Source organism: Pedococcus cremeus (assembly GCF_900111375.1).
GTDB lineage: Bacteria > Actinomycetota > Actinomycetes > Actinomycetales > Dermatophilaceae > Pedococcus_A > Pedococcus_A cremeus.
This window is the reverse complement of the sequence record NZ_FOHB01000003.1, coordinates 282,541-394,255: the sequence shown is the minus strand read 5'-3', so window position 1 is coordinate 394,255 and position 111,715 is coordinate 282,541. Positions and strand designations below refer to the sequence as shown.

The 111,715-nt window shown below is 72.6% G+C and carries 114 protein-coding genes, 1 pseudogene and 1 riboswitch (2 of these 116 running past the window's edge); of the genes and pseudogenes, 39 read left to right on the top strand and 76 right to left on the bottom strand.

The window, feature by feature from the left end; all coding sequences use genetic code 11:
• The 4 genes from BMW78_RS07900 to BMW78_RS07885 form a co-directional block, all read left to right on the top strand.
• On the top strand, window positions 1-59 hold the 3' portion of the coding sequence (locus BMW78_RS07900; RefSeq protein WP_091758031.1) for a metal ABC transporter ATP-binding protein. 775 nt of this gene lie to the left of the window's left edge; 59 of the gene's 834 nt are visible here — the last part of the coding sequence; the start codon falls outside the window, past its left edge; it ends in the stop codon at window positions 57-59.
• Window positions 52-1,077: a metal ABC transporter permease gene (locus tag BMW78_RS07895; protein WP_091758029.1), complete on the top strand. Its 1,026-nt coding sequence runs from the start codon at window positions 52-54 to the stop codon at window positions 1,075-1,077. Before BMW78_RS07900 ends, BMW78_RS07895 begins: the two co-directional genes overlap by 8 nt.
• Window positions 1,074-1,517 (top strand): Fur family transcriptional regulator, encoded by a 444-nt coding sequence (locus tag BMW78_RS07890; protein ID WP_091758027.1) that lies wholly within the window; start codon window positions 1,074-1,076, stop codon window positions 1,515-1,517. Before BMW78_RS07895 ends, BMW78_RS07890 begins: the two co-directional genes overlap by 4 nt.
• 161 nt (window positions 1,518-1,678) lie before the next feature.
• Window positions 1,679-1,906 (top strand): tautomerase family protein, encoded by a 228-nt coding sequence (locus BMW78_RS07885; protein ID WP_091758025.1) that lies wholly within the window; start codon window positions 1,679-1,681, stop codon window positions 1,904-1,906.
• Window positions 1,907-1,930: 24 nt separating this feature from the next.
• On the opposite strand, the gene BMW78_RS07880 is transcribed toward BMW78_RS07885, so the two are convergent.
• The 3 genes and pseudogenes from BMW78_RS07880 to recO all read right to left on the bottom strand — a co-directional run.
• Window positions 1,931-3,748 (bottom strand): ATP-binding protein, encoded by a 1,818-nt coding sequence (locus BMW78_RS07880; protein ID WP_143056182.1) that lies wholly within the window; start codon window positions 3,746-3,748, stop codon window positions 1,931-1,933.
• Between the two features lie 103 nt (window positions 3,749-3,851).
• Window positions 3,852-4,634: an isoprenyl transferase gene (locus BMW78_RS07875; protein WP_091758021.1), complete on the bottom strand. Its 783-nt coding sequence runs from the start codon at window positions 4,632-4,634 to the stop codon at window positions 3,852-3,854.
• 152 nt (window positions 4,635-4,786) lie between these two features.
• Window positions 4,787-5,509: pseudogene (gene recO, locus BMW78_RS07870) on the bottom strand (DNA repair protein RecO); the annotation flags it as partial.
• Window positions 5,510-5,699: 190 nt separating this feature from the next.
• On the opposite strand from recO, the gene BMW78_RS20770 reads away from it, so the two are divergent.
• Both BMW78_RS20770 and BMW78_RS07865 read left to right on the top strand, forming a co-directional pair.
• Window positions 5,700-5,870: a hypothetical protein gene (locus tag BMW78_RS20770; RefSeq protein WP_177180305.1), complete on the top strand. Its 171-nt coding sequence runs from the start codon at window positions 5,700-5,702 to the stop codon at window positions 5,868-5,870.
• Window positions 5,867-6,358, top strand: coding sequence for an HIT family protein (locus BMW78_RS07865; protein WP_245735727.1), 492 nt, complete (start codon window positions 5,867-5,869; stop codon window positions 6,356-6,358). Before BMW78_RS20770 ends, BMW78_RS07865 begins: the two co-directional genes overlap by 4 nt.
• Before the next feature lie 4 nt (window positions 6,359-6,362).
• Here the strand turns inward: BMW78_RS07865 and BMW78_RS07860 are convergent, their stop codons facing one another.
• A complete protein-coding gene (locus tag BMW78_RS07860; RefSeq protein WP_091758020.1) occupies window positions 6,363-6,755 on the bottom strand; it encodes a DUF2237 family protein in 393 nt (130 codons plus the stop codon).
• A 75-nt stretch (window positions 6,756-6,830) separates the two neighbouring features.
• Between BMW78_RS07860 and BMW78_RS07855 the strand changes: the two genes are divergently transcribed.
• Both BMW78_RS07855 and BMW78_RS07850 read left to right on the top strand, forming a co-directional pair.
• Window positions 6,831-7,460, top strand: a complete 630-nt coding sequence (locus BMW78_RS07855; RefSeq protein ID WP_091758018.1) for an alpha-ketoglutarate-dependent dioxygenase AlkB — start codon at window positions 6,831-6,833, stop codon at window positions 7,458-7,460.
• A 76-nt stretch (window positions 7,461-7,536) separates the two neighbouring features.
• Window positions 7,537-8,727, top strand: coding sequence for a hypothetical protein (locus BMW78_RS07850; protein WP_143056181.1), 1,191 nt, complete (start codon window positions 7,537-7,539; stop codon window positions 8,725-8,727).
• A gap of 58 nt (window positions 8,728-8,785) precedes the next feature.
• Here the strand turns inward: BMW78_RS07850 and BMW78_RS07845 are convergent, their stop codons facing one another.
• The 10 genes from BMW78_RS07845 to leuA form a co-directional block, all read right to left on the bottom strand.
• The gene (locus BMW78_RS07845) at window positions 8,786-9,985 is read right to left on the bottom strand and encodes a 4-hydroxybenzoate 3-monooxygenase (protein ID WP_091758014.1); all 1,200 of its coding nucleotides are present in this window, start codon (window positions 9,983-9,985) and stop codon (window positions 8,786-8,788) included.
• 11 nt (window positions 9,986-9,996) lie between these two features.
• The gene (locus BMW78_RS07840) at window positions 9,997-11,457 is read right to left on the bottom strand and encodes a benzaldehyde dehydrogenase (protein WP_091758013.1); all 1,461 of its coding nucleotides are present in this window, start codon (window positions 11,455-11,457) and stop codon (window positions 9,997-9,999) included.
• Window positions 11,458-11,702: 245 nt separating this feature from the next.
• Entirely contained in the window at window positions 11,703-12,500 is a 798-nt protein-coding gene (locus tag BMW78_RS07835) for an IclR family transcriptional regulator (RefSeq protein ID WP_091758012.1), read from the bottom strand.
• Entirely contained in the window at window positions 12,497-13,177 is a 681-nt protein-coding gene (locus BMW78_RS07830) for a 3-oxoacid CoA-transferase subunit B (protein WP_091758011.1), read from the bottom strand. The genes BMW78_RS07835 and BMW78_RS07830 overlap by 4 nt, the downstream gene beginning before the upstream one ends.
• Window positions 13,174-13,866, bottom strand: coding sequence for a 3-oxoacid CoA-transferase subunit A (locus BMW78_RS07825; protein WP_091758010.1), 693 nt, complete (start codon window positions 13,864-13,866; stop codon window positions 13,174-13,176). Before BMW78_RS07825 ends, BMW78_RS07830 begins: the two co-directional genes overlap by 4 nt.
• Window positions 13,863-14,267 carry a 4-carboxymuconolactone decarboxylase gene (gene pcaC / locus BMW78_RS07820; protein ID WP_091758009.1) on the bottom strand — a complete coding sequence of 135 codons (405 nt, stop codon included), beginning with the start codon at window positions 14,265-14,267 and terminating at the stop codon, window positions 13,863-13,865. Before pcaC ends, BMW78_RS07825 begins: the two co-directional genes overlap by 4 nt.
• Window positions 14,257-15,663 carry a lyase family protein gene (locus BMW78_RS07815; protein ID WP_091758008.1) on the bottom strand — a complete coding sequence of 469 codons (1,407 nt, stop codon included), beginning with the start codon at window positions 15,661-15,663 and terminating at the stop codon, window positions 14,257-14,259. Before BMW78_RS07815 ends, pcaC begins: the two co-directional genes overlap by 11 nt.
• A gap of 5 nt (window positions 15,664-15,668) precedes the next feature.
• On the bottom strand, window positions 15,669-16,247 hold the full coding sequence (gene pcaG / locus BMW78_RS07810; protein ID WP_091758300.1) for a protocatechuate 3,4-dioxygenase subunit alpha: 579 nt from the start codon (window positions 16,245-16,247) through the stop codon (window positions 15,669-15,671).
• Window positions 16,234-16,992 (bottom strand): protocatechuate 3,4-dioxygenase subunit beta, encoded by a 759-nt coding sequence (gene pcaH / locus BMW78_RS07805; protein ID WP_091758007.1) that lies wholly within the window; start codon window positions 16,990-16,992, stop codon window positions 16,234-16,236. The genes pcaG and pcaH overlap by 14 nt, the downstream gene beginning before the upstream one ends.
• A gap of 167 nt (window positions 16,993-17,159) precedes the next feature.
• On the bottom strand, window positions 17,160-18,899 hold the full coding sequence (gene leuA, locus BMW78_RS07800) for a 2-isopropylmalate synthase (protein ID WP_091758006.1): 1,740 nt from the start codon (window positions 18,897-18,899) through the stop codon (window positions 17,160-17,162).
• 249 nt (window positions 18,900-19,148) lie between these two features.
• Here leuA and BMW78_RS07795 point away from each other — a divergent pair, with 249 nt between their 5' ends.
• A complete protein-coding gene (locus tag BMW78_RS07795; RefSeq protein WP_177180304.1) occupies window positions 19,149-19,784 on the top strand; it encodes a GNAT family N-acetyltransferase in 636 nt (211 codons plus the stop codon).
• A gap of 65 nt (window positions 19,785-19,849) precedes the next feature.
• Here BMW78_RS07795 and BMW78_RS07790 read toward each other — a convergent pair whose 3' ends face one another.
• Window positions 19,850-20,869: a 1-aminocyclopropane-1-carboxylate deaminase gene (locus BMW78_RS07790; RefSeq protein WP_091758004.1), complete on the bottom strand. Its 1,020-nt coding sequence runs from the start codon at window positions 20,867-20,869 to the stop codon at window positions 19,850-19,852.
• On the bottom strand, window positions 20,866-21,537 hold the full coding sequence (locus tag BMW78_RS07785; RefSeq protein WP_091758003.1) for a GntR family transcriptional regulator: 672 nt from the start codon (window positions 21,535-21,537) through the stop codon (window positions 20,866-20,868). Before BMW78_RS07785 ends, BMW78_RS07790 begins: the two co-directional genes overlap by 4 nt.
• Before the next feature lie 83 nt (window positions 21,538-21,620).
• Between BMW78_RS07785 and BMW78_RS07780 the strand changes: the two genes are divergently transcribed.
• Entirely contained in the window at window positions 21,621-22,415 is a 795-nt protein-coding gene (locus tag BMW78_RS07780; RefSeq protein ID WP_091758002.1) for a hypothetical protein, read from the top strand.
• 19 nt (window positions 22,416-22,434) lie between these two features.
• On the opposite strand, the gene BMW78_RS07775 is transcribed toward BMW78_RS07780, so the two are convergent.
• Both BMW78_RS07775 and BMW78_RS07770 read right to left on the bottom strand, forming a co-directional pair.
• Window positions 22,435-23,760, bottom strand: a complete 1,326-nt coding sequence (locus tag BMW78_RS07775) for an MFS transporter (protein WP_091758001.1) — start codon at window positions 23,758-23,760, stop codon at window positions 22,435-22,437.
• Window positions 23,744-24,355 (bottom strand): helix-turn-helix domain-containing protein, encoded by a 612-nt coding sequence (locus BMW78_RS07770; RefSeq protein ID WP_245735726.1) that lies wholly within the window; start codon window positions 24,353-24,355, stop codon window positions 23,744-23,746. Before BMW78_RS07770 ends, BMW78_RS07775 begins: the two co-directional genes overlap by 17 nt.
• 100 nt (window positions 24,356-24,455) lie before the next feature.
• Here BMW78_RS07770 and BMW78_RS07765 point away from each other — a divergent pair, with 100 nt between their 5' ends.
• On the top strand, window positions 24,456-25,355 hold the full coding sequence (locus BMW78_RS07765; RefSeq protein WP_091757999.1) for a GNAT family N-acetyltransferase: 900 nt from the start codon (window positions 24,456-24,458) through the stop codon (window positions 25,353-25,355).
• A gap of 44 nt (window positions 25,356-25,399) precedes the next feature.
• Here the strand turns inward: BMW78_RS07765 and BMW78_RS07760 are convergent, their stop codons facing one another.
• The 7 genes from BMW78_RS07760 to BMW78_RS07730 all read right to left on the bottom strand — a co-directional run bounded on the left by BMW78_RS07760 (window position 25,400) and on the right by BMW78_RS07730 (window position 32,684).
• Complete coding sequence (locus BMW78_RS07760; RefSeq protein WP_091757998.1) at window positions 25,400-26,434, bottom strand: aspartate-semialdehyde dehydrogenase; 1,035 nt, start codon at window positions 26,432-26,434, stop codon at window positions 25,400-25,402.
• A 58-nt stretch (window positions 26,435-26,492) separates the two neighbouring features.
• Window positions 26,493-28,292: a BCCT family transporter gene (locus BMW78_RS07755; RefSeq protein ID WP_425439044.1), complete on the bottom strand. Its 1,800-nt coding sequence runs from the start codon at window positions 28,290-28,292 to the stop codon at window positions 26,493-26,495.
• Window positions 28,293-28,510: 218 nt separating this feature from the next.
• Window positions 28,511-29,440 carry a GTPase Era gene (gene era, locus BMW78_RS07750; protein WP_091757997.1) on the bottom strand — a complete coding sequence of 310 codons (930 nt, stop codon included), beginning with the start codon at window positions 29,438-29,440 and terminating at the stop codon, window positions 28,511-28,513.
• A complete protein-coding gene (locus BMW78_RS07745) occupies window positions 29,437-30,756 on the bottom strand; it encodes a hemolysin family protein (protein ID WP_091757996.1) in 1,320 nt (439 codons plus the stop codon). Before BMW78_RS07745 ends, era begins: the two co-directional genes overlap by 4 nt.
• An 18-nt stretch (window positions 30,757-30,774) precedes the next feature.
• A complete protein-coding gene (gene ybeY / locus BMW78_RS07740) occupies window positions 30,775-31,242 on the bottom strand; it encodes an rRNA maturation RNase YbeY (protein ID WP_091757995.1) in 468 nt (155 codons plus the stop codon).
• Entirely contained in the window at window positions 31,220-32,290 is a 1,071-nt protein-coding gene (locus BMW78_RS07735; RefSeq protein WP_091757994.1) for a PhoH family protein, read from the bottom strand. Before BMW78_RS07735 ends, ybeY begins: the two co-directional genes overlap by 23 nt.
• A 25-nt stretch (window positions 32,291-32,315) precedes the next feature.
• Window positions 32,316-32,684, bottom strand: coding sequence for a histidine triad nucleotide-binding protein (locus BMW78_RS07730; RefSeq protein WP_091757993.1), 369 nt, complete (start codon window positions 32,682-32,684; stop codon window positions 32,316-32,318).
• 70 nt (window positions 32,685-32,754) lie between these two features.
• Between BMW78_RS07730 and BMW78_RS07725 the strand changes: the two genes are divergently transcribed.
• Both BMW78_RS07725 and BMW78_RS07720 read left to right on the top strand, forming a co-directional pair.
• On the top strand, window positions 32,755-33,309 hold the full coding sequence (locus tag BMW78_RS07725; protein ID WP_245735725.1) for an RNA polymerase sigma factor: 555 nt from the start codon (window positions 32,755-32,757) through the stop codon (window positions 33,307-33,309).
• Window positions 33,306-34,487, top strand: coding sequence for a Gmad2 immunoglobulin-like domain-containing protein (locus BMW78_RS07720; protein WP_091757991.1), 1,182 nt, complete (start codon window positions 33,306-33,308; stop codon window positions 34,485-34,487). The genes BMW78_RS07725 and BMW78_RS07720 overlap by 4 nt, the downstream gene beginning before the upstream one ends.
• 51 nt (window positions 34,488-34,538) lie before the next feature.
• Here the strand turns inward: BMW78_RS07720 and BMW78_RS07715 are convergent, their stop codons facing one another.
• From BMW78_RS07715 to hrcA, 3 genes are all read right to left on the bottom strand, one after another.
• Complete coding sequence (locus BMW78_RS07715; RefSeq protein ID WP_091757990.1) at window positions 34,539-35,282, bottom strand: 16S rRNA (uracil(1498)-N(3))-methyltransferase; 744 nt, start codon at window positions 35,280-35,282, stop codon at window positions 34,539-34,541.
• A 34-nt stretch (window positions 35,283-35,316) separates the two neighbouring features.
• On the bottom strand, window positions 35,317-36,441 hold the full coding sequence (dnaJ, locus tag BMW78_RS07710; RefSeq protein WP_091757989.1) for a molecular chaperone DnaJ: 1,125 nt from the start codon (window positions 36,439-36,441) through the stop codon (window positions 35,317-35,319).
• A gap of 87 nt (window positions 36,442-36,528) precedes the next feature.
• Window positions 36,529-37,560, bottom strand: a complete 1,032-nt coding sequence (gene hrcA, locus BMW78_RS07705) for a heat-inducible transcriptional repressor HrcA (protein WP_091757988.1) — start codon at window positions 37,558-37,560, stop codon at window positions 36,529-36,531.
• A gap of 154 nt (window positions 37,561-37,714) precedes the next feature.
• On the opposite strand from hrcA, the gene BMW78_RS07700 reads away from it, so the two are divergent.
• Entirely contained in the window at window positions 37,715-38,593 is an 879-nt protein-coding gene (locus tag BMW78_RS07700; protein ID WP_091757987.1) for a DUF3097 domain-containing protein, read from the top strand.
• A gap of 122 nt (window positions 38,594-38,715) precedes the next feature.
• Complete coding sequence (locus tag BMW78_RS07695) at window positions 38,716-39,444, top strand: DUF4870 domain-containing protein (protein WP_091757986.1); 729 nt, start codon at window positions 38,716-38,718, stop codon at window positions 39,442-39,444.
• 58 nt (window positions 39,445-39,502) lie between these two features.
• Here BMW78_RS07695 and hemW read toward each other — a convergent pair whose 3' ends face one another.
• Window positions 39,503-40,729, bottom strand: coding sequence for a radical SAM family heme chaperone HemW (gene hemW, locus BMW78_RS07690; RefSeq protein WP_091757985.1), 1,227 nt, complete (start codon window positions 40,727-40,729; stop codon window positions 39,503-39,505).
• Window positions 40,730-40,783: 54 nt separating this feature from the next.
• Here hemW and BMW78_RS07685 point away from each other — a divergent pair, with 54 nt between their 5' ends.
• On the top strand, window positions 40,784-41,740 hold the full coding sequence (locus BMW78_RS07685; RefSeq protein ID WP_091757984.1) for an ornithine cyclodeaminase: 957 nt from the start codon (window positions 40,784-40,786) through the stop codon (window positions 41,738-41,740).
• Window positions 41,741-41,749: 9 nt separating this feature from the next.
• Window positions 41,750-42,535, top strand: a complete 786-nt coding sequence (locus BMW78_RS07680; RefSeq protein ID WP_091757983.1) for a tyrosine-protein phosphatase — start codon at window positions 41,750-41,752, stop codon at window positions 42,533-42,535.
• On the opposite strand, the gene BMW78_RS07675 is transcribed toward BMW78_RS07680, so the two are convergent.
• The 3 genes from BMW78_RS07675 to BMW78_RS07665 all read right to left on the bottom strand — a co-directional run bounded on the left by BMW78_RS07675 (window position 42,532) and on the right by BMW78_RS07665 (window position 46,259).
• Window positions 42,532-42,999, bottom strand: coding sequence for a hotdog fold domain-containing protein (locus BMW78_RS07675; RefSeq protein ID WP_091757982.1), 468 nt, complete (start codon window positions 42,997-42,999; stop codon window positions 42,532-42,534). The two genes, BMW78_RS07680 and BMW78_RS07675, sit on opposite strands and share 4 nt — an antisense overlap.
• A 52-nt stretch (window positions 43,000-43,051) precedes the next feature.
• Window positions 43,052-44,899, bottom strand: a complete 1,848-nt coding sequence (gene lepA / locus BMW78_RS07670; RefSeq protein ID WP_091757981.1) for a translation elongation factor 4 — start codon at window positions 44,897-44,899, stop codon at window positions 43,052-43,054.
• Between the two features lie 136 nt (window positions 44,900-45,035).
• Window positions 45,036-46,259, bottom strand: coding sequence for an MFS transporter (locus tag BMW78_RS07665; protein ID WP_091757980.1), 1,224 nt, complete (start codon window positions 46,257-46,259; stop codon window positions 45,036-45,038).
• Between the two features lie 75 nt (window positions 46,260-46,334).
• Between BMW78_RS07665 and BMW78_RS07660 the strand changes: the two genes are divergently transcribed.
• Window positions 46,335-47,324: a phosphotransferase family protein gene (locus BMW78_RS07660; RefSeq protein WP_091757979.1), complete on the top strand. Its 990-nt coding sequence runs from the start codon at window positions 46,335-46,337 to the stop codon at window positions 47,322-47,324.
• Window positions 47,325-47,363: 39 nt separating this feature from the next.
• Window positions 47,364-47,948, top strand: a complete 585-nt coding sequence (locus BMW78_RS07655; protein WP_091757978.1) for a type II toxin-antitoxin system PemK/MazF family toxin — start codon at window positions 47,364-47,366, stop codon at window positions 47,946-47,948.
• Window positions 47,949-48,073: 125 nt separating this feature from the next.
• Here BMW78_RS07655 and rpsT read toward each other — a convergent pair whose 3' ends face one another.
• The 4 genes from rpsT to BMW78_RS21000 all read right to left on the bottom strand — a co-directional run bounded on the left by rpsT (window position 48,074) and on the right by BMW78_RS21000 (window position 53,063).
• Window positions 48,074-48,334 carry a 30S ribosomal protein S20 gene (gene rpsT, locus BMW78_RS07650; RefSeq protein ID WP_091757977.1) on the bottom strand — a complete coding sequence of 87 codons (261 nt, stop codon included), beginning with the start codon at window positions 48,332-48,334 and terminating at the stop codon, window positions 48,074-48,076.
• A gap of 257 nt (window positions 48,335-48,591) precedes the next feature.
• Complete coding sequence (gene holA / locus BMW78_RS07645) at window positions 48,592-49,575, bottom strand: DNA polymerase III subunit delta (protein ID WP_091757976.1); 984 nt, start codon at window positions 49,573-49,575, stop codon at window positions 48,592-48,594.
• A gap of 90 nt (window positions 49,576-49,665) precedes the next feature.
• A complete protein-coding gene (locus tag BMW78_RS07640) occupies window positions 49,666-51,942 on the bottom strand; it encodes an ATP-dependent DNA helicase (protein ID WP_091757975.1) in 2,277 nt (758 codons plus the stop codon).
• Between the two features lie 56 nt (window positions 51,943-51,998).
• Complete coding sequence (locus tag BMW78_RS21000; protein WP_091757974.1) at window positions 51,999-53,063, bottom strand: GNAT family N-acetyltransferase; 1,065 nt, start codon at window positions 53,061-53,063, stop codon at window positions 51,999-52,001.
• A 219-nt stretch (window positions 53,064-53,282) separates the two neighbouring features.
• On the opposite strand from BMW78_RS21000, the gene BMW78_RS07630 reads away from it, so the two are divergent.
• Genes BMW78_RS07630 through BMW78_RS07620 form a run of 3 tightly spaced genes read left to right on the top strand, consistent with a single transcriptional unit; the run spans window position 53,283 to window position 55,176 of the window.
• Window positions 53,283-54,071, top strand: a complete 789-nt coding sequence (locus BMW78_RS07630) for a hypothetical protein (RefSeq protein WP_091757973.1) — start codon at window positions 53,283-53,285, stop codon at window positions 54,069-54,071.
• Window positions 54,068-54,538, top strand: coding sequence for a phage holin family protein (locus tag BMW78_RS07625; RefSeq protein WP_091757972.1), 471 nt, complete (start codon window positions 54,068-54,070; stop codon window positions 54,536-54,538). The genes BMW78_RS07630 and BMW78_RS07625 overlap by 4 nt, the downstream gene beginning before the upstream one ends.
• A complete protein-coding gene (locus tag BMW78_RS07620) occupies window positions 54,535-55,176 on the top strand; it encodes a DUF3618 domain-containing protein (RefSeq protein WP_245735724.1) in 642 nt (213 codons plus the stop codon). The genes BMW78_RS07625 and BMW78_RS07620 overlap by 4 nt, the downstream gene beginning before the upstream one ends.
• 83 nt (window positions 55,177-55,259) lie before the next feature.
• Here the strand turns inward: BMW78_RS07620 and hflX are convergent, their stop codons facing one another.
• Complete coding sequence (gene hflX, locus BMW78_RS07615; RefSeq protein WP_091757971.1) at window positions 55,260-56,726, bottom strand: GTPase HflX; 1,467 nt, start codon at window positions 56,724-56,726, stop codon at window positions 55,260-55,262.
• Between the two features lie 121 nt (window positions 56,727-56,847).
• On the opposite strand from hflX, the gene BMW78_RS07610 reads away from it, so the two are divergent.
• Window positions 56,848-57,510, top strand: coding sequence for a class I SAM-dependent methyltransferase (locus tag BMW78_RS07610; protein WP_091757970.1), 663 nt, complete (start codon window positions 56,848-56,850; stop codon window positions 57,508-57,510).
• Here the strand turns inward: BMW78_RS07610 and dapF are convergent.
• From dapF to def, 3 genes are read right to left on the bottom strand one after another with little or no spacing between them, the layout of a single operon-like run.
• Window positions 57,494-58,360: a diaminopimelate epimerase gene (gene dapF / locus BMW78_RS07605; RefSeq protein ID WP_091757969.1), complete on the bottom strand. Its 867-nt coding sequence runs from the start codon at window positions 58,358-58,360 to the stop codon at window positions 57,494-57,496. The genes BMW78_RS07610 and dapF overlap by 17 nt on opposite strands.
• Entirely contained in the window at window positions 58,353-59,297 is a 945-nt protein-coding gene (gene miaA, locus BMW78_RS07600; protein ID WP_091757968.1) for a tRNA (adenosine(37)-N6)-dimethylallyltransferase MiaA, read from the bottom strand. The genes dapF and miaA overlap by 8 nt, the downstream gene beginning before the upstream one ends.
• Before the next feature lie 3 nt (window positions 59,298-59,300).
• Window positions 59,301-59,897 (bottom strand): peptide deformylase, encoded by a 597-nt coding sequence (gene def / locus BMW78_RS07595; protein WP_091757967.1) that lies wholly within the window; start codon window positions 59,895-59,897, stop codon window positions 59,301-59,303.
• 126 nt (window positions 59,898-60,023) lie between these two features.
• Between def and BMW78_RS07590 the strand changes: the two genes are divergently transcribed.
• On the top strand, window positions 60,024-60,242 hold the full coding sequence (locus tag BMW78_RS07590) for an antitoxin (protein ID WP_091757966.1): 219 nt from the start codon (window positions 60,024-60,026) through the stop codon (window positions 60,240-60,242).
• A gap of 130 nt (window positions 60,243-60,372) precedes the next feature.
• Here the strand turns inward: BMW78_RS07590 and miaB are convergent, their stop codons facing one another.
• The 14 genes from miaB to BMW78_RS07520 form a co-directional block, all read right to left on the bottom strand.
• The gene (miaB, locus tag BMW78_RS07585) at window positions 60,373-61,902 is read right to left on the bottom strand and encodes a tRNA (N6-isopentenyl adenosine(37)-C2)-methylthiotransferase MiaB (protein ID WP_091757965.1); all 1,530 of its coding nucleotides are present in this window, start codon (window positions 61,900-61,902) and stop codon (window positions 60,373-60,375) included.
• A gap of 211 nt (window positions 61,903-62,113) precedes the next feature.
• Entirely contained in the window at window positions 62,114-62,875 is a 762-nt protein-coding gene (locus tag BMW78_RS07580) for a YoaK family protein (protein WP_245735723.1), read from the bottom strand.
• A gap of 18 nt (window positions 62,876-62,893) precedes the next feature.
• Complete coding sequence (locus BMW78_RS07575) at window positions 62,894-63,541, bottom strand: regulatory protein RecX (RefSeq protein ID WP_091757964.1); 648 nt, start codon at window positions 63,539-63,541, stop codon at window positions 62,894-62,896.
• A gap of 62 nt (window positions 63,542-63,603) precedes the next feature.
• Window positions 63,604-64,635 (bottom strand): recombinase RecA, encoded by a 1,032-nt coding sequence (gene recA, locus BMW78_RS07570; protein ID WP_091758293.1) that lies wholly within the window; start codon window positions 64,633-64,635, stop codon window positions 63,604-63,606.
• 308 nt (window positions 64,636-64,943) lie between these two features.
• The gene (locus tag BMW78_RS07565; RefSeq protein WP_245735722.1) at window positions 64,944-65,420 is read right to left on the bottom strand and encodes a GNAT family N-acetyltransferase; all 477 of its coding nucleotides are present in this window, start codon (window positions 65,418-65,420) and stop codon (window positions 64,944-64,946) included.
• Window positions 65,410-65,907: a DUF427 domain-containing protein gene (locus BMW78_RS07560; RefSeq protein ID WP_091757963.1), complete on the bottom strand. Its 498-nt coding sequence runs from the start codon at window positions 65,905-65,907 to the stop codon at window positions 65,410-65,412. Before BMW78_RS07560 ends, BMW78_RS07565 begins: the two co-directional genes overlap by 11 nt.
• Window positions 65,908-65,916: 9 nt before the next feature.
• Entirely contained in the window at window positions 65,917-66,666 is a 750-nt protein-coding gene (locus tag BMW78_RS07555; RefSeq protein ID WP_091757962.1) for an alpha/beta hydrolase, read from the bottom strand.
• Complete coding sequence (locus tag BMW78_RS07550) at window positions 66,663-67,493, bottom strand: ABC transporter permease (RefSeq protein ID WP_245735721.1); 831 nt, start codon at window positions 67,491-67,493, stop codon at window positions 66,663-66,665. The genes BMW78_RS07555 and BMW78_RS07550 overlap by 4 nt, the downstream gene beginning before the upstream one ends.
• Entirely contained in the window at window positions 67,490-68,329 is an 840-nt protein-coding gene (locus BMW78_RS07545) for an ABC transporter permease (RefSeq protein ID WP_091757961.1), read from the bottom strand. Before BMW78_RS07545 ends, BMW78_RS07550 begins: the two co-directional genes overlap by 4 nt.
• On the bottom strand, window positions 68,329-69,261 hold the full coding sequence (locus BMW78_RS07540) for an ABC transporter ATP-binding protein (RefSeq protein WP_091757960.1): 933 nt from the start codon (window positions 69,259-69,261) through the stop codon (window positions 68,329-68,331). The genes BMW78_RS07545 and BMW78_RS07540 overlap by 1 nt, the downstream gene beginning before the upstream one ends.
• Before the next feature lie 81 nt (window positions 69,262-69,342).
• Entirely contained in the window at window positions 69,343-70,365 is a 1,023-nt protein-coding gene (locus BMW78_RS07535; protein WP_245735720.1) for an NAD(P)H-dependent flavin oxidoreductase, read from the bottom strand.
• Window positions 70,366-70,372: 7 nt separating this feature from the next.
• Window positions 70,373-70,594: a DUF3046 domain-containing protein gene (locus tag BMW78_RS07530; RefSeq protein WP_091757959.1), complete on the bottom strand. Its 222-nt coding sequence runs from the start codon at window positions 70,592-70,594 to the stop codon at window positions 70,373-70,375.
• Window positions 70,595-70,624: 30 nt separating this feature from the next.
• On the bottom strand, window positions 70,625-72,175 hold the full coding sequence (locus BMW78_RS07525; protein WP_143056180.1) for an ArnT family glycosyltransferase: 1,551 nt from the start codon (window positions 72,173-72,175) through the stop codon (window positions 70,625-70,627).
• A gap of 2 nt (window positions 72,176-72,177) precedes the next feature.
• Window positions 72,178-74,100 (bottom strand): glycoside hydrolase family 3 N-terminal domain-containing protein, encoded by a 1,923-nt coding sequence (locus BMW78_RS07520; protein WP_091757957.1) that lies wholly within the window; start codon window positions 74,098-74,100, stop codon window positions 72,178-72,180.
• Between the two features lie 214 nt (window positions 74,101-74,314).
• Here BMW78_RS07520 and BMW78_RS07515 point away from each other — a divergent pair, with 214 nt between their 5' ends.
• Together BMW78_RS07515 and BMW78_RS07510 are read left to right on the top strand one after the other, a co-directional pair.
• Entirely contained in the window at window positions 74,315-79,078 is a 4,764-nt protein-coding gene (locus BMW78_RS07515) for an ATP-dependent helicase (RefSeq protein WP_091757956.1), read from the top strand.
• A gap of 3 nt (window positions 79,079-79,081) precedes the next feature.
• Complete coding sequence (locus BMW78_RS07510) at window positions 79,082-79,957, top strand: DNA-formamidopyrimidine glycosylase family protein (protein WP_091757954.1); 876 nt, start codon at window positions 79,082-79,084, stop codon at window positions 79,955-79,957.
• Between the two features lie 22 nt (window positions 79,958-79,979).
• On the opposite strand, the gene BMW78_RS07505 is transcribed toward BMW78_RS07510, so the two are convergent.
• The 5 genes from BMW78_RS07505 to rimO all read right to left on the bottom strand — a co-directional run bounded on the left by BMW78_RS07505 (window position 79,980) and on the right by rimO (window position 83,677).
• The gene (locus BMW78_RS07505) at window positions 79,980-80,567 is read right to left on the bottom strand and encodes a GrpB family protein (RefSeq protein ID WP_091757953.1); all 588 of its coding nucleotides are present in this window, start codon (window positions 80,565-80,567) and stop codon (window positions 79,980-79,982) included.
• A gap of 10 nt (window positions 80,568-80,577) precedes the next feature.
• Window positions 80,578-80,877 (bottom strand): helix-turn-helix domain-containing protein, encoded by a 300-nt coding sequence (locus tag BMW78_RS07500; RefSeq protein WP_174238399.1) that lies wholly within the window; start codon window positions 80,875-80,877, stop codon window positions 80,578-80,580.
• 141 nt (window positions 80,878-81,018) lie between these two features.
• Window positions 81,019-81,522, bottom strand: coding sequence for a CinA family protein (locus tag BMW78_RS07495; RefSeq protein ID WP_091757950.1), 504 nt, complete (start codon window positions 81,520-81,522; stop codon window positions 81,019-81,021).
• Between the two features lie 5 nt (window positions 81,523-81,527).
• On the bottom strand, window positions 81,528-82,175 hold the full coding sequence (locus BMW78_RS07490; protein WP_245735719.1) for a CDP-alcohol phosphatidyltransferase family protein: 648 nt from the start codon (window positions 82,173-82,175) through the stop codon (window positions 81,528-81,530).
• On the bottom strand, window positions 82,172-83,677 hold the full coding sequence (gene rimO, locus BMW78_RS07485) for a 30S ribosomal protein S12 methylthiotransferase RimO (protein ID WP_091757948.1): 1,506 nt from the start codon (window positions 83,675-83,677) through the stop codon (window positions 82,172-82,174). Before rimO ends, BMW78_RS07490 begins: the two co-directional genes overlap by 4 nt.
• Window positions 83,678-83,709: 32 nt before the next feature.
• On the opposite strand from rimO, the gene BMW78_RS07480 reads away from it, so the two are divergent.
• Window positions 83,710-84,927: a dipeptidase gene (locus BMW78_RS07480; RefSeq protein WP_091757946.1), complete on the top strand. Its 1,218-nt coding sequence runs from the start codon at window positions 83,710-83,712 to the stop codon at window positions 84,925-84,927.
• A 5-nt stretch (window positions 84,928-84,932) separates the two neighbouring features.
• Here the strand turns inward: BMW78_RS07480 and BMW78_RS07475 are convergent, their stop codons facing one another.
• From BMW78_RS07475 to BMW78_RS07455, 5 genes are all read right to left on the bottom strand, one after another.
• A complete protein-coding gene (locus tag BMW78_RS07475) occupies window positions 84,933-85,592 on the bottom strand; it encodes an ion channel (protein ID WP_091757944.1) in 660 nt (219 codons plus the stop codon).
• 38 nt (window positions 85,593-85,630) lie between these two features.
• Window positions 85,631-86,935, bottom strand: coding sequence for a multidrug effflux MFS transporter (locus BMW78_RS07470; RefSeq protein ID WP_245735718.1), 1,305 nt, complete (start codon window positions 86,933-86,935; stop codon window positions 85,631-85,633).
• 84 nt (window positions 86,936-87,019) lie between these two features.
• The gene (locus BMW78_RS07465) at window positions 87,020-87,223 is read right to left on the bottom strand and encodes a DUF6186 family protein (RefSeq protein WP_091757942.1); all 204 of its coding nucleotides are present in this window, start codon (window positions 87,221-87,223) and stop codon (window positions 87,020-87,022) included.
• Window positions 87,220-87,723, bottom strand: a complete 504-nt coding sequence (locus BMW78_RS07460; protein WP_143056179.1) for a hypothetical protein — start codon at window positions 87,721-87,723, stop codon at window positions 87,220-87,222. Before BMW78_RS07460 ends, BMW78_RS07465 begins: the two co-directional genes overlap by 4 nt.
• Window positions 87,724-87,799: 76 nt before the next feature.
• Window positions 87,800-90,493: a DNA translocase FtsK gene (locus tag BMW78_RS07455; protein ID WP_091757938.1), complete on the bottom strand. Its 2,694-nt coding sequence runs from the start codon at window positions 90,491-90,493 to the stop codon at window positions 87,800-87,802.
• A gap of 445 nt (window positions 90,494-90,938) precedes the next feature.
• Window positions 90,939-91,051: riboswitch (SAM riboswitch) on the top strand.
• A gap of 49 nt (window positions 91,052-91,100) precedes the next feature.
• On the opposite strand from BMW78_RS07455, the gene BMW78_RS07450 reads away from it, so the two are divergent.
• The 4 genes from BMW78_RS07450 to BMW78_RS07435 all read left to right on the top strand — a co-directional run bounded on the left by BMW78_RS07450 (window position 91,101) and on the right by BMW78_RS07435 (window position 94,885).
• Window positions 91,101-92,510 (top strand): aminotransferase class V-fold PLP-dependent enzyme, encoded by a 1,410-nt coding sequence (locus tag BMW78_RS07450; protein WP_245735717.1) that lies wholly within the window; start codon window positions 91,101-91,103, stop codon window positions 92,508-92,510.
• Between the two features lie 299 nt (window positions 92,511-92,809).
• Entirely contained in the window at window positions 92,810-93,766 is a 957-nt protein-coding gene (locus tag BMW78_RS07445; RefSeq protein ID WP_091757935.1) for a GlxA family transcriptional regulator, read from the top strand.
• A 97-nt stretch (window positions 93,767-93,863) separates the two neighbouring features.
• Window positions 93,864-94,487, top strand: coding sequence for a hypothetical protein (locus BMW78_RS07440; protein ID WP_091757933.1), 624 nt, complete (start codon window positions 93,864-93,866; stop codon window positions 94,485-94,487).
• On the top strand, window positions 94,484-94,885 hold the full coding sequence (locus BMW78_RS07435) for a hypothetical protein (RefSeq protein ID WP_245735716.1): 402 nt from the start codon (window positions 94,484-94,486) through the stop codon (window positions 94,883-94,885). Before BMW78_RS07440 ends, BMW78_RS07435 begins: the two co-directional genes overlap by 4 nt.
• Before the next feature lie 24 nt (window positions 94,886-94,909).
• On the opposite strand, the gene BMW78_RS07430 is transcribed toward BMW78_RS07435, so the two are convergent.
• Together BMW78_RS07430 and dapA are read right to left on the bottom strand one after the other, a co-directional pair.
• The gene (locus BMW78_RS07430; protein WP_091757931.1) at window positions 94,910-96,595 is read right to left on the bottom strand and encodes a ribonuclease J; all 1,686 of its coding nucleotides are present in this window, start codon (window positions 96,593-96,595) and stop codon (window positions 94,910-94,912) included.
• Window positions 96,592-97,482 carry a 4-hydroxy-tetrahydrodipicolinate synthase gene (gene dapA / locus BMW78_RS07425; protein ID WP_091757929.1) on the bottom strand — a complete coding sequence of 297 codons (891 nt, stop codon included), beginning with the start codon at window positions 97,480-97,482 and terminating at the stop codon, window positions 96,592-96,594. Before dapA ends, BMW78_RS07430 begins: the two co-directional genes overlap by 4 nt.
• A gap of 138 nt (window positions 97,483-97,620) precedes the next feature.
• Here dapA and BMW78_RS07420 point away from each other — a divergent pair, with 138 nt between their 5' ends.
• From BMW78_RS07420 to BMW78_RS07405, 4 genes are all read left to right on the top strand, one after another.
• A complete protein-coding gene (locus BMW78_RS07420; protein WP_091758279.1) occupies window positions 97,621-97,947 on the top strand; it encodes a TfoX/Sxy family protein in 327 nt (108 codons plus the stop codon).
• A gap of 66 nt (window positions 97,948-98,013) precedes the next feature.
• Complete coding sequence (locus BMW78_RS07415; protein WP_091757927.1) at window positions 98,014-98,823, top strand: thymidylate synthase; 810 nt, start codon at window positions 98,014-98,016, stop codon at window positions 98,821-98,823.
• 41 nt (window positions 98,824-98,864) lie between these two features.
• A complete protein-coding gene (locus tag BMW78_RS07410; protein WP_091757925.1) occupies window positions 98,865-99,332 on the top strand; it encodes a dihydrofolate reductase in 468 nt (155 codons plus the stop codon).
• Window position 99,333: 1 nt separating this feature from the next.
• Complete coding sequence (locus BMW78_RS07405; protein ID WP_091757924.1) at window positions 99,334-99,825, top strand: hypothetical protein; 492 nt, start codon at window positions 99,334-99,336, stop codon at window positions 99,823-99,825.
• 28 nt (window positions 99,826-99,853) lie between these two features.
• Here BMW78_RS07405 and paaE read toward each other — a convergent pair whose 3' ends face one another.
• Genes paaE through paaA form a run of 5 tightly spaced genes read right to left on the bottom strand, consistent with a single transcriptional unit; the run spans window position 99,854 to window position 103,667 of the window.
• Window positions 99,854-100,969 carry a 1,2-phenylacetyl-CoA epoxidase subunit PaaE gene (gene paaE, locus BMW78_RS07400; RefSeq protein ID WP_091757922.1) on the bottom strand — a complete coding sequence of 372 codons (1,116 nt, stop codon included), beginning with the start codon at window positions 100,967-100,969 and terminating at the stop codon, window positions 99,854-99,856.
• A gap of 16 nt (window positions 100,970-100,985) precedes the next feature.
• The gene (paaD, locus tag BMW78_RS07395) at window positions 100,986-101,501 is read right to left on the bottom strand and encodes a 1,2-phenylacetyl-CoA epoxidase subunit PaaD (RefSeq protein WP_091758277.1); all 516 of its coding nucleotides are present in this window, start codon (window positions 101,499-101,501) and stop codon (window positions 100,986-100,988) included.
• Window positions 101,502-101,506: 5 nt separating this feature from the next.
• Window positions 101,507-102,325, bottom strand: a complete 819-nt coding sequence (paaC, locus tag BMW78_RS07390; protein ID WP_091757920.1) for a 1,2-phenylacetyl-CoA epoxidase subunit PaaC — start codon at window positions 102,323-102,325, stop codon at window positions 101,507-101,509.
• Complete coding sequence (paaB, locus tag BMW78_RS07385; protein WP_091758275.1) at window positions 102,322-102,609, bottom strand: 1,2-phenylacetyl-CoA epoxidase subunit PaaB; 288 nt, start codon at window positions 102,607-102,609, stop codon at window positions 102,322-102,324. Before paaB ends, paaC begins: the two co-directional genes overlap by 4 nt.
• 38 nt (window positions 102,610-102,647) lie before the next feature.
• Entirely contained in the window at window positions 102,648-103,667 is a 1,020-nt protein-coding gene (gene paaA / locus BMW78_RS07380; protein ID WP_091757918.1) for a 1,2-phenylacetyl-CoA epoxidase subunit PaaA, read from the bottom strand.
• An 84-nt stretch (window positions 103,668-103,751) separates the two neighbouring features.
• On the opposite strand from paaA, the gene BMW78_RS07375 reads away from it, so the two are divergent.
• From BMW78_RS07375 to BMW78_RS07365, 3 genes are read left to right on the top strand one after another with little or no spacing between them, the layout of a single operon-like run.
• Window positions 103,752-104,477 carry a GNAT family N-acetyltransferase gene (locus BMW78_RS07375; protein WP_245735715.1) on the top strand — a complete coding sequence of 242 codons (726 nt, stop codon included), beginning with the start codon at window positions 103,752-103,754 and terminating at the stop codon, window positions 104,475-104,477.
• Entirely contained in the window at window positions 104,474-105,247 is a 774-nt protein-coding gene (locus BMW78_RS07370; RefSeq protein ID WP_091757914.1) for an AzlC family ABC transporter permease, read from the top strand. Before BMW78_RS07375 ends, BMW78_RS07370 begins: the two co-directional genes overlap by 4 nt.
• Entirely contained in the window at window positions 105,244-105,558 is a 315-nt protein-coding gene (locus BMW78_RS07365) for an AzlD domain-containing protein (protein WP_091757912.1), read from the top strand. The genes BMW78_RS07370 and BMW78_RS07365 overlap by 4 nt, the downstream gene beginning before the upstream one ends.
• Window positions 105,559-105,723: 165 nt before the next feature.
• Here BMW78_RS07365 and BMW78_RS07360 read toward each other — a convergent pair whose 3' ends face one another.
• From BMW78_RS07360 to dapB, 3 genes are all read right to left on the bottom strand, one after another.
• Entirely contained in the window at window positions 105,724-106,725 is a 1,002-nt protein-coding gene (locus tag BMW78_RS07360) for a hypothetical protein (protein ID WP_143056178.1), read from the bottom strand.
• A 167-nt stretch (window positions 106,726-106,892) separates the two neighbouring features.
• Window positions 106,893-107,258 carry a hypothetical protein gene (locus BMW78_RS07355; RefSeq protein WP_091757908.1) on the bottom strand — a complete coding sequence of 122 codons (366 nt, stop codon included), beginning with the start codon at window positions 107,256-107,258 and terminating at the stop codon, window positions 106,893-106,895.
• Window positions 107,255-108,049, bottom strand: coding sequence for a 4-hydroxy-tetrahydrodipicolinate reductase (gene dapB, locus BMW78_RS07350; protein ID WP_091757906.1), 795 nt, complete (start codon window positions 108,047-108,049; stop codon window positions 107,255-107,257). Before dapB ends, BMW78_RS07355 begins: the two co-directional genes overlap by 4 nt.
• Between dapB and BMW78_RS07345 the strand changes: the two genes are divergently transcribed.
• The gene (locus tag BMW78_RS07345) at window positions 108,048-108,509 is read left to right on the top strand and encodes a methyltransferase family protein (RefSeq protein WP_091757904.1); all 462 of its coding nucleotides are present in this window, start codon (window positions 108,048-108,050) and stop codon (window positions 108,507-108,509) included. The two genes, dapB and BMW78_RS07345, sit on opposite strands and share 2 nt — an antisense overlap.
• A gap of 120 nt (window positions 108,510-108,629) precedes the next feature.
• Here the strand turns inward: BMW78_RS07345 and BMW78_RS07340 are convergent, their stop codons facing one another.
• Together BMW78_RS07340 and BMW78_RS07335 are read right to left on the bottom strand one after the other, a co-directional pair.
• Window positions 108,630-111,134, bottom strand: a complete 2,505-nt coding sequence (locus tag BMW78_RS07340) for an ExeM/NucH family extracellular endonuclease (RefSeq protein ID WP_091757902.1) — start codon at window positions 111,132-111,134, stop codon at window positions 108,630-108,632.
• A 234-nt stretch (window positions 111,135-111,368) separates the two neighbouring features.
• On the bottom strand, window positions 111,369-111,715 hold the final stretch of the coding sequence (locus tag BMW78_RS07335; protein WP_091757900.1) for an NAD(P)/FAD-dependent oxidoreductase. The gene runs 877 nt beyond the window's last position; 347 of the gene's 1,224 nt are visible here — the last part of the coding sequence; its start codon lies beyond the right edge, outside the window; it ends in the stop codon at window positions 111,369-111,371.

Here is a 111,715-nt window from a genome sequence, read left to right as displayed (position 1 = left end):
TGGCCGCGGCACCGGCCGCCGGCCCCTTCGACCCGCAGGGAGACGACCACCATGGCTGAGCTGCTGTCGCTCGACTTCATGCGCCAGGCCCTCGTCGCCGCGCTGCTGGTCGGCATCGCCGCCCCGCTCGTGGGCGTCTTCCTCGTCCAGCGCCGGCTCTCGCTCATCGGCGACGGCATGGGCCACGTCGCGCTCGCCGGCGTCGCGGTCGGCGTGCTCACCGGCACCGCTCCGGTGTGGACCGCCCTCGTCGCCGCGGTCGGCGCCGCAGTGGCGATCGAGCTGATCCGCGCCCGTGGCCGCACCAGCGGCGACGTCGCACTCGCCGTGATGTTCTACGGCGGCATCGCCGCCGGCGTGGTGATCATCGCGAAGTCGCCGAGCGGCAGCCCGGCCAACCTCACGGCATACCTCTTCGGTGCCATCACGACCGCGAGCACGACCGACCTGTGGGTCTTCGCCGGCCTGGCGCTGGTCGTGCTGGTCGGCACCTGGCTGCTGCGGCCGTGGCTGTTCGCCGTCGCCAACGACGAGGAGTACGCGCGGGCCAGCGGGATGCCGGTCACCGGGCTCAACATCGCGCTCGCGGTGCTCACCGCCGTGACCGTGGTCGTGTCGATGCGCATCGTGGGGCTGCTGCTCATCAGCGCCCTCATGATCATCCCGAACGCCACCGCGCAGCTGTTCGGCCGCAGCTTCCGCGCCACGGTGCGCTGGGCCGTGCTGATCGGGGTCGTGGCCAGCGTCGGCGGGGTGGTCCTGTCCTTCTACGCCGAGACGCCCTCGGGCGGCACGATCGTGCTGCTCGCCATCGCCGCCTTCATCGCGGCAGCGGTCGGCACGGCGACGGCGGCGCGGATGCGGACTGCGCGGCATCGGCGGGCGGCCGGGCACGACCACGAGCACGGCACGGGCTGCGGCCACGAGGCGGTGCCCCACGACGACCACGTCGACTACCTGCACGACGGCCACCTGCACGCAGCGCACGAGGGGCACTACGACGAGCACGGCGGCGACGTCGCCGCTGCGGCCGACCACGAGGACGTGGGGACGACCGTGAAGGACGGACAGCGATGACCGAGACGAGGACGAGCCCGGACTCGGGCCGGCGCCCGACCCGCCAGCGCGCCGCGGTGGCCGCGGTGCTGGCGGACGTGGAGGAGTTCCGCTCGGCACAGGAGCTGCACGCGCTCCTGCGGGAGGCAGGCGAGAAGGTGGGCCTGGCGACCGTCTACCGGACGCTGCAGCAGATGGCCGCAGACGGCTCCATCGACATGTTGCGCACCGCCGAGGGCGAGGCCGTCTACCGGGCGTGCAGCACCGGGCACCACCACCACCTGGTGTGCCGCGAGTGCGGTCGCACCGTGGAGGTCGAGGGACCCGCCGTGGAGCGCTGGGCGACCAAGGTCAGCGAGGAGCACGGCTTCAGCGACGTGCAGCACACCCTCGAGATCTTCGGCACCTGCGCCGACTGTGCTGACGGAGGAGGGGTCACGCCTCAGGTCTCGCGACCCTGAGCTCGATCGGCTCCCCGCCTCGACCGGCTCCCCGCCGCGGGTGGCTCCCCGCCTCGACCGGCTCCTCGCCTCTGGTGGCACGTCGAGCGGTCACACGCCGGCGCACACGCCCCGCCTCCACGCTGGTCGGAACACCCACCGAACAGCAAGGAGTGAGAACGATGCCACTGATCAACGTCAAGGTGATCGAGAACGTGTTCAGCGACGCACAGAAGAAGGACATCGTCGAGCGGCTCACCGACGCCATGGTCTCGATCGAGGGTGAGGCCATGCGAGGAGTGACCTGGGTGGTCGTCGAGGAGGTCAGGAGCGGCGACTGGGGCATCGGCGGCCAGTGCCTCACGACAGAGGCCGTTCGCGAGCTCGCGGCCGGGGTTCCGGCGGGCTGATTTCCGGGCGGCCGTCGCGGCCCCTCACGCCGAGGGTGGCGCCCAGGGGTCGTCGGCGGCCGCCACCAGGTCGTGCAGCGCCAGGTTGTCGATGTCCGCAGCGCCGAGCCGAGCCGCCGCGGCCAGGTCGGGCTCGCCGCGCCGGCCGCGGCTGAGCTGGGCTCGGACCACGTGCTCTCGGAGGCCGCCGCGCGCGGAGAGGCGGTAGAGGTCGCGGGACCACTCGTCGGCCAGCGCCGGCGTGTTGTTCTCCGCGATCCGACAGCCGGCGTCGAGGAGGTTGGCGACCGGCCAGAGGTACCAGGGGCTGGGCCGCAGACCGGTCTCGATCCAGGCGAGCGCCTGGTCGGCATGCCCCTGGTCCGCGGCCAGGAGTGCCTGGCCGCGTGCGACGGTCGCCATCCAGCAGTGGTCCCCCGACTCGGTCGCCAGCACCCAGGCGTGGTCGAGCAGCTCGGTCGCGACGTCGTCGTGGCCGGACTGGAGGGCTGCCTCCGCGCGGAACGCCTCCGCCCAGGGGAGGAACGCCAGCCACCGGGTCTCGCGCAGGGCATCCAGGGACTCGTCGAGCACGGCAGCCGCCTGTGCGGGCTCACCACGCAGCACGTGGATCCGCCCGACCATGGCGCGCGACCACGCGGCCTGGCGCACCAGCCCGGAGCGCTCGGCGCAGGCGATCGACTCGTCGAGCGAGCGCAGGGCCTTCGCGTAGTCGGCCGCGTCCGAGAGGTTCATGCCCCGGACCCCCAGCTGCCGTGCGCGCTCACCGTCGTCGACGTCGAACCGCTCGGCCTCGTCGAGCCAGGCGTCGGTACGCTCGTGGTGGCCGAGCTGCACTCCGAGGAAGGCCAGCTCACGACACGCGGCTGCCGCGATCGGGTCCGCACCGGCCTGGCGCGCGAGCGAGAGGCCCTCGTGCAGCAGCGCGGCGACCTCGGCCCCACGGCCACCCGCCCCGTGGATCATGCCTCCTGCGCGGGTGACGAGCGCCTGCGCGGCGAGGGCCTGGTCCCCGACGGCCCGGGAGACCTGCACAGCCCGTCTCAGCTGGGCGTCCGCCACGTCCGCCGCACCCACCGCCAGGGACGCCGCACCGGCCTCGAGGTAGGAACGGGCGCTGGCCCTGCTGGGGTTCACCACGGGTTCGGCCGCCCCGGCGGGCGGAGTTCGCCCGGCCCGCCGGACCACGTCGGGCAGGTCGAGACCGAGCTCGTCACGAAAGAGCTCGCGAGCGATCTCCACCTGACGCTCGGCCCCCCGTGTGTCACCCGACAGCGCCAGGGCCCGCACGAGCACGGCGTGGTAGTCGCCGTTGTAGGGGTCGAGCTCCACCGCGCGGGCGGCGAGTGCAGCGGCCGCAGACACCTCGCCCGTGACGAGCGAGTGCAGGGCTGCCTCGTACAACACCGCATGGCTTCCGGCCCGGAGGCGCTGGCGCGCCACGAGCAGCCACGACTCGAACGCGGGGCTCGCATCGACGTCGACGCCCTCCAGGAACTCTCCCCCGATGCGCACGAGCTCGTGCACGTCCCAGCGGTCCGTCGACTCGAGCAGGTGCACGTCCACCCGGTCGCCCGGCACCAGCCGAAGGACGAGCGGGTCCCCGCCGAGGTCCACCCCGGGCCCGAGGGCGCCGCGCAGCGTCGAGAGGTTCCAGCGCAGCGCGCCGAGCGGGTCCTCGGTGTCGCTGAAGAACAGTGACACCAGGCGTTGGCGGCTCGGCGGGGCGTCGGCCACGAGCAGGTAGGCCAGAAGGGCCCACGCCTTCTTCCCCCGGGGCGGGGCGACCGGCAGCCCGTCGCGCTCGAGCGCGGGTCTGCCCAGCAGACGGACCGTCAGCACGCGGACCACCTCCGCTCCTCACGATAGGGCGCGCGTGGCGGGCGAGGACCGCTTTCGCCGTGCGGTCGGCGGCAGGCCGCCGAGCAGGTGCTTCAGCCGGTGGTCACCGGGTCAGCTGGTCGATGGCTCCGCCGTAGCGCCGGTCGCGCTCGGCGTAGGTCTGGATCGCCTGCCAGAGGTGCCGCCGGTCGTAGTCGGGCCACAGGGTGTCCTGGAAGACCATCTCCGCGTAGGCGCTCTGCCACAACAGGAAGTTCGACGTCCGCTGCTCCCCCGAGCTGCGCACGAACAGGTCGACGTCGGGCATGTGCGGCTCGTCGAGGTGGCGGGCGATGGTGCGCTCGTCGACCGACCCCGGCTTCAACCTGCCCGCCTTGACCTCCTCCGCGATGCGCTGCACCGCGTCGGCGATCTCGGCGCGGCCGCCGTAGTTGACGCAGAAGTAGAGGGTCAGGCCGGTGTTGTGCTTCGTCAGCTCCTGCGCCACCTCGAGCTCCTTGATGACCGAGCCCCACAGGCGAGGGCGTCGGCCGACCCAGCGCATGCGCACGCCCCACTCGTGCAGCTGGTCGCGTCGGCGGCGGATGACGTCGCGGTTGAAGCCCATCAGGAAGCGGACCTCCTCCGGCGAGCGCTTCCAGTTCTCGGTGGAGAACGCGTAGGCCGACAGGTGGCCGACGCCGGCCTCGATCGCCCCGGCGACGACGTCGAGCAGGGCCGCCTCGCCCGCCTCGTGGCCCCTCGTGCGCGGCAGCCCGCGCTGGTTGGCCCAGCGGCCGTTGCCGTCCATGACGATGGCCACGTGGTTCGGCACGAGCTCCGGCGGCAGGTTCGGGGGCACGGCGCCGCTCGGGTGCGCGAACGGGCGCGCGTAGGGACCGCTCATGCCTGCGCCTCGACGCGCAGCGGGGTGACCTGCCCCTGGGCGGGGACGCCGGGACCGACGGGTCCTGCACCACGCCCTGCACCATGTCCGGCACCACGCCCTGCACCTTGTCCCGCACCTTGTCCCGCACCGGGATCGGCGGTGGGGTCACGGCGCTCGACCAGGCGCAGCGAGCGCACCCCGCGCTCGAGGTGCCACTGCAGGAACGCCGTCGCCAGGCCGGTGCCCTCGCGGCGGTGGCGGACCTCCGAGGCGTCGGCCACCTCCCAGTCACCGGCGAGCAGGGCGGCCAGCAGTCGCAGCGTCTCCGGCGCCGGGGCCGCCGAGCCGGGCGGTCGGCACGACGGGCACACGGTGCCACCAGCAGCGAGGTTGAAGGCCCGGTGCGGACCTTCGGCGCCGCACCGCGCGCAGTCGTGGAAGCTCGGCGCCCAGCCGGCGATCGCGAGCGCGCGCAGCAGGTAGGCGTCGAGGACCAGCCCCGGGTCGTGGGTCCCCTCGGCCATGGAGCGCAGCGCGCCGGCGAGCAGGAGGTACTGCTGCAGCGAGGGTTCACGCTCCTCGGTGAGCCGGTCGGCGGTCTCGAGCATCGCGGTCGCGGCGGTGTACGTCGTGTAGTCGCGGGCCAGCACGTCGCCCCAGCTCGCCAGCGTCTCGGCCTGGGTGACGGTGTCGAGGCTGCGGCCCTCGTAGCACTGGAGGTCCACCATCATCGCCGGCTCCAGCCGGGCGCCGAAGCGGCTCTTGGTGCGGCGCACACCCTTGCCCACCACCCGCACCTTCCCCTGGGTGCGTGAGAGCAGCGTGACGATCCGGTCGGCCTCGCCCAGCTTCTGGGTGCGCAGCACGATGGCCTCGTCGCGGTAGAGCGGCATGGCCCCATTCTCACCCCACGAGGGCGAAAAGCCGGTATGCCGGGTGCCCGCGTGTGCGGGCACCTCGCCCGGCGCTGCCCCGCTCCCTGGTGATCTGGCAACGTGCCGGCCGAGCGGCGTTGACACCACTAGCCTTTGGGCATGACGGCACTGGGGGCGGCAGGGACAGGTGTGGGGGGAGGCGTCGCCGATGATCCGTGGCGAGGTCGGATGGGTGGTGCTCATGGGGACGTTGCTCGTCTGGGCACTCATCGCGTTCGTGGCCTACTTCGTGATCAGGCTGGCGGTTCGGCACGCGCTGCAGGACGTGGCGCGTGACTCCGGCCCCTCGCGCGAGCCGGGTCGTGTGGATGCCGCGTGAGCAGCGAGACGGTGACTGACGACTGGAGGAGCGACCGGGTGGGTGCGGCGCTGCGCGGCGAGAACCCGGCCGTCCTCCGCAGGCTCCCGGGTGGGTTCGCCGTCATGGGCGACGTGCAGTTCCTTCCCGGCTACTGCGTCCTCATCACCGACACCCCCGGCACCGACCGGCTCACCGACCTGTCGAGGGCCGAGCGGCTGACGTTCCTCGCGAGCATGGAGGTGCTCGGTGAGGCGGTTCAAGCCGTGTGCGAGCGTCGTGACCCGCAGTTCCGGCGGGTGAACCTCGAGATCCAGGGCAACCACGACGCCTTCCTCCATGCGCACGTCTGGCCGCGCTACGAGTGGGAGGGCCCCGACCACGTCTGGCGCCCGGTCGCGCTCCATCCCATCGAACGGTGGCGTGCACCGGAACCCGACACCGTGCTGGGGCCCCAGCACGACGACCGGCGGGCCGAGCTGCTGGCCGAGATCGACCGCCTGGCCTGACGGCTCACTGGTCGAGTGAGCTGGGGTCCGCCGGCACGTCGACGGCGTGGCGCTTCAGCGCCTCCAACGGGATGAGCTGCAGCACCGCCTCGTGGCTCGCGGCCAGCACCACCGGGGCGGCCACGCCGTCGTTGTAGGCGCGCGCCCAGTTGACCGCCGTCACGCACCACCGGTCGCCGGGCACCAGCCCGGGAAAGCGGTACTCGGGATGCGGGGTCGACAGGTCGTTGCCGATGGCGCGCTGGTGCTCGAGGAACTCGGCCGTGACGACCGCGCAGATGGTGTGGCTGCCCAGGTCCTCGGGCCCGGTGCTGCAGCAGCCGTCGCGGTAGAACCCGGTGACCGGGTCCGTGCCGCAGGGCTCCAGCTCGCCGCCGAGGACGTTGCGCTCCGTCATGCCAGCAGCATTTCACGGCACGTCACCCCGCGAAGGACTAGAACACCTGTTCGAACGTGGCGTACTCTGGCCCGCATGAGCATGGCACTCCAGGGCTCGCTGCTGGACGTCGCAGACCATCCCGAGCTCCGCACCCTCACCACCGGCCTGCAGCGCACCGTGCTGACACGCGGCGCCTGGGTCGACTACCGGCCGGGCTGGCTCGGCGGCGCCGAGGAGCTGTTCGACCAGCTGCACCGCGTCGTGCCCTGGCACGCCGAGCGGCGCGAGATGTACGAGCGGATGGTGGACGTTCCCCGCCTGCTGAAGTTCTACGGCGAGGGAGAGACCCTCCCCCACCCGGTGCTGGCGGAGGCCCGCGACCAGCTCAGCCGCCACTACGGTCCGGAGCTCGGCGAGCCCTTCGTCACCGCGGGGATGTGCCTCTACCGCGACGGTCGCGACTCGGTGGCCTGGCACGGCGACCGGATCGGCCGGGCCAAGAACCTCGACACGATGGTCGCGATCCTCTCCGTCGGGTCGGCCCGCTCGCTGATGCTGCGGCCGCGCGGCGGGGGCGAGTCCATCGGGTTCTCGCTCGGCCACGGCGACCTCGTCGTCATGGGCGGCTCCTGCCAACGCACCTGGGACCACTGCATCCCCAAGACGGCCAAGGCCGTCGGGCCGCGCATCTCCATCCAGTTCCGCCCGCGCGGAGTCCGCTGACCCCGGTCTCCGGATTCGCGCATTCGCCCACCACCTTGGCTCGCGCGGCGCGACACTGTGCCGACAGGGGGTGCGCATGCGGAACCACGTCGCAAGCCTCGCCGTGGTCGCGGTCACGGGTCTCTCCGCGGTGTGCGCCTGCTCGCTGCCGGCCTCCTTCACCGACGACACGGCCCCTGCCGGCTGGGAACGGCTCGCCATCGAGGGCGTGGTCATCACCGGGCCCGTGGCGCCCTACCGTCCCGGAGAGCTCATCGCGGCGGGGCGGATGGACGGCCGTGAGTGCGTCGTCGACCTCACCGTTGCAGGAGTCGACGCCGGGAATGGCGACGCCACGGCCAAGTGCCTCCCGACGCGCTCGGCGCCCCGGATCCCTTCTGCCACAGCGCTGTCCAGCAACGGTGACGTCATCCTGGCGGTCGAGTGGCAGGACATGGCCGATGCCACTCCCCCAGCGGTCTGGGTCGGGCACGACCGCGACCTGTCCCGACAGTCCCTCGAGCCCGGGCCCGACGCCGACGCCACCGCCTTCGTCGACGCGGCGACGTCCGGTGACGAGGGCTTCGTCGTGGGCACGACGCCGTCCGCCGTCTGCCCGCACGGCGCGGTCACGGCCTGGGCGGTGCAGGCGCACGGGCTGAGCCGCTTCGGCACCGACGGCCCGTGCGTCGACGCCGGCAGCCGTTCGCCGCTGCACGCCGCCGCGGGCGACCACTGGCTGCTGGTGGCCGGACCCACCTTCGCGCCCGGGTCAGGGCCGTCGGCAGGGCAGCCGACCCAGACGTGGTTCGCCACGGCCGACGACGAGGACTGGGCGACGACCACCTGGCACCGGGTCGCCCAGCCGACCGCGCCCGACCTGGTCAGCGACGTCGTGGTCACCGCTGACGGCATGGTGGCCGGCAGCCGCGGCGACCGCCCGGCGCTGCTCACCGTGTCGGGCGGCCATGCGATCGAGGTCGACGTGCCCGACGAGCCCCTCGACGCCGTGGCCCCCACCGTGCTCGTGGCCGACCCGGGCGCCGGCAGCCGGCCGGTCGTGCTCGCCGTCCAGGCCAGCAGCGGCGTCCGGCTGTGGACCCAGCGCCGTGACGGCTGGTATGCCGTGCCGGGGCCGCCCGGACACCTCACCTCAGCGGTCGAGCTGGAGGGTGCCACCTGGCTCGCCACCCGCGGTGACGACGGCGAGGTGACCCTGTGGGTGCGGCGCCGCACCGCCACGGACACCAGCCCACCGGCATACCGGGCCGTGGGGGTGACGCGGTGACAAGCGAAGCGGCGAACGGTGCAGCGGCGCACAGTGAGGCCACGAACAGCGTTGCGGCTCAGTCCTTCCGGCCGGGCCACCCGGTGTAGGCCTCGGCGAGGAAGGTCGACCCCGCGCGGGAGCTGACCACCGACGTCAGCTCGCCGACCTGCCGTCGGACGTCGAAGTCCGACGCGTCGGGGAGCCGGTGCAGCATCGTCGTCATCCAGTACGAGAAGTGCTGTGCGCGCCACACCCGTTGCAGGGCACGAGCGCTGTAGTCGTCGAGCGCGTCGGCGTCGCCGCCGAGGAACCGCTCGAGGCACTCGTGGAGCACGCGCACGTCGGCGAGGGCGAGGTTGAGGCCCTTGGCGCCGGTGGGCGGCACGGTGTGGGCCGCGTCGCCGGCGAGCAGCATGGCACCGTGCCGCATCGGCTCGCAGACGAAGCTGCGGAAGGGCAGCACCGTCTTGTCGGTGATGCGGCCCTCCTTGAGCCGGAAGCCGTCACCGGCGACCCGGGCCTGCAGCTCCTCCCAGATGCGGTCCTCGGACCAGTCCTCGACGCGCTCGGCCGGGTCGCACTGGAAGTACATGCGCTGCACCGACTCGGTGCGCTGGCTGATCAGCGCGAAACCGCGGTCCGAGTGCGAGTAGATGAGCTCGGGCGCGCTGGGCGGCGCCTCGCACAGGATCCCGAACCAGGCGAAGGGGTACTCACGGTAGAAGTGCCGGCGCTGCTCCTCGGGGATCTCGTGCCGGCACGTGCTGCGGGAGCCGTCGGCACCGACGAGCACGGTGCACCGGACCTCGCAGGCACGACCGTCGCTGTCGGTGAAGGTGACGCGCGGCGCGTCGGTGGTCACGTCGTGCACCGCGACGTCGGTGACTCCGAACCGCACGTCGCCGCCGTCGCGCTCGCGGGCGACGGCGAGGTCCATGAAGACGTCGGTCTGCGGGTAGAGCCACACCGACTCCCCCACCAGGTCCTGGAAGTCGATGCGGTGCCCGGTGCCCCCGAAGCGCAGCTCGATGCCCTCGTGCTCGTGCCCCTCGCGCAGCACCCGGTCGGAGACACCGGCGTCGACGAGCAGCCGCACGCTGTCACGCTCGAGGATGCCGGCCCGCACCGTCTGCTCGATCTGATGGCGCGTCCGGTTGTCGAGCACCACGGAGTCGATGCCCGAGGCGGCGAGCAGGTGGGAGAGCATGAGCCCGGCCGGACCGCCGCCGACGATGCCGACGGCGGTCCGGGTGACGGACGGCGTGGGTTCGACCATGCCGTGGCGGCCTAGAACGGGTAGGGCGTGATGGAGCCCTGCATCGTGACCCACTGGGTCTCGGTGAAGGCCTCGACGTTGGCCTCGACGCCGCCGAAGCGGGTGCCGGTGCCCGAGAACCCGACACCGCCGAACGGAGCGGTCGGCTCGTCGTCGACGGTCTGGTCGTTGATGTGCACGATGCCCGACGGGATCTGCCCGGCGATCTCCCAGGCCTTCATGACGTCCTTGGTGAGGATGCCGAGCGACAGGCCGTACTCGCTCTGCGTGGCCAGGGCGATCGCCTCCTCGACCGTGGAGAAGCGCGCCACCGGGGCGACCGGGCCGAACACCTCGTCGGCGAAGGCCGGGTGGTCGTAGCCGCTCTCGGCGAGCACGGTCGGGCGGTAGAAGAGGTCCTCGTAGGTGCCGCCAGCCGCGACCCGGGCGCCGGCCTCCTTCGACCGGGTGACGAGGTCGTGGATGCGGTCGCGCTGGTGGGCGTCGATCACCGGCCCGAGCGGCGCGTCGGACGTGGCCGGGTTGCCGACCGGGATCTTCTCGGCGGTGGCGGCGAGGCGCTCGACGTACTCGTCGTAGATCCGCTCGTGGACGAGGTGCCGGCCCGTCGTCATGCAGATCTGCCCCTGGTGCAGGAACGAGCCCCACGCACCCGCGGAGACGGCGGCCGGCAGGTCGACGTCGTCGAGCACGATGAGGGCGTTGTTGCCGCCGAGCTCGAGGTGGGCCCGCTTGAGCAGGCGCCCGGCGGACTCGCCGACCTTGCGCCCCGCGGCCGTCGACCCGGTGAAGGAGATGATCCGCACGCGCGGCTCCTCGACGAGCGCGCTGCCGACCTCGATGCCGCCGGGCAGCACGTGGAACAGGCCCTCCGGCAGGCCCGCCTCCGCCAGCACCGCTGCGAGGAACAGGCCTCCGGAGACCGCGGTGCGCGGGTCCGGCTTGAGGATCACCGCGTTACCGGTGGCCAGAGCCGGAGCCACCGACCGGCTGGCGAGGATCTGCGGGAAGTTGAAGGGCGAGATGACGCCGACGACACCGGCGGGCACCCGCCGCGCCATGCTCAGCCGCGGCTGGGCGGTGCGCAGCAGCTGGCCGTACGGCGCCTCGGCCGTCGCGGCGCCGGTGTGGTACTCCCCCGCCACCAGACTCGCCTCGAACGCGGCCTTGCCCTGGCCGGAGCCCGCCTCGCGCACGAGCCAGTGCGCGAGAACCGGCGCCTGCTCCTCGATGACGCGGCCGGCGTTGCGCATCACCCGCGCCCGCTCCGTGTAGGGCAGCGCGGCCCAGTCGCGCTGGGCCTTCGCCGCGACGTGGGTGGCGCGGGCGACGTCGTCAGCGGTGGCGACGCCGAAGGACCCGATCGTCTCGCCGGTCGCCGGCTCGACGACGTCGTGGGTGCCTCCCGCGCCGGACGTCCAGCCCGAGCTGTAGAGGCGACCGGACCAGGTCTGGGGATCGAAGAACGTCATGGGTGGCCTCCGGGTGAGTTGGTGGGTGGATGTCAGGGCCAGCGCCTTCAGCGGCTTCGGCGAGTCGTCAGTTCAGCCGAACCGCCATGTTCGCTATGCGAACACTTGTTCCAAATTTCAACCTACGGTGACCCACCAGGGGTGTCAAGGGTCGGAGAAGGCGCGGTGCAGCCGGGAACGCCGGGGCGCCGCGGCATACCCGGGCACGCCTGACCAGCACGTATGCCGCGTGGCGAGGGAGGGTGTCAGCCCGCCAGGGCGAGGTCGGCGGAGATGCGCTCCGCCGCGGCGAGCGCCGCTGGGAGGACGTGCTCGACCTTGTGCGGGTCCTCCCCCGGCAGGCCGACGCGCATGGAGACGTTCATGGCGGCGACGACGCGGCCGTCGCGCCCGCGGATGGGCACGGCGACCGACCGCAGGCCGGCCTCGAGCTCCTGGTCGACGCTGGCCCAGCCCTGCTCGCGCACGGTGGCCAGCACCGCCTCGAGCTCGTCGCGCGCGGTGATGGTGCGCGGGGTGAGCGGGCGCAGCTCGACGCGGTCGAGGTAGGCGCGCAGCTCCTCGGGGGGCAGGTTGGCCAGCAGCACGCGGCCCATCGACGTCGCGTAGGCCGGGAAGCGGGTGCCGACGTTGATGCCGACGGTCATGATCCGCCGCGTGTGCACCCGGGCGACGTAGACGACGTCGTCACCGTCGAGCACCGAGGCGGAGGTCGACTCCCCCACCTCCTGGGACAGCTGCTTGAGGTGGGGCTCGGCGACCTCCGGCAGCCGCATCCCCGACAGGTAGGCGTAGCCGAGCTGCAGCACCCGTGGAGTGAGCGCGAACTCGCGGCCGTCGGTGCGCATGTAGCCCAGCGTCACCAGCGTGAAGAGGAACCGCCGGGCGGTCGCCCGCGAGAGCCCAGCCCGGCGGGCGACCTCGGAGAGGGTCAGCTGCGGGTGGTGCTCGTCGAAGGCACGGATCACCGCGAAGCCACGGGCGAGGGACTGGACGAACTCCCCGCTGGGCGACGGGGTCGTCCCCTCGGTCTCGGCGCTCATGCCCGGCCCGTAGCGTCGACCAGCTCGACGCCCGGAAGGCCGGCCTGCAGGTCGGCGACGTTCGTGCCGAAGGTCTGCCGGACCCGGACCTGTCCGTCGCCGAGGAGGAACACGGCCCGTTCGGTGTAGACCCGGCTCACGCAGGCGAGTCCGGTGAGGGGGTAGGTGCACGACGGGACCAGCTTGGGCTCCCCCGACCGGGTGAACAGGTCCATCATCACGAACGTCTGCTTGGCGCCGAGCGCGAGGTCCATGGCCCCGCCCACGGCCGGGATGTCGTCGGGGCGGCCGGTGTGCCAGTTGGCCAGGTCGCCGCCGGCGGAGACCTGGTAGGCGCCCAGGACGCAGATGTCGAGGTGGCCTCCGCGCATCATCGCGAACGAGTCGGCGTGGTGGAAGTAGGCGGCGCCGGGGAGCTCGGTGACCGGGATCTTGCCGGCGTTGATGAGGTCGTGGTCGACCTCGTCGCCGTGGGCCTCCGGCCCCATGCCGAGCATGCCGTTCTCGGTGTGCAGCACCACGCCTGAGTCCGGCTCGAGGTGGTTCGCCACCTTGGTCGGCAGGCCGATGCCGAGGTTCACGTAGGAGCCCGACGGGATGTCCCGGGCAACGACCCGGGCGACCTCGTCGCGGGTGAGGGGCCCCGCCGCGGACAGCGTCGCTGCTTCGTCCGTCACTGACCGTCCTCCTCGGGTGCGGGCTGGGCGGAGGGCAGCTCGACGACGGTGTCGACGAAGATGCCCGGTGTCACCACGACCTCGGGGTCGATCCCACCGGTCGGCACCACCTGGGCCACCTGCACGATGGTGTGCCGCGCCGCGGTGGCCATGACAGGGCCGAAGTTGCGGGCGGTCTTGCGGTAGGTGAGGTTGCCCATGCCGTCGGCGCGGTGAGCCTTCACGAGGGCGAAGTCCGCGGTGAGCGGCAGCTCGAACACGTAGTGGCGACCGCCGATCTCGCGGGTCTCCCTGCCCTCGGCGAGCAGGGTGCCGTAGCCCGTGGGGGTGAAGAACCCGCCGAGGCCCGCCCCGCCGGCACGGATCCGCTCCGCGAGGTTGCCCTGCGGCACGAGCTCGAGCTCGATCTCGCCGGCGCGGTACTTCGCGTCGAAGTGGTGGGAGTCGCTCTGCCGCGGGAAGGAGCAGATGATCTTGCGGACCCGCCCTGCCCCGATCAGGGCGGCGAGGCCGACGTCACCGTTGCCGGCGTTGTTGTTGACGACGGTGAGGTCGCGCGCCCCGGAGCGCACGAGGGCCTCGATCAGCTCGACGGGCTGGCCCGCCGTGCCGAAGCCACCGATCATCACGGAAACGCCGTCCCCGATGCCGGCGACAGCCTCGTCGGGGTCGGCCACGAACTGGGTCACGACTCGTTCTCTCCCTCTGGTTCCTCGAGCACGCGTTGCGCGACGGAGAAGGCGTGGTTGGCGGCGGGCACGCCGCAGTAGATGGCGGACTGCAGCAGCACCTCGGCGATCTCGGCATCGCTGAGCCCGTTGCGGCGGGCAGCCCGCAGGTGCATCTCCAGCTCGCCCCAGTGGCCGTGGGCGATGAGGGCCGTCAGGGTGATCGCGCTGCGCATCCGGCGGTCGAGCCCGGGCCGGGTCCAGATCTCCCCCCACGCGTAGCGGGTGATGAGGTCCTGGAAGTCGGCGGTCAGCGGCGAGGTCCGCGACGCGGCGCGGTCGACGTGCTCGTCGGAGAGCACCTCGCGCCGAACGGCCATGCCCTCGGCGTGGGCCTCCGCCGCGGTCCGGTCAGCCGTCATGGGCCTCACCGCCTCCTTCTGCCGCCGCGCCCCGCGCTGCTGCGGCGTCCACTCGTGCGGCGCGCTCCACCGCCCGGTCGACCAGGGCGTCGGCGACGCCGACGTAGCGGCGCGGGTCGAGCATGGCGTCCAGCTCGTCGTCCGACACGGCCTCGACCGGTATGCCGTCGCGCAGCACCGCGCGCGGGTCCCCCGCCGCGCCGGCCCTGGTCAGCAGGTCCTGCACCTGAGCCGCAGCCGCGCCCCCGCCGAGGCGGTCCGGCAGCTCGGCCTGCAGCCGCTCGGCCAGCAGCAGCGGACCGGCGTGGGCGAGGTTGGCGGCCATGGCGTCAGGGTGCACCTCGAGGCCGTCGAGGAGCTCAGCAGCCAGCGCGGCCGCGCCGGCGGCGAGCTGGAGCAGGCGGCGCAGCACCGGCCACTCGGCGTGCCAGGCGCCGTCGGGCCGTTCGTCGACCGCGAGCGCGGCGCTGGTGTGCAGCGAGGCGGCCAGGTGCGGGGCCTGAAGCGCTGTGGAGCGGATGAGCACGCAGAGCACGGGGTTGCGCTTTTGCGGCATGGTCGAGGAGCCGCCGCGCCCCTCGGCCACGGGCTCGGCGAGCTCGCCGACCTCCGGCCGGGAGAGCAGCACGACGTCGGAGGCGATCTTGCCGAGGGCGTCCGTCACGGTGGTCAGCGCGTCGCCGAGCCCCGTGACCGGACCCCGCCGGGTGTGCCACGCGCTGCCCGGCCAGCGCAGGCCCAGCCGGGTGGCGAAGGCGGCGGCGAGGTCGTCGGCCCGGCCCTGCGTCACCAGGTCGGCCAGCGCGAGCGTGCCGGCGGCTCCCCCGCACTGCACCGGCAGCGCGGCGCGTGTCGTAGCCACCCCCTCACGGGCGTCGAGCACGCCCTGCAACCAACCGGCGGTCTTGGCGCCGAAGGTCGTGGGCAGCGCGTGCTGGGCGAGGGTGCGGGCCACCATCGGCGTGCCGCGGTGGCTCCCCGCGAGCCTGACCAGCGCGGCCGAGGCCGTCGCCAGGTCGTCCTGCAGCCGGTCGAGGGCCCGCGCCGCGACGAGCAGGAGCGCGGAGTCGAGCACGTCCTGGCTCGTCAGCCCCCGGTGCACCCAGGCGGCCGCGTCGGGGTCGTCATCGCGCACAGCGCTCTTGAGGGCCCGCACGAGCGGGATGACGGGGTTGCCGCCCGCCTCACCGGCCTCAGCCACCTGTGCCGCGTCGAGGTCGAGGCGGGCCACCGCCTTCTCGACCACATCGGGGAGCGTCTCGGGCGCGGGCCCGACGGCGGCCAGGGACCGCGCCCAGGCGACCTCCACGTCGAGCAGCGCGGCGAGCACGGCCTCGTCGTCGGTGAGCGAGGGCACCCGCACCGTGGCGGGGTCCAGCAGCCCGTGGTCGGCCACCGCTGTCACCGGCCGTGTCGGGGGAAGGCGAGGAAGACGGTCTCGCCCTCACCCTGCAGGCGGACGTCGAAGCGCAGCGATCCGTCGTCCTCCCGGCTCGCGACGAGGGTCCCGCGGCGCTCGGGCTCCAGCCCGGACAACAGGCGGTCACCCTCGAGCCGCTCCTCCCCGGGCAGGTAGGCCCGGGTGAACAGCCGGTTGAGCAGGCCCCGCGCGAAGACGGTGACGGCGAAGAACGGCGCGGAGCCCTCGTCGGTGGCGCCGGGCTCGACGGTCGTGAACGAGTACCGGCCACCGGGGTCGACGGCGCACCGGCCCCAGCCCGTGAAGACGGTGCCGTCGCGGCGGAGCGACCCCTCGACCGCCGGCACGTTCCCGGAGGGGTCGGCCTGCCGGATCTCGAGCATCGCGTCGGGCACGGGGACCCCGGCGCCGTCGAGGACCGTGCCATGCAGCCGCACCGCCCCGGGTGTTCCCGGGGGCACGAGCTCGTGGCCGCGTTCGTACGGAAGGGCGAAGCCGTAGAAGGGGCCGATCGTCTGGCCCGCCGTGGGCACCAGCTGCTGGGGGTCAGGCGTGCTCATCACCGGCTCCATCACTGGGCTCCATCCAGGTCGCGTGCGTCCCGGTCAGCACGATGTCCCACCGGAGGCCGAGCAGCCACTCGTGCTCGGAGACCTCGTGGTCGTAGCGGGCGACCAGGCGGTCGCGGGCGCTCTGCTGGGTCACCGCCTGCAGGATGGGGTCGAGGGGGAAGAGCGGGTCGCCCGGGAAGTACATCTGGGTGACCATCCGCTGGGTGAACTCGCTGCCGAAGAGCGAGAAGTGGATGTGCGCGGGCCGCCACGCGTTCTCGTGGTTGCGCCACGGGTAGGGGCCCGGCTTGATGGTCGTGAAGCTGTAGCTGCCGTCGTCGCCGGTCAGGCAGCGCCCGACCCCCGTGAAGTGGGGGTCCAGCGGCGCGTGGTGCTGGTCGCGCTTGTGGATGTACCGGCCGGCGGCGTTGGCCTGCCACACCTCGACGAGCTGCCCACGCACCGGGCGGCCGTCGCCGTCGAGCACGCGGCCCACGACGCGGATGCGCTCGCCGATCGGCTCCCCGCCCGGCTGCAGGGTGAGGTCGGCCTCGAGCGGGTCGACGTCGCTGTGCCCGAACACCGGGGCGACGAGCTCGACCCCCTCGGGGTCGGCGTGGTGCAGGTCCTTGGTGGGGTGGCGCAGCACCGAGCTGCGGTAGGGCGCGAAGTCCAGCCGCGGCTGAGTCTCCTCGACGTCGCTGTCGCGGTGGATCCCATCGATCTCGCCGCTGATCGCGGCCTGGGTGTCCATGACCCGAACCCTACAACCGCTGTTCGCATTCTGGCCAGACGTTCGAGATGCGAACATTGTTGTGCGGTCACCCCACTCAGGCACATGACCAAGGCGGGGTGTGCCGGGTGGCGAGCACCCGGCATACCCCGCCCGTCGTCATGGTGTGGACGCGGCCGTCCTGGCGGTCAGGCGGCGTCGCGCTCCGCGCGGTTCACCGCGGACAGGATCGCCGTGAGCGAGGCCTTGACGATGGAGCTGTGCAGGCCGACGCCCCACAGCACCCGGTCGCCGACCGCGCACTCGACGTAGGCGGCGGCGCGCGCGTCGCCACCGGCCGACAGAGCGTGCTCGGCGTAGTCGAGGACCCGCACGTCGATGCCCAGGGTGGACAGGGCGTCGATGAAGGCTGCGATGGGGCCGTTGCCCGAGCCCTCGACCGTCACCTCGGCGCCGTGGTCGAGCATGGTGGCGGTGATGCGGTCCTGGCCGTTCTCGCCGCTGACCAGGGTGTGCGACACCGGCGTGAAGCGTCCCCAGTCGTTGGTCTCGCCGTCCTTGGCCGGCAGGTACTCGTCCTTGAAGACGTCCCACAGCTCACGCGGCGTGACCTCGCCGCCCTCGGTGTCGGTCTTGGCCTGGACGACGCCGCTGAACTCGATCTGGAGGCGGCGCGGGAGGTCGAGCTGGTGCTCGCTCTTGAGGATGTAGGCGACGCCGCCCTTGCCGGACTGGCTGTTGACGCGCACGACCGCCTCGTAGGACCGCCCGACGTCGTGCGGGTCGATGGGCAGGTACGGCACGCCCCAGACCAGCTCGTCGATGGACTTGCCGGTCTGCTTGGCCTCCCGCTCCATCGCCTCGAAGCCCTTCTTGATCGCGTCCTGGTGCGACCCGGAGAACGCGGTGAAGACAAGATCGCCGCCCCACGGGTGGCGCTCCCCCACCGGCAGCTGGTTGCAGTGCTCGACGGTGCGACGGATCTCGTCGAGGTCGGAGAAGTCGATCTCGGGGTCGATGCCCTGGCTGAACAGGTTCATGCCCAGGGTCACCAGGTCGACGTTCCCGGTGCGCTCACCGTTGCCGAACAGGCAGCCCTCGATGCGGTCCGCGCCGGCCAGGTAGCCCAGCTCGGCGGCGGCGACACCGGTGCCGCGGTCGTTGTGCGGGTGCAGGCTGACGACGACGGACTCGCGCCGGTCGAGGTGGCGGATCATCCACTCGATGGAGTCGGCGTAGACGTTCGGCGTCGCCATCTCCACCGTGGCGGGCAGGTTGACGATCATCTTGTGGTCCGGCGTCGGGTCGATGACGTCGATGACCTCGTTGCAGATCCGCACCGCGAAGTCGAGCTCGGTCCCGGTGTAGGACTCCGGGCTGTACTCGTAGTAGACCTTCGTGTCGGGGATGGTCTCCTCGAGCTTGCGGCACAGCCGCGCGCCCTGCAGCGCGATGTCGATGATGCCGTCCTGGTCCATGCCGAAGACCACCCGCCGCTGCAGCACCGACGTCGAGTTGTAGAAGTGCACGATCGCCTGCTTGCTGCCGCGGATCGCGTCGAAGGTGCGCTCGACGAGGTGGTCGCGGCACTGCGTCAGCACCTGGATCGTGACGTCGTCGGGGATGTGGTGGCCCTCGATGAGCTCACGGACGAAGTCGTAGTCGGTCTGGCTCGCGCTGGGGAAGCCGACCTCGATCTCCTTGTAGCCCATGCGGACCAGCAGGTCGAACATGCGCTTCTTGCGGTCGGGGCTCATCGGGTCGATGAGGGCCTGGTTGCCGTCACGCAGGTCGACCGCGCACCAGCGCGGCGCCTTGCTGATGACCTTGGTCGGCCAGGTGCGGTCGGGCAGGTCGACCGTGATCTGGTCCTGGAACGGGACGTACTTCGCTACCGGCATCCCGGACGGCTGCTGGGGGTGGATCATTCGTCTTCGCCTCTGTGGTCGCTCTCGGTGTTGCTCAGCCTGGGCAACGCGGACTCCGCGACGAGGGGCGGCTGATCGGTCAGGCCCCGCCGCGGCGGCGAAGGAGGAGGCGCTCGAAACGCACGCAGTGAGGGTATGCCGCGATGGTGGCACCCGTCCACCGCACCCCTTCGTCGGCCCACCATCCGGACGCCTCCTGGGAGCGGGAACGGCGGCGCAGCGCGGGCTGCGCGGCATACCTTTCTCCGCATGACGCCACACTGGCCGTTGCACGGCTTGTCGTTGTGCACCCCCGAGCTCGAGCTGCGGCCCGTCACCGAGGCCGACCTCCCGGGCCTGGCCGTCCAGCTGTCCGTCGACCTGGAGGTGGACCCGACCGCCACGAGGTACGACGGCCTCTCGGACGCCGACAACCGCGCCCTCGCGCTGCACCAGGGCTACTGGCGCAGCGTCGGCACCTGGCGACCCGAGTCGTGGGCGCTGCCCTTCGCCGTCCGGCACGGCGACGACGTGGTCGGCAGCCAGACCCTGGAGGGTGAGGACTTCCCGCGGCTGCGCACCGTGGACTCCGCGTCGTGGCTGGCGCCGGAGGCCCGCGGCAGGGGCTGGGGGGTGCAGGCGAGGGCGGCCATCCTGGCCCTGGCGTTCGGGCCGCTCGGCGCCACCGCCGCCGTCACCTCCGCCTGGCACGACAACGGTGCGTCGCTCGGAGTCTCCCGGTCGCTGGGCTACCAGCCCAACGGCGTGACCACGCACTGGCGCGGCGACCGGCCCGACGAGATGGTGCACCTGCGCCTCACCCGCGAGCAGTGGCGCGACTCGCCGTGGCGCGACCGGGTCGAGGTGCGCGGGTTCGAGCCCTGCCGACCCTTCTTCGGCCTGTAGCCCCTGCTCCCGTCCCCAGCGGTGCCGTCCCGCCAGCCGCGGTGAGTCGCGGTACGCAGCAGACCTCAGTCGAAGATGCCGCTGTAGGCGTTCAGCGCCGGCTGGCCGCCGAGGTGGGCGTAGAGCACGGTTGAGTCCTTGCCGATCTCGCCGGTGGTGACGAGGTCGACGAGGCCGGCCATCGACTTCCCCTCGTAGACGGGGTCGATGATCATGCCCTCGAGCCGGCCGCTGAGCCGGATCGCCTCCACGGTCGACTCGACCGGGATGCCGTAGAGGTCGCCGGCCCAGCCCTCGAGCACCGTGATCTCGTCGTCGCGCAGGTCGCGTCCGAGGCCGATGAGGTCGGCCGTGCGGCGGGCGATCCTGCCCACCTGGTCGCGGGTCTTGTCGATGGTCGCCGAGGCGTCGATGCCGAGCACCCGGCGAGGCCTGCCGCCGGCCTCCTCGAGCGCGGCGAACCCGGCGACCATGCCGGCGTGCGTCGAGCCGGTCACCGTGCAGACGACGATGGTGTCGAAGAAGACGCCGAGCTGCTTCTCCTGCTCGGCGACCTCGTAGGCCCAGTTGGCGAAGCCGAGGCCGCCGAGTCGGTGCTCGGACGCGCCGGCCGGGATGCCGTACGGCTTGCCGCCGGCCTCCTCGACCTCCTTCATCGCCTGCTCCCACGAGGACCGGATGCCGATGTCGAAGCCGGCCGGGTCGAGTCGCACGTCGGCGCCCATGATCCGCGACAGCAGGATGTTGCCCACCTTGTCGTTGACCGGGTCGTCCCAGTCGACCCACTTCTCCTGCACCAGACGGCACCTCAGGCCGAGCTTGGCCGCGACGGCGGCGACCTGGCGGGTGTGGTTGGACTGGAAGCCGCCGATCGAGACCAGCGTGTCGGCGCCCTGCGCGAGGGCGTCGGGGACGATGTACTCGAGCTTGCGGGTCTTGTTGCCCCCGAAGGCGAGACCGCTGTTGCAGTCCTCGCGCTTGGCCCACACCTGGGCCCCACCGAGGTGCTTGGTGAGCCGCTCGAGCGGGTGGACGGGGCTGGGCCCGAAGGTCAGCGGGTAACGGTCGAAGTCGGTGATGCTCACAGCTGGTCTCCGGTTGCCTGGTCGAGGAGGGGGGTCAGGGTCTGCCACGTGCGCGTGCTGGTGGCAGCGGCCGCGTCGGCGTCACGGGCCGCACAGGCGTCGATGAGCTGGTCGTGCAGCGCCACCGACTCCCGCCCTCGTAACGACGAGAACCGGAGCCGTTCGACGCGACGCAGCACCGGGGTGTACTCCTCCAGGACCGCGCGCACCGCCTCGTTGGCGGCGGCCTTGACGGGTATGCCGTGGAGCTCGTCGTCGGCTGCCAGCGCGGCCTCCGCGTCGCCGCGCCGCAGCGCCCGGGCGAACGCCTTGTTGGCCACGCGCATGCGGCGCACGTCGTCGTCGGTGAGCTGGGAGACGGCGGCCCGGACGGCCACCTCGTGGAGGGCGGCGACCACGGCCTGGGCGTCGCGGACGGCGCGGGCGTCGAGGCTCGCCACGGTGGTGGAGCGACCGGGTGTGGCGGTGACGAGCCCCGCCTGCTGGAGCCGCAGCAGCGCCTCGCGCACGGGGGTGCGGCTGACGCCGAGCCACGTGGCGAGCTCTCCGTCGCGCAGCTGCTCCCCCGGAGTCAGCGTGCCGTCGACGATGGCCTCACGCAGGCGGCGGTAGACGTCGTCACGGAGCAGCCCGCGTGCGAGCGGGACCTGTCCGGCAGGAAGGGGCATGCGATATATTGCATATCAACGTGCGGAGATGGTCAAGTCTGGCCGCCGCCCGCCTGGAGCAGGGCGCCGGTAGGTTGCCGGGCATGATGATCCGTCCGGAGACCCTTGCGGCCATCAAGGCCGGCGAGGTCGACCTGGCCTTCCGCCGCTGGGACCGTCCGCGGGTGCTCGTGGGGACACGGCTGCGGACCCGCGTGGGCCTCCTCGAGGTCACCAGCGTGGACCAGGTCGCCGCCTCACGCATCACCGCGACCGAGGCCCGCAGAGCGGGATCGCCGTCGCTGACGGACCTGCGGGGCATGCTCGAGGCCAAGGCGGACCGGCCCGTGTGGCGCGTCGGTCTGCGCTATGTCGGTGCCGACCCACGGGAGGCGCTCCGGGCGGCCGTGCCGGACGGCGACGAGGTCGCGGCGATCCGGCGGCGCCTGGACCGGCTCGACGCAGCCTCGCCCAGGGGGCCGTGGACCAGAGCCACCTTGGCCGTGATCGACCGCTCCCCCACGGTCCGCGCCCCCGAGCTGGCTGCCGAGCTCGGCCGCGACACCCCGTCGTTCAAGCGTGACGTGCGCAAGCTCAAGGAGCTCGGCCTCACCGAGTCGCTCGACATCGGCTACCGGTTGTCCCCCCGCGGGGCAGCAGTGGTCGATGCCGAGGCGGGCGCGCCCAGGACCGACCGGCAGTCGGCCCCCGAGGGCACACCGCTGCCGAGGATCGGTGCTCCGGCGACCCGCGCCCTCCGCGCCGAGGGCATCTGGACCCTCGAGCAGGTGCGGGACCTGCGTGTGGACCAGCTCACGGTGCTGCACGGGGTGGGGCCGGTCGCGGTCCGACTGCTGCGAGACGCGTTGGCGGACCAGGGGTGGTCCTTCGCAGGTTGAGGGATGGAGCTGCGGCGACCTAGGAGCCGTGGGCGGGTAGAAGATCGCCGCGCACCGAGTCGGCGACACCGTCGAGCTCCTCGATGGTGCGGGTGCGCCCGATCGGCGACCCGACCAGCCAGAGGACCGCGAGGGTCCCACCGGCGGCCCCCACCCAGAGGGTCGGGGCGATGCCGATCCAGTCCCCCAGGAACCCACCCAGCACCGCACCGAGCGGCCGTACCCCGTAGTTGACGCTCGAGAACGCGCCGGCCACCCGGCTGCGCACCTGGTCAGGGATGACGGCCGTCTGCAGGGCGTTGAGCGGGACGTCGAGCCACATCACGCCCAGCCCGCTGACGAACTCGACCAGCCCGAGCACGCCCGCCCGCACCCAGAGGGGACCGTCGCCGAGCGGGAGCAGGGCCACCGGGGCGGAGAAGAGCACGCCGCCGAGCATGATCGTGCGGCCCACCCCGACCACCCTCGTCACCCGCCGCGCGAGCACGGCGCCCAGCAGGCCGCCGCTCGCACCGATGCCGAGCGCCAGACCGATGACGCCGGCCGACAGGCCGAGGTGACGGCTGGCGTAGAGCACGAGCACGGCGGCCACGACGAAGCTGAAGAAGTTCACCGTCGTGGCGAAGCCGAGCGACACCCGCAGGTACGGGTGGCGCAGGACGAGCGCCATGCCCTCACGCGCCCGCCGCAGCAGTGGTGGGGCGCCGTCGCGGTCCACCGGGGGGTCCTGCACCCGCACCCCACCGATGAGCACGGCCGAGACCGCGAAGGTCACGGCGTCGACGAGCATGGCCACCGGTGCGGTGAGCAGCTGGATGAGGCCGCCCGCGGCAGCCGGCCCGGCGACGAAGGAGAACGACCGGGTGGTGCTGAGCAGGCTGTTCGCCTCGACGTACTGGTCACGTCGCACCAGCGCGACGAAGAAGCTCGGGTATGCCGTCTGGTACAGCACCTGCCCGAGGCCGGCGAGCAGCGCGACCGCGAACAGCTGGCCGATGGTCACGACGCCCAGCCAGTGCGCCAGCGGGAGCGAGAGCAGCACGCCGCACCGCAGCAGGTCCGCCGCCACCAGCAGCCGTCGCTTGCGTTCGTGATGGTCGACCCAGGTGCCGACGATGAGCGAGAGCAGGTTCGGGGCCCACACGGCGGCGGTCAGCAGCCCGACGGTCGGCGCGCTCGCGTGCAGAGTGGTGACGGCGATGAGCGGCAGGGCGAGGTCGGTGATGCGGTCGCCGAACTGCGAGATCCCCTGCCCGACCCAGTACCGGCCGAACCGCCGGTCGCGCCACAGCGGCCCGGCTCCGGCTCCGGCTCCCCCGCCGGCGTCCTCAGGACCGGTCGTCACGGTCCGCCTCCGGCCGCGGAGCGTCCGGCAGGACGTAGCGCATCATGCGCACCCGGCGGGTGCCGGGCGGGCGCTGCGCCGAGCCCTTGCGCAGGACGTACGGCGCGAGCAGGCGCTCGATCGCCGCCTCGACCTCGGCGAGCTCGTCGGCGGTCACCTCGACCGTCGTGTTGGACAAGCCGGCCAAGCGGCGCCACTCGACCTCGAGCAGCGGCTCGACGTCGCGCGCCCAGCGCTCCGGCAGGTCGGCCGCCTGCTCCATCATCGTCCGGCCCAGCAGGCTCGCGGCGTCGAGGCTGGCCTCCTCCGTCGCGGTGAAGCGGAAGCCGGTGCCCACCGCCTCCCACCAGCGCTGCCGACCGTCGGACTCGACGTCCGCGTCGCGCACCAGCCCGTGCTCGGCGAGGTGCCTCAGGTGCCAGCTCGTCACCGACGGCGTCGCCCCGACGAGGGGGGCCAGGGCGGTGGCGGTGCTCGGGCCATCGCTCTGCAGCCGACTGAGGATCGCGAGCCGCACGGGGTGCGCCAGCGCGCGCATGCCACGGGGGTCGAGCTCGACGTCGCCGTACGGGTTGGCCATCGGACGCGCCTCCACGATCTGAGAGAACCCTTTCGAGAGGACTCTCTCACACTCCACCCACGACGTCACGCAAATTCTGGTGCGGGCGCTCCCCCACACCCGGCACGATGCGCCCATGGCTCTTCCCGACGGCTTCACGGCCCGCCCCCACCAGCCGTCCGACGCCCGTGCGGTCTTCGAGGTCGTCCACGCGGCCGAGACGCATGACATCGGCGAGGCGGCCATCGAGCTCGAGGACATCCAGGGCGACTGGGCCCGGGCCAGCTTCGACCTCGCGACCCAGAGCATCGGCGTGTGGGACGGCGACCGCCTCGCCGCTTTCGGCGAGGTGTTCAAGGGCCGTCGGGCCGAGGGGACGGTCCACCCGGACTACCGTGGCCGCGGGATCGGCACCTTCGTCGCCAACTGGCTCGAGGAGTGCGCCCGTGCGGGCGGCTCCCGGCTCGTGGGGCAGACGGTCCCGGGCGGCAGCAGTGCCGAGGCGTTCGTCCGCGGCCGGGGGTACCGCGAGGGCTGGACCTCCTGGGTGCTCCAGGTGCCGGCCGACAGCGCCATCGAGCCCCAGCCGCTCCCCGCTGGGTACGCCCTGCGTGACTTCGTGGCCGGCGACCGGGACGGCCGCACCGCGTTCCAGCTCATCGAGGACGCCTTCAACGAGTGGCCCGATCGGGACCCATCGACCTATGAGGACTGGGCGCCCCGCGGGCCGCTCCGGCCCGGCTTCGAGCCGTGGCAGATCCGCTTCGTCACGGACCCGGAGGGCACCGAGGTCGGGGTCTGCTACACCATCGTGGCCGGGGCCACCGGCTTCGTCGACGCGATCGCGGTCCGGCGCGACCAGCGTGGTCTCGGCCTCGCCCGCGCCCTGCTCACCGACGCCTTCGAGCGTGCCCGGGGGCACGGCGCGACGGTCAGCGAGCTGTCGACGGACTCACGCACCGGCGCCCTCGGCCTCTACGAGCACGTGGGCATGCACGTCACGCAGACTTGGCGGCACTGGATGACCGACCTGTAGAGCGCCGGGGCTCCGTCAGCGCCGGCTCGGCCGGCTGGCTCCGCTCAGCGGCGCTTGAGCAGCTCCTCGGCGATCTGCACCGCGTTCAGGGCCGCGCCCTTGCGCAGGTTGTCGCCCACGACGAACAGGTTGAGACCCCTGCCCTCCGGCGCAGCCTGGTCCGCGCGCACGCGGCCGACGAACACCTCGTCGCGACCGGCGGCGTCGAGCGGGTTCGGCACGTCGGTGACGACGACGCCGGGCGCGCGACCGAGCAGCTCGAGCGCCTCGGCAGGGCTGAGGTCCTCGGCGAACTCGGCGTGCATGGCGAGGCTGTGGCCGGTGAAGACGGGCACCCGGACGCACGTGCCGGAGACCCGGAGCTCGGGGATGTGCAGGATCTTGCGCGACTCGTTGCGGAGCTTCTGCTCCTCGTCGGTCTCGAGCGAGCCGTCGTCCACGATCGACCCGGCGAGGGGCACGACGTTGAAGGCGACGGGCACGGCATACAGGTTGGGGTCGGGGACCTTCACCGCGCGCCCGTCGAGGGCGAGACCGGTCGGGTCCCCGGCGGCGTACCCGCCACGGAGCTGGGTGTCGAGCTCCTGCACTCCCTTGCCGCCGGAGCCGGAGACGGCCTGGTAGCTCGACACGTGGAGCCGGACAAGCCCGGCGCGGTCGTGCAGCGGCTTGAGCACCGGCATGGCGGCCATGGTGGTGCAGTTGGGGTTCGCGACGATGCCCTTGGGGATGGTGTCGAGGTCGTCGGCGTTGACCTCGCTCACGACGAGGGGCACCTCGGGGTCCTTGCGCCACGCCGAGGAGTTGTCGACGACGACGGCACCGGCAGCCGCCACCTCGGGGGCGAGCACCTTCGAGGCCGCACCGCCGTTGGAGAAGAGGGCGATGTCGATGCCGGTGAAGTCCGCCGTGGCGGAGTCCTCGACGACGACCTCGCCACCGGCCCACGGCAGCGTGGTGCCGGCGGACCGGGCGGACGCGAAGAAACGGATCTCGTCGACCGGGAAGCCGCGCTCCGCCAAGAGGGCGCGCATGACCGAGCCGACCTGTCCTGTGGCCCCGAATACTCCAACTCGCATGGGGTCAAGGATAGGTCGGCTCGGTCGCAGCGCTGACGAGCGCCCACCATGTGGCGCGTCAGGCGGTGGCGTTCTCCCGGCGGGCGGCGGCGTCCGCCTCGGCGGCGGTCGCGGGAGCGACCTCCTCGGCCGGGGCCTCCTCGACGACGAGCGCGAAGTCGTCGCCGTGCTCGGTCACGCCGGTCACGACCGCCTGCTCGATGGCCGCGACGGCGATCTCGCGCCGCACGATGAGCGGGTCGGCGTTCAGGTCCTTCACCAGCGAGATGGCCAGGCCGACCATCACGATGAGGAAGGGCAGCGCCGCCACGATGGTGATGTTCTGCAGGCCGGAGAGCGCGTCCTCGCCACCGACGAGCAGCATGACCGCGGCCACGGCACCGGTCGCGGCGCCCCAGAAGATCACCGTCTTGCGGCTCGGCGCGAGGGTGCCGCGCTCGGAGAGCGTGCCCATGACGATCGAGGCGGCGTCAGCGCCCGAGACGAAGAAGATCGCGACGAGCACCATCACCAGGATCGACGTGACGGTGGCCCACGGCATGTTCGAGAGCATCGCGAACAGCGAGCCCTCGGAGGTGGCCTGGCCGGCCAGGTCGGTGCCCTTGCGCTGCATGTCGATGCCGGCGCCACCGAAGATCGCGAACCACACCAGGCTCACCACGCTCGGCACGAGCAGCACGCCGGTGACGAACTGGCGGATGGTGCGGCCACGTGAGATGCGGGCGATGAACATGCCGACGAACGGCGTCCACGAGACCCACCAGGCCCAGTAGAAGATGGTCCAGCCGGCCAGCCACTCCTTCATCGCGCTGCCGCCGGCGGCGTCGGTGCGGGCCGACATCATCGCGAGGTCCTGGAAGTAGCTGCCCACGGCGGTCGGCACCAGGTTGAGGATCAGCACGGTCGGGCCGACGACGAACACGAACACGGCCAGCGCGACGGCCAGCACCATGTTGATGTTCGACAGGTACTGGATGCCCTTGGAGACACCCGAGACGGCCGAGAGGATGAAGCAGACCGTCAGGATGGTGATGATGCCGACGAGGACGCCGTTGCCGGCCTTGCCCAGACCGGTGACGATCTCCAGGCCGGAGCCGATCTGCAGCGCGCCGAGGCCGAGGCTGGCGGCGGAGCCGAACAGGGTCGCGAAGATCGCGAGGATGTCGATGACCTTGCCGGCCGGGCCCGCGGCGCGCTTCTCACCGAACAGCGGCGCGAACGCCGCGCTGATGAGCAGCGAACGGCCCTTGCGGTAGACGCCGTACGCGACCGCGAGGCCGACCACGGCGTAGATCGCCCACGGGTGCAGGGTCCAGTGGAACAGGGTGGTCGCCATGGCGTGCTGCAGCGCCTCGGGGTTGCCTGCCGCACCGGTGCCGGGCGGCGGCTTCACGAAGTGCGACAGCGGCTCGGACACGCCGTAGAACATCAGGCCGATGCCCATGCCGGCGGAGAACATCATCGCGATCCACGAGGCCGTCTTGAACTCCGGCTCCTCGTCGTTGCGACCGAGCGGGATGCGGCCGAACTTGCCGGCGGCGAGCCAGATCACGAACAGCACGAAGCCGCTCGCCACGAGCGAGAACATCCAGCCCATGTTGTGCACGACCCAGCCGAGGCTGGAGCTGGAGGCCGCGCTGAGGGTCGAGGTGCTCAGGAAGCCCCACAGCACGAAGCCGATGGCGATCGCGGCGGTGATGCCGAACACGATCTTGTCGAGCTTCTGCGGCTCGTCGGCCGGGTGCTCCTCGAGCTCGAGGTCGAGCGCCGGGTGCGGAACCTCCTCGGCGGCCACGTCGTTCTCGTCAGTGAGGTCGGTGGGACCCGTGGGTCCTGTCTTCGTCAGGTGTGTCGTCACGCAGTAATCGGCGCCCCGTCTCCACGGGGCGCCTCTCCTTCGTCTTCTCGTCGGTTACGTGTCAGGTCAGGTCAAGTCGACGAGAAACTGTGCCAGCGAGAACCCTTGACAGCAAATCGAATTCGTGTTGAGGATCGCTCAGCAGTCGCGAAAGAGGTTGCTGCGCAACGGCTTCGAGTATGCCGTGAGCCTCACCACACGGCGGTCCCGCAGGCGCGTCAGAAGCCGAGGCGCTGGAGCTGCTTGGGGTCGCGCTGCCAGTCCTTGGCGACCTTGACGTGCAGGTCGAGGAAGACCTTCTGGCCGAGCAGCGCCTCGATCGCGTGGCGGGCGTTGCTCCCGACCTCACGCAGCCGCGAGCCGCCCTTTCCGATGATGATCGCCTTCTGCGACGAGCGTTCGACGAAGACGTTGACCCTCACGTCGAGCAGCGGGTTGGCCTCCGACCGCCCCTCGCGGGGCACCATCTCCTCGACCACCACCGCCAGCGAGTGCGGCAGCTCGTCGCGCACACCCTCGAGCGCCGCCTCGCGCACCAGCTCGGCGACCATGACGGCCTCGGGCTCGTCGGTGAGCACGCCCTCCGGGTAGAGAGGCCCCGGCGACGGAGGCAGGTGCGAGGACAGCACACGGGCGACGTCCTCGACCTGCTCACCGCTCACGGCCGAGCACGGGACGATCTCGTCCCACTCCCCCAGCTGGTCGATGGCGATGAGGTGCTCGGCCAGGCGGCCCTTGTCGACCCGGTCGGTCTTCGTCGCGATCGCGACCACCGGCCGCCGCTTGGCCCGCTGGATCTCCTTGAGCTCGTTGGCGATGAACGCGTCACCCGGCCCGATCCGCTGGTCGGCCGGAAGGCAGAAACCGATGACGTCGACCTCGAGCAGGGTCTCGCGCACGACGTCGTTGAGCCGCTCGCCCAGCAGCGTCCGCGGCTTGTGCAGCCCGGGGGTGTCGACGAGCACCAGCTGCGAGGTCGGGCTCGAGACGATCCCGCGGATGGTGTGACGGGTTGTCTGCGGCTTCGACGAGGTGATCGCGACCTTCTGCCCCACGAGGGCGTTGGTCAGCGTCGACTTGCCGGCGTTGGGGCGCCCCACGAGGCAGGCGAAGCCGGCGGCATACCCCTTGTCCGTGCGTTCGCTCATGACACTCCTTCGCGGTCCGAGGGCTCCACCGTAGTGCGCTCCCCCTCGCGCTCGGACTCCGGTTCGGGGAGCCGCTCGACGATGACGCTTGCGATGCGGTGCCGACGGCCGGCCATCCGCTCCGCGGTCAGCCGCAGTCCGGCGACCTCGCAGCTCGAGCCGACGATCGGCACACGGCCGATGGTCTTGCCGATGAGGCCGCCCACGGTGTCGACCTCGTCCTCGTCGATCGTCACGTCGAACAGGTCGGCGAGGTCGTCGATGTCCATCGTCGCCGGCACCCGCGTCGTGCCGTCCGGCATCGGCTCGACGCCCGGCGCCTCGCGGTCGTACTCGTCGGCGATCTCGCCCACGATCTCCTCGAGGATGTCCTCGATGGTCACCAGGCCCGCGGTGCCGCCGTACTCGTCGACGACCATCGCGAAGTGGCTCTGGTCGTGCTGCATCTCGCGCAGCAGGTCGTCGACGGGCTTGCTCTCCGGCACGTAGTGCATCGGCCGCATCAGCGCGGTGACCGGGATGGACCCGGCCTCGGAGTCGGCGTTGACGCGGCGCACGACGTCCTTGAAGTAGAGCAGGCCGAGCACGTCGTCGGGGCCGTCCCCGACCACCGGGATGCGCGAGAAGCCGGAGCGCAGGAACAGCGACATCGCCGAGCGCAGGGAACGGTCGCCGTCGATCGTCACCATGTCGGTGCGCGGCACCATCACCTCGCGGGCCACCGTGTCACCGAGCTCGAAGACCGAGTGGATCATCTCCCGCTCCTCGGCCTCGATCAGCGCGCTCTCCCCCGCCAGGTCGACGAGGTCGCGCAGCTCGGACTCGCTCTGGAACGGCCCGTCGCGGTAGCCACGACCAGGGGTCACGGCGTTGCCGAGGGCCACCAGCAGCCGCGCCAGGGGCCCGAGCACCCGGCGCAGCCACACCACGACCGGTGCCGCCACGAGCGCGATGGCGTCCGAGTGCTGGCGGCCGAGGGTGCGTGGCGAGACGCCCACGATGACGAACGACACCAGCGTCATCGTGCCGATCGCGGTCACCACGCGCAGGGCCGGGCCGTCGACGAGCTGCGTGACGGCGAAGGTGATGAAGACCGCCGTGGCCGCCTCCGCCACGACGCGCACGAAGGCGAGCACCGAGAGGTATGCCGCGCCGTCCTGCACGATGCGCTCGAGCGCGACCGCGCCCGCGCGGCCCTCCTCGCGGAGCTCCTGCGCCCGGATGCGCGACGTGCGGAACAGCGCCGCCTCGGCGGAGGCGAGGAGGAAGGCGAGCAGGAGGCTGAGGAGGGCCAGCAGGACGAAGCGGATCACCATGCGATCACCATTGCCCGCTCACGACTCCGGTCGGCCCCGCCCGGCCAGGAAGGTCAGCAGCAGCTGCCGCTGGAGCTCGAACATCTCGCGCTCCTCCTCAGGCTCGGCATGGTCGTAACCGAGCAGGTGGAGGATGCCGTGCGTGGTCAGGAGCAGCAGCTCCTCCTCGGTGGCGTGGCCCGCCTGGGTCGCCTGCTTCGCCGCGACGCTGGGGCACAGCACGATGTCGCCGAGGACGCCCTCCTCCGGCTCCATGCCCTCACGGCCGGGGCGCAGCTCGTCCATGGGGAAGGACATGACGTCCGTCGGGCCGGGCAGGTCCATCCACTGCACGTGGAGGACCTCCATGGCGTCCTCGTCGACCAGCCGGATGCAGAGGTCGGCACCGGGGTGCACGCGCATCTGCCCCATCACGTAGCGGGCGAGGGCCACCAGCTCGATCTCGTCGAGCCGGTAGTCGGTCTCATTGAGAACGTCGACGCTCACGCTGCGCTCGCCCTCCCTGCTGTCGGTCGTCCCAGCGGCCGTAGGCGTCGACGATGGCACCGACGAGGCGGTGCCGGACGACGTCGTGCGGGGTGAGCATCGCGAAGTGGATGTCCTCCACGTCGTGGAGGATGTCCTGGACGATCCGCAGCCCGGACCGGGTGCCGTCGGGCAGGTCGACCTGCGTGACGTCGCCCGTGACCACCATCTTGGAGCCGAAGCCCAGGCGGGTCAGGAACATCTTCATCTGCTCGGGCGAGGTGTTCTGCGCCTCGTCGAGGATGATGAAGGCGTCGTTGAGGGTGCGGCCGCGCATGTAGGCCAGCGGGGCCACCTCGATGGTGCCCGCCGCCATGAGCCGCGGGATCGAGTCGGGGTCGACCATGTCGTGCAGCGCGTCGTAGAGCGGCCGCAGGTAGGGGTCGATCTTCTCGTTCAGCGTGCCGGGCAGGAAGCCCAGCCGCTCCCCCGCCTCGACCGCCGGCCGGGTCAGGATGATCCGGTTGACCTGCTTGGCCTGCAGCGCCGCGACCGCCTTCGCCATGGCGAGGTAGGTCTTGCCGGTGCCGGCGGGACCGATGCCGAAGACCACCGTGTGCTCGTCGATGGCGTCGACGTAGTGCTTCTGGTTCAGCGTCTTCGGCCGGATCGTGCGACCGCGCGACGAGACGATGTTCATCGTCAGCACGTCAGCGGGCCGCTCGGAGGTCTGTGCGCGCAGCATGCCGATCGACCGCTCGACGGCGTCACGGTTCAGCGGCTGGCCGCCCTCGATGACGAGCAGCAGCTCGTCGATCGTGCGCTCCACGAGCGCCACGTCGGCGCTCGGACCGGTCATGTGGAACTCGTTGCCACGGACGTGGATCGACACGAGCGGGAAGGCGCGCTCCATGGTGCGCAGGAGCTCGTCCCGCGGCCCCAGGAGGGTCACCATCTGCACCTCCGGCGGGATCACCACCGTGTGGGTGGGCGCGGGCCGGGACGCAGAGTCGAGTCCGGTGTCGGGTTGTTGCCCCTCGTCGGGGGTGGGACGGGTGTCGTCAGTCATGTTGTGGGCCAGTCTACGGTCACGCTCAGCCGGGCGGCCACGTCATGGGCCGTCCACCGACGACGTGGACGTGCGCGTGGAACACGGACTGCTGTGCGTCGGGACCGGTGTTGTAGACGGCCCGGTACCCCCGCTCGAGGCCCTCCATCCTCGCGACCTCCCCCGCGGCGCGGACCACCTCGGCCAGCTCCTCCGGCGACACGTCGGCCAGCTCCGCCAGCGTCGGCACGTGGCGCTTGGGCACCACCAGGACGTGCGTCGGGGCCTGCGGGTCGATGTCGCGGAAGGCCGTCGTGTTCGGCGTCTCGTGCACGATGGTGGCGGGGATCTCCCCCGCGACGATCCGGCAGAACAGGCAGTCGGCCTGGCTGGTGGGCGTGCTCTCAGCGCTCATGGACGAAAGGCTATCGGCGCGTCAACCTCGCGCACCGGCTGCGCGTCAGGGGCGCGTGAGAACGTTGGGCGTGGTCGACAGAGGCGCGGGCGGGTCGGCGGCCGTCGAGCCCCGGGAGGCAGACGACGCCATCGCCCACCTGTATGCCGGGCACTGGGCCGGGCTGGTACGCCTCGCCTGGCTGCTGCTGCGGGACGACCAGCTCGCCGAGGAGGTCACGCAGGAGGCCTTCATCGCGGTCCACGCCGGTTGGGCGTCGCTGCGCGACCCCGCCAAGGCCGTGGCCTACCTGCGCCGCTCGGTGGTCAACGGCGCCCGCTCCAGCCTGCGCCACCGGGGCGTGGAGGAGCGCTGGGTGGAGCGGCAGAAGACCGACCGCACCGCTCTGGGCACACCCGAGCCGGGGCCCGAGGAGCGCCTGCTGGCGCTGGAGTCCCACGCCGTCATGATCGACGCCCTCGCCCGGCTGTCACAGCGCCAGCGAGAGGTCCTGACCATGCGCTACTACCTCGACCTCAGCGAGGCCGAGATCGCCGACGCCCTCGGCATCTCCGCCGGTTCGGTCAAGGCACACGCCCACCGGGGCCTCGCCGCCCTGCGCGACCAGATGGAGGCCAGGCGATGACCAGCAGCGGACGTCCCCCCGGACAGGACGGACAGGGCTCCGGAGCCCCCGACCCCGAGCTCCACCACGTCGAGCACCGGCTGCGCCACGCCCTCCACCACGAGGCGCAGCGCGTGCGCCCCTCCGAGCGCCTCGACCACATCCTGGCCGCCGGGCGACAGGCCACCCGGGCCGAGGACCAGCGGCCCGGTCACCGGCGCTGGGTCACGCCACTGGCCGCCGCGGCCGCCGTCGCAGCCATCGCCGGGGTGGTATGGGGCAGCACGCAGACGGGTCAGGACGACCGTGACCCGGCGGCCGCGCCGCTGGCCACGTCGGCATCACCCTCGGCGAAGGGCGGCCCGGGGGCCACGGCCTCGTCGGGCCCGTCCTCAGCCCCGGGGGGCACCGCCTCCAGCGCCGGCACCTCGGCGCCGGCCGCGCGGCGGGTGGCCCTGCCTGCCTACTTCGTCGGCCCGGTCAGCGGCGACCGGCCGGTCTTCCGTCTCTTCCGCGAGTTCCTCCCGGCAAACCTCCCCACCGCGGCGACCGACGCGCAGAAGGCGAAGGCTGCCCTGGCCCTCGCCATGGACGCCCAGCGGTTCAGCAACACCGACGGCTACCTCCAGCCCTGGTCGGGCACCACCGTCGGCGGCGTGACGGTCACCCCGCGGCTCATCACGGTGCGGCTCAGCGGCCCCGGCTCCCCCGGCATCACCGACAAGGACGTCGCACGCGTGGCGGTGCAGTCGCTGGTCTGGACCGCCCAGGCAGCGGTGGGCAAGGGCACCATCCCCGTGACCTTCACGGTCGCCGACGGGGAGACGATGCTCTTCGGGCTGTTCCCCGCGACGCAGAAGTACAACCGGCCGCCGAGCACCGAGTCCTACAACGACCTCGCGCCGATCTGGGTCACCTCCCCGGGTCGCGACGCCACCCTGCCCCAGGGGAAGCCCGTCGTGGTCAAGGGCGAGGCGACCGTGTTCGAGGCGACCGTCAGCTGGCAGCTGCTCAAGGGCACGAGCGCGGTCGGGAAGGGCGTCGCCACCGCCAGCACCGGTGCACCCGGCCGCGGCACGTTCTCGTTCGGCCTCGGCTCGCTGGCCCCGGGTGACTACACCATCCGGGTGTTCGAGGTCAGCGCTGCCGACGGGAAGACCGTCAACGCCGAGAAGCGGGTGTCCTTCTCCGTCCGCTGACTCCACGTGCGCTGACTCCACCTGCGCCCACTCCTCGGCGCGCTGGCGACGTCAGCGCCAGCGTGACGCGGCGCTGAGCACGGCGAGGGCGGCCGGTCCGGCGCTCGACGACCGGAGCACGGTCGGGCCCAGGCGCACCGGGACCGCGCCGGCCTCCTCGAAGGCGGCCAGCTCCTCGGGGCTGATGCCACCCTCGGGACCCACCACCACGAGCACGTCGCCCGTGTCGGGCAGGGACTGACCGGCGAGCGGCGCCGTGGCGTCCTCGTGGAGCACCAGGGCCAGGGCACTGTCGCGGATGCGCTCGACCAGCCCCCGCTGGCCCACCGGCTCGGCGACGACCGGCACCCGGCTGCGCCGCGACTGCTTCGCCGCGGCGGTGACGACCGACTCCCACTTGCGCAGCGCCTTGGCCGCCCGGTCGCCGCGCCAGACGACGATGCTGCGGGCCGCCTGCCAGGGCACGACCTCGTCGACGCCGAGCTCCGTCGCCGACTCGATGGCCTGGTCGTCGCGGTCGGCCTTGGCGAGCGCCTGCACCAGCACCAGCCGCAGGGCAGGCTCCGGGTCCTCCTCCACCGCGGTGACGGTCAGCTCGAGCTCCGCCTTCCCGGCCGCCACCACCTCGGCCGTGGCGCGGGTGCCCCGCCCGTCGGAGAGCAGCACCGACTCGCCCACCCCGATGCGTCGCACGGTGGCGGCGTGGCGGCCCTCGGGGCCGTCGAGCACCACCGAGCCGCCGGCACGCACGCCGGCCAGCCGCTCGGGCGCGACGAGGAACAGCGGCAGCGTCACGGCATACGGCCTGTCTGTGGCGGCGGCGGCGGCGTCACTTGCCCTTGAGGGCGTCGCGCAGCTTGCCGAAGAGGCCGTGGCCCGCGGGCGCGAGGTGGCCCTCGGGCCGCTCCTCACCGCGCAGCGTGGCGAACTGGCGCAGCAGCTCCTCCTGCTCGGCGTCGAGCCGGGTCGGGGTGATGACGTTGACGTGCACGACGAGGTCGCCGCGACCGGAGCCCCGCAGGTGGGTGACGCCGAGCCCGCGCAGGGTCATGACGTCGCCGGGCTGGGTGCCCGGGCGGACCTCGAGCTCGTTGGTGCCGTCGAACGTGTCGAGCTTGGCCGTGGTGCCGAGCGCGGCTGCGGTCATCGGAAGCTCGATGGTGCAGTGCAGGTCGTCGCCGCGCCGCTGGAAGGTGGCGTGCGGGCGCACCGCGACCTCGACGTAGAGGTCACCGGCGGGACCGCCGCCGGGGCCGACCTCGCCCTCGCCGGCGAGCTGGATGCGGGTGCCGGTGTCGACGCCGGCCGGCACCTTGATCTTCAGCGTGCGGCGGGTGCGCACCCGGCCGTCGCCGGAGCACTCGAAGCAGGGACTGACGAGCACCTCGCCGTAGCCGTGGCAGGTCATGCACGGACGGCTGGTCATCACCTGGCCGAGGAAGGAGCGCTGCACCTGCTGGATCTCGCCGCGGCCGCCACAGACGTCACAGGTGCGCCGCGACGTGCCCGGCTGTGCCCCGTCGCCGTGGCAGGTCTCGCACACCACCGCGGTCTCGAGGGTCAGCTCGCTCTCGGCGCCGAACACCGCGTCCGCGAGGTCGATGTCGAGGCGCACCAGGGCGTCTTGGCCGCGCCGCTGGCGGGACCGCGGCCCACGCTGGGCCGCGCCGGCACCGGCGCCGAAGAACGCGTCCATGATGTCGCTGAACGAGAAGCCCTGGCCGAAGGCGGCGGCCCCGCTGGCATAGGGGTCGGCGCCCATGTCGTAGTTGCGGCGCTTCTCGGGGTCACCGAGGACGTCGTAGGCCTGCGAGACCCGCTTGAACTGCTCCTCGGCCTCCGGGCCCGGGTTGACGTCCGGGTGGAGCTTGCGGGCCTGCTTGCGGTAGGCGCGCTTGATCTCCTCGGCCGTGGCGTCCCGGGAGACACCGAGGTCGGCGTAGTAGTCGTTCAACGAATGTCCTTCTCAGTCATGCTGTTTCGAGTGTGCCGCGCAGGTGCGCGACGGTCACGGACAGGGGGGTGTCATGGACAGGGGGCGTCATTGGGACAGGATGCGCGAGACGTATGCCGCGACGGCGCGCACCGAGGCCATGGCGGTCGGGTAGTCCATCCGGGTCGGGCCCACGACGCCGATGCCGGCGACGAGGTCCGCGCCGGTGCCGTACTCGGTGGAGACCACCGAGGTCGACTGCAGCCCGGCATACGGGTTCTCGTGCCCGATGCGCACGGCGACGGCATCGGGCCCGATGTGCGCCTCCCCCAGCAGCTTCAGCAGCACGACGTGCTGCTCCAGGGCTTCGAGCACCGGGCCGATGGTGAGCGGGAAGTCGGTCCCGAACCGGGCGAGGTTGGAGGTGCCGGCCAGCACGACCCGCTCCTCGCGCTCCTCGACCAGGGCGTCCTCGAGGGAGCGTGCCACGGCACGGACCAGGTCGCGCTCGGCGGGAACGAACTTCTCCGGGAGGTCCTCCAGCGCCGCGGCCGCGTCGACGAGCCGCTTGCCCACCGCCTCGGCGTTGACCCCACCCCGCACCCGGGCGAGCAGGTCCTCACCCTCGGCGGTGAGCAGGTCGTGCGCCGACTCGAGCACCCGCTGCTCGACGCGGCCGGTGTTGACGATCAGCACCACCATCAGGCGTGAGGAGCCGATGGGCACCAGCTCGACGTGCCGCACGGTGGAACGCGTCAGCGACGGGTACTGCATGACCGCGACCTGCCGGGTCAGCGACGCCAGCAGGCGCACGGTGCGGTCGACGACGTCGTCGAGGTCGACGGCGCCCTCGAGGAACTGCGAGATCGCGGCCCGCTCGGCGGTGCTGAGCGGCTTCACCGCACTGAGCCGGTCGACGAACAGCCGGTAGCCGGCGTCGGTGGGTATCCGGCCGGCACTCGTGTGCGGCGCGGCGATGAGGCCCTCCTCCTCGAGGACGGCCATGTCGTTGCGCACGGTGGCAGCCGAGACGCCCAGCTGGTGGCGCTCCAGCAGGGCCTTGGACCCGACCGGCTCGGACGTCTGGACGTAGTCCTGGACGATGGCCCGCAGCACGGCCAGACGGCGCTCCTCGCTCATGCAGTCCTCCCGTCGCGTCCGGTGGTGGTCCGACTGTGGTTCTGGTCTGGCACTCACGCCTGTCGAGTGCCAAGTCTACGTCGAGAGTCGCCTCCACGACGATTCCGCGGCGCGTCCGCTCCGGCCCCGGCGAGCTCCCGCATACCCTTCCCCGGTGACTGACAGGTATGGCCCCGACGTGCTCGCCGGCGACTGGCGGGTCCCCCGCAACGGACGCTCCAAGGAGGTCGAGGCCGAGACCGGTCTCGTGGTCGAGGACGTCGACACCGGCTGGTGCGGCGCGGTCACCCGGGTCGAGAAGGCCGGCGGCATGCACGTGGTGCACCTCGAGGACCGCCGGGGCCGCTCGAAGGGCTTCCCGCTCGGGCCGGGCTTCCTCCTCGACGGCCGCCCCGTGGTGCTCACGCCGCCGAGGGCCGCGGCCCGCGCGCAGGTGGCCGCCGCCCGGCAGGCGGCCTCGCGCACGGCCAGCGGCTCCCTCGCCGTGCACGGCGCCAAGGCCAAGGTGGCCAGCGGCTCCCGCATCTTCGTCGAGGGCCGGCACGACGCCGAGCTCGTGGAGCGCGTGTGGGGCCACGACCTGCGCGTCGAGGGCGTCGTCGTCGAGATGCTCGACGGCGTCGACGACCTCGAGGCCGCGATCCGCGACTTCCAGCCCGGCCCCGGGCGCCGGATGGGCGTGCTCGTCGACCACCTCGTCGCCGGCACGAAGGAGCAGCGCGTGGTCGAGGCGGCACGCCGCCTCCAGCCGTATGCCGCGCACGTCAAGATCCTCGGACACCCGTACGTCGACGTGTGGCAGTCCGTGCGCCCCGACCGCCTGGGGCTGCAGGCCTGGCCGGTGATCCCGCGCGGCACCTCCTGGAAGCACGGCATCTGCGCGCACCTCGGCTGGCCGCACCAGAGCCAGGCCGACATCGCCCGGGCCTGGAAGCAGATCCTCGGCACGGTGCGCACCTACGCCGACCTCGAGCCGACCCTCCTCGCCAGCGTCGAGGAGCTCATCGACTTCGTCACCGAGCCCGGGCACTGACCTCGCCGGACGCCCTGGCCTCAGGGGTTACCCGGACCGTTCCCTGAGCGCACCCTCAAAGCCGGGTGACGGGCAGCCCATCTGCGGTTGACTGGTGCCGAGACCACGAGGAGAGAAGAGCCATGAGCGAGAACACGCCGTCCACCCCGGAGCCCCGGCGCGCGCAGGACGAGCCGGTGCAGTCGGGCGAGCCGCCCGTCGTCGAGCAGCCTGCCGACCAGCCGGCCTACGAGGAGCCGGGCGACCAGTCGCCGCCCTACGTGCAGCCCGCTGACCAGCAGCCGGCGTCCGAGCAACCAGCGTATGAGCAGCCGTCCTACGAACAGCCGGGTGAGCAGACGGCCTACGGGCAGCCGACGGAGCAGACGGCCTACGGGCAGCCGGCCGAGCAGTCGGCGTACCAGCAGCAGGGCTACGACCAGGGCTACCAGCAGGGGTACGCGCAGCAGGGCTACCAGCAGCAGGGCTACCAGCAGCCGTACGGCCAGCCGGGCTACGGGGCGCCGAACCAGCTCTCCCCCAGCGACGAGCGGACCTGGTCGATCGCGGCGCACCTCTCGCCGTTCCTGGCCTCCTTCGTCGGCCTGCCGTTCCTCGGCCCGCTGGTGATCTACCTGGTCTTCCGCGACCGCGGCCCGTTCGTGCGCCACCACGCCGCCCAGGCGCTCAACTTCCAGATCATCGTGGCGATCGGCCTGCTGATCTCGATCCCGCTGATGTTCGTCGTCATCGGCATCTTCACCGCGATCGCCATCGGCATCGCGGCGATCGTCCTCCAGATCGTGGCGGCGATCGAGGCCAACAACGGCAAGTGGTACCGCTACCCGCTCACCCCGGACTGGGTGAAGTAGGCCGGACTGGGTGAAGTAGGCCGGACTGGGTGAAGTAGGCCCGAGAGAGGCTCGACGGTCAGCGAACGCCGAGCAGGCGCATCACGACGGTGTCGGCGAGCAGCCGGCCGCGCAGGGTGAGCACCGCCACGGAGCGGCGCAGCGCGGCCGGCCCGTCGAGCAGGCCGTCGGCGATGAGCCCCGCGACCGCCCGACGCCCGTCCTCGCGCAGGTCGCCCAGCGGCAGCCCGTCGACGAGCCGCACACCGAGGAGCACCCGCTCGTCGTAGCGCTGCTCGCCGGTGAGCGTCTCGCGGCCGGCGGCCGGTGACGCCCCGGAAGCCAGCCGACCGGCATACGCGTTGGGGTGCTTGACGTTCCACCAGCGCACGCCGCCGACGTGGCTGTGCGCCCCCGGGCCCACGCCCCACCAGTTCCCGTCGGCCCAGTAGCCCTCGTTGTGGCGGCAGCGGGCGGCGGGGGTGGTCGCCCAGTTGCTGACCTCGTACCACTCGAACCCGGCCGCGCCGAGCAGCTCGTCGGCGACCTCGTACTTGGCCGCCTCGTCGTCGTCCTCGGGCGCGGGCACCTGGCCGCGCCGCACCTGGGCCGCGAGCTTGGTGCCCTCCTCGACGACGAGGGCGTAGGCGGACACGTGGTCGGGCTCGAGGGCGATGGCGGCCTCGAGGCTGGTGCGCCAGTCGCCGACGCTCTCGCCGGGGGTGCCGTAGATGAGGTCGACGCTCGCCTGCAGCCCCGCGTCCTTCGCCGCGGCCACGGCCCGGGCGACGTTCGCCGGCTGGTGGGTGCGCTCGAGCACGCGCAGCACGTGGGGCACCGCCGACTGCATGCCGACCGACACCCGCGTGAAGCCGCCCTCGGCGAGGCGGTGCAGCGACTCGGGGGTCACGGAGTCGGGGTTGGCCTCCGTGGTCACCTCGGCGTCGGGGGCCAGGCCGAAGACCTCACGGACGCCGTCGAGCATGCGCACCAGGTCGTCTGCGGCGAGCATCGTCGGGGTGCCTCCACCGACGAACACCGTGTCGACCGGCGGGGTGTCCCCGAGCACGGTGCCGGCGAGGCGCAGCTCGCGCACCGCGGCGTCGGCGAACGTGGCGACGCTGGCGCCGTCGGCCCCCAGCTCGGTCAGCGTGTAGGTGTTGAAGTCGCAGTAGCCGCAGCGCACCGAGCAGAACGGCACGTGCAGGTAGACGCCGAACGGTCGGTCGTGCAGGGTCGCCAGGGCCGCGTCGGGGAGGCGCCCGTCGGGCGGCGCGGGGTCGCCCTCGGGCAGCGTGCTCGGCATGGGCCCATTGTCCCATCCACGAAGCGGCGGCCTTGCCGTCGGTAGGTTGGGCCGATGCGCGTGCTGACCGAAGACGACGTCCGCCGGCTGCTCCCCCGTCCCGAGGAGTGCGTCGAGCTCGTCGCGGCCGCCCTCACGGCCCTGGCCGACGGAAGGGCGGAGGTGCCGCCCAAGCCGGCCGTGCACACGCTGCCCGGCACGTTCGCCAACGCCATGCCCGCCGCGTGGCCCGAGCGCGGGCTGCTGGGCTGCAAGTGGATCAGCATCTTCCCCGACAACCCCTCACGCGGGCTGCCGACAGCGGCGGGCGTGATGATCGTCAACGACGGCGCGACGGGGCTCCCGGTGTGCCTGATGCCGGCGGCCGAGCTCACCGCCGCCCGCACGGCTGCCGTGAGCGGTGCCTGCGTGCGCGCCCTCGCGCCGGTCCGCCCCGGACCGGTGGCCATCACAGGGGCCGGCGTGCAGGCTCGCTCACACCTGCGGGTGCTCGAGGCGCTCGGGTGCGACGACGTCGTGGTCTGGGCGCGCCGCCCGGAGGCGCGCGACGCCCTGGTGGCCTGGGCCGCGGAGGCGACGCCCGGCATACGGCTGCGCACCGCGGCCGACCCGGCAGCGGCGGTGAGGGACGCTGCCGTCGTCGTCACCGCGCTCTCCATCGGCGTCGAGGGCGCCGAGCTGGACCCTTCGTGGGTGCGCGACGACGCCCTGCTGCTGCCGCTGGACTACGCCACCTCGGTGGGGCCGGCCCTGGCCGCGACCGCGCTGCTGGCGGCCGACCACCGCACTCAGTTCGAGGCCGTGCGGGCGGAGCGGAAGCTCGGCGACTACCCCTCACCGACCACGTGGACCGGTGCCCTGCTCGGCCCAGCAGCCGTCGAGAGCCCGCGGGGACGGGTGGTCTGCCAGAACCTCGGCAACGGGCTGAGCGACCTCGTGGTCGCCGACGCGGTGTGGCGGGCGGTGCGGGACAACGGAGTCGGGCAGGTGGTTGACGGTGCGGCGTCGTAAGGTCGGCCCGTGAGCATTGGATGGGTGGACCTCGACGGCGTCGTGAACATGCGGGATGTCGGGGGGCTGCCCACTGCTGACGGGCGCACCGTGCGCACCGGCCGCCTGTTGCGCTCGGACAACCTCCAGGACCTCACCGAGCGCGACGTCAAGCGCCTCGTGGAGGACCTCGGCGTCACCGACATCGTCGACCTGCGCAGCAACGTCGAGTTCCACGCCGAGGGACCCGGGCCGCTGACCCTGACCCCGCTGACCCACCACCGCCACTCGCTCTTCCGCGACGACGAGACCGAGGTCACCGTCGAGGACGCCCTCGTCCTCCCCTGGCAGACGGAGGCCGCGCGCGAGCGGCTCAAGAGCCACGACGACGACTACTGGGCCAGCCACTACCTCGGCTACCTCGCCGACCGGCCCGACTCGGTCGCCGCGGCCCTCCACGTCATCGCGACGGCGCCGGGCGCCACCGTCGTGCACTGCGCGGCCGGCAAGGACCGCACCGGCACCGTCGTCGGGATGGCGCTGGCCGTCGCCGGCGTGCCGGCCGAGGAGATCGTCGCCGACTACGTCGCCACGGCGGAGCGCATCGAGCGCATCGTCGAACGCCTCATCAGCCGCCCCGCCTACGCCGACAACCTGCGCGGCCGGCCGATCGAGGACCACCTGCCCAAGCCCGAGACGATGGCCCGCATCCTCGAGGTCCTCGAGGAGAGGTACGGCGGGGCCCCCGGGTGGCTGGTCCAGCAGGGGTGGTCCGAGGAGCAGGTCGCCGCCCTCCGCACCAGCCTGGTGGGCTAGCGCGCCGGACGGTCCGAGATGTGCAGGCGGATCACGCCCTGCACGACGGGCGTGCCGTCCTCGCGCAGCGCACGCACCCGCACGGGCACCTCGCTCGCACCGTCGGCCCAGTCCTGCGGGTCGGTCTCGGCGATGCAGCGGATGTCGCTGGTGGCCTTCGCGGTGTAGTCGACGCTCATGCCCTTGGGGATCCAGCGCCGGCCGGGCGGGGTCGTCGCCTCCGCGAGGGCGCCCATCGCGGCCTCCAGGCCGTTGCAGATGGCGATCACGTGCACCGTGCCGAGGTGGTTCTGCACCCGGCGCCGCTTCCGCACCACCAGCTCGGCGTGGTGCGGGCGCAGCTCGACGAACCGCGGCCTCGACGTGCGGAAGTAGGGCGCCGCCTGCTCGAAGACGAGCGAGAACAGCCGCCGTCCCTGCGGGTATGCCGCGAGGCGGCGGTACAGCGCGTACGTGTCCACCATGGCGGTGATATTACCCGCCGGTAACCGTGTGTGGTGGCGTCGCGGCCGGCCGCTACTTCTTGGACTTCTCGGTGGTGCCGGCGTCGGAGGACAGCGCCGCGATGAAGGCCTCCGGCGGGACCTCGACCGTGCCGATGTTCTTCATCCGCTTCTTGCCGGCCTTCTGCTTCTCGAGCAGCTTGCGCTTGCGGCTGATGTCACCGCCGTAGCACTTGGCGAGGACGTCCTTGCGGATCGCGCGGATGTTCTCGCGGGCGATGATGCGGGCGCCGATGGCGGCCTGGATCGGCACCTCGAACTGCTGGCGCGGGATGAGGTCCTTGAGCTTGCTGGCCATCATCACGCCGTAGGCGTACGCCTTGTCCTTGTGCACGATCGCGCTGAACGCGTCGACGGTCTCGCCCTGGAGCAGGATGTCGACCTTGACGAGGTCGGCGGCCTGGTCGCCGTCGGGCTCGTAGTCGAGCGAGGCGTAGCCGCGGGTGCGCGACTTCAGCTGGTCGAAGAAGTCGAACACGATCTCGGCGAGCGGCAGGGTGTAGCGCATCTCGACGCGGTCCTCGGACAGGTAGTCCATGCCGCGCAGGCTCCCCCGCTTCTGCTGGCAGAGCTCCATGATGGCGCCGATGAACTCGCTCGGCGCCAGGATCGTCGCCCGCACCACCGGCTCGCGGACCTCGGCGATCTTGCCGTAGGGGAACTCGCTGGGGTTGGTGACCGACAGCTTCTTGCCGTCGTCCATCGTCACGTCGTAGACGACGTTGGGCAGCGTGGAGATGAGGTCGAGGTCGAACTCGCGCTCGAGCCGCTCGCGGACGATCTCGAGGTGGAGCATGCCGAGGAACCCGATCCGGAAGCCGAAGCCGAGGGCGGCGGACGTCTCCGGCTCGTAGACCAGCGCCGCGTCGTTGAGCTTGAGCTTGTCGAGGGCGTCGCGCAGGTCGGGGTAGTCCGAGCCGTCGATCGGGTAGAGCCCGGAGAACACCATCGGCTTGGGGTCGCGGTAGCCCCCGAGCGCATCCTTGGCGGGCTTGGCGGCGTTGGTGACCGTGTCACCGACACGCGACTGGCGCACGTCCTTCACGCCGGTGATGAGGTAGCCGACCTCACCGACGCCGAGGCCCTTCGACGGCACCGGCTCCGGCGAGATGACGCCGATCTCGAGGAGCTCGTGCGTCGCCCGCGTCGACATCATCTGGATGCGCTCGCGCGGGTTCAGGTTCCCGTCGATGACCCGGACGTAGGTGACGACGCCGCGGTAGGTGTCGTAGACGGAGTCGAAGATCATGGCGCGGGCCGGCGCGTCGGCGTCGCCCACCGGCGCGGGGAGCTGCTGGACGATCTGGTCGAGCAGCGGCTCGACGCCGACACCGGTCTTGCCTGACACCTGCAGGCAGTCCTCCGGCTCGCAGCCGATGAGGCCGGCGAGCTCCTCGGCGAACTTCTCCGGCTGCGCCGCGGGCAGGTCGATCTTGTTGAGCACGGGGATGATCGTGAGGTCGTTCTCCATGGCCAGGTAGAGGTTGGCCAGGGTCTGGGCCTCGATGCCCTGCGCAGCGTCGACGAGCAGGACGGCACCCTCACAGGCCGCCAGCGAGCGGGACACCTCGTAGGTGAAGTCGACGTGCCCGGGGGTGTCGATCATGTTCAGCGCGTAGGTCGTGCCGTCCAGCTCCCACGGCATGCGGACGGCCTGGGACTTGATGGTGATGCCGCGCTCGCGCTCGATGTCCATCCGGTCGAGGTACTGCGCGCGCATGGCCCGGGCGTCGACCACGCCGGTCATCTGGAGCATGCGGTCCGCGAGCGTCGACTTCCCGTGGTCGATGTGGGCGATGATGCAGAAGTTCCGGATCAGCTCCGGCGGCGTTGCGTGCGGCTGCAGCGCGGTGCGGGCCATGGGTGACACGGGGTTCTCGAACCTCACGGGCGTCGGGGACGGAATCGTCACAGTCTCCCATGACCCCCGGTATGCCGGTGACGCACCGCCCGCGATCGTGGACCGGGCCCCGGCGAGCCGACCTACGGGGTGCTGGTCAGCGTGTTCCAGTCGCGAGCCGGCCGTCGCTGACCGCCAGCGCGGCGGCTCGCGTGGTGCGACGCTGGGTCACCGCCGAGACGAGGGCGAGGCCCACGCCGAGCACGGCCAGGCCGGCACCCACGCGTGAGGGCCACTCGTAGCCCAGGCCGGCCGCCAGGACGACCGAGCCCAGCCAGGCGCCGAGGGCGTTGGCGATGTTGAGGCTGGAGTGGTTGAGGGCCGCGGCGAGCGACTGGCCCTCGTGGGCGACGTCCATGAGCCGGGTCTGCAGCATCGGCACCAGGATGCTCGGCAGCACCCCGAGGAGGAACACCATGACCACCGCGAGCACCGGCTGGTGCGCCGCGAACCCGAACACCACCAGCATCACCGCGATGAGCCCGAGGGTGGTGACGATCCCCCGCATGATGCCGCGGCGGGCCACGCGCCCGGAGAGCTGCGTGCCCACCGTCATGCCGACCCCGTAGACCGCCAGGACCAGCGGGATGGCCGCCGGTGACAGCCCGGCGAGCTCGGTCATGGTCGGCGAGATGTAGGCGTAGGTCGCGAACATGCCGCCGAAGCCGACGGTGCCGATGCCCAGGGCGAGCCAGACCTGCGGCCGGTGCAGTGCCCGCAGCTCGGCCCGCACCGACTCCTCCCCCGTCGCGGCGGTGAACGGCACCCAGCGCCAGACCGCGAGCACGGTGAGCAGCGCGATGACGCCGACCGCGGCATACGGCCACTGCCAGCCGAAGTCCTGGCCGAGCTTCGTCGTCAGGGGGACCCCGACGATGTTGGCCACCGTGAGCCCGGTGAGCACCATGGCGACCGCCCACGTGCGCCGGTGCAGCGGCACCAGCGACGCCGCGACCAGCGAGGCGATGCCGAAGTAGGCACCGTGCGGGAGGCCCGAGGCGAACCGGGCGACCATGAGCGCCGGGTAGCTCGTGGCGAGGGCGGAGGCGACGTGCGCGGCCGCGAAGGCGGCCATCAGCCAGAGCAGAAGGTGCTTGCGCGGCAGCTTGGCGCCGAGCGCGGCGAGCAGCGGCGCGCCGACCACGACGCCCGCGGCGTACGCCGAGACGACGTGACCGGCCGTCGGGATGTCGATGTTCACCCCGGCGGCCACCTCGGGCAGCAGCCCCATGGTGACGAACTCGCTGGTGCCGATGGCGAACCCTCCGGCAGCCAGGGCGAGGAGGGCGAGGCCGGTCCTCCCCCGGCTGTGCTGCGTCATGGGGCAAGGGTAGGGAGCGCAGGGAGTGCCCCATGCGCCAGGGCCAGGGGGCGAGATGGCCCAGAATGGCCGGCGATGAGCACCGGACCCCTCGAGCCACGCGAGCTCGACTACCGCCGCACGGCCGACCGGCCCACCTTCGCCGACCTTCCCGCCGAGGTGCGCGCCCGCCTCGCCGAGCTGGCAGGCGGAGCCGTCGTGGCCGACCCGCCCGTGAGGAGCGGCTTCACCCGCGCCTACGCAGGTCGACTCTCGCTCGCCGACGGCCGGGCCGTCTTTGCCAAGGCAGCCGACACCTCCGCGCCGCACGCACGGGTGGCCATCGAGCGTGAGTCCGCGGTGCTCGCGCACCTTGCCGGCCGCGCCACCGCACCTCACCTGGTCGGCTCGGCGGCCGTGGACGAGTGGCGCCTCATCGTCATGGAGGCCGTGGACGGTGACATGCCCGGTATGCCGTGGACCACGACCGCTGCCGACGCCGTGCACCGGGCGTGCCTGGCCGCGGCCGAGGTGCCGGCCGACGTCGTCGTCGCGCTGACGGCCGACCTGCTCGCCGTCGACCTCGGCTCGGACCCCGTCGCCCTCAATGCCCTGGAGTCGCTGGCCGGCGGGGTGGACCCGTGGCCGGGCTGGCTGACGCCGCTGACCGCAGAGCAGCGCAGCGAGCTCGCCGGCCTCGCGGGCCACGCGGGCGCCGCCCTGGCCGGGACACAGGTCGTGCACGGTGACCTGCGCCCCGACAACCTCGTGGTCGACCGCACCGGCACCGCCCGGATGGTCGACTGGAACTGGGTGTCACGCGGCCCGGCGTGGGTGGACTTCGTCGGGCTGTGGCCACTGATGGCGCACCACGGCCTCGACGTGACCCGTTGGCAGGGCTCGCCCCTGCTGGTCGGCGTGGACCCGGACGCGGTCGACGCGTTCCTCGCCGTGGTGGTCGGCCTGATGGTCGACAAGGCCCGTGGCGACGACAGCAGCCCCAGCCTGGCGGTCCTGCGCGCGCACCAGCGCTTCACCGCCCACACCTTCCTGGCGCTCCTCGCCAGCCGGCGACGCTGGGCCTGAGCAGCACGACCTGCCGCCCCGGCCGGTACGGTGCCGGGCATGGCCGCACCACGACCCGGACAGCGACCCAGACAGCGACTCGGACGGCAGCTCGCCCGCCTGCTCGGCAGGGCCGTCCGCGGGCGGCGCCCCACCACCCGGGGCGCGGCGGCCACGAGTGCTGGGGGCGCGACCACGAGTGCTGGGGGCGCGACCACGAGCGCTGGGGGCGCGACCACGGAGGCGTACCCGGGCGACTTCGACGGCGTGCCGCAGATGACCTATGCACCCTCGGACGACGGTGACCCCGACCCGGGCGAGATCGTCTGGACCTGGGTGCCCTACGAGGAGGACCACAGCCGCGGCAAGGACCGCCCCGTGCTCGTCATCGGCCACGACGGCCCCTGGCTGCTCGCCCTGATGCTGACCAGCCAGGACCACGACCGCGATGCCGCCCAGGAGGCCCGGTGGGGCCGCCACTGGGTCGACATCGGCTCCGGTCCGTGGGACCGGCAGGGGCGCCCGAGCGAGGCCCGCGTCGACCGGGTCCTGCGCGTCGACCCCACCCGGGTGCGCCGCGAGGGCGCCGTCCTGCCGCGCGAGCGGTTCACCGAGGTGGCCGCGGCGGTCCGCGCCGCGCACTGAGCGGCTCCTCTCCCGCCGCGCCGGGACGGTGGGCGCCCCGGGACCGGGACGGTGGGCGCCGGGGATGCGACAGGGCCCGTCACCGCGGTGCAGTGACGGGCCCTGTCGTCAGGCGGCGCCTCTGGTCAGAGGGAGGCGGCCTTCCTCGCCATGGCCGACTTCTTGTTGGCGGCCTGGTTCTTGTGGATGACGCCCTTGCTCACGGCCTTGTCGAGCTTGGTCGAGGCGACCTTGAGGGCCTCCTTGGCCGTGTCGGCGTCGCCGGTCTCCGCGGCCTCGCGGAACTTGCGGATCCAGGTCTTGAGCTCGCTCTTGACGGCCTTGTTGCGCTCGGTCGCAACGCGGTTGGTCTTGATCCGCTTCAGCTGGGACTTGATGTTTGCCACAGTGTGTCTTTCTGGTTGGTCGGTTGGTTGCCGTTAGAGGGCGGCAGACGCGGCTCGGGACCGGGCGTGGGGCACCCGTGGTTGAGCCTGCGCTGGGTGGTGCTGCATGCGCGCACGACCTAGGCGCGCACGCGAGGACCAAATCTACCAGCGGCCCGGGCCGGGCGACAAAACGCGTGTGCCGCGCCGTCCCGACCCTGCGACGCGCCACCCGCTCGGCGCCACCCGCTCGGCGCCACCCGCTCGGCGCCACCTTCTCAGCGCTGGCCACTGCCCTGGCGCTCGCGGGTGATGGTCAGGATCGCCCGCTCGACGGCATACACGGGGTCGCGCCCGCCGCCCTTGACCTCGAAGTCGGCCGCGGCGACGGCCTGGATCGATCGGCCGAGCGCCTCGGCGTCCCAGCCGCTGAGTGCGCGGCGCGCCTTGTCGACCTGCCACGGAGCCATCCCGAGGTCGCGGGCCACGTCGGCCGACCGGCCGCGGCCGGCGTGGCCGACGCGGACGAGCTGGCGCAGCTGCTGGGCGAGCACCGCCACGATCGGCACCGGGTCGACGCCGGTGGCGATCGCGTGCCGCAGCAGCCTCAGGGCCTCGCCCGTGTTGCCGGCGACGGCGGCGTCGGCGACCCGGAAGCCGGTGGCCTCGACCTTGCCGCCGTGGTACTTCTCCACGAGCGCCTCGTCGATGACCCCGGTCGTGTCGGAGACCAGCTGCTGGCAGGCGGCCGAGAGCTCGCGCAGGTCCTTGCCGACGGCCTCGATGAGGGCCCGCACGGCCTCGGGGGTCGCGCGCCGCCGGGCCGCCCGGAACTCGTTGGTGGCGAAGTCGGTCTTGTCACGGTCCGTCTTGATGGCGGGGCAGTCGATGACGCGGGCGCCGCCCTTCTTCAGGGTGTCGAGCACCTTCTTGCCACGCTGCCCCGACTTGTGGGTGACGACCAGCGTGACGTCGGGCTCGGGGGCCGCGAGGAACGCGAGCAGGTCGGTCTGGAGCTCGTCGGAGGCCTCGTCGAGGTCCTGGACGACCACCGCCTTCTGGCCGCCGAACAGCGAGGGGCTGGTGTGCACCATGAGGGACCCGGGCTCGTAGCCGGCGGCCTGCAACCGCACCACTTCGACGTCGGGGGCGGTGACCCTCACCTCGGCCATCACCGACGTCAGCGCGCGCTCGGCGAGGATGCCCTCCGGACCCGTGATGAGGACGAGCGGCGGCACGGTGCGCTGGGGGGTCACGGTCACGGCCCAAGCCTGCCACGCGGGTGTGACGGGACGGTGCCGGGTTCGCGGCCCGGGGGCCGCCGACCGCCGGGAGGCTGGCCGGACGGCGTGTCAGTCGAAGGACATCCGGGCGGCACCCGACGCGTCCAGCCCGAGACCGCGGAGGCGGGCGGCAACGACGTCCTCGGGCAGCTCGAGGCTCTCGGCCAGCTCCTCGAGCGTCAGCCCGAGCTCGACGCCGTCGCGCAGCTCCTCGTCGGCGTCCGCGGTCCACGAGTGCCCCTGGGTGACCGCCGTCCGCGACGCCGCGGCGGGCGGGGGCGCCGGCGCGACGGGCCGGGCGTCGGCCTCCGGCCGCGGGTGCTCCGCGCCGTCGCCCATGGTGGTGCCCGCGACCGCACCGGCGACGCCTCGCAGGGCGGGCTCGTGCACCGTCACGGGCTCCGGCGCCGTCTCGTCGAGGCGACGCAGGGCGGCGAGCACACGCTCCCGGTCGGTGGTCGGCCAGAAGGGCGGCAGCGAGCGCTGGAGGAATCCGGCATACCGCGCGGTCATCATGCGCGAGTCGAGGAAGGCGACGACGCCGCGGTCGTCGCCGCGTCGGATCAGGCGGCCGGCACCCTGGGCGAGCCGCAGTGCGGCGTGGGTGGCCGACACCGCCATGAAGCCGTTACCGCCCATCCGGGCGATGGCCTGCGAGCGTGCCGAGGAGAGCGGGTCGTCGGGGCGCGGGAACGGGATGCGGTCGATGATGACGAGCTGGCAGGCCGAACCGGGCACGTCGACGCCCTGCCACAGGGTGAGCGTGCCGAAGAGGCAGGTCTGCGGGTCGCGGGCGAACTGCCGCACCAGCGTGGTGATCTGGTCCTCGCCCTGGCAGAGGAAGCCGATGTCGCCTTCCATGTCGGAGAACCGCTCGCGCATCGCCTCGGTGGCCTCGCGGGCCGCGCGCATCGACGAGAACAGGCCGAGGGTGCGTCCGCCCGCCGCCCGGATGAGCGCCTCGATCTCGTCGAGCGTCTGCTCGGCGAGGCCGTCACGACCCGGCGCGGGGAGGTGCTGGGCGACGTAGGCGATCGCCTGCTTGGGGTAGTCGAAGGGGCTCCCGACGTCGAGGCCGCGCCAGTCGGGGGCCCCCTCGCCGCGCAGGCCGAGCGTGCCGGCGACCGCGTCGAAGGTGCCTCCCAGCTCGAGGGTGGCCGACGTCATGACCACGGTGCGGTCGCCGAAGACCTTGTCGCGCAACAGCATCGCCACGCTCATCGGAGCCACCCGCAGCACCGTTCCCCGCCGCGGGTCGCGGTTCACCCAGACCACGTCGAGCTCGCGCTGCTCGAGGATGCGGGCGCTGTTCTCGTACATCTCGTCGATCGAGGCACGGGCGACCTGGCGGTTGCCGTCGGCCTCCTCCCCCGGCTTGGGCTTCAGCTCGCTCTGCACCTGCCGAGTCGTGTCGCGCACGCGGGCGAGGGCGAGCTCGAGGGCATCGGGCACGCCGGTCAGCCGGCCCTCCGGCAGCTCGTCGAGCACCCCCTGGAGGAAGACGCCGGCGTCGTCCACGGCATCGGTCGACTCCGCGAGGCGCGCGGCCCGCTTGGCCGCGGCCGACACCATGGTGGCGGTGATCTCGTCGGTGACCGTGGAGGTCACCCGGTCGACGAGCTCGTGGGCCTCGTCGACGATGAGCACCTTGTGCTCCGGCAGCATCTGGCGCCCCTCGAAGGAGTCGATGGCCATGAAGGAGTGGTTGGTGACGACGACGTCGACCTCCTTCGCCGCCTCCCGCGACCGCTCGACGAAGCATTCGGTGACCATGGGGCACTTGCCGCCGAGGCACTCGTGCGCGCTGACCGACACCTGCCGCCAGGCCCGCTCGCTGACGCCGGGCACCAGCTCGTCGCGGTCGCCGGACTCGGTGACCTCGGCCCACTCGCGCAGCCGCACCACCTCGGCGCCGAGGCGGCTCGCCTGCTGGTCGACCTGCCCGACGGACAGGAAGGCGCCCTCGTCGTCGTCGGGGAAGCCGCCCTCGAGCTTGTGGGCGCACAGGTAGTTGCGCCGGCCCTTCACCAGGGCGTAGGTCGGCCGGCGGCCGAGCAGCGGCGCGAGCGCGTCGGCCAGCCGGGGCATGTCGCGGTCGACGATCTGCGCCTGCAGGGCCAGGGTCGCCGTCGCCACCACGGCGGGCCTGCCCTCCTGCATGGCGTGCTGCACCGCGGGGATGAGGTAGGCCAGCGACTTCCCGGTGCCCGTCCCCGCCTGCACGAGGAGGTGCTCGTCCTTGGCGATGGCGTCGGCCACCGCATGCGCCATCTGCACCTGGCCGGGTCGCTCCACTCCCCCGACGCCCTGGACGGCAGCGTGCAACAGGTCGTCGAGCGAAGGCATGGGCCAAGGGTATGCCGTGGCGACCGGTGGACGGTCGGGTGCGGTCATGTGGGGGGTCAGCTGCCGCCGTGCGGCTGGAGCGCCGCGCCGTCGAGCCGGCGCGCCATGATGACGTCGTCGCGGTCGTCGCCCGGTGCGACCCGGATGGCGCCCGGCACGCGACCGACCTCGGTGTAGCCGCACCGGGCGTAGAAGCCGCCCACGCCCGTGCCGCTGCGGTAGTCGAGGGTGACCAGCTCGACGCCGTCCATCTCCCGGGCCAGCCGGTGCATGCCGGCCATGAGCAGCCGGCCGAGGTTGCGGCCCTGCAGGTCGGGGTCGACCATCACCCGGTAGAGCCAGCGGGCGTGCGCGAGCAGTGGTGTCGGGGACTCGTCCCACCAGGCGAGGCCGAGCAGCCGCCCTGCGGGGTCGAGCAGCTGGCCGAGGACCGCCCGCCCGGCGGCCATGGTCGCCTCGTGCCGGGCAAGGGTCGCCTCCACCTCGTCGCGGCCCGCGCCGGGCGCGAAGCCGACGGCCCCGCCGGCGTCGTTGACCCGGCACCAGAGGTCGAGCACCTGCTCACGACTCGGCACCCGCTCCACGTCCGCGACCCCGACCACCCGGGGCGCCTCGAGCACCACCGAGGGCTCCTCGTCGGGCCGGTCGTCGGCGTGGCGCACGGTGCCCGCACGGAACAGCCCCGCCCGTTCGGCGGTGCGCAGCGACGCGTGGTGAGCCGGCCGCACGACGGCCCGGACCGGCATACCGGGCAGCCACTCGGTGGCCAGGACCACCGCCTCGCGCGCCACCTCGCGCGCGTAGCCGCGGCCGTGGGCGTCGTGGTCGAAGCGGTAGTAGAGGTTGAGGTGGTCGCCCGCGTGACGCACCCCGGCCATGCCCACCGGTGCCCCGGTGGCCAGGTCCTCGACCACCCAGTACCCGAAGCCGTGCTCGTCCCAGTGCCGGACGAATCCGTCGAAGACACAACGGTTCTCGTCCTCAGTGCGCATCGCCTGAGGAGCGTGGGTGTACAGCCGCGGGTCGGTGTGGAGGGCGACGTGGAACGGCAGGTCGCCGTCGACCGGGCGGCGCAGGCGGAGACGGGCGGTGGTGGTCTCGAACGGCATCTCGGCGGGCACGGGGCAACGCTACTGGCGGCCACCCACAGGTCACGCACGACCGGACCGGGCAGGTCCGGCGCGGTCCCGGAGTCCCTCGAGTCGCCCTTTCCCCGGGCCCGTGTCACGGTGGTGGCACAAGGGAACGGCGCCTCTCGTGCCAGTACCCGCGCTCAAGCAGTCGGGCGTTTCATCGCCTGGCACGTAGCGCGTTTCAGACCACACGAGAGGAACAACGGCATGACCGACCGACCGTTTGGCACCAGTACCGCGATCCCGACCACCACCCAGCCCGAGGGCTCGACCAGCGACGTCGCCAAGGACCAGGCCAAGAGCGTGGCCAGCGACGCCAAGCAGGGCGGCCAGCAGGTCGCGCAGACCGCCAAGGAGCAGACCCAGGAGGTCGCCTCCGAGGCCAAGCACCAGGCCCAGCAGCTCTACCAGCAGGTCCGCGGCGAGCTCGGCGACCAGGCAGCGACCCAGCACCAGCGGGCCGCCAGCGGCCTGCGCAGCCTCGGCGACGAGCTCGGGGCGATGGCCCGTGGGCAGTCCACACAGCAGGGCCTCGCGAGCGACCTCGCCCAGCAGGCGTCCGACCGGGTCAGCGCCCTGGCCGGCTGGCTGGAGACACGCGAGCCGGGAGACGTCCTCCACGAGGTGACCGGCTTTGCCCGCCGCAAGCCCGGGACCTTCCTCGCCGCTGCCGCCGCCGTCGGCTTCCTCGGGGGCCGTCTCACCCGGGGCCTCGCGGCCGAGGCCTCCGACGACAGCTCCAGCAACGGCATGGCCGGCGTGCAGACGACGGCGGGCCAGTTCAACGGCACCTCCGTGCCGCGGGCACCCGGCACCGACTTCAGCACTGGCAGCAACGGCTACAACCCGGGCCCCGCCACGGCGGCCCCGCAGTCCACCACGCAGCCCACGCCGCTGCCCGACGAGACCGGCTGGCCGGAGCCGGGCGCCGTCCCCCCGACGGGTCCGGGCGCCTCCACCGGGCTGGCCCCGGGAACGGGTGAGGAGCGCATATGAGCACTGCCGCAACCAGCGGCCCTGGCACCGGCGGCTTCGGTGACGACCAGATCCAGGGCTCGCACGACACGTACGTGAAGGGCGAGGTCTCCTCGATCGGCGCCCTCATCAGCGACATCGCGGGCGACCTCTCGACGCTGATGCGACAGGAGGTCGAGCTGGCCAAGGCCGAGGCTCGCGACTCCGCACAGCGTGCCGGCAAGGGCGCCGGGATGCTGGGCGGTGCCGGAGCGGCCGCGTCCTACGCCGTGCTGTTCCTCTCCATCGCCCTGTGGTGGGCCATCGGAGACCTCATCGGCAGCCTGGGCTGGTCCGCGGTCATCGTCGGCGTCCTCTGGGCGATCGTGGCGGCCGCCCTGGCCAGCATCGGCCGGAAGAAGCTCAAGGAAGTGCAGGGCATGAAGCGCACGGTGGAGACCGCCAAGCAGGTTCCGCCCGCGCTCAAGGGAAACGAGGACCGGGTATGACCGAGCAGATGAGCAACGACCCCGACATGATCCGCGCCGACATCGAGCGGACCCGCAGCGAGCTGAGCCGTGACGTGAACGCGCTCGGCGAGGCTGCATCGCCCGGCAACGTCGCCAAGCGCCAGGCAGGCAAGGTCGGCGAGAAGGTCACCGGGGCCGCGACGAGCGTGAAGGAGCGTGTGATGGGAACGGCAGACGACATGACCAGCTCAGCCGGCGGGGCGGCCTCGGGCCTGACCGACCGCGCCTCCGGCATGGCCTCCGGCGTCAGTGACCGTGCGTCGGACGCCACCTACACCGCCAAGCGGAAGACCCAGGGCAACCCGCTCGCCGCGGGCGTCATCGCCCTCGGTGCCGGGTGGCTCCTCGGTTCGCTGCTGCCTGCGAGCGAGAAGGAGCGCGCCGCGGCCTCGACCGTCAAGGAGAAGGCCCAGCCGGTGGTGCAGGAGGCCCAGTCCGTGGCGAAGGAGGCGGCCGAGCACCTCAAGGAGCCCGCGAAGGACTCGATGGAGTCCGTCAAGGACACGGCGCAGGATGCCGTCGAGACCGTGAGGTCCGAGGGTCAGTCCGCGGCCCACGACGTCAAGGGCAGCGCCCAGGACGCCAAGGACACCGTGCAGCAGCAGTCCGGCAGCTGAGCCGCCGCAGCCGCTGACAGCGGAGCCCGCCGCCCCTCAGGGGGCGGCGGGCTCCGTCGTTCGTGTGCTGTGCCGGGCCGGCGTCAGGCCGGGTATGCCGTGAGCTCGGCGGCGAGGTCCGGGTGCACCCGGGCCTGCACCCGGGTCCCGTCGCTGGTGTGCTCCGAGCCGAGCACCTCGCCCTCGTCGTGCAGCCGGCTGACGAGGTCGCCGCGCTCGTACGGGAGCAGGACGTCCACGTCGATGGTGGGACGCGGCAGCTCGTCGGCGATCAGGTCACGCAGCTCGGCGATGCCCCGGCCGGTGCGGGCCGAGACCACGATGCAGTGCTTCTCGTGCCGCAGCAGCCGGTCGAGCACCTCGCGGTCGGCCGCGTCGGCCTTGTTGACGACGATGACCTCCTTGACGTCGGCGGCGTCGACATCGGCCAGCACCGCGCGGACCGCGCTGATCTGGCCCTCGGGGTCGGGGTGCGACCCGTCGACGACGTGCAGCACCAGGTCCGCGTCGGCGACCTCCTCGAGCGTGGAGCGGAACGCCTCGATCAGCTGCGTCGGCAGCTGGCGCACGAAGCCCACCGTGTCGGCCAGCGTGTACAGCTGGCCGTCGGGGGTCTCTGCACGGCGGACCGTCGGGTCGAGGGTGGCGAACAGCTGGTTCTCCACGAGCACCCCGGCACCGGTGAGCCGGTTGAGGAGCGAGGACTTGCCGGCGTTGGTGTAGCCCGCGATGGCGACGCTCGGCACGGCGTGGGCCTTGCGGCTGGCCCGCTTGGTGTCGCGGCCGGTCTTCATCTCCTTGATCTCGCGGCGGAGCTTGGCCATCCGCTGGTTGATGCGGCGTCGGTCGAGCTCGATCTTCGTCTCACCCGGGCCACGCGAGCCCATGCCCTGGCCGCCGGCTGCCTGGCCACCGGCCTGGCGGGACATCGACTCACCCCAGCCGCGGAGGCGGGGCAGGAGGTACTGGAGCTGGGCGAGCTCGACCTGTGCCTTGCCCTCCTTGGACTTGGCGTGCTGGGCGAAGATGTCGAGGATCAGCGCGGTGCGGTCGATGACCTTGACCTTGACGACGTCCTCGAGGGCGCGCCGCTGGCTGGGGGTCAGCTCGGTGTCACAGATGACCGTGTCAGCGCCCTCCGAGATCACGATGTCGCGCAGCTCCTCGGCCTTGCCCGAGCCGAGGTAGGTGCTGGTGTCGGGCTTGGAGCGGCGCTGGACCACCCCCGCGAGCACGGTCGAGCCGGCGGTCTCGGCCAGGGCGGCCAGCTCGCGCAGCGAGTTGTCGGCGTCCTCGGCCGTGCCGTCGGTCCAGACCGCAGCGAGCACGACGCGCTCGAGGCGCAGCTGCCGGTACTCGACCTCGGTGATGTCCTCGAGCTCGGTGGACAGCCCGGCGACTCGGCGCAGCGCCGCACGCTCCTCGCGGTCGAACTGCTCGCCGTCGTAGGTGTCGTCGTAGGTGTCGAGGTCGTCCGCGGTCGTGCGGAGCAGGTCCTCGTCGGCCAGGGCCTCGGCCCTCAGGTGGAAAAGGTCAGTGCGTGAAGTCATATCCCCTCAAGAGTCTCATCACAGGAACAGGGCAGGCGACCTGTTTATGCCGGGAGTGGGGGTGCTCACGCCGGGGAGTCCCGGTGCCGCGTCGTCGGGCCGCTCGCTAGCGTGTGCGCTGATGAGCCAGAGCGACCACTACTTCACGGCGCAGCCCGCCAGCGCCGGCGAGCAGCGCACCCTGACCGTGTGCCTCGCCGGCCGGCAGCTGAGCGTGCGCACGGCCCCCGGCATCTTCAGCCCCGACGGGCTCGACAAGGGCACGGCCGTGCTGCTGCGGGAGGTGCCGGACCCGCCGGCCACGGGCGACCTGCTCGACCTCGGGTGCGGCTGGGGCCCGGTGGCGCTCACCCTGGCCCTGCTCTCCCCCGGCGCCCGGGTCTGGGCCGTCGACGTCAACGAGCGGTCGCTCGCGCTGGCGCAGGCCAACGCACGGTCCCTGGGCGCCGAGGGCGTCCACGCCGTCAGGCCCGAGGACGTGCCGGACGACGTGCGCTTCGCCGCGATCTGGTCGAACCCGCCGATCCGGGTCGGCAAGGCCGTGCTCCACGAGATGCTGCTGACCTGGCTGCCGCGGCTGGAAGCCGGCGGCACGGCATACCTCGTCGTGCAGAAGAACCTCGGCTCCGACTCCCTGCAGCGCTGGTTGGCCGAGCAGCTGCCGGCCGGCGAGTTCACCGTCTCCCGCTACGCCTCGGACAAGGGCTTCCGGGTGCTGGCGGTCACCCGAGCCGAGGTCACACCAGACGAGGTCACACCAGCCGAGGTCAGACCAGGTTCGTGACGCCGTCGGCGACGAGGGCCGCGGGGCCGGCGAGCTCGACCTCCTGGCCCGGCAGGGCGGTGACCCGCAGGCGTCCACCGGGCACGTCGACGATCCAGGTGTCGGGGGCACCGGCGCCGGCCCACAAGCGGGTGGCGAGGGCCGCCGCGCAGGCACCCGTGCCGCACGAGCGGGTCTCGCCGACGCCTCGCTCGTGGACGCGCATGCTGATGTGGCCCAGGCCGCGGGGGCGCACGAACTCGACGTTGGTGCCCTGCGGCGGCACCGGGTTGACCACCGGCGGCGAGGTGAGGTCGAGGCTGTTCAGGTCGACGGTCTCGGGCAGGGCCACCACCGTGTGCGGGTTCCCGAGGTCGAGGCTGACGGCCGAGAACGGGTCGTGTCCGGGCACGTGCACGAGGGCGTCGATGCCGTCGTCACCGGCGTTCTCGGGGTCGGCGAAGCGCCACGGTCCGAGGTTGACGGCGATGAGGCCGTCGGCCTCGAAGCGGACCCGCTTGACCCCGGACCGGGTCGCGATGGCGAACGCCGAGGCGCTCTCGAGGCCCTCCCGCCGGAGGTAGGCCGCGAACACGCGGGTCCCGTTGCCGCACATCTCCGCGGCGCTGCCGTCGGCGTTGCGGTAGTCCATGAACCAGCGGGCCTCGCTGGCCTGGGCCCGCACGGACTCCTCGCTCGCCGCGACCGTCGGCACGACGCGGATGACGCCGTCGCCGCCGATGCCTGCGCGCCGGTCGGCGAGCAGCGCCGCCTGGCTCGGCATCAGGTCGTGGGTCCCGTCGAGGTCGGGCACGAGCACGAAGTCGTTCTCGGTGCCGTGCCCCTTGGTGAAGGCGAGCTGGTCAGCCATGCCGCTCATTCTCGCTGATCGCGCCGCGGACGACGTCGACGGCTCGCGCGACGACGTCGTCGACCCTCGGGTCGAGCCACGTCACCCGCGGGTCGGGGCGGAACCACGACTGCTGCCGCCGCGCGAGGCGCCGGGTCAGGGCCGCGGTCTGGCGCTGAGCCTCCTCCTCGGTGAGGGCCCCGTCGAGCTCGGCCAGCGCCTGGGCGTAGCCGATCGCGCGGGAGGCGGTGCGCCCCTCGCGCAGGCCGACCTGCTCGAGGCCGCGCACCTCGTCGAGCAGCCCGTCACGCCACATCCGCCGCACCCGTTCCTCGATGCGCTCGTCGAGCACCGGGCGCGGCACGTCGAGGCCCAGGGCCACGGTGGGCGAGAGGTACTCGCGGCTCGGCATGGTCGCCGAGAAGGGGCGCCCGGTCAGCTCGATGACCTCCAGCGCCCGGACGATCCGCCGCGTGTTGCCCGGCTCGATGGCGTCAGCGGCGACCGGGTCGGACTCGCGGAGCCGCTCGAACATCGCGGGGGTGCCGACCGTCTCGGCCTCGGCCTCCAGCCGGCGCCGGACCTCGGGATCGGTCGGCGGGATCTCGAGCCGGTCGAGGGCCGCCCTCACGTAGAGCCCCGAGCCGCCGGTGACGACGGGGTGCAGCCCGCGGGCGAGGATGTCGGCCAGGTCGGCGCGGGCCGCCTGCTGGTAGGCCGCGACGCTGGCTTCCTCGGTCACCTCGAGGACGTCGAGCTGGTGGTGGGGTATGCAGCGCCGCTGCTCCGGGGGCAGCTTCGCCGTGCCGATGTCCATGCCGCGGTAGAGCTGCGAGGCGTCGGCGTTGACCACCTCGCCGCCGAGCTCCTCGGCGAGGTGCAGGGCGAGGTCGGACTTGCCGGTGGCCGTGGGGCCGACGACGGCGACGACGACCGGCTGCTCCTTCGGGCCGCCCATCTCCTACAGGTCGTGCTCGTCGGGGGCGTCGTGCCCGAACGGGTCGGGGTCGACGCCGGGCATCCAGGTGTGGCCGGGCTTTCCCCAGCCGTTGCGCCTGACCGCCTTCTTCGCCTTCCTGCCCCACTTGTCGTTGAGCCGGTCGACGTAGAGGAACCCGTTGAGGTGGTCGTACTCGTGCTGCATGCACCGGGCGAACCAGCCGGTCGCCTCGAAGGAGATCTCGTTGCCGTCGACGTCGAAGCCCGTGATGCTGGCCTTCTCGCCCCGCTTGAGCGGGAAGCTCTCACCGGGCACCGACAGGCAGCCCTCGACGTCGTCGTGGGGGTCGGGGTCCTCCTGAGCCGGCTTCGACGGGCTCACGTAGGGGTTGACGATGACGCCGCGCTCGGGTGCGCCGTCGGAGTTCTCCATCTGCCAGGTGAAGATGCGCAGGCCCACCCCGATCTGCGGGGCGGCCAGGCCCACGCCGTGGGCGGCATCCATCGTCTCGAACATGTCCTCCACCAGGGCCCGGAGGTCGTCGTCGAAGGACCCCACCGGCTGGGCGCGCTGGTGCAGGACTGGCTCTCCGGTGATCACGATGGGGCGCACGGTCATGGCGGGCAGTCTCCCAGACCCTCGAGTCGCGTACCGCGTGGGGCTGGGGCACGGTGGAGGGGTCCGCGGGGCCACTCGTGGTCGACACATGACACCAGCGAAGGAACCACCGAAGGAGATCCCGCCATGGGCATGTTCGACAAGATGAAGGACAAGGCCGGCGAGCTGGCCAACGAGCACGACGACCAGGTCGAGCAACAGAGCGACGCCGCGCTCGACCGCGGCAAGCGGATGGCCGACGAACGCCTCGGCGACCAGCATGCCGAGCAGGTCGACAAGGGCCGCGACATCCTCGACGACCGCATCGGCAGTGGCGGGGGCGACGAGGGCCAGACCCCTCCGTGAGCCAGACCCCTGTCCGCCACCGTGTGTGACAGGTCAGAACGCCAGGAGCGCCGGGCCCGATCGGGTCCGGCGCTCCTGGCGTTCCCCGGCGTCAGCCGCGGGCCTCAGCTGGTGGCCTCAACTGGTGGCCTCAGCTGGTGGCGCAGGCCGGCTGCGAGGCCGCTGACGGCTGCGGGCGCCCGACCCCTGGCATGCCCAGCGAGACGGCCGGCTTGCCGGGCACCGGGGCGTCCTGGAGCGCCTGCCAGGCGTCGCCACCGGCGGTGCGCCGCACGGCATACGGGCCACCGCTCAGGGCGGCGTCTGCGACCAGGTGGTGCGGTGCGCCGTAGGTGACGCCGACGGTGACCATGTCGCCCGGCCGCGGCTTCTCCGCTCCCTCGGGCACGGCGAAGTGGACCAGCCGGTTGTCGCGGGCGCGGCCGGACAGGCGCTGGGTCTCGGTGTCCTTGCGGCCCTCGCCGGTGGCGACGAGCACCTCGATCTCGCGGCCCTCGATGGCGCGGTTCTCGGCCCAGGAGATCTCCTCCTGCACCGCGATGAGCCGGTCGTAGCGCTCCTGCACCACGGCCTTGGGCACCTGGTCCTCCATCGTGGCCGCCGGGGTTCCGGGCCGGATCGAGTACTGGAAGGTGAAGGCGCTGGAGAACCGGGAGGCGCGCACGACCTCGAGGGTCTGCTCGAAGTCCTCGTCGGTCTCGCCGGGGAAACCGACGATGATGTCGGTCGTGATGGCCGCGTCGGGGATCTGTTCGCGGACCCGGTCGATGATGCCGAGGAACTTCGCGCTGCGGTAGGACCGGCGCATCTCCCTCAGCACCTTGTCGGAGCCGGACTGCAGCGGCATGTGCAGGCTCGGCATGACGTTGGGCGTCTCGGCCATGGCGGCGATGACGTCGTCGGTGAAGGCCGCCGGGTGCGGGCTGGTGAACCGCACCCGCTCCAGCCCCTCGATCTCACCGCAGGCGCGCAGCAGCTTGCCGAAGGCCAGGCGGTCGCCGAACTCGACGCCGTAGGTGTTGACGTTCTGGCCCAGCAGGGTGATCTCGACGACGCCCTGGTCGACCAGCGCCTGCACCTCGGCGAGCACGTCGCCGGGGCGGCGGTCGGCCTCCTTGCCGCGCAGGCTGGGCACGATGCAGAACGTGCAGGTGTTGTTGCAGCCCACCGAGATCGACACCCAGCCGCTGTAGGCGGAGTCGCGTCGGGTCGGCAGCGTGGACGGGAAGACCTCGAGGCTCTCGAGGATCTCGACCTGCGCCTCCTTGTTGTGGCGGGCCCGGTCGAGCAGCGCGGGGAGGCTACCGATGTTGTGGGTGCCGAAGACGACGTCGACCCAGGGCGCCTTCTTCACGATCGTGTCCCGGTCCTTCTGGGCCATGCAGCCACCGACCGCGATCTGCATCTCCGGGTTGCGGGTCTTGGCCGGGCGCAGCTGGCCGAGGTTGCCGTAGAGCTTGTTGTCGGCGTTCTCGCGCACCGCGCAGGTGTTGAAGACGACGACGTCCGCGGCGTCGGGTCGCTCCCCCGGCGCCAGGCTGTTGACGTCGACGTAGCCGGCCGTCTCGAGGAGGCCGGCCAGTCGCTCGGAGTCGTGGACGTTCATCTGGCACCCGTGGGTGCGCACGTCGTAGGTCTTCTGCGTCGTCTGTGTGCTCATCGCACCGACAAGGGTACGTGCTGCGCACGACCCGGTACGCCGCACGGGCTGCCCACATCGGTGCCCCTGCTTCTCGGAGCATCAAGGCGGCCAGCGTCACGACGGGGACCGAGCAGCGTGACGGCCACTTCCGGACCCTTGGACACCGCCCCTGGCGGCCACCCTCGCGGTGGACGTCAGGGGCAGTCTCATGCCCACTGCTGGGCAGGCGTCAACGCCCCCGGAGGTCGACGAGCAGGGGCGGGGTCGCCACGACCAGCAGGACCAGGGCTGGCGCGAGGAGCACGGTGAACCCGAGGGCGAGGTAGCCCGCGGCTCCGGCCACTCCCCCGACGAAGAACAGCCCGACGAGTCCGGCGAGCAGGCCGAGCTTGCCGAGGTCGGCCACGACGGGCGGTTGGCCGGGCATGCGGCTGCGGTAGGCGGCCTTGCCCAGCTCGATGCCGATGTCGGTGACCATGCCCGTGACGTGCGTGGTGCGGATCTGGGCGGCGGAGATCTTGGTGATGATCGCGTTCTGCAGCCCCATCGTGAAGCAGAGCACGGCGACGAAGACCAGGTCGCGGTGCCGCCACGTCAGCTGGTCGGCGAGGCCGCCGAAGGCGAGGATCAGGAGCGCCTCCAGCACGAGGACGTTGGCGAACCGGGCCTCGTGGTGGCGACGCCGTCCCCAGTTGAACACGACCGCGCAGGTGCCGGCACCGAGGACGAAGCACGTGATCGCCTCCAGCCCGATGCCGACCAGGCGCATCGATCCCAGGACCAGGTGGTCGGCCACGGAGGCGGTGAGGCCGGTCATGTGGGAGGTGTAGACGGACACCGCCACGAAGCCCACCGAGTTGAGCATGCCGGCGATGAAGGCCAGCAGGTTGGCCAGGTGTCGGTTGCGCCGTGACGTCCGGGTGGCACCGGCGACCGTGCGCAGGCGCCGGGCAGCGAGTCCGGCGAAGCTCGGCGACTGCGGTGGTGACACGCAGCGAGGATACGGACCTCAGTCGCGCCGGTGCTCCGGCGCCTCGGCCAAGGCCTCGCGGATCACGGCGAACGCCATCGAGGACGGGTACCCCTTGCGCGCCAGCATCCCTGCCAGCCTGCGGGTCTGGACGGTCGCGTCGAGACCGTGCATGGTCCGCAGCTTCTTGTCGACCAGCGCCCGGGCGCGCTCGCGCTCGTCCTCGGGGTCGATGTCGGCGAGGGCGGCCTGGGCCGTCTCGGGGTCGACGCCCTTGGTGCGCAGCTCCTGGGCGAGAGCCCTGGTCGCCAGGCCGCGACCGGCCTGCTGGGAGCGGACCAGCATGCCGGCGAACGCCTCGTCGTCGACCAGCCCCACCTCCGCCATGCGGTCGAGGACGACCTCGGCCACCTCGTCGGGGCAGTTGCGCTGCCGCAGCTTGTCGCGCAGCTGCTGGCGGCTTCGTGGCGCCATGGCGAGCTGGCGCAGCACGATCTGACGGGCCACGTCGTAGGGGTCGGGCTCGTCGTCGCGTCCCTGGAGGTCCTGCTCCGGGTCCGGGGGTGCAGTGCGTCGGCGTCGGCGTGTCCGCGTCCGGTCTCCCTGCGCCTCAGGGGTGGTGGAGGAGGACGACGCGGCCAGGGCCGCCTGGAGGGCAGCCCTGGCCGCGTCATGACGTTCGCTCATGAAGGGAGTCCGTCGATCCGTCGGGGTTCGTGGAGGTCGTCGAGCTCGTTGCGGCCCGACGATCAGAAGTCGACCGGGACCTCGACCACCGGGTCGGCCGGCTTGTCGACCTGCGGGCCGATGCCGAGCTTCTCCTTGATCTTCTTCTCGATCTCGTCGGCGAGGTCGGGGTTGTCCTTGAGGAAGGCGCGGGCGTTCTCCTTGCCCTGCCCGAGCTGGTCGCCCTCGTAGGTGTACCAGGCACCGGCCTTGCGGACGAAGCCCTGCTCGACACCCATGTCGATCAGGCCGCCCTCACGGGAGATGCCCTGCCCGTAGAGGATGTCGAACTCGGCCTGCTTGAACGGCGGCGAGACCTTGTTCTTGACGACCTTGACGCGGGTCCGGTTGCCGACCGGCTCGCTGCCGTCCTTGAGGGTCTCGATGCGGCGGACGTCGAGGCGCACCGACGCGTAGAACTTCAGCGCCTTGCCACCGGTGGTGGTCTCGGGCGAGCCGAACATCACGCCGATCTTCTCGCGCAGCTGGTTGATGAAGATCGCCGTCGTGCCGGTGGTGTTGAGGGCACCGGTGAGCTTGCGCAGCGCCTGCGACATCAGGCGGGCCTGGAGACCCACGTGGCTGTCGCCCATCTCGCCCTCGATCTCGGCGCGCGGCACGAGGGCCGCGACCGAGTCGATGACGATGATGTCGATGGCGCCGGAGCGGATCAGCATGTCGGCGATCTCGAGGGCCTGCTCACCGGTGTCGGGCTGGCTCACCAGCAGCCCGTCGGTGTCGACGCCGAGCTTCTTGGCGTAGTCGGGGTCGAGGGCGTGCTCGGCGTCGATGAACGCTGCGATGCCACCGTTGCGCTGCGCGTTGGCCACGGCGTGGAGAGCCACGGTCGTCTTACCGGAGGACTCCGGCCCGTAGATCTCGACGACACGGCCGCGCGGGAGGCCACCGATGCCGAGGGCGACGTCGAGGGAGATCGACCCGGTGGGGATCACCTCGATGGGCGGGCGGACGTCGTCGCCCAGCCGCATCACGGCGCCCTTGCCGTGGTTCTTCTCGATCTGGCCCATCGTGGTCTCGAGGGCCTTGAGCTTCATGTCCTGGCTGCTGCCAGCGTTCACGGCCTGGTTCGGGCGAGCCATCGCCACACCTGCTTTCTGTTCGTCGTGTCGGGTGCGCCTGCCTTCGACCCGCACCAGTTCTCGTGTCGACTTCTCGTCGGCACCATGGTCGATCTGCTGTCGGGTCAGACGCTAGGAGCCAGCACCGACAGCCGACCCTGCCGCCGACGGATCGGTGGATGGTGTGACTGCGGAGAGGACTCCTGTGGACGAATTTAGCCGAACACGTGTTCGAAGTCTGCAGGCGCGTGACGACACGCCGCGGAAGATTGTGGAGGCCGCTCTCAGGTGCCGGGACGGCTCATCGGGGTGTGCGGGATGCCGTCCTCGACGAACCCGCGGCCGTTCGGCACGAACCCGAACCGCTCGTACCAGTCCACCAGGTGCGACTGCGCGTCCAGCACGACCTCGCGCTCCCCCGCCAGGGCCAGTGCCTCCGTGACGAGTCCCGCTGCCAGTCCGTCGCCCCGGGCGTCGGTCCGCGTGGCCACCCGGCCGATCCGGAGCCGGTCGCCGTCGTCGAGCAGCCTGAGGGTCGCCACCGGCAGCCCCTCGCGCTCGACCCACAGGTGGCGCGTCGCCGGCTCGAGGTCGCGGCCGTCCAGGTCGAGGTAGGGGCAGTCCTGCTCCACCACGAAGACCTCCGCGCGCAGCGCCCACAGCCGGTAGGCCGTCTCGGCCGACAGCTCGGCGAAGGCCGCCACCCGGACGTCGTGCGCCGGCGCCAGGCCCGCCGGACGGACAGGCAGCTCACCAGCCAAGGGTTCCGGGTCCTCCCTTGAAGGGGCCGACCACCGCGGAGGTGATCCAGCCGCCGTAGAAGCCCCCCGGCTGGGGCTGCACCTGCTCGCCGTCGACGAAGCACGCGTCGACCAGCCCGGGCATGACGGCGATGTGGCCGGCGATCGCACGGAAGCCTTCGGTCGGGTGCGGGTACCACCACGCCGCCCGCCGGGCCACGACGTCGCCGGACACCAGGTCGCCGTAGGCCGCCTGGCCCTTCCACTCGCACACCGAGGATCCCGGCACCGGCCGCACCGAGCCGGGGACGAAGCTCTCCGGTGGCAGGTAGTAGGTCGGCGGGTGGCTGGTCTCGAGGACCCGGTGCCCCTCGGTGGTGTCGGCGACCACCTGGCCACCGAGCACCACCTGCAGGCGGGCGGTGGTCCGCTCCAGGCGGGGCGGTCGCGGGTAGTCCCACACTGACTGCTGGCCGGGGCCCGGCGGGACAGGACGTGGACGACTCACGCGGCCAGCCTAGGATGAGCCGGTGGCCCCGGCTCCGTGCAGGTCGGCCAGCAGGTCGGCCGGCAGGTCCTCGAGCAGCGCAGCGAGCAGCTCGTCGTGCCACCCGTACATGAGCGTGTGCCGGCCACCTTCGACGGCGTGCACGGTGAAGCCCGACGCCGACAGCCGAAGCCGCTCGGCCGCCGAGACGTAGTCGCTCGGTTCGGCCACGACCAGCGACGAGCGCGACGCGTCCCGAGGCGTGAGGTCGCGGCCGGCGGCGCTGCGGACGAACGACGCGCTCGTCGCGGGGTCCCACTGACGCGCCGCCTCCGCCTCGATGGCCACCTCGTCCTCGCTGAACCACGGTCGCTCGGCGCGCAGCCACGGCGCGGTGCGCTGGGCGCGGTTGGCCCGCATGCGCGGCAGCGGGTCGCCCTGGAGGGGCGCGGTCGTCAGGCCGATGTCGAGGTACGCCGCGTGCCCGGCTCCCAGCCGGTCGGCGGCGACGGCAAGCACCATGCCGCCCATGGAGTGGCCCACGGCCAGCTCGGGCCGGGCCGGCACGGCGGCGAGCGCCGCGTCAGCGAAGGACTCGATGGACGCGTCGGGGTCGGGCTCCGACCGCCCGTGCCCCGGGAGGTCGGGTGCGACCACGTGGAAGCCGCATTCGGCGAGCGCCGGGCCGAGCCGGTGGAAGACGCGGCTGGACGCGGACATGCCGTGCAGCAGCACGGCATACCGGTTCCCACCGCCCCACTCGCGCACCGCGAGGGTCACGAGAGCAGCAGCTTCTCCAGGCGGCGCGCGGTGCCGAGCACGCCGAGCGCGCCGAGGACGACGAGGTAGAGCACGTGCCAGAAGATGCCGGCGTCGACCTCGCCCAGCATGAGCCCGCGCTCCAGCGCGACCCCGTGGTAGAGCGGCGTGAGCTGGACGACCCACTGGAGGGCGGCGGGGTAGGTCGACAGCGGGAAGAAGGTGGCCGAGAACAGGAACATCGGCTGGATGGCCAGCGTGATGTAGTCGAAGTCCACCCAGGAGCGCATGAAGGTGGTGGCGAACATCCCGACCGCCGCGAAGGCGAACCCGATGAACACGGCGGCGGGCAGGGCCAGCAGCGCCCACCACGACTGCACCGCCCCGGCGAACGCGGCCACGAGCAGGAACAGCGCGGAGTACATGCCGCCCCGGATGAGCGACCACGAGATCTCGCCGACCGCGATGTCGCGCGGTCCCATCGGTGTCGCGAGCACCGAGTCGTAGAGCTTGGCGTAGCGCAGCTTGAAGAAGACGTTGAACGTCGAGTCCATGACCGCACCGTTCATCGCCGAGGCGGCGAGCAGGGCCGGCGCGACGAACTGGAGGTAGCCGACCTCGGCGCCACTGTCGGTGCGCACCGTCTGGACCAGGGCGCCGATGCCGACACCGATGGAGAACAGGTAGAACACCGGTTCGGCGAAGCCGGTGACCAGCGCGATCCAGCCGTGCCGGAAGGAGGTGACGTTGCGCTCGACGAGCATGCGGGCCAGGCCCGCGCCCGCGGGCATCGGCACCAGGCGGGCGAGCCGGGAGGCCGCCGACGGGGTGGCGGCGGTGGCGCTCACGTGACCAGCCTCCTGCTGAAGGAACGGACGGCCAGCAACCAGCCCACGACGACGAAGGCGACCAGCACGAGCAGGTGCAGCGCCAGCCAGCCCCAGCGGACGTCGCCGGTCGCGACCATGCGGCTGGACTCCACGCCGTGCCACAGCGGGGTGGCCCAGGCGACGGGCTGCATCCACACCGGCAGCTGGGTGATCGGGAAGAAAGTGCCGGAGAACAGCATCAGCGGCGTCATCACCCAGCGGAAGAGGATGTTGAACCCGTTGTCGCCCTCCTGCCGGGCCGTGAAGGCGAAGAGGGGCACGGTGAAGGCCATGCCGGTCAGCACCGCGACGGGCAGGGACAGCAGGGCCCACCACGACGAGAACCCGCCGAACAGGGCCGCGACGCCCATGAAGATCGCGGTGGCCACCGTCAGGTGCCCCACGATCGAGAGCAGGTGCCCGATGAGGATGTCGCGCACGCCCAGCGGGGTGGCCAACATGGCGTGGTAGCCCATGTTCCACTTGATGTAGCCGAGCACCTGGTAGGTGGACTCGCCCATCGCCACCCACATCGCCTGGGTCGCCACGATGGCCGGCACCACGAACTGCAGGTACGGGACGCCGTCGACGCCGCCGGCCCGGTCGTCGACGAGGCTGCCGAGGCCGACGCCCATGGAGAGCAGGAAGAACAGCGGCGACAGGAAGCGCCCGATGATGCTGCCGCGCCACGTGCGCTTGTAGACCACCAGCAGGTACTCGAAGACGGCGCCCCAGCGCTCGCTGGTGCTCAGCGGCTGCCGGACGCCGTGGTGGGCCCGGTCCCCCGACAGCGTCGGGACGGTGGTGGCGCTCATCAGTCGACCAGCGTCCGGCCGGTCAGGTGCAGGAAGACGTCCTCGAGGGTCGCGCGCCGCACCAGGGACGACAGGGGCGCGATGCCGCGGGAGTGGACGACCGCCGCCGCCTCGTCACCGTCGTCGGTGTAGACCAGCAGCCGGTCGGGCAGCACCTCGACCCGCTTGCCGATGCCGGTGACCTGCTCGGCGAAGTCCTTGTGGTCCTCGGCGTCGAAGCGCAGCTCGAGCACCTCACGGGTGGAGTACTCCTCGATCAGCTGGCGGGGAGACCCCTCGGCGACGATCTTCCCGTGGTCCATGACGACGAGGCGGTCGCAGAGCTGCTCGGCCTCGTCCATGTAGTGGGTCGTCAGCACCAGCGTCACGCCGGAGCGCTTCAGCCGGAACAGCCTGTCCCACAACACGTGTCGCGCCTGGGGGTCGAGGCCGGTGGTCGGCTCGTCGAGCAGCAGGATCTCCGGGGAGTTGATGAGCGACCGGGCGATGGTCAGGCGCCGCTTCATGCCGCCCGACAGCGGCTCGACCCGGTCGCCCGCCCGGTCGGTCAGCTGGGCGAAGTCGAGCAGCTCGGCGGCCCGCGACCGGACCTCCCTGCGGGAGAGCCCGAAGTATCGGCCGTAGATCCAGAGGTTCTCCTCGACGGTCAGCTCCTCGTCGAGGGTGTCGCGCTGCGGCACCACGCCGAGCCGGGCGCGGATGGCCGGCCCGTCGGTCGCCGGGTCGAGGCCGAAGAGACGCAGCTCGCCGCCGGACACCGGCGAGACGCACCCGACCATGCGCATGGTCGACGACTTGCCGGCACCGTTGGGCCCGAGGAACCCGAACGCCTCCCCCTTGCGCACCGCGAAGTCGATGCCGTCCACGGCGCGGAAGTCGCCGAACGTCTTGGTCAGCCCAGTGGCGCTCAGCAGGATGTCGTCCCCAGTCACAGACGCCACGCTAGCGAACAGGAGCGACAGTCCTCATCCCCGTTACGGGTGTGGCGCGACCGGATACCGGCCGTCGCGTCCTCAGCGGGCTGCTGCGAGCTCGCCCAGGAGGGTGCGGCACAGCTCGCCGGCCGGCTGCGGGCGCAGCCGGGCGTGCCCGGTTCCGGACCAGAGGTGCACCAGGTCGGCCTCGCCGGTGGCCTTGCCGTGGGCCCGCAGCGGCGCCGTCACGTGGTGGACGTGCGGGTATGCCGCGGGGGCACCCGCGCCGTAGCCGTCCGTCCACGCGGTGCGCAGGGCCCGGGCGCTGCGGCCCGTGAATGCCCGGGTCACCACGGTGCCCTCGCGGTGGGTCAGCGCATGGGCGTGCACCGGCGCGGTCCCGGCCTCGGGAGACGTGAGGAAGGCGGTGCCGAAGGCGGCCGCGTCGGCTCCGGCGGCCAGCACCTCGGCCGCCTCCCCACCGGTCATCAGCCCCCCGGCCGCGATGAGGGGCAGGTCGGTGCGGGCCCGCACCTCGCGCACCAGGTCACGCACGGGCAGCTGCTCGCGACCGGTGTCGACCGGCCCGCCACGATGACCACCGGCCTCCCAGCCCTGCGCGACGACCCCATCGACGCCGAGAGCGGCCGCCCACTCGACCTCGGCCGGCTCGTTGAGGGTGGTCCACACCTCGACGCCCGCAGTCTGCAGCCGCGCGACGACCTCGGCCGGCGGCCACCCGAAGGCGAAGCTCACCAGCGCCGGGCGCGCGTCCACCAGCACGTCGACCTTGGCGGCGAAGTGGTCGTCGTCGTAGCGGGGGGTGCCCAGCTCGACGCCCGCGGCAGCCGCCCACGGTGCCAGCCTCGCGGCATACTCCTGCGCCGCAGCCGTCATCGACGGCTCGTCCGGCGACGGGGCGAAGATGTTGACGCCGAACGGCTCTGACGTGCGGGCGCGCAGGTCGGCGATGTCGGAACGCAGGCGCTTCGGCGTGAGGTAGGCGCCGGCGAGGAACGGGAAGCCGCCGGCCTCGGCGACCGCGGCCGCCAGGTCGACGGTGCTCGGGCCGCCGGCCATCGGCGCGAGCACGACGGCCGAGCGGGTCCAGGCGGTGCTCACGCGGGGGTCACTTCTTCGCGCGGTGCTCGACGCCGAGCCGGCGCGACTCGGGCACGTCCATGTCGTCGCAGAGCGCCAGCCACACCGCGCGCGGTGGGTCACCCTCCTCGAGGGCCTGCAGGGCGGTGCGGTTGCCGAGCGCGCCGATGACGTGGTCGCGCGCCAGCGAGCCGGCGTAGGACTCGCCGAACTCGTCGTTCATCAGGCTCCAGAAGTGGCTCAGCCGCACGGCTGCGAGTCTGTCACAGGCCGGTGGCGGTCAGTCGAGGTGCCGGAACCGGGGCCAGAGCGTGGCCCAGTCCGCTACCGGTCCGGTGCAGACGGCTACCGGGGCGCCCTGCTCCTCGTTGTCGACGCCGATCCCGTTGTCGAGGCGCGCGACCACGTCGCACCGGGCGAACAGGTCGGCCACGTGCGGCGCCTGCCAGCCCACCAGGACGACGGTGTCGACGTCGGCCGCCGGAGGTCGGTCGGCGAGCGCGTTCTGGCCGCTGTGGGGGGTCGGCAGGCCGAGGGCCGGCCCCAGCCGTGCGAGGGCCCCGGCCTCGCCGTAGTTGCTGGTGACGACGGCCGCGTGCCGGCCGGCGGCAACGGATCGCCAGGCCTGTGCCACCTGCTCGACGTAGGCGGGCCAGCCCACCTGGTCGCCGACGAGGGGCCCCAGTGCGGGTACCGGTGTGCGCCCCAGGACGCCGAGCGGCACCACCGGCAGGGCCAGCACCATCGCGAAGGCGGCGTTCAGCACCAGGCCCACACCGAAGGCGCGGCGCCACCGGGCTCGCGTGGCGAGCCAGCGCGCCACCGGCACGCAGCCCGCGGCATACATGACGGTCAGCAGGTGCACGGGGTAGTGCGGCTGGGCACCGGAGGCCAGGGTGAAGGCCACGAGCACGCCGAACGCCACGACGAGGAAGCCGACCTCGTGGCGCCGCGGCGCCCGCAGCAGCCACCCCAGGCCCACGCCCCACACGACGGCCAGCACGGGGCCGAGCATGATGAGCAGGAGTGGCAGCGCAAGGGACCGCACCTCGCCGGCGTTGTTCTGCGCCAACGCCTTTCCCATCGCGAGCTGAGGCCAGTCGTGGGTGGCCTGGTAGACCAGGTTCGGCGCCGCTAGCAGTGCCGCGACGGCGCCGCCGGCCCACAGCCACGGGGTCCGGAACACGCGACGAGGGCCGAGGACGATCAGCCCCGCCGCCAGCGCCAGCCCGAGCACGACGACGAGCAGCCGGCTCCACGAGGCGACCCCCGCCACGGCCCCGACCGCGAGCCACCACCGGTCACGGCTCCGCACGGCCCGCACCGCGGCGAGGGTCGCTGCCAGCCAGAACGCCTGGTCGAGCGTCGAGGTGAGCAGCAGGTGGCCGAGCATCAGTGGCATCGCCGAGAAGGCGTAGCCCCACGCCGCCAGCGCCTGGGCGCCCCGGCCGCCGCCGAGCTCACGGGCCAGCAGGGCCACGAGGAGCACCGAGACCGCCGAGGCGAACGTCGCCGGGGTGCGCACCGCCCACGGCTCGTCGGCGACGGAGGCGAGGGTGCGGGCGAGGAACGGCACCAGCGGCGGCTGGTCGACATAGCCCCAGGCCGGCGGCAGCATCCGGAAGTAGAGCTCGTCGCGGTGCCAGCCGTAGCCGAGGCTCGCCACCGTGAGCACCACGGCCTGGGTGACGGCGGCGGGCAGCACCCAGCGCCAGGCCACCCCGGGACGACCGGGTGCGCCGTCCCGAGCGGACCGTGGGCCGGTCGCCGGCTCGCTCTGCGGCGCGGGCCGCTGGTCGCGGTCGCCCACGGCCGCAGGTGGACTCGTCACCGTCAGCCGACCAGCGAGATGTCGCCGAAGGACCCGACCGAGGTGCCGCCGCGCAGGGCGGAACCGGTGCCCCGGTACAGGTACAGCGTCGCGGACCTCCTGGCGAGGACGTCGGGGTGGCCGTCGGAGTCGAAGTCACCCACGCCGAGGACGGTGTCCATGCCGCCCCAGCCGGTGCCGAGCCGCCAGCCGGTCCTCCAGCCGCCACGGCCGTCGGTGCGGTAGAGCAGCAGGTCACCGGTGGAGGCGCTGCGGGCCACGAGGTCGGGGTTGCCATCGCGGTCGAAGTCGCCCACGGCGGCGAGGCGGTCGATGCCGCCCCAGCCGGTGCCCATGACCCGCGAGCCGCCCAGGAAGCCGCCGAGGCCGTTGCCGCCGTAGACGCGGAGCCGGCCCTGTGGGTCCACGGCCAGCAGGTCGGGGTGCCCGTCGCCGGTCACGTCGCCCGGGGCGACGACCTCGCGGAGCGCTCCCCACCCGCTGCCGACCACGCGGGGTGCGGCGAGCGCCCCTCTGCCGTTCCCGGCATACAGCAGGAGGGCGCCGTCCGAGTGGCGCCGGGCCAGCACGTCGACGTGCCCGTCGCCGTCGAAGTCCCCGGCCCGCAGGAGGAGGTCCGCGGAGGAGAAGCTCGCGGTGTTGCCGGCGAAGGCGGCACGCCAGCCACCGGTGCCGTTGGCGCGCAACACCTCCACGCGACCCGTCGAGCGCCGGCCGACCAGGTCGGGCGCGCCGTCCTCGTCGACGTCCGTCGCGCGGACCGCTCCGTTCGGGCGGAGCAGGCCCATGCGCTGCTTGAGGGTCAGGACGCGCAGGGCGGCTGCGTGGACCTGCCGGGTGAAGGTCGGGCTGTCGGCCATGCGCGCCCGGATGGCCCTGGTGATCGCGGGCGCCTGGGTGGCGTCGACGGTGAGGACGAGGTCGCCACCGGCGGCGAGGAACTTCACGGCCCTCGTCCCCGGAGACCACGCCGCGAGCTGCTTGGCATGGCCGATGTCGTCGGAGACGACGACCCCGCGGAAGTTCATGTCGCGGCGGATCATTCCTCCGATGACGTTGGGCGAGAAGGCTGCCGGGTTCTTCGCGTCGATCCTCGTGTAGACGGCCGAGGAGACCATGACGACCTCGGAGCCGGCTGCGACCGCGTCGCGGAAGGGCTTGAGGTAGGGGTCCGTCGAGGTCGTCGTGCGGTCGGTGACGCCGCTGCTCGTGTCGGTGTTGGCGGTGACCCGGCCCAGCCCGGGGAAGTGCTTCACCGCGGTCATCACCCCGCCGGCCCGCATGCCCGAGGTGAAGGCGGCGCTGTGCGCGCCGACCCTGGTCGTGGTGAAGCCGAACTCGCGGTCGTAGGCGCCGATGGGGGCGTTCGACGGGGCGAAGGCCGCGCTGGGCACCGTGTCGGCGACCGGGGCGAGGTCGAGGTTCACCCCGGCGGCCCTCAGCTCGCCGGCCCAGGTCCGGGCCCGCGCGATGTGCGTCGAGGTGCTCCAGGTGCCCTGCGTCAGGGCGCTCGGGATCCGGGAGAAGCCCGCGCCCTGGAGCACCTGCACCTGGCCGCCCTCCTGGTCGGCGGCGACGACGAGCGGCACTCCGCCCGTGGCGCTCGCGGTCGCCTTGGCCCGCAACGCCTTCGTGACCGACGCGGTCCCGCTGACGCCCGCCTGGCTGCGGCCGGTGAGGATCACCGACCCGACGTGCTGCTGCGAGATGGCCGAGCCCACGGCGGACGACACCCCGGTGGCCGGCGTACCCACCATCAGGACCTGGCCCACGCGCTGGGCCTCCGTCATCCGCGCGAACACGTCCTCGGCCGGGCTGCGCGTCACCGGAGGAGCGGTGGCCCGTGCCGGGGTGGCCTGCAGGCCCACGGCCATCGCGACGGCCAGGACGAAGGTCACCGGCGCGCGCAGTGCGATGGGCTCCATCACAGATTCCCCCTGTCCTCGATGACCGTCCCTGTCCGGCCACGGTCGTGCGACGACTCCAGTGTGCGCCTGTCGTGCCGCGCGCCCGGCAGTTCCAGCGAGGACCCTAGGGATGACCGGCACCGGGTGAGGCCCGAATCGCCGCAACTGCCCCGAAAGCCGCACCCACACCCTTCCCGCGCCGCTGTCGGTGCCCGGTGGCACGCTTGTCGCAATGGCTCGCCAGACCGGCACCGACGTGCTCGACCGCTTCTCCCCCGCCACCTCCGCGTGGTTCCGGGGATCCTTCAGCGAGCCCACGCAGGCCCAGGCCGGCGCGTGGCAGACGATCAGCTCGGGCCAGCACGCGCTCGTGGTGGCGCCGACCGGTTCGGGCAAGACGCTCTCGGCCTTCCTCTGGGCGCTCGACCGGCTCGCGAGCCAGCCGCCGCCGGAGGAGCGCCTGCGCCGCTGCCGCGTGCTCTACGTCTCCCCCATGAAGGCCCTCGCCGTCGACGTCGAGCGCAACCTGCGCTCCCCTCTCGTGGGCATCGGCCACGCCGCGACCCGGCTGGGGCTGCCCGAGCCCGACATCACCGTGGCCGTGCGCTCCGGCGACACCCCGGCCAACGAGCGCCGTGCGTTCGCCCGCACTCCCAGCGACATCCTCATCACCACCCCCGAGTCGCTCTTCCTCCTGCTCACGTCCGCCGCCCGCGACGCCCTCGCCGGGGTCGAGACGGTGATCCTCGACGAGGTGCATGCCGTCGCCGGCACCAAGCGGGGAGCCCACCTCGCCCTGACCCTGGAGCGCCTCGACGCCCTGCTCGACCGACCCGCCCAGCGGATCGGCCTGTCGGCCACCGTCGAGCCCGTCGACGAGGTCGCCCGCTACCTCGCCGGCGGCCGGCCCGTCGAGGTGGTGCGTCCTCCGTCGACCAAGGAGTGGGACCTCGACGTCGTCGTGCCCATCGCCGACATGTCCTCGCTCGGTGAGGTCGTGCTCGACGACCTCACCGGCCCGGCTGCCGGCGCCGAGCGACGTGCCTCCATCTGGCCGCACGTCGAGGAGCGCATCGTCGACCTCATCGCCGAGCACCGGTCGACACTGGTGTTCGCCAACTCCCGGCGCCTCGCGGAGCGGCTCACCTCCCGCCTCAACGAGATCTGGGAGGAGCGCCTCGAGGAGGCGGCTCAGGAGGCCGAGCAGGCCCCGGCCGACGCGTCGGGCGAGGCAGGAGGGACTGCTGGGGGCGACGGTGCCGGGTCACGCGTCCGGCACCGGGGCAGCACCCGCACCCCTGCCGAGCTGATGGCCCAGGCCGGCGCAAGCAGGGGCGCGCCGGCGGTGCTCGCCCGGGCCCACCACGGCTCGGTGAGCAAGGAGCACCGCCAGGCCATCGAGGAGGACCTCAAGGCCGGCCGCCTGCCCGCCGTGGTCGCCACCAGCAGCCTCGAGCTCGGCATCGACATGGGCGCGGTCGACCTCGTCGTGCAGGTCGAGTCGCCGCCCAGCGTCGCGAGCGGCCTGCAGCGCGTCGGCCGAGCCGGCCACCAGGTGGGCGCCGTGTCCCGCGGCGTGCTCTTCCCCAAGTTCCGCGGCGACCTCGTCCAGACCGCCGTCGTGGTCGAGCGCATGCGCTCCGGCGAGATCGAGTCGCTGCACGTGCCCGCCAACCCGGTCGACGTGCTCGCCCAGCAGGTCGTCGCCATGTGCGCCATGGACGACTGGGCCGTCGACGACCTCGAGCAGCTCGTCCGCAGGGCCACGCCGTTCGCCTCCCTGCCCCGCTCGATCCTCGAGTCGGTCCTCGACATGCTGGCCGGGCGCTACCCCAGCGACGAGTTCGCCGAGCTCCGCCCGCGCATCGTCTGGGACCGCGTCACCGGTGTCCTCACCGGTCGCCGCGGCGCCCAGCGTCTCGCCGTCACCAGCGGCGGCACCATTCCCGACCGAGGCCTGTATGCCGTCTACCTCGCCACCGGCGAGGGCACCGGTCGGCGGGTCGGCGAGCTCGACGAGGAGATGGTCTACGAGTCGCGGGTCGGCGACGTCTTCACGCTCGGCACCTCCACCTGGCGCATCGAGGACATCACCCACGACCGCGTCCTCGTCACCCCCGCCCCGGGCCTGCCCGGCAAGCTGCCGTTCTGGAAGGGCGACCAGCTCGGGCGCCCCGCCGAGCTCGGCCGGGCCGTGGGTGCGTTCGTCCGCGAGATCGTCGGCCTGTCACCGGCGAAGGCGCGCGCCCGGGTCGGGAAGGCCGGGCTCGACGAGTGGGCCACCGACAACCTGCTCGCCTACCTCGAGGAGCAGCGGGAGGCGACCGGCCATGTGCCCGACGACCGCACCATCGTCGTCGAGCGCTTCCGCGACGAGATCGGCGACTGGCGGGTCGCGGTCCACTCCCCCTTCGGCGGCCAGGTCCACGCCCCGTGGGCGCTGTGCGTCTCGGCCCGGATGCGCGAACGCTTCGGGGTCGACGTCCAGGCCATGCACGGCGACGACGGCATCGTCTTCCGCCTGCCCGACCTCGAGTTCGAGGACGGCCGCGGTGCCGAGCTGCTCGAGCTGGTCCGCCTCGACGCCGACGAGGTGTACGACCTCGTCACCACCGAGATCGGCGGGTCGGCGCTGTTCGCCTCCCGGTTCCGCGAGTGCGCCTCGCGGGCCCTCCTCCTGCCCCGGCGGCGTCCCGACCGCCGCCAGCCCCTCTGGCAGCAGCGCCAGCGGGCCGCCCAGCTGCTCGAGGTCGCGAGTCAGTACGCCTCGTTCCCGATCATCCTCGAGACGGTCCGCGAGTGCGTCCAGGACGTCTTCGACGTGCCGGGGCTGACCGACCTGATGCGCGACATCGAGTCGCGTACCGTCACGATGGTCGACGTCGAGAGCACACAGCCCTCCCCCTTCGCCAGGTCGCTGATGTTCGGCTACGTCGCGCAGTTCCTCTACGAGGGCGACTCACCACTGGCAGAGAAGCGCGCCGCCGCCCTCTCCCTCGACCCCACGCTGCTGGCCGAGCTCCTCGGCCGTGGCGAGGGCCTGTCGCTGCGCGACCTGCTCGACCCGTCGGAGGTCACCCGCACCGAACGCGAGCTGCAGCGGCTCACCCCCGAGCGAGCCTGCCGTGACGCCGAGGACGTCGCCGACCTGCTGCGCAGCCTGGGCCCCCTGCCGCTCTCGGAGGTCGAGCGGCGGTGTCGGGAAGGCCTCTCCCGCAACGAGATCGGCAACTGGCTCGTCGACCTCGAGAGCGCCCGCCGGCTCATCCGGGTGCGCGTCGCCGGCGAGGAGCGCTGGGCCGCCATCGAGGACGCGGGCCGGTTGCGCGACGCCCTCGGCGCCTCGTTGCCCGTCGGGGTGCCGCAGGCGTTCCTCGAGTCGGTCCCCGACCCGCTGGGCGACCTCGTGGCGCGCTACGCCCGCACGCACGGGCCCTTCTCCGTGCCCGCGGTCGCGCACTGGTGGGGCGTGGGCCCCGCAGTGGCCCTCGATGCCCTGCGCCGTCTGGTCTCGAGCGGCCGGGCGGTCGAGGGCGAGCTGCTGCCGGTCGAGAACGGTGGGGGCGCCCACGGCCTCGACTACTGCGACGCCGAGGTGCTGCGGATGCTGCGCCGCCGGTCGCTGGCGGCGCTGCGCGCGGAGGTCGAGCCGGTGCCCGCGGTCGAGCTGGCGCGGTTCCTGCCGACCTGGCAGGGCGTCGGTGGTGGGCTGCGCGGACGTGAGGGGCTGGTGCGCGCCGTCGAGCAGCTGGCCGGGGCGATCGTGCCTGCCAGCGCCCTCGAGACCCTCGTGCTGCCGTCCCGGGTCGCCGGCTACTCCCCTGGTCTGCTCGACGAGCTCACCAGCACCGGCGAGGTGCTGTGGTGCGGTCACGGCTCCCTGCCCGGCGACGACGGCTGGGTGTCGCTGCACCTCGGCGACACGGCGCACCTGACCCTCCCGCCGCACGACGAGGCCGAGGTCACCGAGGGCCAGCGGGCCGTGCTCGACGCCCTCGCCGGCGGCGGCGCCTACTTCTTCCGCACCCTCTCCGACGCGGCCGGCAGCACCGACGACGAGCAGCTGGTCACCGACCTCTGGGCCCTGGTCTGGGCCGGCCGGGTCACCAACGACACGCTGGCCCCGCTGCGCGCCCTCCTCTCCGGCGGCCGAACGACGCACCGCCGCAGCCGGCCCGCTCCTCGCTCCACCCGGTATGCCGGTCGGCGCGGCTCGCTGGGGGCGCTCTCCGGGCAGCGCCCGGCGGGGCGCCCGTCGCTGCCGAGCCGCAGCGGCCCGCCGGCCGGTGCGGGCCGGTGGTCGCTGCTGCCCGAGCCCGAGGTCGAGGCCACGGTCCGCTCCTACGCCACCGCCGAGGTGCTGCTCGACCGCTACGGCGTCGTGACGCGCGGGTCCGTGGTCGCCGAGGGTGTGCCGGGTGGCTTCGCCGGCGTCTACCGCGTGCTGGCGGCCGCCGAGGAGTCCGGCCGCGTGCGGCGCGGGTACTTCGTCGAGTCGCTGGGGGCCGCGCAGTTCGCCGGCACCGGGGCGGTCGACCGGTTGCGCGCCGGCGCCCGGCCCCTGGGCGAGGCGGAGCCACGCCGCGAGGCCGCCTCCGCGGTGGTGCTCGCCGCGTCGGACCCCGCCAACGCCTACGGCGCTGCCCTGCCGTGGCCCGCGCGTCCGGCCGCCGCCGATGGTGACAGCGGCACCGACGGCAGGAAGGGACACCAGCCGGGACGCAAGGCGGGTGCGCTCGTCGTGCTCGTCGACGGCGACCTGGTGCTCTACGTCGAGCGCGGCGGCAAGACCCTCCTGTCGTGGTCCGACGACCCCGAGCTGCTCCAGGCCGCCGCCGATGCCCTCGCCCTGGCGGTGCGCGAGGGCGCGCTCGGCCGCATCACGGTCGAGAAGGCCGACGGCGGGGCGGTCCTCGGTTCGGGCCACCCCCTGGCCCAGGCCCTCGCCTCCGCCGGGTTCCACGCCACACCGCGCGGCCTGCGCCTGAGGCGGTGAGCCGTGCCCGAGGGTGACACCGTCTGGCGGACGGCGACCCGGCTGCACCAGGCGTTGGCCGGCCAGCCGCTGACCACGTGGGACCTGCGCTGGGGCGAGCTCGCCACCACCGACTACGTGGGAGCGACCACGCTCGAGGTCGTCAGCCGGGGCAAGCACGTCCTCCAGCGCCTCGACGCCGGGGTCACCCTGCACTCGCACCTGCGGATGGAGGGCCAGTGGCGGATCGAGGAGGCGGCCGCACTGACGTCGCGGCAGCGGTCCAACCCACAGATCCGCGCGCTGGTCGGCACCGAGCGCTGGGCCGCCCTGGGGCTCCGGCTCGGCATGCTCGACCTCGTGCCGACCGCGTCGGAGGACACCCTGGTGGGCCACCTGGGCCCGGATGTCCTCGGCCCGGACTGGGACGCCGACCGGGCCGTCGCGCACCTGCACGCCGCGGGGCAGACACCCATCGGCGAGGCGATGCTCGACCAGCGCAACCTCGCCGGTGTCGGCACCCTGTGGGCCAGCGAGTCACTCTTCCTCCAACGGCTGAGCCCGTGGACGGCGGCCGGTGACCTCGACGAGAAGGTGCTCGCGGCCCTCGTCGAGCGGGCGCACCGGCTCATCGACACCGCCCGCCACCACGCGGTGCAGAGCAGCACCGGGGTGCGCCGTCTCGGCGAGACCAGCTACGTGCACGGCCGCTCGGGGCGGCCGTGCCGGCGGTGCGGAGGCCCGGTGCGGGTCGCCATGATCGGCGCGGCGCCGCAGGAACGCACCATGTTCTACTGCCCCCGCTGCCAGGGCGGCCTCGGGCCGACCGATGACGGGAAGCCGCAGACCCCGTTGGGCTCCAGCTCCCGAGGCAGGGCCAAGCCGTACCGGCGCGTCTGACGCCCCGGGGTCGGGGCCGCCACTAAGGCGTCGACGGCGCTCCGGCCCGGGCGAGGATCGTCTCCACCACCTCGGTCTTGGCGTCCGCGTAGTCCTGCACGAACCGCCACCGCCGCGACGCCAGCTCACGCTTGGTCGCGGCATACCGGTCCCGGTCCTCGGGGTGGCTGCGCAGCCAGTCACGGAACATCCGCATCCGCGCGACCTCCGGGTCCGCCACCCCGGGTGAGAAGACGTGGACGTTGACGTCGTGCGGGTCCCCGTCGGCACGGCGGCGGGCCACCACGCGGTGCTCCAGCCAGTCGGGCTCACGGACGCGCAGGTGGTAGCCGGCGGCGAGCAACGCGGGCAGGTACGCCGGTTCGTCAGCGGAGTCGGGCACGAGCAGGAGCACGTCGATGACCGGCTTGGCGGGCAGCCCGGGCACCGACGTGGACCCCACGTGCTCGACGGACAGGGCCGTGCGCCCGAGGGCGCTGCTGATCGCCGCCCGCTCCTGGTCGAAGAGGTCGGGCCAGACGGGGTCGGGGTCGACGACCACGACCGGCACGGCATACGGCTCGGTCGGGACGACCAGCCCCGTCGGCGGAGGTGGGTCTGCGGGGGTCACCCGGTGGGGGTCAGGCGGCGGAGGCCGAGACCAGCGCCTGCTGCGGCACCGGCAGCGAGACCGGCGCGGTCAGCGCCTCGGACTCGGCGACCCGCTCCGAGACGTGGCCGAGCACCTCGGAGAGGGGGACGCGCAGGGCCGTGCAGATGGAGGCGAGCAGCTCGGAGGAGGCCTCCTTCTCGCCCCGCTCCACCTCGCTGAGGTACCCGAGCGAGACCGACGCGGCGGCCGAGACCTCGCGCAGGGTGCGTCCCTGGGCCTGGCGCTGCTCGCGGAGCACGTCACCCAGTTCACGACGGAGCAGGATCACAGCGCCTCCTTCACAGCTGCCCGGCCCGATGCTGGCACCCACGTTACCGCGCACGACCGACGGCGCGCGCGCAGGTTTCCGCAACAGGGGCGCGGCCCGCAGGCCGCGCGTCCCGGTGCCACCGTGTGCATCACGTCCACCTCAACGGCCGGGGGCCGGGGATTCTTCCGCGTCGGCGAGCGCGTCCCGGAGCAGCTCGAGAGCGGCCCGGACCGCGGCGGCCCGGATCGCGGGGCGGTCGCCGTCGAAGTGGTGCTCGTGGACCCTGGACCCGCCGGGCCCGGCGACGGCGACGTAGACGGTGCCGACGGCGGCGCCGTCCTGCGGGTCCGGGCCCGCGACGCCGGTGGTGGCCACACCCCAGTCGCTGCCCAGGACCCGGCACGCGGACCTGGCCATCTGGCGCGCGACGCCGGCGTCGACGGCCCCGACCCGCTCCAGCAGGTGGTGGTCGACGCCCAGCACCGAGGCCTTGACGTCGGTGGCGTAGCTGACCACCCCGCCGCGCAGCACCGCCGAGGCTCCCGGCACGTCGGTGACCGCGGCACACACCAGCCCGCCGGTCAGCGACTCGGCGCACGCGAGGGTCTCCGCCCGGCGCTTGAGCACGGCCACGACGTCGGCGGCCGCAGGCGCGTCCGTCATCTCCCTCACCCCCGTTTGGCGGCACGCGCGCGCTTGCGCAGCGCGCGTTCACTGGTCTGGCGCAGGCGGTGCGCCTTCACCACGTAGTCGATCCCGGTGACCACCGTGACCGCGACGGCCAGGGCCATGGTGGCCCACGCCGCCGCGGTCCACGCCGTCGCGAGCGGGAAGGTCCACAGCGGCAGCGTGAACAGCGTCAGGGTGACGCTCTGCAGGAAGGTCTTGAGCTTGCCGCCCCGGCCGGCCGGCATGACTCCGTGCCGGATCACGAAGAAGCGCATCAGCGTGACGCCCCACTCGCGCACGAGCACCAGGACGGTGACCCACCACCACAGCTCGCCGAGCAGCGACAGCCCGACGAACGCCATACCCATCAGTGCCTTGTCGGCGATCGGGTCGGCGACCTTGCCGAAGTCGGTGATGAGCCCACGGCTGCGGGCGAGGTCGCCGTCGATGCGGTCGGTGGCGATGGCGAGCACGAAGACCCCTGCCGCCCACCAGCGCAGGGTCGCGTTGTCGCCGCCCTGCGACAGCAGCAGCCACCCGTAGACCGGAACCATGCAGATCCGCAGGATCGTCAGGGCGTTGGCGACGTTCCACGCGCTCGGCGGCGGCTTCGGCGTGGGGTCGAGCAGGTGGTCGTGGGCCGTCACAGAGGCTCCGCGACCAGGTCGATGCCGTCGGTCCCCACCACGGTCGCCCGCACGGTGTCGCCCACGGCGACGCCGGGGCAGTCCGCGACCTCGAGCAGGGTCACCCCGTCGACGTCGGGGCCCTGGTGCAGGGCGCGCCCGACGACCTGCCCCTCCTCCTCGTCGACCTCCTCGACGAGCACCTCGACGGTCTCGCCGACGCGCTCCTCGGCGCGCTGGACGTTCAGCTCCTCGATGAGCGCGGTGAAGTGGGCGACCCGCTCGGCCACGACGTGCTCGGGCACCTTGTCGCCGTAGCCCTCGGCCTCGGTGCCGTCCTCGTCGGAGTAGCCGAAGACGCCCACGACGTCGAGGCGGGCAGCGACCAGGAACGCCTCGAGCTCGGCGAGGTCGTCCTCGGTCTCGCCGGGGAAGCCGACGATGACGTTGCTGCGGATGCCCGCGTGCGGCAGGCGACGACGGACGTCGTCGAGCAGCCCGAGGAACGCCTCCCGCCCACCGAACCGGCGCATCCGGCGCAGCAGCGGGGCGGAGGCGTGCTGGAAGGAGATGTCGAAGTACGGCACGACGCCCGGTGTGCCGGCCATCGCGTCGAGCAGTCCGGGACGGATCTCGGCGGGCTGCAGGTAGGAGACCCGGACGCGCTCGATGCCCTCGATGCCGGTCAGCTCGGGCAGGAGCTTCTCGAGCAGGGCGAGGTCGCCGAGGTCCTTGCCGTAGGAGGTGGAGTTCTCGCTGACGAGGAACACCTCCTTGACGCCGCGGGCGGCCAGCCAGCGGGCCTCGGCGACGATGTCGGTCGGCCGCCGCGAGACGAAGGCGCCACGGAAGGAGGGGATGGCGCAGAAGGCGCAGCGGCGGTCGCAGCCGCTGGCGATCTTCAGGGGCGCCCAGGGCCGCCCGTCGAGCCGGGCGCGGATGACCCGCGGACCGGACGCGGGGGCCGGGCCCTCGACGGTCACGTCGGTCGGCTCCAGCTCGAGGAAGGACTGCTCGGGGGACGACTGCTCGGGGGAGGTCGGGTCGCCGTGGCCGGGCAGCGCCACGGACCCGGCACCGCCCTGGCGCTGCACCGGCGACAACGGCAGCAGCCGGCGCCGGTCCGATGGCGTGTGGGAGGCGGGCCGCTCCCCCGCCAGGATGTTCTTGAGGTGGCCGGACATGTCGGCGTAGGAGTCGAAGCCCAGCACGGCATCGGCTTCCGGGAGCTCGGCCGCGAGCTGCTCGCCGTAGCGCTCGGCGAGGCAGCCGACGGCCACGACCGCCTGGGTGCGCCCCTCGCCCTTGCGCGACGACGCCTCGAGCAGCACGTCGATCGAGTCCTTCTTGGCCTGCTCGACGAACCCGCACGTGTTGACGACGGCGACGTCCGCGTCCGCGGCGTCGTCGACGAGGATCCACCCCTCGGCGGACAGCCGGCCGGCGAGCTCCTCCGAGTCGACCTCGTTACGGGTGCACCCCAGGGTGACCAGGGCGACGCTGCGTGAGGCGGTGGAGCTCATGCGCCCACTCTAGAGGTGGATAGGGTCCGTCCATGAGCGCCGCCCCCGTCGCCCCGTCCGCCCGGATCCGTGCCCTCCTGGAGCGCCAGCCGGTGCTCGACGGCCACAACGACCTGCTGTGGGAGGCCCGCGAGCGGGTGGGCTACGACTTCGACCGGCTCGACATCGGTGCCGGCTCGACGCCCACCCACACCGACCTGCCGCGGCTGCGTCGCGGCGGAGTCGGCGCGCAGTTCTGGTCGGTCTTCGTGCCCGCCTCCCTCACCGGCGACGACGCCGTCAGCGCCACCCTGGAGCAGGTCGACGCCGGGCACCAGATGGTGGCCCGGTATGCCGCGGAGCTGGCGTTCGCGCGCACCGCGGACGAGGTCGAGGCGGCCTGGGCGTCCGGGCGCATCGCCTCCCTGCTCGGGGCCGAGGGCGGTCACTCGATCAACTCCTCGCTGGCCACCCTGCGGATGCTGCACGTGCTCGGCGTGCGCTACCTGACGCTGACGCACAACAGCAACGTCCCGTGGGCCGACTCCGCCACCGACGCGCCAGTGATCGGCGGCCTCTCCCGCTTCGGGGTGGAGGTCGTGCGCGAGATGAACCGCATCGGGATGCTGGTCGACCTCAGCCACGTCTCGGCCGACACCATGCGCGACGCCCTGCGCGCCAGCGAGGTGCCCGTGGTGTTCTCGCACTCCTCGGCTCGGGCCGTGTGCGACAACCCCCGCAACGCCCCCGACGACGTCCTGGCGTCGCTGCGCGACAACGGCGGCGTCTGCATGGTGACCTTCGTGCCGAAGTTCGTGAACCCGGAAGCGGCGGCGTGGCACGCCCAGGCGGTGGCCGACGCGGAGTCGCAGGGCATCAGCCAGGCGGACGCCGCGGCCTTCTCCCCCTTCTACCGCGAGTACCGCGCCCGCAACCCCGAGCCGCCGGCGACCCTCGACGACGTCGTGCGGCACTGCGAGCACGTCCGTGAGGTGGCCGGGGTCGACCACGTCGGGGTGGGCGGGGACTACGACGGTGTGGAGGTGCTGCCGCAGGGCATGGGTGACGTCACGGCATACCCGGCCCTGCTCGAGGCGCTCGCCGAGCGCGGCTGGTCGGACGACGACCTCGGCAAGCTCACCAGCGGCAACATCCTGCGGGTGATGCGCGAGGCGGAGTCGGGTGCCCGCGCCCTCCAGCAGCAGCGCGGCCCGAGCCTGGCGACCATCGACGAGCTCGACGGCGCCCAGGCTTCCCCGGCCGGCGCCTGAGGCCCTCAGCGCCCCTTGAGGACGGTGAGGCTGACCACGCGCGAGATGATCATCGCGACGTAGAGCACGCCGGTCACCTGCTCGACCATCGCGAACGAGCGCGCGTGGGGCATCACGGGGTAGATGTCGGAGAGCCCCACGCTGGTGAGGGTGGCGAACGAGAGGAACAACAGGTTGGGGAACGCCTGGAACCCCTCGCCCTGGAACGACACGAAGGAGTTGGGCCACACCACCTGCACGGCCATGAAGGCGTAGGCGAACGCCCAGGCCACCACGGTGAAGTTGGCCCCGACGGCGAAGATCTCGTCCCGGGTCACGAAGGTGTCGTCGAAGAGGTAGCGCACGAGACCGTAGGCGGTGTAGCCGTAGAAGAGGGCGTGGAGCACCGACGACCACAGGCGGATGACGTCGTTCGTCGGGTACAGGCCCTCGAGCACGGTCAGGACCACGACGGGGATGCCGAGCAGGATGGCCACCCAGGTCAGTGCCGGGGTCGCCCGCACCGCCCAGACGGCCACGGCCAGCACGAAGATGCCGAAGATCCCGAGCACCGCGCGGCCGGCCGGGGTGTCACCCGTGAACGGGTAGGCCAGGACGGCGATCAGCTGGGCCGCCAGCAGCACGCCGGAGGGGTGCTGCCGGACGGTGGTCATCCACTGCGACATGGCGGACACCCTAGGGTGTCGGCCGGGTCAGTCCTTGGTCAGTCCTCGGCCAGCGAGCCGCGCAGGGTGAGGGCCGCGACGACCGCAGCTCCCGTCGCGGTGGTCGCCATGACGGCGGCCATCGGCACCGCCGAGCCGGAGCCGAGCGCACCGATCACCGGGGCCGCTGCGCCCCCGATGACGAACTGCGAGGCGCCGAGCAGGGCTGCCGCGGTGCCGGCCGCCTCGCCGTGCCGGGTCAGGGCCAGCGCCGGGGTGTTCGGCAGGGTGAGGCCGCAGGCGAAGAGCAGGAACCACAACGGCCCCAGGATGAGCGGCAGGCCCCCGAACCCGGTCGCCGCGGCGGCCAGCAGCGCCAGGGCCGCCATCGCACCGAGGGCCACCCCGGCCCGCACGATGTCCCGCGGGCCGAAGCGGCGCAGCAGGAGCGGGTTGAGCTGTGAGCCGGCGAGGAAGCCGAGCGAGTTCAGGCCGAAGGCGAGGGCGAACTGGGTGACGCTGAGGCCGTAGATCTGCTGGAGCACGAACGACGAGCCGCCGATGTAGGAGAAGAGCGTCGCGAACATCAGGCCGGAGATGAGCACCAGCCCGACGAAGGTGCGGTCGCGCAGCAACGAGCCGTAGGTGCGGAGCACGGGCAGCAGCTCGAGGCGACGCCGACGCTCCGGCGGCAGCGTCTCGCGCAGCATGAGGGTCGCCACCGTGACGAGCACCAGACCGCCGAGGGAGACGAGGCCGAAGACGCCGCGCCACGAGGTGTGCGCCAGCACCGCGCCACCGATGGTGGGCGCGACGATGGGGGCGATGCCCATGACGAGCATGAGCCGCGAGAGCAGGGTGGCGGCGGCCGAGCCGGAGAACAGGTCGCGCACCGTGGCCATCGCGACGACGGAGACGGCCGCGTTGCCCAGGCCCTGCACCACGCGGCCGGCGGTGAGCAGCCCGACCGTGGGGGCCATCGCGCAGGCCAGCGAGGCCACGATGTGCAGCGCCAGGCCGGCGATCAGCGGCCGGCGTCGCCCGACCGCGTCGGCCAGGGGCCCGACGAGCAGCTGCCCGAGGCCCAGCCCGAGCAGAATGCCCGTCAGCGTGCCCTGCACCTGCGACTCCGTGGCCGACAGCTCACGGGCGATGGACGGCATGGCCGGCAGGTAGGTGTCGATGGTGAGCGGCCCGATGGCGATGAGCGCACCCAGGACCAGCACGAACTTCACGTACGAGCGGCCGCGGGGTGCCTCGACCATGACGGGCCGCTGGAACCGGCCGCGTGGGCCGCGAGCCTGCGCCGCTTCGGGCTCCTGGGGCGTCAGCTCGGAGGTCAGCTCAGTCGTCGGCGCAGTCACGTGGGTGGCCAACGCGCCCGAGTGGCCTCACTATTCCGTCGGTGTCACCCCTTGGACGTATGCCGTGCCGGGAGGTCGTCCGGCTCACCCCGCGAGCAGGAAGTGCCACCCCAGCCACCACCACATCAGGACCAGGACCAGCTGCCCGGCGCGTGTGCGGGCCGCGTGCTGCACGACGTCGGACACCCGCGGCACCAGCCCGGGCCACCGCCACGCGACCAGGGCGACGACCGCGAGGCACGCCGTCAGCGCGGCATACCCGGCCGCCGTCAGGGCCCCCGACGTCACGGCTCGTTCCCCCGCTCCGACAGCACACGCACCAGGGCCCATCCCACCAGGACCCACGCCACCGTGACCCCGGCACGGACCAGCCGGCCGTCGAGCAGCGGGTCGACCAGGGCACTGAGGGTGGGGTGGTCGAGGTTGTCGGTGTGCGGGTCGGGCTGGGTGAGGAAGTTCGCCAGCTCGAACAGAGCTCCCGCCAGGAGCGGCACGGCCCAGACCCACCCCCGGCGCGTCGACGTCCGCGGGAGCGGCCCGCCCGCCCCGGCCCGCAGCACGACGGTCAGCGCCGCGACGCCGACGGCGGCCAGGGCGAGCTCCACGGCCGGTGACGTCCGTGGCTGGGCGGCCACCACGAGTCCGGCGAGAGCTGCGGCGAGAGGGACCGGCCACCGTCGGCACAGCCACCGCGGTGGCCTGCGGGTCGACAGGTCCTGGCGGCGCAGCACCAGGATGAGGACCGCCGTGCCGAGGAAGACCACCACGTCGACGACGTTGGCCCTCACGACGTGCACCACTCCGCCGCACAAGACGATCCCGAGCGCGGGGCCGGGCCGAGCCCGCTCGCGCTCCGGTGGACGCTCAGTCCCGGCCGGTGAGCTCCCAGGCGTCCTGCGACTCCTCGACCTCCTCGACCCCGGCGAACTGCGCCGCCACGGGGTCGTTCGCGTAGCGCGGGTCGCCGCCGACGGCATACGCCTGGATCGGCACCTCTCCCGTGGAGTCTGCGCCGTCCTCCTCCACGGCCTCCTCGTCGACGACGGGTGCCGGCTCGGGCACGTCCTCGCCGCGCATGAGCGCCAGGGTGGTCGGCAGGTCGTCGGGCTTGACGAGCACGTCGCGCGCCTTGGAGCCCTCCGAGGGGCCCACGACCCCGCGGGACTCGAGCAGGTCCATGAGGCGACCCGCCTTGGCGAAGCCGACCCGCAGCTTGCGCTGCAGCATCGACGTCGACCCGAACTGCGTCGTGACCACGAGCTCGGCGGCCTGCAGCAGCAGGTCGAGGTCGTCGCCGATGTCGTCGTCGATCTGCTTCTTGGGCGCCGCGACCGCGACGTCCTCGCGGTAGTTCGGCTTCAGCTGCTCGGTGACGTGCTTGACCACCGCGTGGATCTCCGACTCGGTGACCCACGCGCCCTGGACGCGCATCGGCTTGCTCGCGCCCATGGGCAGGAACAGCGCGTCACCCTGGCCGATGAGCTTCTCGGCGCCGGGCTGGTCGAGCACGACGCGGCTGTCGGCGAGGGACGAGGTCGCGAACGCCATGCGGCTCGGCACGTTGGCCTTGATGAGACCCGTGACCACGTCGACCGACGGGCGCTGGGTCGCCAGCACCAGGTGGATGCCGGCGGCGCGGGCGAGCTGGGTGATGCGGACGATCGACTCCTCGACGTCACGCGGCGCGACCATCATGAGGTCGGCGAGCTCGTCGACGATCACCAGCAGGTACGGGTACGGCTGGATGACCCGCTCCGAGCCCGGCAGCGGCTTGACCTTGCCGGCCTTCACCGCCTTGTTGAAGTCGTCGACGTGCTTGAACCCGAACATCGCGAGGTCGTCGTAGCGCGTGTCCATCTCGCGGACGACCCACTGCAGCGCCTCGGCGGCCTTCTTCGGGTTCGTGATGATCGGCGTGATGAGGTGCGGGATGCCCTCGTAGGCCGTGAGCTCGACGCGCTTGGGGTCGACGAGCACCATGCGCACCTCGTCCGGTGTGGAGCGCATGAGGATCGAGGTGATCATCGAGTTGACGAAGCTCGACTTGCCCGCGCCCGTGGCACCCGCCACGAGCAGGTGAGGCATCTTGGCGAGGTTGGCGATGACGTAGCCGCCCTCGACGTCCTTGCCGACACCCATCACCATCGGGTGCTCGTTGTTGCGCGCGGCCTGGCTGCGCAGCACGTCGCCGAGGCTGACCTTCTCGCGGTCGGTGTTGGGGATCTCGATGCCGATCGCGGACTTTCCCGGGATCGGGCTGAGGATGCGCACGTCGGCGGAGGCCACGGCATACGCGATGTTCTTGGAGAGCGCGGTGACGCGCTCGACCTTGATGCCGCTGCCGAGCTCGACCTCGTAGCGGGTGACCGTCGGACCGCGCATGAACCCGGTGACCTGGGCGTCGATGTCGAACGAGTCGAGCACCTGGGTGAGCGCCTCCACGACCCGGTCGTTGGCGGCGCTGCGGGTCTTGTGCGGCGAGCCCGGCTCGAGGATCGCGTTGTCGGGCAGCGTGTAGGTGATGTCGCCGGCGAGCGCGAGCTGCTCGACGCGCTGGGGCAGCGGCGTGGTCGGCGGCGCCTCCAGCCCGGGCTTCACGTCGACCGCGGGGCTGGTGGCCGCGCCACCGGGCTCCTTCGTCGCCGTGGGCGCGAGGACGCCGGGGGCGGTGGGCCGCTTCTGCCCGGGGCGCAGCCGCTTGCCGTCGGGGGCGACGACCGCAGCCTGCTCGAAGGGCTCGTCGCCGCTGAGGTTGCCGTCGGCGTCGAGGAGCGGCTTGCGCCGCTGGCGCTTGGGCTTCTCCTCCGCGGCCGGCGGCTCCTCGACGGGGCCGTCCCGGTGCAGCAGGTGGTCGCGCAGCTCGGCGAGCCGCTCGGGGATCATGTGCACCGGCGTCGCGGTGAGCACGAGGAGCCCGAAGAAGCCGAGCATGAGCAGGATCGGCACGGTGCCGTAGACGCTCACCGCGGCCTCGAGCGGGCTGGAGGCGAGGAAGCCGATGATGCCGCCGGCGTCACGCATCGGTTCGGCGCCGTCGGGCGGCTGCGGGATGCCCTGGGCGACGTGGACCAGGCCGGAGGCGGCGAAGGCCAGCGCACCCAGCCCGATGCCGATGCGCGAGTTGGCCGACGACTCCTCAGGGGCGCGCAGCAGGCGCAGGCCCAGGAAGAGCAGGGCGAGCGGCACGGCATACGCGACCCGACCGAAGGTGCCGGCGACGACGGCGTGCACCACGTCGCCCACGACGCCGTTGAACGCCCACCACTCGCGGGCGGCGACCACGATGGCCAAGCCGATGAGGGCGAAGCCGAAGCCGTCACGGCGGTGCTCGGGCTCGAGCTCGCGGGCGCTGTGACCCACCCGGCGCACGGCGCCACCGGCCACGTGGGCCATGCCCATCCAGGTCCCCCGGATCGCACGCAGCGGCAGCGGCAGCCCGCCGCCCTTGGCCTGGCCGCGCGGGGCCGCCTTCTTCGTGGCGGGCTTGCGGTTGGCCGGGCGCGTGGAGGTGCTGCGACTCGCCGACGAGCGCGCGGAGGTGGACGGACGTGTCGCCATGCTTCTCACGGTACGCGATGACCCCTTCGGGCACACGCGTCACACGCGCCACAGGGAGCGTTTCTTCGGCCTGTCGGCCTCCCCCGAACGGCTGAGGAAGGTGGCGGGATGCTGCCATTTCCGCAGGTCAGGCCACGCGCGTACGGACGGCCGTGACACGCTGGTGCCTACGTCTGGCGGGGCCTGCGTCGACGCCCTGGCGGGGGCGTCGACGCAGGGGACCAGCCACACACGCGTCGCGAGCCCGTCCGCACTCGGGCACGGAGCCCACCGGCGGGCCATGGGCCCCGCCCACGCTCGGGCCACTTCCGCGCCGACACGGGCCGCTCTCAGCACGACACCGCGCGAGACGGGCTGGACTCGCCCCATGGGTGGGTCTCAGATCCCGGGACACGGCGCCCACCTGGTGGCACCGGGCGCGGATCGCCCGCTACGGTTCCGCACAGGTCATGAGTGCCAGCGCACAGCCCCGGCTTGCTGGCCAGCAACCCTCCTCCGCGGTGGGGTGCTCCGGGTGACGACCGGGCCACCTGCGCCCGCAGGTGGCAAGCGCGGACCCGCGGCCATGTCGCTTCTCGGGTCCACCGGACCCTCGAGGAGAGATCCCGTGTCTATCGCCAGCACCAGCCGCCGCAACCACCCCGCCTCCGGGCGCAGCCACGACCGCCGCCACCTGCGCCCGGTGTCCGGCGCGTCCTTCGGCACGCCCGTACCCCTCGCCGAGCTGCCTGCCGTGGTCTCGGCGGACCTCGGGGTGCCGACCGTGCACCGCACCGTGGTCGACTACGCCAACCTCGACCACGGTGCCTCCACTCCGGCCCTCGTCTCGGTCAAGCATGCAGTCGACACCGCGCTGCGCACCTACTCCTCGGTGCACCGGGGCAACGGCTACGCCTCGCGCGTGACGAGCCGGTGGTACGAGGAAGCGCGCCAGGAGGTCCGCCGCTTCGTCGGGGCCCGGGACGGCGACCACGTGGTCTTCACCCGCAACACCACCGACTCCTTCAACCTGCTCGCCCGCGCGCTCCCCCGTGAAACCGAGGTCTTCGTCTTCGAGGCCGAGCACCACGCGACACTGCTGCCCTGGGCCAAGGGGCGCACGACCCGGCTGCCCGTGCCCGGCAGCCTCGCCGACGCGCGTGCCCTGCTGGCACAGGCCCTCGAGCAGTCCACCGCCCGGAACCGCCTCGTCGTGCTCTGCGGCGCCTCGAACGTGACCGGCGAGCTGTGGCCGGTGCGTGAGCTCGCCGACGTCGCACGTCGGCACGGCGCCCGCGTAGCCCTCGACGCCGCGCAGCTCGCCCCGCACCGCGCGGTCGACCTCGACGCCCTCGGCGTCGACTACGTCGCCTTCTCCGGCCACAAGCTCTACGCGCCGTTCGGCGCGGGTGTGCTCGCGGGACGCGGTGACTGGCTCGACGCGGCGGCGCCATACCTCGCCGGCGGGGGCGCCACCGCGGCGGTCACCGAGCTCGGCACGACCTGGCAGCGAGGTGCCGCGCGGCACGAGGCCGGCTCCCCCAACGTGATCGGCGCCGTCGCGCTCGCGGCCGCCTGCGCCGCGCTCACCGAGCACCGCGACGCCGTGGAGGCGCACGAGGCGGCGCTGGGCCGCCGACTGGCCGAGGGCCTGGCCGCCATCGACTGCGTCGAGACCTACTCGCTGTTCGCCGCCGACCACGAGCGGGTGCCCGTGGCGGCCTTCACGGTCGAGGGGCTCGACTCCTCACTGGTGTCGGCGGCCCTCTCGGCCGAGCACGGCATCGGGGTGCGGGACGGCAAGTTCTGCGCCCACCTGCTGGTGGACGCCCTGCTCGACGACCCGTATGCCGCGGGGCCGGCGACCGCCGTCCGCGTCAGCCTGGGGCTGGCCAACACCCCCGAGCACGTCGAGCGCTTCCTGGCGGCGCTGGCGTCACTCGCGGCGGAGGGACCCGCGTTCGAGTACGAGCACGGCCCGGACGGGTGGACACCCGTGGCGGACCCGCGCGACCTGGAGCTGCCGCGTCCCTGGTGAGGCGCTGGACGGTCCGGCGGGGCGCCTGACCCGTTGCGTGCGCCGCGAACGCGTGACCCGTTGCGAGCCGCGAAACGCGGGACCCGGCGGCGACGGGTCAGGACCAGCGGTGCTGGCGGTCGCGGTCGAAGCGGGTGTCGACCCCGTAGATCGGGGCCAGGATGGCGATGGTGACGAGGATGGCGATGACGATGAAGGAACCCATGGCAGATATCGTGCGCCTGACCTGATCCCTGCCACGAGTGGCAGAAATGCCATGACCCGTAGATTTTCTGCCAACGCTGTGGCAGCCTGAGCCCATGCTGCGCAACGTGGCCGTGCCGCTGGTCAACACCGTCTCCCCGTTCGAGTTCGCCGTCGCCTGCGAGGTGTTCGGCATCGACCGCAGCGAGCAGGGTGTGCCCTCCTTCGACTTCGCGGTGTGCAGCCAGGAGCCGGGGCGCCCGGTCGCGACCGCGATGGGCTTCACCCTCACCGCGGAGCACGGGTTCGACCGCCTTGCCGAGGCCGACCTCGTCGTGGTCCCCGCCTCCGGTCCGCGCCACGGCGGCATACCCGAGGCGTTGGCCGAGCAGCTGCGGGCCGCCGTCGAGCGCGGTGCCTGGGTGATGTCCCTGTGCAGTGGCGCCTTCACGCTGGGGAAGGCGGGCGTCCTCGACGGCAGGCGGGCGACGACGCACTGGATGCACACCAGGGAGCTGGCCGAGGACTTCCCGGAGGTCGACGTCGTCCTCGACGTGCTCTACGTCGAGGACGGCAACGTCATCACCTCCGCCGGCACGGCAGCCAGCATCGACGCGACGCTGCACCTGGTGCGCAAGGAGCTCGGCGCCGCGGCGGCCTCCACCATCGCCCGGCGCATGGTCGTCCCACCCCAGCGCGACGGCGGCCAGCGGCAGTACGTCGAGGCCCCGCTCCCGGCAGTCGAGGCAGACTCGCTCCAGCCGGTGCTGGAGTGGGCCACCGAGAACCTCTCCGCCGACCTGTCCGTCGAGACCCTGGCCCGACGGGCGATGATGTCCGAGCGCACGTTCGCCCGCCGCTTCCGGGCCGAGACGGGGGCCACCCCGCACGCCTGGGTGACCACCCAGCGCGTGCTGCTGGCCCGTCGCCTGCTGGAGGACACCGACGCCTCCGTGGAGCAGGTGGCCAGCCGCACCGGGCTGGGCACGGCGGCGATCCTGCGCCACCACTTCACCCGCCAGGTCGGCACCACGCCGCAGGCCTACCGGCGCACCTTCCGCTGCGCCAGCTGAGCGCCTGGCGACCTGAGGCCGGCAGCTTCGGACCTGAACCTCCTGACATGAAGTCTCAGGGCTTCATCTAAAGCAGTTCATGCTCTAGGCTTCACCTGTGTTCGTCCTCACCGCAGACCAGAAGCGCAGCACCCGCCACGGCGACCGGGTCCCGGAGGCCCTCGCCGCGCTCGGTTCCGTCCTCGGCAGCGGCGACGGGTCCGGTGTGGCACTGCCCTTCGAGCGCACCGTCGGCGACGAGATCCAGGGAGTGCTCAACTCGCCGGCCGCCGCGGTGAGGGCCGTGACCGCCCTGGTGCGTCTGGGCAGCTGGCGCGTCGGCCTCGGTGTGGGCCCGGTGGACCTGCCCCTGCCCGCCTCCACCAGGGCCGCGTCGGGTCCGGCCTTCCTGGCCGCCCGGGAGGCCGTGGAGGCGGCTCGCTCCTCCCCCGCCGACCTCCGGGTCCTCCGGGGTGACGGTGCCCACCACTACGGTGAGGCCGAGCGGGCGCGACAGGCCGAGTCGGCCCTGTGGGTGCTGACGGTGCTGCTGCGCCGCCGGACCTCGGAGGGATGGGAGATCGTGGACATGGCGGAGACGGGCCTGTCGGGCAGGGACATCGCCGGACGCCTCGACATCTCTCCCTCCGCTGTGAGCCAGCGGCTGGGCCGAGCGGCCTACCAGGAGGGTCGCCGCGGCGCCGAGCTGGCCGAGGCCCTCCTCGCCGAGGCGGACGCGTGAGCCTGACCGTGGCAGGGGTCCTGGCCGTGGTCATCCTCGCCGTCGTCGCGGTCGCCGGTGGAGGCCTGCTCACCACCCTGGTCTTCCGACAGGTCGACCGCGGCGACCACGTGGCTCCCACCGACGAGGTGGACTCGGTGGAGGCCGCCCAGCAGATCCTCCGCGGCGGCGCCTGGATCGGCGCCCTGGAGCGGACCGCGATCTACGCCTCCATCGTGGCCGGCTGGCCGGAGGGCATCGCGGTCGTGCTGGCCGTGAAGAGCCTGGCCCGCTACCCCGAGCTGCAGGCGGGCAAGAAGTCGGCGGCAGCCGAGCGCTTCATCATCGGCACCTTCGTCAGCACCCTCTTCGCGTGCGCCTGCGCCGGCCTGGCCGTGTGGTTCCGAAGGAGCCTCTGACCAGGCCGGCGCAGCCACGGGACGTCAGGCCTCGATGACGACCGGGATGATCATCGGGCGGCGCCGGATCTTGCCACCGACCCAGCCGCCGACCGCACGCCGCACGACCTTCTCCAGCTGCTGGGTGTCGGCCACGCCCTTGCCGGTCGCCTCGGCGAGCGCCTGCTCGATCTTCGGCCGCACCTGGTTGAAGATCTCGTCGTCCTCGGCGAAGCCTCGGGCGTGGATCTCCGGCCCGGCCGCGATCTTCCCGGTGGCGGCGTCCATGACGACGATGACCGAGATGAAGCCCTCGTCGCGCAGGATGCGGCGGTCCTTGAGCAGCGCCTCGTCGAACTCGCCCACCGACGAGCCGTCGACGTAGGTGTAGCCGCACGGCACGGCGCCGGCGATGGTGGCCCGCCCGTCGACGAGGTCGACGACCACGCCGTCCTCGGCGAGCACGACGTTGTCGCGGTCGACGCCCGTCTGCACGGCCAGCTCGGCGTTGGCGACCAGGTGGCGCCACTCGCCGTGGACCGGCATGACGTTGCGCGGCTTGACGATGTTGTAGCAGTACAGGAGCTCGCCGGCACTGGCGTGGCCCGAGACGTGCACCCGCGCGTTGCCCTTGTGCACGACGTCGGCGCCGAGGCGCATGAGCCCGTTGATGACGCGGTAGACCGCGTTCTCGTTGCCGGGGATGAGCGAGGAGGCCATGAGCACGGTGTCGCCCTCACCGACGTCGATCCGGTGGTCGCGGTTGGCCATCCGCGACAGCGCCGCCATCGGCTCACCCTGTGAGCCGGTGCAGATGAGCACGACCTGGTTGTCGGCGAAGTCGTCGAGGCGCTTGACGTCGACCAGCACGCCGTCGGGCACGTGCAGGTAGCCGAGGTCGGCCGCGATGGTCATGTTGCGGACCATCGAGCGGCCCACCATCGCGACCTTGCGGCCGGCCTTCTCCGCGGCGTCGAGCACCTGCTGCACGCGGTGCACGTGCGAGGAGAAGCAGGCGACGATGATGCGGCGGCGGGCGTGCCGGAAGACCTTGTCGATCGCCGGGGCGATGTCCTTCTCGGGGGTCGTGAACCCCGGCACCTCGGCGTTGGTGGAGTCGACCATGAACAGGTCGACGCCCTCCTCGCCGAGACGGGCGAAGGCGCGCAGGTCGGTCAGCCGGCCGTCGAGCGGCAGCTGGTCCATCTTGAAGTCGCCGGTGTGCAGGATCGTCCCGCCCGGGGTGCGCACGAACACCGCGAGGGCGTCGGGGATGGAGTGGTTGACGGCGACGAACTCGCAGTCGAAGACGCCGAGCTGCTCACGCATCCCCTCCTTGACCCCGAGGGTGTAGGGCGTGATCTTGTGCTCGCGCAGCTTCGCCTCGACGAGGGCGAGGGTGAGCATCGAACCGACCAGCGGGATGTCGGGCTTGAGCTTCAGCAGGTAGGGCACGGCGCCGATGTGGTCCTCGTGGCCGTGCGTCAGCACGATCGCCTGGACGTCGTCGAGCCGGTCCTCGATGTACTCGAAGTCCGGCAGGATCAGGTCGACGCCGGGGTGGTGGTCCTCGGGGAAGAGCACGCCGCAGTCGATGACGAGCAGCTGGCCGTCGTGCTCGATGACGGCCATGTTGCGGCCGACCTCGCCGAGGCCACCGAGGGCGACGACGCGGACGCCGCCCTTGGGCAGCGCGGCAGGTGCGGGGAGCTCGGGGTGGGGATGGCTCACATGAGTCCTGACGTGTCGAGGCCGCCACGGACAGCGGCAGCCTGTTCGGGGGTGGCTTCGACCAGGGGCAGGCGCACCGCGGCGGAGTCGAGCACGCCGATCTCCTTCAACGCGGCCTTGGCCATGATGGCGCCCTGGGTGATGTTCATGATGGCGTCCACGGCGGGAACGACCTGTCGGTGCAGCTCGCGCGCCCGCGCGAGGTCGCCCTTGTCCACCGCGGCGACCATCTCGGCATACACCTCGCCGGCCACGTGGCCGACGACGCTGACCACACCGGTGGCGCCGTTGGCGAGGTGGGAGAGGTTCATGACGTCGTCGCCGGAGAACCAGAGCAGGTCGGTCTCGGACATGACCTTGGTGGCCGCCCAGAGGTCGCCCTTGGCGTCCTTGACGGCCCGGATCCTCGGGTGGCGGGCAAGCTCGAGGAGCGTCTCGGTGGCGAACGGGATGCCGGAGCGGCCGGGGATGTCGTAGAGCATCACGGGCAGCCCCGTCGCGTCGGCGACGGCGGTGCAGTGGGCACGCAGGCCCGACTGCGGCGGCTTGTTGTAGTACGGGGCCACCACCAGCAGGGCGTGCGCACCGGCGGCCTCCGCGGCGCGCGCCAGCTCCACCGAGTGGGCGGTGTCGTTGGTGCCCGCGCCGGCAGTCACACGAGCCCGGTCGCCGACCACCTCGACGACGGCACGGATGAGGTCGACCTTCTCCGCGTCCGTGGTCGTGGGCGACTCCCCCGTGGTGCCGTTGACGACGATGCCGTCGTGGCCGTGGTCGATCAGGTGCTGCGCCACCCGCTGCGCGGCGTCGAGGTCCAGGCTGCCGTCGGATCGCATCGGGCTCACCATCGCCGTCACGACGCGGCCGAAAGGAGACGCAGAAGTCATGGTGGACAGGCTATCGCGGGCCGACCACAGCCCCGGTATGCCGTTCCGGCCGTGGACGGCCGCGCCTCACCGTGGTGCCGAGGGCCGCCCGTCGTGAAGGACCTGCCCGGCGTCGGTGGCCGGTGCGACACTTCGGCCATGGCCTACGACGAGGAGCTGGCGGACCGGCTGCGCGAGGCGCTCGGAGCAGAGCCCGGTCTCAGCGAGAAGCGCATGTTCGGAGGCCTGGCCTTCCTCGTCGAGGGGCACATGGCGGTGGCGGCCAGCGGCCAGGGCGGCCTGATGGTGCGCGTCGACCCGGCCACCAGCGAGGAGCTGGTCGACGGGGCGCTCGTCGACCGGGTCGTGATGCGGGGCCGGGAGATGGACGGCTGGCTGCGCGTCGCCAGTGCCGCCGTCGACGACGACGAGGCGCTGCGCGCGTGGGTGGTGCGCGGGGTCGCGGCGGCGCGCGCGCTCGGGTAGCGACGACGACCCGGCTCGCCGCGGACGGTGCGGCGGTCCGGCGCGGGTCCCGCGTAGGCTGACGACGTGCGGCAGTACCTCGACCTCCTCGACCACGTCATGACCCGCGGGGTCGACAAGTCCGACCGGACCGGTACCGGCACCCGCAGCGTGTTCGGCTACCAGATGCGCTTCGACCTCTCCGAGGGCTTCCCGGTGGTGACCACCAAGAAGCTGCACCTGAAGTCGATCATCGGCGAGCTGCTGTGGTTTCTCCGCGGGGACACCAACGTCAAGTGGCTCCAGGACCGCGGCATCACCATCTGGGACGAGTGGGCCGACGAGAACGGTGACCTCGGGCCGGTCTACGGCTACCAGTGGCGGTCCTGGCCGACCCCCGACGGCCGGCACGTCGACCAGATCGCGAAGGTGATCGAGTCGATCCGCACCAACCCCGACTCGCGGCGCCACATCGTCAGCGCCTGGAACGTCGCCGACGTCGACTCCATGGCCCTGCCGCCCTGCCACACGATGTTCCAGTTCTACGTCACCCCGGAGCGGGACGGACAGCGGGCCACGCTCTCGTGCCAGCTCTACCAGCGCTCCGCCGACATCTTCCTGGGCGTGCCGTTCAACATCGCCTCCTACGCCCTGCTGACCATGATGGTCGCGCAGGTCTGTGACCTCGAGCCCGGCGAGTTCATCCACACCCTCGGTGACGCCCACCTCTACTCGAACCACTTCGACCAGGCCCGTGAGCAGCTGACCCGTGAGCCGTTCCCACTGCCGCAGATGCGCATCGCCCCCGGCAAGCAGATCGACGAGTTCGACCTCGAGGACTTCGAGCTCGTCGGCTACCAGGCCCACCCCTCGATCAAGGCGCCGATCGCGGTCTGAGCGCAGGCAGCGCACGGGGACCACGCGGCATACTGCGTGGCATGACCCGCGTCACGCTCCTCGCCGCCCTCGGCCGCAACCGCGTCATCGGCCGCGGCGGCGGGATGCCGTGGCACCTCCCCGAGGACCTCAAGCACTTCAAGCACACCACCATGGGCCACCCCATGGTCATGGGCCGCAAGACGTTCGAGTCGATCGGGCGTGTGCTGCCGGGTCGCCGCACCATCGTCATCACGCGCCAGGCGGACTGGCACCACCCGGACGTCGAGGCCGCCCACTCGCTGCCGGAGGCGCTGTCGCTGGCCGGACCGGGTGACGAGGTCTTCGTGGTCGGAGGCGGCGAGGTCTACCGCGAGGCGATGCCCTTCGCGCAGCGGCTGGTGCTGACCGAGGTGCGCGACTCCCCCGAGGGCGACACGTTCTTCCCCGAGTGGTCGCACGAGGAATGGCGCGAGGTCTCGCGTGAGCCGCACGAGCGCTTCGACATCGCCACCTACGAACGGGCCTGACGTGTCCGAGGCGCGGCGGGCCGGCCCGCTCGCTGCACTGTCGGTGCTGGGTGCCGGCGCGGGGTGGGGCGCCCTCACGGGGGCGGCCGCCGGCGCTCTCGTGGTGTTCCTGGGCGCGGACGAGCCCGGTGCCGCCGACGTCCCCGGGGCGGTCGCGCTCGGCCTGCTCTTCGGCGCCCCCACCGGTGCGCTCCTTGGGCTCGGGCTGTCGCTGCTGCCGGCCGGGGTGGCCGCGTTCGCGCCGTCTCCCCGGTGGGCCCGGTGGGCCGCCGTCGTCGCCTACGCCCCGGTGGCGGTCCTCATGGTCGCTGCCCAGTTCAACGATGGGGTGCAGGGGCAGGAACCGTATGCCGCGGTCTTCGTCACCGCCGCGCTGTTCGGCCTATGGCGGTGCCGGCGCAGCGCGGCCGTCGCCGTGGAGCGGGTGGCCCGGCACCGTGCCGCGCCGCGCGTCACACCCCCGGGCGTTCCGCTGGAGGAACCGAGCCTCTAGCTGACCCGCCGCGGCCGGTCTGGCGCCGTCAGGCGTCGTAGTCGAGCGAGACCTCGTCGGTGACGGGGTGGCTCTGGCACGCGAGCACGATGCCGGCCGCCACCTCGTCGGGCTCGAGCGCGTAGTTGCGGTCCATGCGCACCTCGCCGGCCACGACCCGCGCGCGGCAGGTGCCGCAGACCCCGCCGGTGCACGAGTAGGGCGCATCGGGTCGTGAGCGGAGCGTCGCGTTGAGGATCGTCTCCTCGCGGCTCGGCATCTCGATCCGCGTCGTGCGGCCGTCGAGGTTGACCGTCACGACCGCCTCCGGCGGCGCGCCCTCCTCGACAACGACCTCCTGGCGAGGCGCCTCCTGCTCCGCGACGTGGAAGATCTCGTGGTGGATGTGGTGTGGGTCCACCCCCGCCTCGGCGAGCAGCTCCTGGGCGCCGGTGACCATGCCGTAGGGCCCACAGAGGTACCACTCGTCGACGGTGTCGACCGGGGCGAGCACCTCGAGGATGCGCCTGATGCGGTCGGGGTCGAGCCGTCCGCTGAACAGCTCGACGTCCTGCGGCTCGCGGGAGAGCACGTGCACGAGCTGAAGCCGCTCCGGGTAGCGGTTCTTCAGGTCGGCGAGCTCCTCGAGGAACATGACCGACGACGTGCGGCGGTTGCCGAAGAGCAGGGTCACGCGGGACTCGGGCTCCTCCTCCAGCGCCGCGGAGATGATCGCCAGCACCGGGGTGATGCCACTGCCGGCCGCGATCGCCAGGTGGTGTCGGCTCGTGCCCGGCTGCGGCGGGCAGGTGAAGGAGCCCAGCGGCGTCATGACGTCAAGGACGTCGCCCCGCTGCACGGAGTCGTTGAGCCAGTTCGACATCCGGCCGCCGGGGACCCGGGCCGACGCGACCCGCACAGTGCCGGTGGCCGCAGCCTCCGACGGCGCGAGGCAGATGGAGTACGACTGGCGCACCTCCTCGCCGTTGATGCTCGCGCGCAGGGTCAGGTGCTGCCCCGGGGCGAAGGCGTACTCCTCCCGCAGCTCCTCCGGCACGTCGAAGGTGACCGCGACGGCGTCGTCGGTCAGGCGCTCCACGTCCGCCACCGTGAGGGCGTGGAACTGCGCCCGCCGGCGAGTGGGACGGGTGACCAGAGCTGCCATCAGATCGCCTTGCCCATCAGATCGCCTTGAACTGGTCGAAGGGCTCGCGGCAGGCGCGGCACCGGCGCAGGGCCTTGCACGCCGTGGAGCCGAACCGGGCGAGCTCCTCGGTGTCGGTGCTCCCGCACTGCGGGCACGCCACCTGGCGGACCTGGAGCGAGAGGGCGACCGGCCCGCTCCCCCGGGCGCCGGCACCCCGCTCGGGTGGAGCGATACCGAACTCGCGCAACCGCACACGGCCCCGTTCGGACATCCAGTCCGTGGTCCACGCAGGGCTGAGCCTGGTCTCGACCGAGCACGTGTAGCCGTGCCGCACGGCCTCGTGCACGACGCGGTGCTCGATGGCCTCCATCGCAGGGCAGCCCGAGTATGTCGGCGTGATGGTCACCGAGACCCGGCGGTTCGACTCGTCGACCTCGAGGTGGCGCAGGATGCCGAGGTCCTCGATGGTCACGACCGGCACCTCGGGGTCGGGGATGTCCGAGATCGCCTGTGCCACAGCGGACTTCACGACGGGCGCAGCTTCAGTCATGACGCTCACCAGCTCGCTCCGGGGTGCGACCGGGCGATGTGCTGCATCTCGGCCAGGAGGTAGCCCATCGGCCGGGAGTGGATCCCCGCACGGCCTCCGCGCGAGCGCCAGCGAGGGGCCCCGGGCTCGGTCAGGGTTGCCTCCTCCACCACCGCCGTCACGTGGCCGAGGGCCGCGTCGCGCAGCGTCGAGGGAAGGACGCCCACGCCCGCTTCGGCGGCGGCGCGTGCGGTCTCGTCGTCGTCGAAGAGCTCGGCGACGTAGGGAGCGACGGCCTCCAGCCCTTCCTGCATCCGGCGGTGCGACTCCTCGGTGCCGTCCCCAAGTCGCAGCACCCACTGCGTGGCGTGGTCGCGGTGGTAGGTGACCTCCTTGAGCGCCTTCTCCGCCACGCCGGCCAGCACCGGGTCGCTCGAACGGCGCAAGGCGGCATACAGCTCGCACTGGTAGCTGGCGAAGGTGAGCAGGCGGGCCATCTCGAAGCCGAAGCCGGCGCGCTCCTGCTCCACGAGGTGCACGTTGCGGAACTCCCGCTCGTCGCGGAAGTAGGCCAGGTCGTCCTCGGTGCGGCCCGTGCCGTCGAGCTCGCCCACCCGGGTCAGCAGGACGCGTGCCTGCCCGAGCAGGTCGAGGCCGACGTTGGCCAGCGCCATGTCCTCCTCGATCTGCGGGGCCCGCGAGATCCACTCCCCCAGCCGCTGGGCGTAGACCAGCGCGTCGTCGGCCAGGCCCTGGATGTACGGTGCCGCAACGGTTTCCGAGACCACTGCGGAAACCGGGGCCACTGAGGCCACCGTGGCCGCCGTGGTGGGGTCCGGGTTCACAGGTACTCCACGTCCTCGGGGACGTCGTAGAAGGTCGGGTGGCGGTAGACCTTGTCGGCCGCCGGGTCGAAGAAGGAACCACGCTCGTCGGGGCTCGAGGCGGTGATGTCGGACGCCCTCACGACCCAGAGCGAGACGCCCTCCTGCCGGCGGGTGTAGACGTCTCGCGCGTTGCGCAGCGCCATGGTCGCGTCAGGGGCGTGCAGCGAGCCGACGTGCACGTGCGACAGCCCCCGCTTGCCCCGGACGAAGACCTCCCACAGCGGCCACGACTTCTCGGACATGCCCTGCCCCTCGCTCGCGGTGTCGTGGCTCGAGGCGCTCATGCGGCACTCCCCCGGCGTTCGCGCGCAGCCTGCTTGGCGGCATACGCGGTGGCTGCCTCACGCACCCAGGCGCCCTCCTCGTGGGCGGCGCGGCGGTGGGTGAGGCGCTCGGCGTTGCACGGCCCGTCGCCCTTGAGCACGCGCCAGAACTCGTCCCAGTCGATGGGGCCGAAGTCGTAGTGGCCGCGCTCCTCGTTCCAGCGCAGCTCGGGGTCGGGGAGCACGAGGCCGAGCTTCTCGGCCTGCGGCACCATCATGTCGACGAACTTCTGGCGCAGGTCGTCGTTGCTGAACCGCTTGATGCCCCAGGCCATCGACTGCTCGGTGTGCCCGCCCTGGGCGGCCTCACCGGTGTCGGGCGGCCCGAACATCATCAGGGAGGGCCACCACCAACGGTTGGCGGCGTCCTGGGCCATCTCCTGCTGCTCCTCCGTGCCGCGCATGAGGGTCCAGAGGATCTCGAAGCCCTGCCGCTGGTGGAACGACTCCTCCTTGCAGACCCGGATCATCGCGCGGGCGTACGGCCCGTAGGAGCACCGGCACAGCGGCACCTGGTTCATGATCGCGGCACCGTCGACGAGCCAGCCGATCGCGCCGCAGTCGGCCCAGGTCAGCGTCGGGTAGTTGAAGATCGAGGAGTACTTCTGCTTGCCCGAGTGCAGCCGGTCGAGCAGCTCGGCGCGGTCGACCCCGAGGGTCTCGGCGGCGCTGTAGAGGTAGAGCCCGTGCCCGGCCTCGTCCTGCACCTTGGCCATGAGGATCGCCTTGCGGCGCAGGCTCGGGGCGCGGGTGATCCAGTTGCCCTCGGGCTGCATGCCGATGATCTCGGAGTGCGCGTGCTGGGCGATCTGGCGGATGAGCGTCTGGCGGTACGCCTCCGGCATCTCGTCACGCGGCTCGATGCGCTGGTCGGCCTCGATGAGGTCGTCGAACAGGCCGGACTCGGCGGCGTTCAGCGGCTCGTCGGGGCTCGGCAGGGCGCTGTCCGCCTCGGGGCCGAAGTCGTTGCCGTACATGCCCACAGTATGCGGTGGTGTTACACCCGATTGCAATTGTGCCGCTTTGGTGTCACATGCCTGCACGGGTGCGAGGATGGCGCGGTGGCGCACCACGACTCCGAGCACCAGCACGACCCTGGGCATCCCCACGACCACCCGCACGGCGACGAGCACGCGCACGCCGCCACCGGACCGGTCGCGGACGCCAGCGTGCGCGTGGCCCGGGAGAGCGACGCCCCGGCCGTGGGCCTGGTCCAGGCGACGGTGTGGCGCGAGGCGTATGCCGGCGTGGTGCCGGACGAGGTCGTCGAGGCGTTCGAGCCGCCCGCCTTCACGCGCGCGTGGCGCACGTCCCTGGCCAACCCCCCGGCCGGTGCGCACCGGCTCCTGGTGGCGTGTGCCGGAGAGCAGGTCGTCGGGTTCGCCGCCGTGGGACCGAGCCAGGACCCCGACGCGTCGCCCTTGACCGGCGAGCTCACGGCCATGGGGGTGCACCCGCATGCCCGCCGGGCCGGTCACGGGTCGCGGCTGCTCAACGCCGCCGTCGACACCCTGCGCGGTGCGGGTGCCGACACCCTCCACGCCTGGGTGCTCGCGACCGACGAGCAGACGCGGGCCTTCTTCACCCGGGCGGGACTCGCCCCCGACAGCGCGTTCCGCGACCGGGTGGTCTCCCCCGACGGCCGCACGGCGCGCGAGGTCCGGCTGGTCGCGGCGATCGGCGACACCGAGCAGTCCACCGACAACGAGCAGCCCACGGACACCGAGCAGCCCAGCGACACCGAGCAGCCCAGCGACACCGAGCAGCCGGGCCACAGCCAGCCGTGACCGCGCTCGACCCGGCCCGGCGCCGCGCGGTCCTGCGCCAGGCGGTCTCGGTCGGTGTCGCCACCGGCGCCTACGGGATCAGCTTCGGCGCCCTGTCGACCGCTGCGGGCCTCGACGTGCTGCAGACGCAGGCCCTGTCGGTGCTGCTGTTCTCCGGAGGCTCGCAGTTCGCCTTCGTCGGCCTCGTCGCCGGTGGGATGTCGGGGGCGCCGGCCGCGATCGCGACGTCGACCCTGCTCGGTGTGCGCAACGGCCTCTACGGCCTGCAGGTGGCCAGGATGCTCGACGTGCGGGGCCTGCGCCGGGTCGCCGCCGCCCACCTGACGATCGACGAGTCCACCGCCGTCGGCGTGGGCCAGCCCGAGGAGCGGGCGGGGCGACTCGGGTTCTGGGCGACCGGGCTGGCCGTCTTCGTGCTGTGGAACCTCATGACGCTCGCCGGCGCACTCGTCGGCGACTCGATCGGCGACCCGAAGACCTACGGGCTCGACGCCGCGGCGGCGGCCGCCTTCTGCGGTCTGCTGTGGCCCCGGCTGAAGTCCGGTGACGCCTTCGCCATCGCCGCACTGGCCGCGCTGATCGCCGTGCTGCTGGCGCCGCACGCCCCCGCCGGCGTGCCGGTGCTGGTGGCGGCGTTCACCGCGCTGGTGGCGGCGGTGTGGCCGTCGGCGCACCGGGACCCCACCCCACCGCACCACTGGACCGACGAGGACGAGGCGACGAAGGCGGACCCCGACCATCGTGGGACACCCCGAGGTGAAGCCCGATGAGCATGTGGACCGCGGTCCTCGCCGCCAGCGCGCTCGCGTTCGCCCTGAAGTTCCTCGGCTACGTCGTGCCGACGCAGTGGCTGGAGGGCCGGCGCACCAGCCGGGTCACCTCCGCCCTGCCGATCGCCCTGCTCTCCGCGCTCGTGGCGGTGCAGACCCTCACCGGTGCCGGCGGCGCCCTGGTGGTCGACGCGCGGCTGGCCGCCGTGGCCGTCGCGCTCGTCGCCCTGGCCCTGCGGGCGCCCTTCCTCCTGGTGGTCGGTCTCGCCGCAGGCACGGCGGCCCTGCTCCGCTCGCTGGGCTGGGGCTAGCCAGCGCTGGACGCTCGGGGGCCGGTCCGGGACGGTCGGGCCGCTCGGGCCGGCCTGAGCAGCACGAAGCCCTGACGGTGATCCGTCAGGGCTTCGTGCCACCCACCAACCGGGACCTGTCCAGGGCTCCCTCTCCCGGGTGGCGCGTGGGTCGACCGTAAAGGGTCACCCGTAGGTGGGTCCGCCTCCCCACAGGAACGAGCTGCGCGCGGTGTTCCAGTGCGTGGCGAGGTAGCTGCCCGCCTTCGGGTTGGTGTGGAAGTAGTCGTTCTTGTTGCAGTCGAGTCGCTCGTCGAGCACGGTCGTGGTGCAGGTCGAGGAGGTGTAGACCGAGGTGCCGGCGGCGCCGGAGTAGCACATCAGGTCCTTCTCATCGCGACAGTGCAGCGCGGTGTCCGAGTGGGGAGCGCTCTTCTGCACGGCACCGAGGGTGTGGAAGATCTCGTGCGCCGCCGCCGAGCCGGACCAGCAGCCGAGGTCGACCCGGGCGAACTGCGGACCGAGGTTGTTGCGGTTCTTCCGGCCGGGCTGGTCGTCGTTGTAGGTCTGGCCGAGGCCGCAGATGTAGCGGGCGTCGGCGAACACCATGTACTTGCGCGTGCTGTGCACGTAGCCCTTGGCGGTCAGCTCCGAGGCGGTCTTGGCGAAGCTCGGGGCGGCCGACGACGACAGGTGCGCGACGGCCACCGAGGGCTGGCAGTTGGCGCTCGTGGCGATGCGCAGCTGGCGGCTGCCACCGGTCTGCCTGGCCGACGCGGCCACGATGCCGTTGGCCCGCTTCATGGCGTCGATGATGTACGGCTTCAGGCTGCCGATCCGGTTGGGCAGCGACCCGTAGTAGGCGTAGACCGCCTGGACCCGGTTGCCGCTGGTGCCGGGCTGGGTGCACTTGGGGCTGAGCGGCGCCGTGCTGGTCGTGACGCCGATGGAGACCGCTGCGGTCTCGGGCTGGAGCACCCGGTGCTCCTCGGCCAGGTCGGCGACCTCGGGCTCCTGCCCACGGGACGTGCTCGCAGTGGCGTTGGCGGAGGTGCTGGTGGAGGCGCCGGAGGGGGCGGCGCTCGCGGTGGTCACGCCGGAGACGGAGGGCACTCCGAGCGTGGTGGCGAGGGCGGCAGCGGCGAGGACGCCGAGGGCCGCCGCACGGGGGCGGTGGAGCGGGGACACCTTCGCAGCGTGGAGGACGAACCACCGCAAACCGGGATTTTTTACGTTTCCCTTACGCTCTTCTGACGAGACACAGAACTACGTCTTACTACCGCCTTTGACGTAGTGTGCCACGTCGATCGACGTAGAGCAGCCGGTTTCCCTGATCTGTCAGGGGGCCTTCGCCGCTACCCGTGGTGGCGGCCCGCGCGCCAGGCCCGGACGGCCGCGCGGTAGTGGCGCTGCTCCCCCTTGCGGTCACGACGCACCCGGCAGGCCTCCGCCTGCTCCAGCTCGCCGCGCCAGGTGGCGTCCTCGGGGCCCGGCTCCCGGCCTGCCGACAGCTCGGCCATCATGCGAGAGCCGTCGCGGGCGAGCAGGAGCAGGGGCACCAGCGCGGCCACCAGCACCAGCGGCAGCAGCACCACCCCGATGCCGAGCAGCACCGCTGCCGGGCGGCCGTCGCGGATGAGCTCCACCCCGCGCCAGCCGATGGTGACCGAGTAGAAGCCCAGCACGACCAGGAGGACGAGGGCGGTGAGGCGTTCTCTCACTGGCCGGCCAGGCCCAGGTAGTGCTCCAGCCCCACCGTCAGGCCGGGGTGGTCGGCCACCCCGCGCACCCCGGCGAGCACACCGGGCATGAAGGAGGCCCGGTCGAAGGAGTCGTGCCGCAGCGTCAGCATCTCGCCCACCCCGCCGAAGAGCACCTCCTGGTGCGCCACGAGGCCACGCAGCCGCACGGCGTGCACCGGTATGCCGTCGACCCGCGCCCCGCGCGCGCCGTCGGGGTCGTGGGTGGTGGCGTCCGGGACCTCACCGAGCCCGGCACGTGCCCGGGCACCCGCGATGAGCCGAGCCGTGCGGGCCGCGGTGCCCGACGGGGCGTCGAGCTTGTTCGGGTGGTGCAGCTCGATGACCTCGACGGACTCGTAGAACCGCGCCGCCTGCTGCGCGAACTGCATCATGAGGATGGCACCGATCGCGAAGTTCGGGGCGATGAGCACACCGACCCCGGGAGCCTGGCCGAGCTGCCGTTCCAGCGCGCCCAGCCGGGAGTCGTCCCACCCCGTGGTGCCGACGACGGCATGGATACCGCGCTCCACGCAGTGCCGCACGTGGCCGGGCGACGCGTCGGGCACCGTGAGCTCGACGGCCACCTGGGCCCCACCGAGGTCGCCGAGGTCGTTACCGTGCCCGACCCGCGCCACCAGCTCGAGGTCCTCGGCCGCGTCGACGGCCGTGCAGGCCTCGCTGCCCATGCGTCCCGACGCTCCGATGACGGCCACCCTGATCCTGTCGCTCACGCACGTCAGGGTAGCCACCCGGCATACAGTCGCCGTCATGGACACCAGTGGTGCGCGGGTGCGGGTCCTGCCTCCCCTGCTGTTCCTCGTCGTCCTGGTCGTCCTCCTGTTCGTCGACCGGCTCGTGCCGCTCCCCGTGCCCGGCGGCGCGGTGCGGGTCGCGCTGGGCGTCGTCCTCGTGGCCCTGGGGCTGGCGCTCATGGTGTGGGCCGGCCGGGTGATGCTCGGGTCGCACACGACGGTGAACCCGTGGGGCAGCGTCTCTTCCCTCGTCACGGGCGGCCCGTTCCGGTTCACCCGCAACCCGATCTACCTCTCCGACCTCCTCCTCTACCTCGGCGTCGCCGTGTGGGTCGGCACCTGGTGGCCCCTGTTCGCCGCCCCCCTGCTGGTCCTGGCCGCCCAGTGGCTCGTGATCGGGCCCGAGGAGCGCTACCTGACGCAGCGCTTCGGCGCGGACTACACGGCATACCGGCAGCGCGTGCGCCGCTGGATCTGAGGGGCCGCACCTCAGGGGTCCCCGTCGCCCCGGGTACCGGGGCACAGCAGAGGCGGGCCCGGCCTGCTGGCCGGACCCGCCTCCCGTGTTCCTCGAGCGTTCCGCTGTGGGCGCTCGGGCCTACTTCACGAAGGCCTTCAGCCCGAGGACCACGGGGTCGTGGTCGGACGAGCGGTACGGGTCGGGCTGGTGGAAGTCGGTGCCGTGGTAGTTCCAGCGGCTGTACTCCAGCGCCACCGACTCACCGGAGTTGATGTTCCAGTGGTCGGCGCCGGTGGCCATCTTCAGCGCGTCCGCGTTGACGAGGATGTGGTCGAGCGAGCCCGACAGGCCGGAGAACGAGTACGACCAGGAGTCGTTGTCGAACGTCGAGCCCACGTCGGTGTAGCCGGCCTTGTAGAGGACGTCGAGCGGGTCCTCCATGGTGTACGAGTTGTAGTCGCCGGCCATGACGACGGCCTTCGTGCTGGTCGCCTCGAGCGCCGTGGGGACCCAGTCGCGCAGCGCCTGCGCCTGGAGGATCCGCGAGGTGACCGACGAGCCCTGGCCGTCGCCGGTGTCCTCGTCGCCGGGGAACGGGCCGGCCGAGCCCTTGGACTTGAAGTGGTTGACGACGAAGAGGAACTTGTCGCCCTTCCCGTACTTCTGCTTGAACACCTGCGCGATCGGCTCACGGGCGTTGCCGAAGGCCTGGCCGTCGGCGCTCTGCCTGCCGAGCGCACGGGACTGGTCGACCCGCATCACGGAGGCCGGCTTGTAGATGATCGCGCTGGTGATGACGTCCTGCTCGGAGGCCGGCGGCAGCTCCGTCGACGACGGCACGTAGGCCCACGTGCCGGCACCCGCCTTGGCGTTGAGCGCGGTCACGAGCGAGGCGAGCGCCTCGTCGGTCCGCTCGCCGAGGGCGGCGGAGTTCTCGATCTCCATCAGGCCTACGACGTCGGCGCCCAGGGCGTTGATCGCCGAGACGATCTTGCTCTGCTGGCGCTGGAAGTCGGCGGCGTCCCACGCACCGCGCTGGTCGCAGCCGGTGCGCACCGTCACGCCGTCGCCGGCACGGTCGGTGTAGGGCTGGCACGTCGCGTTCTCGACCCCGAGGGTCGTGAAGTAGTTGAGGACGTTGAACGACGCGACCTTGATGTCGGAGGTGCCGAGCTGGTTGATGTCACCGGCGTCCGGGGCGGCGGTGCGGGTGTTCTCGAACTCCGCCGGCGAGGCGGCGTTGTCCGGGCCCACGACGGTCGCCGTCGGCTGGAAGCGCCACAGGTCGAACCGGTAGTCGACGACCACCGACTTGGTGAAGGTGACGGCGGCACCGACCCGCACCGGCTTGCTCTGCGAGACGTACGCCGGGGTCAGGTCCCCGTTGGTCAGGCACGGCGTCGGTCGCGTGCCGCAGACGCCCGTCGAGAAGCTGTTCGCCAGGAAGTTCGTCGAGGCGCCGTCGTCGAGGGTGACCGCCCGGCGGGCGTTGTCGGCCTCGACGGCGAGGGCCTCGGCCGAGCGCGGTGCCGCGACCTCGGTCGACTGGATGAGCGGCTTGGTGCCGGCAGCCAGGCCGACCTCGCCGTACTGGTTGGTGCTGTAGGTGTTGCTCACGGTGAAGGGACCCGAAGGCTGGTACAGCATGCCCTCGATCGCCTCCCGCTCCGCGCTCGTGCCCGGCCAGGCGTTGGTCGCCGGGGTCACGGCGTCGAAGTCGTCGCCGGCGTCGGTGATGTCGGCGGCAGCGGCGGTGACCTCGGTGAGGCCGCCGAACTCGCTGACCTTGCCGGTCACCTCGACGTAGTTGCCGACCACGGCGTCGGCGTCGAGCGCGCCACCCGGCTGGAAGACGAAGACACCGTCCGAGGCGGCGGCCAGGTCACGCGCGCCACCGGTGCCCTCGGTCTGCAGGAAGAACCCCCGGAAGCCACCGGCCGGGTATGCCGCGGTGATGACACCGCGCGTCGTCACCGTCTGGCCCACGAGCGGCGAGGTCGCGCCGGTGCCCTGGATCTCGGCGATGGTCCGCTGCTGGGCCTCCGGCTCGGGGTCGGGCCCGGTCGAGGTCCCGGCGCCCGGGGTCGGCGCCCCGGCCAGGAAGTCGAGGGAGTTGTCAGGGGTGTTCTGGGTGCCCTTGCGCGCGAGCGAGGTCGTGTTGCTGCCTGCGGCTGCCGCGGCGGAGCCGGCCCAGTCGTTGGCGCTCCCGAAGCCGACGAAGTCGGCCACCGACGACAGCGCGGAGCACGGGTTGGGGTCGGACTTGCCGGCGCAGCCGGAGAGCGCGGTCGTGCTGTCGACCAGGGCGACCTTGCCCGCGCTGGCCGAGAGGTTGATGGTGCCCTCGGCGTCGACCCGCGGCAGGGCTGCGCCGGTGCTGCCGGTCGCACCGCCCACGACGTAGGTCGCGCCCGGGGCCAGCGTGCCCGTCAGGTTGACCTTGTTCGACCAGCTCGTGCCGGACGCCGACGCGTACTGCACCGACCAGCCGGCCAGGCTCACCGCGTTCGAGGAGCGGTTGACCAGCTCGATGAAGTCGCGGTTGTAGGGGGCGCCGGAGTTGCCGCCGCCTCCGTAGACCTCGTTGATGACGACCGCGGCCCCGGCCGACGGTGCCGCGATGGCGGGCCCCGCCGCCACCATGCCTGCGGCCAGCGCTCCTGCGCCGGCCGCCGCTGCTATCTGTCTGCGTTGTACGCGCACAGCATGTCCTCCAACACACCGAATCCCCAGTAGAAGCGCTGCCGGCCGTGGATGGAGGCGTGGCGCGCCCGTGCAGTGAACCACGCACGTCTCGGCGCGGGAACCGATCCCAGGAGGGGGGAAGGTAAAACTCAGGCAAAGTCTGGGCGGGTTCCCCGGGCCCGCTCGGGCGGCTCAGGCCAGCTCGTGCAGGGGCACGCCGGGGTCGGCGAGGCGCTCGCGGTCGACGGTGGCCCGCGAGCGGATGACGACCTTGATGTCGTCGATGACGTCCCAGGTGTTCACCGCCATGCCTGCCACCACCCGGTCGTCGCGCAGCCAGAACGCCAGGAACTCGCGCGAGGCGAGGTCGCCGCGCACCACGACCTCGTCGTCTGGCCCGCAGTACCCGATGTACTCCATGCCGAGGTCGTACTGGTCGGTGAAGAAGTACGGCAGCTCGTCGTAGACGTCGTCCTTGCCGAGCATGCCCGCGGCCACGGCCGCCGGCTGGTTCAGCGCGGTGGCCCAGTGCTCGACGC

Coding starts and splice junctions, on each gene's coding strand:
- BMW78_RS07895 (WP_091758029.1), top strand. CDS start 52: ATGGCTGAGCTGCTGTCGCTCGACTTCATGCGCCAGGCCCTCGTCGCC.
- BMW78_RS07890 (WP_091758027.1), top strand. CDS start 1,074: ATGACCGAGACGAGGACGAGCCCGGACTCGGGCCGGCGCCCGACCCGC.
- BMW78_RS07885 (WP_091758025.1), top strand. CDS start 1,679: ATGCCACTGATCAACGTCAAGGTGATCGAGAACGTGTTCAGCGACGCA.
- BMW78_RS07875 (WP_091758021.1), bottom strand. CDS start 4,634: ATGAGCGGTCCCTACGCGCGCCCGTTCGCGCACCCGAGCGGCGCCGTG.
- BMW78_RS20770 (WP_177180305.1), top strand. CDS start 5,700: ATGATCCGTGGCGAGGTCGGATGGGTGGTGCTCATGGGGACGTTGCTC.
- BMW78_RS07860 (WP_091758020.1), bottom strand. CDS start 6,755: ATGACGGAGCGCAACGTCCTCGGCGGCGAGCTGGAGCCCTGCGGCACG.
- BMW78_RS07855 (WP_091758018.1), top strand. CDS start 6,831: ATGAGCATGGCACTCCAGGGCTCGCTGCTGGACGTCGCAGACCATCCC.
- BMW78_RS07850 (WP_143056181.1), top strand. CDS start 7,537: ATGCGGAACCACGTCGCAAGCCTCGCCGTGGTCGCGGTCACGGGTCTC.
- BMW78_RS07845 (WP_091758014.1), bottom strand. CDS start 9,985: ATGGTCGAACCCACGCCGTCCGTCACCCGGACCGCCGTCGGCATCGTC.
- BMW78_RS07840 (WP_091758013.1), bottom strand. CDS start 11,457: ATGACGTTCTTCGATCCCCAGACCTGGTCCGGTCGCCTCTACAGCTCG.
- BMW78_RS07835 (WP_091758012.1), bottom strand. CDS start 12,500: ATGAGCGCCGAGACCGAGGGGACGACCCCGTCGCCCAGCGGGGAGTTC.
- pcaC (WP_091758009.1), bottom strand. CDS start 14,267: ATGACGGCTGACCGGACCGCGGCGGAGGCCCACGCCGAGGGCATGGCC.
- pcaG (WP_091758300.1), bottom strand. CDS start 16,247: ATGAGCACGCCTGACCCCCAGCAGCTGGTGCCCACGGCGGGCCAGACG.
- pcaH (WP_091758007.1), bottom strand. CDS start 16,992: ATGGACACCCAGGCCGCGATCAGCGGCGAGATCGATGGGATCCACCGC.
- leuA (WP_091758006.1), bottom strand. CDS start 18,899: ATGATCCACCCCCAGCAGCCGTCCGGGATGCCGGTAGCGAAGTACGTC.
- BMW78_RS07795 (WP_177180304.1), top strand. CDS start 19,149: ATGACGCCACACTGGCCGTTGCACGGCTTGTCGTTGTGCACCCCCGAG.
- BMW78_RS07785 (WP_091758003.1), bottom strand. CDS start 21,537: ATGCCCCTTCCTGCCGGACAGGTCCCGCTCGCACGCGGGCTGCTCCGT.
- BMW78_RS07780 (WP_091758002.1), top strand. CDS start 21,621: ATGATGATCCGTCCGGAGACCCTTGCGGCCATCAAGGCCGGCGAGGTC.
- BMW78_RS07765 (WP_091757999.1), top strand. CDS start 24,456: ATGGCTCTTCCCGACGGCTTCACGGCCCGCCCCCACCAGCCGTCCGAC.
- BMW78_RS07760 (WP_091757998.1), bottom strand. CDS start 26,434: ATGCGAGTTGGAGTATTCGGGGCCACAGGACAGGTCGGCTCGGTCATG.
- era (WP_091757997.1), bottom strand. CDS start 29,440: ATGAGCGAACGCACGGACAAGGGGTATGCCGCCGGCTTCGCCTGCCTC.
- BMW78_RS07745 (WP_091757996.1), bottom strand. CDS start 30,756: ATGGTGATCCGCTTCGTCCTGCTGGCCCTCCTCAGCCTCCTGCTCGCC.
- BMW78_RS07735 (WP_091757994.1), bottom strand. CDS start 32,290: ATGACTGACGACACCCGTCCCACCCCCGACGAGGGGCAACAACCCGAC.
- BMW78_RS07730 (WP_091757993.1), bottom strand. CDS start 32,684: ATGAGCGCTGAGAGCACGCCCACCAGCCAGGCCGACTGCCTGTTCTGC.
- BMW78_RS07720 (WP_091757991.1), top strand. CDS start 33,306: ATGACCAGCAGCGGACGTCCCCCCGGACAGGACGGACAGGGCTCCGGA.
- hrcA (WP_091757988.1), bottom strand. CDS start 37,560: ATGAGCGAGGAGCGCCGTCTGGCCGTGCTGCGGGCCATCGTCCAGGAC.
- BMW78_RS07695 (WP_091757986.1), top strand. CDS start 38,716: ATGAGCGAGAACACGCCGTCCACCCCGGAGCCCCGGCGCGCGCAGGAC.
- hemW (WP_091757985.1), bottom strand. CDS start 40,729: ATGCCGAGCACGCTGCCCGAGGGCGACCCCGCGCCGCCCGACGGGCGC.
- BMW78_RS07685 (WP_091757984.1), top strand. CDS start 40,784: ATGCGCGTGCTGACCGAAGACGACGTCCGCCGGCTGCTCCCCCGTCCC.
- BMW78_RS07675 (WP_091757982.1), bottom strand. CDS start 42,999: ATGGTGGACACGTACGCGCTGTACCGCCGCCTCGCGGCATACCCGCAG.
- lepA (WP_091757981.1), bottom strand. CDS start 44,899: ATGGCCCGCACCGCGCTGCAGCCGCACGCAACGCCGCCGGAGCTGATC.
- BMW78_RS07665 (WP_091757980.1), bottom strand. CDS start 46,259: ATGACGCAGCACAGCCGGGGGAGGACCGGCCTCGCCCTCCTCGCCCTG.
- BMW78_RS07660 (WP_091757979.1), top strand. CDS start 46,335: ATGAGCACCGGACCCCTCGAGCCACGCGAGCTCGACTACCGCCGCACG.
- BMW78_RS07655 (WP_091757978.1), top strand. CDS start 47,364: ATGGCCGCACCACGACCCGGACAGCGACCCAGACAGCGACTCGGACGG.
- BMW78_RS07640 (WP_091757975.1), bottom strand. CDS start 51,942: ATGCCTTCGCTCGACGACCTGTTGCACGCTGCCGTCCAGGGCGTCGGG.
- BMW78_RS07630 (WP_091757973.1), top strand. CDS start 53,283: ATGACCGACCGACCGTTTGGCACCAGTACCGCGATCCCGACCACCACC.
- BMW78_RS07625 (WP_091757972.1), top strand. CDS start 54,068: ATGAGCACTGCCGCAACCAGCGGCCCTGGCACCGGCGGCTTCGGTGAC.
- BMW78_RS07620 (WP_245735724.1), top strand. CDS start 54,535: ATGACCGAGCAGATGAGCAACGACCCCGACATGATCCGCGCCGACATC.
- hflX (WP_091757971.1), bottom strand. CDS start 56,726: ATGACTTCACGCACTGACCTTTTCCACCTGAGGGCCGAGGCCCTGGCC.
- BMW78_RS07610 (WP_091757970.1), top strand. CDS start 56,848: ATGAGCCAGAGCGACCACTACTTCACGGCGCAGCCCGCCAGCGCCGGC.
- dapF (WP_091757969.1), bottom strand. CDS start 58,360: ATGGCTGACCAGCTCGCCTTCACCAAGGGGCACGGCACCGAGAACGAC.
- miaA (WP_091757968.1), bottom strand. CDS start 59,297: ATGGGCGGCCCGAAGGAGCAGCCGGTCGTCGTCGCCGTCGTCGGCCCC.
- def (WP_091757967.1), bottom strand. CDS start 59,897: ATGACCGTGCGCCCCATCGTGATCACCGGAGAGCCAGTCCTGCACCAG.
- BMW78_RS07590 (WP_091757966.1), top strand. CDS start 60,024: ATGGGCATGTTCGACAAGATGAAGGACAAGGCCGGCGAGCTGGCCAAC.
- miaB (WP_091757965.1), bottom strand. CDS start 61,902: ATGAGCACACAGACGACGCAGAAGACCTACGACGTGCGCACCCACGGG.
- BMW78_RS07575 (WP_091757964.1), bottom strand. CDS start 63,541: ATGAGCGAACGTCATGACGCGGCCAGGGCTGCCCTCCAGGCGGCCCTG.
- recA (WP_091758293.1), bottom strand. CDS start 64,635: ATGAAGCTCAAGGCCCTCGAGACCACGATGGGCCAGATCGAGAAGAAC.
- BMW78_RS07545 (WP_091757961.1), bottom strand. CDS start 68,329: ATGAGCGCCACCACCGTCCCGACGCTGTCGGGGGACCGGGCCCACCAC.
- BMW78_RS07520 (WP_091757957.1), bottom strand. CDS start 74,100: ATGGAGCCCATCGCACTGCGCGCGCCGGTGACCTTCGTCCTGGCCGTC.
- BMW78_RS07515 (WP_091757956.1), top strand. CDS start 74,315: ATGGCTCGCCAGACCGGCACCGACGTGCTCGACCGCTTCTCCCCCGCC.
- BMW78_RS07495 (WP_091757950.1), bottom strand. CDS start 81,522: ATGACGGACGCGCCTGCGGCCGCCGACGTCGTGGCCGTGCTCAAGCGC.
- rimO (WP_091757948.1), bottom strand. CDS start 83,677: ATGAGCTCCACCGCCTCACGCAGCGTCGCCCTGGTCACCCTGGGGTGC.
- BMW78_RS07480 (WP_091757946.1), top strand. CDS start 83,710: ATGAGCGCCGCCCCCGTCGCCCCGTCCGCCCGGATCCGTGCCCTCCTG.
- BMW78_RS07475 (WP_091757944.1), bottom strand. CDS start 85,592: ATGTCGCAGTGGATGACCACCGTCCGGCAGCACCCCTCCGGCGTGCTG.
- BMW78_RS07455 (WP_091757938.1), bottom strand. CDS start 90,493: ATGGCGACACGTCCGTCCACCTCCGCGCGCTCGTCGGCGAGTCGCAGC.
- BMW78_RS07445 (WP_091757935.1), top strand. CDS start 92,810: ATGCTGCGCAACGTGGCCGTGCCGCTGGTCAACACCGTCTCCCCGTTC.
- dapA (WP_091757929.1), bottom strand. CDS start 97,482: ATGACTTCTGCGTCTCCTTTCGGCCGCGTCGTGACGGCGATGGTGAGC.
- BMW78_RS07420 (WP_091758279.1), top strand. CDS start 97,621: ATGGCCTACGACGAGGAGCTGGCGGACCGGCTGCGCGAGGCGCTCGGA.
- BMW78_RS07410 (WP_091757925.1), top strand. CDS start 98,865: ATGACCCGCGTCACGCTCCTCGCCGCCCTCGGCCGCAACCGCGTCATC.
- paaE (WP_091757922.1), bottom strand. CDS start 100,969: ATGGCAGCTCTGGTCACCCGTCCCACTCGCCGGCGGGCGCAGTTCCAC.
- paaD (WP_091758277.1), bottom strand. CDS start 101,501: ATGACTGAAGCTGCGCCCGTCGTGAAGTCCGCTGTGGCACAGGCGATC.
- paaB (WP_091758275.1), bottom strand. CDS start 102,609: ATGTCCGAGAAGTCGTGGCCGCTGTGGGAGGTCTTCGTCCGGGGCAAG.
- paaA (WP_091757918.1), bottom strand. CDS start 103,667: ATGTACGGCAACGACTTCGGCCCCGAGGCGGACAGCGCCCTGCCGAGC.
- BMW78_RS07365 (WP_091757912.1), top strand. CDS start 105,244: ATGAGCATGTGGACCGCGGTCCTCGCCGCCAGCGCGCTCGCGTTCGCC.
- BMW78_RS07345 (WP_091757904.1), top strand. CDS start 108,048: ATGGACACCAGTGGTGCGCGGGTGCGGGTCCTGCCTCCCCTGCTGTTC.
- dapB (WP_091757906.1), bottom strand. CDS start 108,049: ATGACGGCGACTGTATGCCGGGTGGCTACCCTGACGTGCGTGAGCGAC.
- BMW78_RS07340 (WP_091757902.1), bottom strand. CDS start 111,134: ATGGTGGCGGCGGGGCCCGCCATCGCGGCACCGTCGGCCGGGGCCGCG.